Raw genomic sequence first — 113523 nt, forward strand, 5'->3', positions numbered from 1 at the left:
CCCGGGAGGGTGTGGGAGAGTAGGACACCGCCGGACAACCATTAGCCAAGAGCCCCAACCCCCCAAAAGGGTCGGGGCTCTTGCCATTTAACAAACCAACACCACTAACACCCAACCCAGAAGCCGGCCAACCTGGAAGCCAGGACCCGGCCCTGTTCAAAGCCGACCCGAGCGGCGGCCGGCCTTAGGGAAAAGTCCATCGCATTGACGCCGAACATATGCTCGGCTTCGCTGTCCGGGATGACTGTTTCCACCTGGCTGCCGCCGGCACGCAGGGCGTCCACTTGGCCGGCCAGGTGCATGCCCCACTCAGCAGGAGTCCGTGTCCGCCCACCGAAGGGTGACAACACCAGCACGCTTCCGTATCCGGCTGCCAGGTCCGCGTTCTCGGCGTTGGTGCGGTATCCGCCGTCGATGTATTGCTCGTCGCCGATGCTGTAGGCGAAACCGCTGGCGCAGCTGGCAGCCACTGCATCCACGAGATCCACGCCGCTGTCCCGGTCGAACACCACCGGTTCACCTGTCCGGGCATTGACGGCTGTCAGGAGAATCGCTCTTTCCGGCCACTGGGCCTGCGGCAAGCGGGTTGCCACTGTGGCCCGCCAGCGCGCGCTGGCACCTTCCATGGAAGCGGCGATCTCTACGGCAGCCGCTCCAAGCCGGCGGCGCATATCCGCCATGCTCGAGGAGGCCTTCATGATGTTGCCGGTTCGCTCCATGTGATCCACCACGGGTCTCGTGGCAGTGCGTCGCGTTTCGATAGTGCGTCCCGTTTCGGTATCGGGTCCAGTCGCGGAACGAACGGGCACGGCGGAAGCTTGGCGGGGCGCGGACTTATCGGTCCCTTTAGCGCCTGCGGGTTTCTGCGGAACAGAACTGAGGATGGCTTCAAAGAGCTCGATGGGGCTGGCTCCGGCCAGTTGGGCCGCCGCGGTCGACCCCGCTGATGTGCCAATGGTGAGCTCGGGGGTGGCGACATCCAGTCCGGCGTCAAAAAGGCCGGCTACGACGCCGATGAGCCATGCGTTGCCTGTGGAGCCGCCACCGCCAAGGACCAATGCCCGCTGCCTGGTGGACGGTTGCTGGACGGCGGAGCCGGTCTCCGCCTGGGACTGGACGGTGCCCGCGCGGCTGGATGCCGCCGTCGAATTGTTGTTAAAGGGTGAAGAAGAGGAAGTGTTCAAGGGAGCGCCTTTCGCGATGTGCGTGACGGGCGCTCCTGATAGCGACCAGCTTAGTCGCGGGATCGTGGACTGCAGGGAGCGCCCACTATGGATACTGCGTTCATGGGTCTCACCTCCTGCCGAATGTTCACGATCACCCGAAAGTTATCACTCTGCGGCCACCTGCGCAATTGGCCAAGGAAGCGGCGGTAGAGTCTGGGAATGAATCTCGTGCGGAGCGTGCCCATCGGCAGGGGCGGCAGTGGTGACCAGTTGCTTCTTCGTCCCCTTGAGCTCTCAGACGCCGCGGATTTGGCTGGTGCGTACCTGCGTAATCGCGGACATCTGGCGCCCTGGGAGCCCACCCGCGATGACGGATTCTTCACCGAGCATGGCCAGGAAGCCGTCATTCGCGCCAAGATCGACCAGGACCGTACAGGCGGGGGCGCCGCGTCAGCTGCGGTAGCCGCCGTCGTCGATATGGCCACACAGGAACTTGACCTCCACAGGATCCAGGCCGCAACCCTGCTCCACAACGCCCCGTCCCAGGCTGTCCTGGGGCGTTGCGGTTTTGACAGGATCGGCGTAGCGCCGTCCTACCTTCAGATCGCTGGCGAGTGGCAGGACCACGTTTTGTTCCAGCGCATCCTGTTCTGACTGGCACGGCGCAGGAGCAGCGGCAAGGACGCAGGGTACGCCAAGGGCTTAAACGGCTCCAAAAAACCCCGAAATTCCGGTGATTTTGGTCAAAAAGGCGCGGAAACACGCGGAATTTGCTGGCCAAGGCATCCCAAGCTGGTAAGTTTTCGAACAGTGGCTTGCTCGCATTCCGCTTGAAAGCTCAAAAACGTATGAGTCCAGGAGGACGTAAATGGCTAAGAACCGTAGTGAACTCGTTGCAGAGGTAGCAGGCAAGGCTGGCACCAGCCAGGCAGCAGTCAACTCCGTGCTCGATGCACTGTTCGAAGTTTTCGAGACTTCTGTCGCCGCCGGCGAGAAGATCACCATCCCGGGCTGGCTCGCCGTCGAGCGCACCGACCGTGCAGCCCGCACCGGCCGCAACCCGCAGACCGGCGAAACCATCCAGATCGCAGCCGGCCACAGCGTCAAGCTGACCGCTGGCTCCAAGCTGAAGGCAGCAGTCGCCAAGAAGAAGTAACTTCTTCGGCACAGGCCTTGAAGGGGCGGCAACCTGATGGTTGCCGTCCCTTCTTCTTTGGGTTAATCCACATAGCGCCCCTTCGATTCGCAGCCCGGCGACAGGTAGCGGACAATGGATAGGTGCCGTCAGCAAGAAGTTCCGCAACTGCCCCGTCGTCCCCTCCCAAGCCGGGAGCACGTGGAGGCTCTACAGTCGCGGGAATTTCCCTTCCTTGGCAGTTGGCGGGCCTGGCGGTCCTGTTCATCATTCTTGCCGGGGCGCTGATCTTCTCCGGGGCCTCGGCGGCCCGCCAGGTTTCAGATCCCGGCGCACTGGTCAGATGGGGTCTTCCGTTTGCCAAGGCCATCCACAACGTGTCGGTGGCGACCGTGGTCGGCGGCTTGATCTTCGCCGTGGGCATCCTGCCCAAGAATCTGGGCGGATCCCGTTCCCGGGAGAAAGACGCCGACGCTCCGGAGCATCCAGCGTTTTCAAGGGCCCTCGCGGTCGCTGCTGCCGCAGGCGCTGCATGGACCTTGTCCGCAGTGGCGGTCCTCGTCCTGACGTACGCGGATGTCGCCGGCCAGCCGCTCTCCGGGGATGCCGAGTTCACCCGTTCGCTGGTCTATTTCATGACGGACATCGAAACCGGCAAGGCCTGGTTGGCCGTCACCATTATTGCCGCCGTGGTCACCACAGCCCTGTTCGGGGTCCGGTCGTTGACGGGCTTGGCGTTTACGCTCGTGCTCGCGCTGATTGGCCTGATTCCCACAGCGCTGATCGGCCACTCTTCCAGCTCGAGCGACCACGAGGGCGCCATCAATTCCCTGGGCCTCCACCTGGTGGGCGTCTCCACTTGGGTGGGCGGCATCATCATGCTGGCGGTCCTATCGGGAATCCTCACCGGCTCACGGAAGACAGGAACTCCGGACATCACGGAGCAGACGCTCCGGCGCTTCTCGTCGCTGGCCGGCTTCGCCTTCGTTCTGGTGTTCGCTTCCGGTGTCATCAATGCGGCCATCCGGGTCACCAACCCCGCCGACCTCTTCGGTTCCTCTTACGGCCAGCTGATCGTGGCCAAGGCCCTCGCCACATTGGTACTGGGCGGTATCGGCTTCATGCACCGCCAGTGGGTCATCCCGCAACTCGGTAAGAACGGTTCCATGTCCGCGCGCCGGGTGCTGTGGCAACTGGTTCTGGTTGAGCTGCTGGTGATGGGTGCGACGTCGGGACTCGCCGTTGCGCTCGGACGCTCGGCTCCGCCGCAGCCCACCACCTACGCGCCGGATGCCTCGCCCTCCTTCATCCTCTCCGGATACGAGCTGCCACCGGAACTTACCCCTGAGCGCTGGCTCACAGAGTGGCGCTTCGATTGGCTGTGGGTAGGCGTGGCGTTGTTTGGTGCCGTCTCCTACATCATGGGCATCGTCAAGGTCCGTCGTCGTGGAGACCAGTGGTCCGTGTTCCGGACAGTGAACTGGGTGATCGGCCTGGTGGTCCTCACGTACATCACCTCCGGCCCACCGGCTGTTTATGGCCGTGTGCTGTTCTCTGCGCACATGGTGGACCACATGGCCCTCACCATGGTGGCGCCCATCTTCCTGGTGCTTGGGGCTCCCGTAACCCTGGCACTGCGCGCACTCCCGTCCCGGGGTGAAGGTACCCACGGCTCCCGGGGCTTGCGGGAATGGTTGCTTCTGTTCGTGCACTCCAGGTTCTCGCAGGTTGTCACCCACCCCCTGTTCGCGGCGGCAAACTTCGCTGGGTCCATCGTCTTGTTCTACTACTCGGACCTATTCGGTCTGGCCATGCGCGAGCACGTGGGTCACGAGCTCATGAACCTGCACTTCCTGCTGACCGGCTACATCTTTGTCCTGAGCATGATCGGCAGCGATCCCTTGCCGCGTCGTGCACCATATCCGATGCGGTTGCTGCTCCTGCTGGCAACCATGGGCTTCCACGCATTCTTCGGAGTGTCCATCATGGGCGGCACCGGCTTGCTCGCTGCCGACTACTTCGGAAACCTTGGCCGGGCCTGGGGCCCCTCGGCTCTGGGTGACCAGCAACTCGGTGGTGCCGTTGCTTGGGGCATCGGCGAAATTCCTACATTGCTGGTGGCTATCGGGGTGGCAGTCATGTGGTCCCGCTCCGACGAACGGGAGAAGCGCCGCGTGGACCGCGCGGCCGACAGGAATAACGACGCCGATCTCAGTGCTTACAACGATATGTTTGCCCGATTGGCTGAGCGCGATGCCAAGCTTGCAAGCCGCACTCCCCGGGCAACCACGACGGCCCAGGCGGAGCGCCCCACGAACGACAATGCCGGGCAGACTGACCCGAACACCAAGCTGGAAGGACGCTGATGAGCGAAACCGTACGTACCCAACACCGGGTCCGGGCCTCCGAACTCGAGGGCCGCGGCTGGCTCAACACCGGCGGTAAGTCCCTGGACCTCGAGTCCCTGCGCGGAAAGATCGTGCTTCTCGATTTCTGGACCTTCTGCTGCATCAACTGCCTCCACGTGCTGGACGAGTTGCGGCCGTTGGAAGAAAAGTACTCGGACGTGCTGGTAACCGTTGGCGTGCATTCGCCCAAGTTTGAACACGAGGCAGACCCGGTTGCTTTGGCATCCGCGGTTGAACGCTATGAGATCCACCACCCGGTCCTGGATGACCCGGAACTGGCCACGTGGAAGGCTTACACCGCCCGTGCCTGGCCCACGTTGGTGGTTGTGGACCCCGAGGGCTACATTGTGGCCCACCTTTCCGGCGAGGGCCACGCAGACGGCCTCTCAGTCCTGCTCGAAGAGCTCGTTGCTGAGCATGAAGCCAAGGGGACACTTCACCGCGGCGACGGCCCGTACGTTGCCCCGGTGCCAACGTCGGGCACGTTGCGCTTCCCCGGCAAAGCGACCCAGCTTCCCAACGGGAACTACCTGGTAGTGGACTCCGGCCATCACCGTTTGGTGGAGTTGCGCCCCGACCTGGAAACAGTGGAACGCATCATTGGTTCCGGCACCAAGGGTTACCTGGACGGGCAATCGGAAATTGCCCAATTCAACGAACCCCAGGGCGTTACCCTTCTTCCCTCGGAGCTGGCCTGGAAGCTCGGATACGACGCTGTGGTGGCGGACACTGTCAACCACCGCCTTCGCGGCGTGACCCTCAGCTCGGGATACGTCCAGACGATCGCAGGCAACGGCGTGCAGCGCCTCCTGGACACTGGCCCCGCCCGCGTCACCGATTCCGGCGCCGGTACATGGTCCGAACACCACGACGCCGGTCCGGCTGACTTCGCGGGAGACGCCCTGGATGTCGGAGCCCTCGGAAAGGGCACGGAGGTTTCCCTCTCCTCGCCGTGGGATGTGGTCTGGAGCGAGAAGCTGCAGAAGGTGGTCATCGCCATGGCCGGAACCCACCAGATCTTTGCTTTCGACCCCCTGGCCAACCAGGTCTCCATCCTGGCCGGTTCAGGTCTTGAAGGTTTGCTGGACGGCAAAGCCGAGGAAGCCTGGTTTGCCCAATCCTCCGGTCTGGCAATCGACGGCGAAGACAACATCTGGGTAGCTGACTCCGAAACGTCATCACTGCGCCGCCTGGTGGTCAGCGATTCCGGCGTGACCGTGGAAACAGCCGTGGGCAAGGGCCTGTTCGATTTCGGTTTCCGCGACGGCGAAGCATCGGAAGCCCGCTTGCAGCACCCCCTGGGTGTGACGGTGCTGCCGGACAACTCCGTGGCCATCGCCGACACCTACAACGGGGCCGTACGCCGCTATGACCCCGCCACCAAGTCCGTCTCCACCCTGGCCAGAGGTCTCGCTGAGCCGAGCGACGTCGTCGTGGTCCAAGTGGAAGGCAGCGATCCGCTGCTGGTAGTGGTGGAATCGAACAAGCACCAGTTGGTCCTGGTTCCGATCCCCAAGGAAGCCCAGCAAGTGGATGAGGGCGCGTCGCAGACGCACCGTCCCAAGAGCCCGGTGACCCCCGGGACCCTTGAGCTTGCGGTGCGCTTCAAGGCTCCCACCGGGCAAAAACTTGATGACCGGTGGGGCGACCCCACCCAGATGAAGATTTCCTCCACGCCGCCCGAACTCTTGGTTTCAGGCGGTGGGACCTCGGTGGGTCTGCTGCGTACCCTGGAACTGTCTGCGGATGTCCCCGAGGGAATCCTGCACATCACGGCCCGCGCGGCCGCTTGTGATGGGCCGGAGACCGAAGACGGCGAAATCCCGGACCACGCAGCATGCCACCTGTATCAGCAGGATTGGGGCATCCCGGTGGTCCTGCAGGCCGACGGGGAGTCGGAGCTGGTGCTGGACCTCCGCGGCATGGACTAAGCCGTACTGCTGGAATGGCCCGGGTTTGACTCCTCCGAGGGGTAGGCCCGGGCTTTTCTGTGCCCCCGGACAGTCAAAAGTGGGCTACTCCGGTCCCGAGTTGTCCACATAGACCACCCCGGCGCTGCCCACCTGTTGGCTGGAACAGCAGGCTGGAGGGATGAAACCAGAGGATGCCCTGCGACGATTGGGTGGCGTTGCCATGACGCGGCAGGTGCGGGCTCAGGGTGCCAGTGAAACGGCGATTCGATCCGCGTTGCGGGCGGGAAGTGTCCAACGCGTCGAACGTGGAGTGCTGCGCCTTCCGGCTGCCGACCCGGCGTTTGTCGCAGCAGTAAAAGCGAGATCGCTGCTCACCTGCGCATCAGCTGCAAGCCGTTACGACCTGTGGTTGCTGCACAAACCCGCTGAGCCCCACTACTGGCAAAGCAATGGCCGACGTACTGCAGGGTGCATCAGCCACAGGCTGTCCCTGTCCCAACCTCGACCGAACGAGCCGTACGTTGCCCTTCCGGATGTTCTTTTGCACGCGCTTCTCTGCCTGCCTCCATTGGAAGCACTGGTGATGGTGGAGAGCGCGTACATCCGCGGTGACATCGGGCTCGGGTATCTACGTCGTCATCTACTTGGCAACCGAAGTGGTCAGGCCCGTGATGTTCTGGCCAAAGTGGACCGGGGTGCAGGGTCCCTCTTGGAAACCCTGGCACGGGTCCTTTTCCGCGACGTAGGGATCCGCACCGAGACACAAGTCTGGATCGAGGGTATAGGCACCGTCGACTTTCTTCTTGAAGGATTCCTCATAGTTGAACTCGACGGCCTGGCGTTCCATCTGGAGCCGCGTCAGTTCAAGAAAGACCGCAGGCGGGACAACGAAGCAATCAGGCAAGGAATGCTGGTGCTGAGGTTCTTCTATGACGACGTCGTGCACGCGCCGGAGAAGATGCTCCAACATGTGCGTGAAGTTCTTCTTCATGGGCCAGCTCGTCTGTGGTCGAACTAGCCCACTTTTGGGCGGCTCTCCCACAACCACGGGCACTGATTGAGGGACTCGGGGGTGGAAACCGGGCCAGTCCGGCAGCAAGAACTAGAACGTCAGCAGGGGCGTGACCGTCACGGTATCGCCGCTGACATCCAACTGGGTGGTGAAGCTGAAGTCGTGCTCCACGTTGAGATCGTTTACGAGCCCCGTGAACAGGTTGACCTCCCTGGCGGTCAACGTTGCCTTGCCGTTCAAGGGAGCAACAACCCATTTGCCGCCGAACGGTTCAATGGTGATCTTGGGGTACTCCGTGATGGCCCATTTGATGGTCCCGTCCACAACCCGTGCATTGCTGACGTGGTAGAACGGGCAGTCGGGCTGCAGGCGCTGCTGCTCGGTGGCTTGGGCGGCGCAGGTGTCCAGGAACTCACGGACTTTGCCGGCAACGGCGTCGTTCATGGCCTTGGTTGATCGGGTCTGCAAGTTCAGGGGCGCCTGTCCGCCTTCGCGCGTCGTGACGAGCGCGGAGCTTGCGGGAGCTTCGAAGTAGGTGCCGTTCAGGCTGGCCTCGTACTTGCCCGGGAAGAACACGGCGAACGTGTTGCGGCCGTTGGGCATGTTGACGGGGACGCCGTTGAGGGTGGCTTCGCTGGAGTTAACCACGGTCACATCAATGGTGGGCAGGGTGGTGGGCACGAACGCCCACTTCCCGAAGAACAGCCACTGTGTCCCGGTACGTTCCATGAGGAATTCCGTGTGGAGCCGGCTGCCGTCCAAGGTGTAGTCCACAGGGACGGCCACCCGGTTTGCGCTGCGGGATTCCGGATTTCCCACGTGGACATCGGACAGTTTGGAGGCGGCAGTTTGAAGGGCCGTTCCATCGAGCATGGCCGCGTTGGCGCTGGGCACTTTGGCACGCAGGAGCCCCAAGGCTTCTTCGCCTTTGCCGTCCTGGAGCGCTTGCAGATACTCCTTGACAGGCTGCTGCGGACTGGCCACCGAAGAGCCCACCAGGTTGATGCAGACGATCGCGCCGACGACAGCAAGCATCAGACCGAGCAGCCATCCGGCTGCGGTCTTGACGAACGCTTGACTCAACTGCACGCCCTTTACGTTACCCGCCGCAACAGCCCCCGCCGTGCAGGAGGTACCCGTTATGACGTTTATCCGTCGTCTGGAGAAGCCCGACGGCGGGTGGCAGCAGGCCTTGCTGCCACCCGGCGTCGTGGTTCAGTCGGGCCGGGCGGAACTAGCGCCGGCGACGTGACGAGGTGCCAAAGACTCCGCGCATGAGGTCGCGGCCGAGCTGGGTTCCCATGGAACGGACCATGCTCTTGAGGCCGCCACCCAGCGCGCCGCCAAGGGCTCCGGCGATGTCGCCGAACACGCCGCTTTCCTGCGGTGGTGCTTGCTGCGGGACAGGAAGGGGAGCGGGCGGCGCCGGGAAGGAGTCGGTGGTTGAAGTGGACGGCCGTGAACTGGGCCGTCCCAGGATCTCTTCCTCGATACGGCGCGCTTCGGCGTCGATGTCCGCTTGGGATGTTCCAGCCGGCGCACCGGAAGAAGGCACGGGCGGCAGGCCGGGTGCGGCATCGCCTGTCGGTGCGGCTGCCTGGCCATTGAGTTTCTCGTACGCCGAGAGGTTGTCCACGGCTGTCCCGTACTTCGCCAGGAGCGGGGACGCGGCGATGGTGCTCTTGATGAGATCGTCGGCGCTGGGGCCCATGACGGACTCGGGGGCACGGAGGCGGGTCAACGCCACCGGCGTGGGAGCACCTTTCTCGTTCATGACGGTGATGACGGCCTCGCCAATGCCGGCCGAGGTCAAGGTTTTTTCGAGGTCGTAGTCACTCACAGGGAAGGTGGACACGGTGGCCTTCAAAGCCTTGGCGTCCTCGGGGGTGAACGCACGCAGGGCGTGCTGCACGCGGTTGGCCAACTGGCCCAGCACGTCTGCCGGAACATCCTTGGGCGTCTGGGTGACGAAGAAAATACCCACGCCCTTGGAACGGATGAGCCGGACGGTGGTGGTGATGGCTTCAAGGAAGGCCTTGGAGGCGTTGTTGAACAGCAGGTGTGCTTCGTCCAGGAAGAACACGAGCTTGGGTTTGTCGAGGTCACCGGCTTCGGGAAGGTCCTCGAAGAGATCTGCCAAGAGCCACATGAGGAACGTGGAGAACAGGAGGGGCTTGGTCTGGAGCGTGGGCAGTTCCAGGCAGCTGACCACCCCTCGGCCGTCGGGTGCCGTGCGGAGCAACTCGGCGGTGTCGAACTCGGGTTCGCCGAAGAACTTCTCCATGCCCTGCGCTTCCAAGCCGACCAGCTCCCGGAGGATCACGCCGGCGGTAGCCTTTGACAGCCCGCCCAGTTCGGCGAGTTCGGCCTTTCCTTCGTCCGAGGTCAGGAACTGGATTACGGCGCGGAGGTCCTTGAGGTCGATCAGTTCAAGGTTCTTCTGGTCCGCGAAATGGAAGATCAGCTGGAGGCTGGACTCCTGGGTGTCGTTGAGGTCCATGATCCGGGAGAGCAGGATGGGCCCGAACGAGGTAATGGTGGCACGGACCGGAATGCCGTTGCCGTCGCCGCCCAGCGAAAGGAACTCCACCGGAAAGTTCTTGGCCTGCCAGTCCTGGCCCAGCGCGGACGTCCGTGCCGTCAGCTTCTCACTGCCGGTGGCCGGCGTCGCCAATCCTGACAGATCACCCTTGATGTCCGCGAGGAAGACCGGGACGCCCGCCGTCGAGAGTTGTTCGGCGATCATGTGCAGCGTGACCGTCTTGCCGGTACCGGTGGCGCCAGCCACGAGGCCGTGGCGGTTCATCATGGCGAGGGGCAGGCGGACCTGGGCTTCCTTGTGGACTTCGCCGTCCACGATCGCGGCACCCAGCTCGATCGTGGCACCTTCCAGGGTGTACCCCTGCTGGATGGTGGCGAGTTTTTCGGCAGTCGTTTTGTTGGCCATGCGCATAGCTTAGCTGGGCAGTGCAAGATCCTTGCTGAAGGCCAAATGCTTGATGTCTTCGGGGTCTGCGGCGAGGTCGAACAGGGCTTTGTAGCCGGTGGCGAGGTACAGATTTTTGGCCTCCGGCTGTCGCGGCCCGGTGGTGAGGTACAGCTTCCGGTAGCCCCGGCGTCGAGCCTCGTTCTCCAGTTCGGTCAGTACCAGGCGCGCCAGCCCGCGGCGGCGATGGGCGGAGTGGGTCCAGATCCGCTTGAGCTCGGCCGTGTGCTCGTCGTAGCGCCTGAAGGCGCCTCCCGCCACGGATTCGCCGTTTTCCTGAATGATGATGAGTGCGCCGTGCGGCGGAGCGAATTCTTCGGCGGGGTAGCGGTTCAGCTCCTCGGCTGCCCCTTCGCTGCTGAACAAGTCACCGTAACGGGTGTTGTATTCGACGGCGAGCTCGTCCAGGAGCGGGCGGACGCGCGGATCGCGCATCGGCAGGCTGAGGACGGTAAGGCCCGACGTCGGCAGGGTTGGCGTTGTTGTCATGTCTGGGCCTTTCGTAGGTGGAACCCATGTAGGTAGCAGATGAGGTCGTTTTGAGGGTTCAAAACGACGTTAACTGCGACTCAGTTGGGTGGGTGGCAGCAACGGTGGTCAGGATCCTGCGCGCAAGGGCGTCGTTCTCCCGGAACGGGGCTGCGTTGGTGTTGGGGCGCGCGAAGGCTCCGGCGCCCCAGCCCGAGGTCCAGGGACCGATGGCAAACAAACCCTGCTGTGGTGTACCAACAGGAGACAGTACCTGGTAATTCCCGGAGATCAGGAGTTTGCCGGTGGAGTGTGTGCCCTCGGAGGTGAGCAGCCTCTGCTCGGTGCCCCATCCGGCGTCGTGCAGATCAGCCAGGGCCGGGTTTGCGGAACGTTCCACGGACGCGGAAGGCAGCCGCGCCTCAATGTAAGCGGACGCGTCCACCACCACCGGCGACTGGAAAGACCCCGCCACGAACCGGCCCAGGGACTCGTCGGCCCGGACCCACATGCCCGGGCCCAGGAACTTGAGGAAACCGGCCCTGTGCAGGGCGAGCATCTCCCGGAGGCGGTGCGACGGTGGCCCGGAGTCGACGAAGCTGAAGAATCCGTGCCACCAGCCGTGGATGGCCTGCTGGGACCGGGCGTTGAGCCGCTCTTGTGGGACCAGCCGGCCGAGGTCCATGTACACGAACAGCAACGCCGTGAACAGGGCCAGTGTCTCGGAGTGGTCCGGGCCGGTCCGCAGGTCCACGTCCCGCTGGATGTAGGCGGTGACCGACCGCTGCACGGTGTCGTGGTCCGCGAACGCGCAGCCACTCAGCGGGTGGTCAAGCTTCTCCAGGTCAAGGCGCAGTCCGGGGTCCGGAACGGAAACGGCCACCAGTTCCTCACGGAGAGGGCTGTACCAGTCAAGGGCATCGAACCGGGCTTCAAAGCTGGCCCACGAACCCAGGACCCGGTCGGGGTAGCCGGTGAACAGTTCACGGTAGTAGGCGTAGCCTGCGTCCTTGGCGATCAGCGGCCAGAGCTGCGTGCGGAAATCGAGTTCCTGGTGCTCGGCCAGCAGGGCGTCGATGGCCGATGCGGTGAAGTACCGTGGGCGCTCAACGGGAGTGCGCAGCGTGGAGGAAATCTTGGAGTGGTACGGCACGCCGCGTCGTGACCCTGCCCAGAGCCGTGGCTCGGCGCCGGATGGCACGTAGTCGAGTCCGCCGTCGGGCCTTTCCTCGAAGCGGCCCCCGCGGCCTTCGAACAGCAGCACCAGCAGGTCCACAAACGCCAGGCCCATGCCTGAGACGATCACGTCCTGGCCGGGTTCAATGCCGGAGTAGTCAACGTCCGTGGTGTACGACGGCGGCGCGTGGAACCCGCCGTGTCGGGCAGCGAACTCGCTGAGGCGGGCTGTCTCAACATCAGGAACGGAGTCCGTGTGGCCCAGCGCGTACACCACGACGTCGGCCGTCACCAAGGTTCCGGTGGCCAGCCTCACGCTGTGCGTATCGCCGGAAGAGCGCTCGACGCCGGTGGCTGTGTCGCGGTGCACCGTCACCGTTGTTTCGGGGCCAAGGGCGCTGACGGCCCGGCCGAAGAACCACTCAAGGTACTTGCTCTGGAGTTGGCGCGTGGGGAAGGACGACGGGGTCAGCGAACGGAGCTGGGCAAGCAGGTGCGGCTCCAACGCAGGCACGTCGCGGATGCTGCCGTCCAGAATGCCGGCGGCCCAGGCTGACAGCCCCGGGCCTTGAACGGAGGGTCCGTCGCATGTCACGGATTCATCGGTGAACATGGTGACATCCGCAGCTGTGGAGTTCAGCAGCATGCCCGGGCTCTGGTCATAGCGCCAGATCCTCCCGGAGCCCGGCTGGTAGGGCTCAATGACGTGGATATCCAGAGGGCCGTGGAACAGGCCGGGCTGATTGGCGGCAAGCCGTTCAAGGACACCGGCCGTGCGCGGACCGCCGCCAATGAAGGCGATGACGGGTACTCGTGGCGGCATGGGATCTCCTGGAATGCGGTGGTTGGTGCACCCCAATCTAGGGAGGAAGCGGGCCGCCGGTCGAGGAGCTGGTAACCGCCGTTCACCACGCGTCACGCACCGTCAACAGGCGCAAAGAAGCGACGCATATGGCCCCGCATGACGACGATTGTGACGCCGTGAGAACCCCGGCGAAGCTCCGCGAAGTCCAGTGAAGAAGTGCAAATTCCCGCCTTGCTGCGGGGTTTCGCACGCCCATAGATTGGCAGCCATCCGATAGACAACAACCGATCTGAAATGAGGTGGCGCATGAGTGCAATCGCACCGCCTGCCACGGCGGACACTGCACCGCCCACCCCGGATTACTCCGAGTACAAGCTGGTTCCTGCCCGTCATCCGTGGCGTTGGGTGGGCACGGTGGTGGTGGCCGCCGGCGTGGCCGCCATCGCATGGTCCCTTGTGACCAACCCCCGTTGGGAGTGGGGCGTGGTGGCTCAATGGTTCACCGCGCAGTCCGTGGTCAACGGGCTCATCGAGACGCTTAAGCTCACGGCCATCTCCGGAGTCCTGGGATTCGTCCTCGGGTTCATCCTGGCCCTGATGCGGTTGTCGGCGTCCCCGCTGCTGGTTTCTGTCTCGTGGACTTTTTCCTGGATCTTCCGGTCGACGCCGCTGCTGGTCCAACTCCTGCTTTGGTACAACCTTGGTTATCTTTACGAGAAGATCAGCCTGGGCATCCCCTTCACGGACGTCCGCTTCTTCGAAGCGCAGACCACCACGCTGATCAGCCAGTTCGCTGCAGCGGTCCTGGGGCTTACGTTGAACCAGGCGGCCTACTCAGCGGAAATCATCCGCGGCGGCATCCTTTCCGTGGACCAAGGCCAGCTTGAGGCAGCCTCCGCGCTGGGCATTCCCGCGTGGCAGCGGAGTACCAGGATCGTCCTGCCGCAGGCAATGCGCGCCATCCTGCCCAATGCCTTCAACGAGATCATTGGCCTGGTCAAGGGCACGTCGATCGTCTATGTCCTGGCCTACTCCGAGCTGTTCTACACGGTTCAGGTCATCTACAACCGGACGCAGCAGGTGCTGCCGCTGCTCCTCGTGGCAACGCTTTGGTACGTGGTGATCACCTCGGTGCTGAGCGTTTTCCAGTACTACATCGAACGCCACTTCTCCAAGGGTGCCGTGCGGAACCTGCCGCTGACGCCCTTGCAGAAAGCACGGAAATTCTTCGCCACCCACGTTGCTGCCTCTCCCACGAAGGACGCCCGATGAGCATCATCGCCGCACGCAAAGAATCCACGACGACGGCAACGCCCGCCGCCGGAACACCAGCCGAAGCAGCAGCGCACGTTTCGGCCGGTACCGCCCCGGCTGCTGCCACCCGCGGACAGGTGGACATCACCAATGTCCGCAAGTCCTTCGGCGCAACCGAAGTCCTCAAAGGCGTGACGTTGTCGGTTCCGCCGGGCGGCGTCGCGGTGATCGTGGGCCCCTCCGGCTCCGGCAAGTCCACCCTGCTCCGGACCATCAACCACCTGGAAAAGGTCGACGGCGGCTACATCACCATCGACGGCGAACTGGTTGGCTACGAGGTCCGCGGCAACAAGCTCCATGAACTGCGCGAGAAGGACATCCTCAAGCAGCGCACCAACATCGGCATGGTGTTCCAGAGTTTCAATCTGTTCCCGCACCTCACGGCACTGGAGAACGTGATTGAGGCGCCGATCGTGGCCCAGAAGCGGTCCAAGACCGAAGCCAGGAAGCGCGGTTTGGAACTCCTGGACCGGGTGGGTTTGAAGGACCGCGCCGATGCCTACCCCCGCCAGCTCTCCGGCGGCCAGCAGCAGAGAGTCGCGATCGCCCGGGCCCTGGCACTCGATCCCAAGATCCTGCTCTTCGACGAGCCCACGTCTGCGTTGGACCCCGAGTTGGTCAACGAGGTCCTCGACGTGATCCGGGAACTCGCGACGTCCGGAACCACGCTGATCGTGGTGACCCACGAGATGGGTTTTGCCCGGGACGTGGCAGACACGGTGGTGTTCATGGATGACGGACTGATCGTCGAGTCCGGCAAGCCCCAGGACATCTTTGCCAACCCCCGCGAGGAACGCACCCGGAGCTTCTTCTCCAAAGTCATCGAACCAGCTTTCAACATCTAGGACACCCCATGCTTCGCACTGCCCACGGCTTCGCCGCTAATGAATCAAAACTGCGCCCAATCAAAAGCAGGCTCCTGGCACTTGCTGTACTTCCCGCCGTCGTGCTCCCTGCGCTGGCGGGGTGCTCCGATCCCGGAGCGTCGGCAGCAAAGCCGGAATCCGAAGCCGCCAAGAACGGAATCGTCTACAACACCTCCGTGGACCAGAACCGGATCCGGGGCGAAAAGGACACGACGGCGGCCGCCGCGGTTCCGGCGGCCATCGCCAAGGACGGCAAACTGACCGTTGCCACCACTGCCGGTTCCATTCCGTTGTCCTTCCATGCCACCGATGACAAGACGCCGATTGGTGTGGAGGTGGACATTGCCCAGCTCGTCGCCGACAAGCTCGGCCTGGATCTGGACCTTCAGGTGACATCGTGGGAGAACTGGCCACTGAAGACCCAGTCCGGCGATTTCGAGGCCGTCTTCTCCAACGTGGGCATCAACGCAGCCCGCGTGAAGCTGTTCGACTTCTCCACGTACCGCGCCGCGTTCATGGGCTTCGAAGCGAAGAAGAGCTCCAGCTACGACATCAAGGGCTCGGACGACATCTCCGGCCTGAAGATCTCCGTGGGCTCGGGGACCAACCAGGAGAAGATCCTGCTGGCCTGGAACAAGGAACTCGAGGCCAAGGGCAAGGCCCCGGCCACGCTCCAGTACTACTCCTCAGACGCCGACACCATCCTGGCGCTCTCCTCCGGCCGCACCGACCTGAACCTCGCTCCGTACCCCTCGGTGACGTACCGCGAGAACACCCGCGATGACCTGAAGGTGGTTGGCAAGGTCAACGCCGGCTGGCCCTCCGAGACCTTGGTGGCCGCCACAACCCTCAAGGGCAACGGCCTGGCTCCGGCCATCACCGAAGCCCTGAACTCCACCATCAAGGACGGTTCCTACGGCAAGGTCCTGGAACGCTGGGGACTTTCCGAAGAAGCAGTGCCGGAATCCAAGACCGTCACGGAAGCTACTTTTGGGACGGGAAAGTGAAGTTCCAGGTCCTCGACATCATCCCGCACCTGAAAAATCCGGTGACGGGGGAGATCGTCTCCACCGCTGACCGGCTCAACCAGGTTGTGGAAACGGCCCGCCGCGCGGAGGATCTCGGCTTCGACAGCTTCTCCGTAGGGGAGCGCCACGCCGGCGAGTTCGTCTCGTCATCCCCGACGACAGTCCTCGCCGCGATTGCCGCAGTCACCACGCGAATCCGACTCCAGACCGGCGTCACCGTGCTCTCCGTACTGGATCCGGTGCGGGTGGCCGAGGACTATGCCACGATCGACCAGCTGAGCCGCGGCCGCCTGGAGCTGGTGATCGGCAAAGGCAACGAGGTCCTGCAGTACCCGCTGTTCGGCCTGTCCCTGGATGACCAGTGGGAGCTGCTCGCGGAAAAGTACTCTTTGCTGCGCACGCTGTGGCGTAAGGAAAGCGTCACATGGTCCGGCCGCTTCCGGCCCGCCCTGACCGAGCCGACCACGACGACGCCCCGCCCCTTTGCGGGGTCGCCCCGGATTTGGCACGGCTCGGCTACAACCCTGACGTCCGCTGCGCTCGCCGCCAAGTGGGGTGATCCGCTGTTTACGGCCAACGCCATCCAGCCGCGCGGGAACTACAAGGTGCTGATCGACCACTACCGCGAAGAGTACGAGCGCCACGGGCACGATCCGCGGCACCAGTACTTGGGCTCGGGCAGCGGCGCAGGGGGTGTGTTCATTGCGGACACCACGCAGGAAGCCATCCGGCAGTACGGGCCGGTGTATGAGGGTCTGACTGCCGGGCGCAATGTACCCGGCAACAACTCACCATTCAGGGACATCCAGCACGCGGTTGCTGAGGGGCCTGCGCTGGTGGGCAGCCCGGAGCAGGTTATCGACAAGATCCTCAGCTACCACTCGCTGTACAACCACGATCTCCAGTCGATCTCCCTGCCCACCACGCTGCCGTTCGAACAGCAGCTCGAGATCCTGGAACGCTTCGCCCTGGACGTCATTCCCGCAGTCCGGGCTTCTGCGCCCACCACTTTGTGGGAGGCCAGCGATCCCTTTGGTGGCCGTCCCCAATTCGCCGGCGCCACCGAACCCGACGCAGCAGCAACAGTCACAGCAGACCATGCCTTCAACAGGACGGACAACGCAAATGTCTTTGCACACTAAAAGCGCTGCGCACGCCGCAGCCGCACTCGAATCCTTCGACGAGGAATGGCAGGAGTGGCACGCCGCCCACGAACGCCACCGTGCCCACCCGCACGGCTTCCTCGCTGTAACCCACCTGCACTGGCTCAGCAACGAAGCCACCCGGCTGGAAGGTGTCCCGGGCACCTGGAGTGTGGACGCCGACGTCGTACGTGTTGTCCTGGAACCGGGCGAGAGCCTGCAACGGGACGGCGTGGAACTGACCACCCCAATCGAACTGGGACCCATTGAAGAGCGCGGCGGCATCAACCTGGTCTCAGGAGACACAGTGATTGAGGTGGCCAAGCGCGGTGGCGAGTACATTGTGCGTCCACGGAATCCGTCGAATGCCCTCTTGAAGGAGTACCAGGGCACCCCCGCCTACACGCCGAACGCGGCGTTTGCCGTTGCCGGCACGTTTGTTCCGTTCGAGGCTCCGCGACCCACAACGGTGGGTGCCGCCGTCGAGGGTATCCAGCACGTGTACGAAGCGCCCGGCGAGATCCGCTTTAAGCTTGCCGGCGAGGAACTGGCGTTGACCGCGTTCAACGGCCACGCGCCGGGTTCGCTGTCCGTGCTGTTCACCGACCAAACCTCGGGCAAGACCACCTACGCGGCCAACCGTTCGCTGTCCGTGGTCCCCGCAGCCGATGGCTCCGTGCAGCTCGACTTCAACCGGGCCGTGAACCTGCCGTGCGCCTATACAGACCTTGCGACCTGCCCGCTGCCGCCCGCCGAAAACCGGCTCCCAGTGGCCATTGAAGCCGGCGAGAAGATTCCCTACGAACGTCAGGACCAAAAGTGAGCATCTCCAACAAGAAAGCCAGCGGGTTCCTGGCCATTGAACTCGACGGTGCCGGGTACGTAAACCTGGCCCGCGCCGTCCTCGACGCCGAGTCCGCCGGCTTCCACGCGGCAACCTTCAAGGACGCCCCGGAAGCAGGCCGCGCCAACGCCCTGCAGCGTGCGGCCTTCGCCGGACCCATCACACGGACCATCGCCGTGGTCCCCGAAGTGGACACTGTATATACGGAGCCATTCCACATCTCCACGCAGCTCGCCAGCCTGGACTACGTATCCGGCGGCCGTGCCGGGTGGATCGTTACCGCGGACGAGTCGCCCGAAGCCGCTGCCGCCGTCGGACGTTCCTTCGTTGAAGGTGACGCGCTGGCACAGGAGGCCGCCGCGTCCATTGAGGTGGGCCGCCGGTTGTGGGATTCCTGGGAAGACGACGCCGTGATCCGCGACGTCGCCACGGGGCGCTACTTGGACGTGGACAAGCTTCACTATGTGGATTTCGAAACCCCGGCTGACTTCAGTGGCACGCCGTATTCCGTGAAGGGTCCGTCCATCATTCCCCGGCCCTTGCAAGGCCAGCTGCCCGTGCTGGCAGCCGCGAAGCTGGTGGGAGAAGGCCAGGTGCCGGTTGAGGTGGTCGACGCTGTCCTGGTATCGGCGCCCACACCCGAGCTGCTCACCGCCGAAATCCGGGACGTACGTGCACGGTTGGGCGGTTCGGTGGCGATCGTGGCGGAGCTCGACGTCGTGCTGGACGCGCGCGGGCAAAGCGCGGCCTCCCGCCCGGCGGCCCCGCCCGAAAGCGACCGGGCGCGCTACTCGGGCCCCGCCGGTGGACTCATTGACCTCCTGGAGGTGCTGCTGGCCGAGGCCGAAGGAGTCCGCCTCCACCCCGCGGCAGTTGAGGTGGAGCTGGAGGAACTGTCACGGCTGGTCCTCCCGGAACTGCGGCGCCTCGGTTCATTGCGGCCGCCCGTCCAGGACGGGACGTTCCGCGATGTACTCGGGCTGGAACGCCCCCAAAGCCGCTATTCGACATCTGCCGCGGCCATCGCCGCAGGAAAGCAGGGACCAGCATGACACGCGATATTTTCCAGCCCAGCGGCCGGATCCAGTTCGGCATCTTCTTCCAGGGCGTCAACTCGGGCACCATCTGGAAAGCAGCCGAATCCGGTTCGCAGACCGACTTCGAATCGTTCCGCCACATCGTGCAAACCGCCGAGCGCGGCAAGTTCGCCGCGTTCTTCCTGGGGGAAGGGCTGCGGCTGCGCGAACACCTCGGGCGTCCGCATGCCTTGGATGTCGCCGGGAGGCCCGACGCCCAGACCATGTTGGCTGCCCTGGCTTCGGTGACAAAGAACATCGGACTGGTTGCAACACAGAACACCACCTACAACGACCCCGCAGACCTGGCACACCGCTTGTCCTCGCTGGACCTCATCTCCGGCGGGAGGGCCGCCTGGAACGTGGTGACCACTGACAACGCCTGGACCGGGGCCAATTTCCGGCGTGGCGGCTACCTCGACCACGCGGACCGCTACAAGCACGCAGAGGCTTTCGTGGAAACAGCCAAGCGGATCTGGGACTCCTGGGAGACTCCTTCCGGTCCTGCACGCCGGGTGCTGCATGAAGGCCAGCACTACACAGTGGACGTCACCCCGCGTCTGCCGCGCAGTGCCCAGTACCGCCCCGTTCTCTTCCAGGCAGGCGATTCCCCGGACGGCCGCGACTTCGCCGCCCGCCAGGCAGACGTCATCTTCTCCGCACACCCCAAGTTCGATGACGCCGTGGAGTTCCGCCGCGACATCGTTTCACGTTCCGTAGCCGCCGGACGAGGTGCCAACGCGGTGCAGATCATGCCTGCCAGCGAATTCATCCTTGCTGCCACGGACCAGGAAGCGCAGGAAAAGAAAGCCTGGGTGCGGAGCCTGCAGATCGGGCCCCAACAGGCGATTGCCTACCTGGAACAGTTCTGGGGACGCGAGCTCTCGTCCTACGATCCCGACGGTCCCCTTCCGGAGATCGACCCTGTGGTCGAGGAGACCTCCGAGACGCGTGGCAGCGGTTTCCACGGTGCCAAGGCGCGCCAGCTTGCCGATCAGTGGAGGGCCGAGGCGAAGGACAAGGGCCTTTCCATCCGTCAGTTCGTCACCTCGAAGACCGCACGCATCGACGCCACGTTCACCGGCTCCTACACGGCCGTGGCCGACCACCTCGCCGAATACGCGAGGGTAGGTGCCGTGGATGGCTTCAACATCTCGCCGTGGCTCATCCCCACCGGCCTGGATGACATCGTGAACCACCTGGTGCCCGAGCTCCAGGAACGCGGGGTCTACCCCACGGAGTACCGCGGCACAACGCTCCGCGAAAACCTGGGCTTGGAAACGCCCGTCCGGTCCGAAGAGCCGGCCCGGGCCTGATGATGAAGCGTGCAAATTCTGCTGGATCATTCCGTTGGGAGTGGAGAAGAACCCCTGAAACGCGGGGGCCGCTCCGCCTGTTCCTGGCAATGATCCAGCAGAATTTCGCATCGGAGGGTTTGGATGATGCCCGTGCCACAGTCAAACTCCAGCTGACGGTGTGGGGGCAACCGCTCTAACCCGACGGCTAGAGAAGTTCCCGGAACACATCCCAGCCGTTGCCGACCGGCCCGTAGGGACCATAAAGCCCCGTGGTGGCGGCGCCGGTGGAGTACAGGACAAGATCGCCGGTTTCGTTAATGGCAACCAGGTTGTTGTACTTCTGATGAGCGAAGCTGCCCAGACCCGACACGTCCTGGAACGTGTTCCAGCCGCCGCCCATGAAGGCCGGGACTCCCCAACCACCCTGGCCGTCGGTGGGGTACAACTGGAGGCCGCCACTGTGGTCGCGGCCGAAGATCTCCACTGTGCCGTCGCCGTTCATGTCACCTGTGGTGATGATCTTGTTCATGACCTGCCAGCCCCAGCCCACCTTGCTGGGTGCGAGCCACCCGCCGTCGCCGTCTCCGGGATAGAGGAACAGGTCACCCGCGGGATTCCGGGCAAGGACATCGTTGGTGCCGTCACCGTTGAAGTCCCCGGGACCCACGATCGAGTCGAAGATGTTCCAGCCGGCGCCTACCTGGCGGGCGGGAAGCCACCCGCCGTCGCCGTCACCCGGGTAGAGGAACAACTGGCCCGCGGAGTTCCTGGCAAGGAGGTCATTGAACCCGTCGCCGTCGAAGTCGCCGGGCGAGAAGACAATGTTGAACATGTTCCAGCCCGCCCCTACCTGCCGGGGTTCGTCCCAGGTTCCCCAGTACGCCGGGCAGGGCCCTTCGCAGGCACCCTTGTAATACGTGTAGGTCCGCGGGTACAGGATCAGCCTGCCATCGGGAGTTCGTGCGAGGGGTTCGAAGTTGCCGCGGCCGGTCCAGCCCATTGCCCGGTTGGAGGCTTTGATCGGGGCAGTCTCCGCACTCAGCTGCGTGCCTGTGGGGCATCCCTGCGCACCGGGAGTCAGTGGGTGGACACGCATTGAAATCCTGGAGCCCTGGTCTTCGGGCAGGATTTTCAGGGTTTCACCCTGGCGCTCCTGCGGAAGGGGCTCGCCGTCGCGCAGCCACTCCAGGGTGATGGCATCGCCCGAGCCATCAGGATTCCTGCAACCCCAGTAGTCGTAGTTGTACTGCCGGCGCATCTCGGAGCCGACGTAAGGGACACCATCAATGTATGGAGTGGGCTGGTAGTCGGCGGTGGCTGGTCCGGCACCCACCAGCCCGGATGCCAAGAGGCCCGTTGCCATTGCGGTAGTGGTTGCACGTCTTAACAGGCGCCCTCTTAACAGGCGCGCTCCAAAGTTCCCCATTTTTCCCCCCGGAAAGTATCGCGTCGTAGCCGCGTGGTGTGTGCTGAGGTTACCGCATTCCGGGCAGGCGTGGTCAGCTGTTGCCCGGGGCCACCATGAAAACGTCCACCGGGTCCTCGGTTTCCAGGACGAAGCCGTGCCGTTCATAGAGACGGCGGGCCGGGCTACCTTGGAGCACGTCCAGGCGGAAGGGACGCTCGTCCACCGATGCCGCCATCACATGCTGGAGCACGGCGCCGCCCAGACCCTTGCCCTGGTGTGCCGGGGCGATGAAGAAATGTTCTATCCACCGGGCCTCCGCTTCGGGCCTGACCGCGATCACCCCGGCGTCGACGCCGTCGGAATGGATGATGAAGGTGTGCTCGGGCTGGAACGAATTCAGGAAGCGCTCGCGGACACGGACAGGATCGAAACGCTGCAACCGTTCGAGATCCGGCCGCATCACCACCGCGCGAAGCTCGGCGATCCAGGCGGCGTCGGTGGCTGCGGCGGGGCGGAGGACAAAGTCAGGCATGGATCAAGCCTATGCCGGACGGTCATATCGTTTAGCCAGGATGCCTTCGCCAAATATTCGGCTGGTGCATCACACCTATGGCCGATGGTTTTCTGTGTTCAGCTGCGGCGCGGGCCACCCGCTGGGCCTCCATTTTCTGTGGAAGCCGATTTCTCTGGAAGCCGACGGCTTTCCCTGCGCAAACCATAGGATGAAACCTGACGAAAGGTACACCCACATGGTCACACGCGAAGAAGTAGAAGCAGCATACGCCCGGACATCGGGCTGGGTGCGGCACACGCCCCTTGCTGAAAGCGGGAACCAGGAGCCTTATCACCTGTGGTTCAAGTGCGAATACATGCAGCACACCGGATCCTTCAAAGCCCGGGGTGCCTTCAACAGGTTGCTCACCGCGAAGGAGAACGGCCAGCTGGACCCCGAGGTGGGGATCGTGGTGGCGTCCGGTGGCAACGCGGGCCTGGCCAACGCGTATGCTGCAGCCAAGCTCGGAGTTCCGGCCACCGTGTTCGTTCCCGAGTCCGCTCCGGCAAACAAGGTTCACAAGCTTTACGCCATCGGGGCCACCGTAGTCCAAGGCGGCGCTGAGTACGCCGAGGCCTACGCCGCCGCCGTGAAGTTCGCGGAGGAGAAAGGCGCAGTCTATTGCCACGCCTACGACCAGCCTGAGATCGTGGCCGGCGCCGGTGGCGTGGGGCTTGAGCTGCTGGATGAACTGCCCGACGTCGACACCATCCTGGTTGCCGTAGGCGGCGGTGGGTTGATGGGCGGCATCGCCGCGGCCGCGGAGGGGCGGGCCCATGTGGTGGGCGTCGAACCTGAAACAGTTCCAACCCTGCACACCGCGTTGGCCCAGGGGGAACCGGTAGATGTGGCTGTCTCCGGCATTGCCGCAGATTCCCTGGGTGCGCGGCGGATCGGCGAGATCGGCTTCGGAGTGGCACGCCGCACGGGGGTCCAGAGCGTGCTGGTCACGGACGAGGACATCGTGGATGCCAGGCGGGCACTCTGGGAGAGGCACCGGATCGTGGTGGAGCATGGTGCTGCGGCAGCCTATGCGGCGCTGCTCTCGGGCGCGTACTCCCCGCGCGATGGTGAGACGGTCGCCGTCGTGCTTTGTGGCGCGAACACGGACCCCGCGCACTTCTAACCTGCGCGAAGGCCCTGGGAAACCTCGACCAGCTCAACGACCACCCCGGCATCCCGGAACTTCCGCACCTGCTGGGGGTCGGCGCCACCGTCCGTTACCAAGGTCCATGGGAGTGCGAGCCGGGCCCAGGCATGGAAGGGTCGGAGCCCTAGCTTGGAGGAGTCCGCGAGCACATAAACGCTGTTGCCGCGGCGGGCCATGAGCTCCTTAAGCCGGGTCTGGGCATGATCGGCTTCGCAAATGCCGTCCTCGGCGGTTACGGCGTCGGCGCCGAGGAATACGCGGTCGAAGCTCATCCGTTCCAGAGCCACCTCGGCGAGGGGCCCCACAAAGCTTTGGCTGACGTTGCGGAGGCGGCCACCCAGGCAGTCCACCTGTATGCCCTCGGAATCGCCCAGTTCCTGCATGGTGTTGATGCCCGGCGTGGTCACGGACAGCTTTTCGAACCCGCGTAACTCATGGGCCAGGGCTCCCACGGTGGATCCCGCGTCGAGCAGGATGTTCTCTCCAGGCATGATGATGGAGGCGGCCCAGCGGGCGATGGCGTGCTTCTGTTCGAAGGCTTCGCCGGTCCGCTGCCGCAGCGATGCTTCCGGATGGGCACCCAAAGCCATGGCCCCGCCGTAGGTGCGGGCCAGCCGGCCCTGCCCGTTCAGCAGCGCCAAGTCACGGCGGATAGTGGATGCTGTGACCTCGAAGCGTGCGGAGAGTTCCTCCACGGATGCCAGGCCGGTGGTCACGGCCAGGTGGTAGATCTCCTCGCGCCGCGCGTTTGCGCTCAACATTCCCGTCCCCTTCCGCTGGCAGTCCTAACCATGCTAGTGGCGGCTCCCGAATTAACGGCAACGGCCGACCAGCCAGGCTGACCGGCCGTGCAAAAGGATGACGTCAGTTACGCAAGTTACTCGCGGGACGGTGCAAGGTCCACTGCCTGCCGCAGTGCCTCCAGGAGTGACTCGTGATCGGCGATATTCTTGCCGGCGATGTCGAAGGCGGTGCCGTGGTCCACTGATGTGCGCACCACGGGGAGGCCCACGGTGATGTTGACGCCGTTCTCCAGGCCGAGGACCTTGACCGGGCCGTGGCCTTGGTCGTGGTACTGGGCAACCACAAGGTCGAAGTCGCCGCGGCCGGCGAGGAAGAACAGGGTGTCCGCAGGGAGGGGGCCGAAGGCATCGATACCGTCCGCTTGGGCCTTCTCGATGCCCGGCTGGATCTTCTCCGCCTCTTCGCCATAGCCGAAGAGTCCGTTTTCGCCGGCGTGGGGATTGATGGCGCAGACGGCGATCCTCGGGTTTTCGATCCCGGAGGCGCGCAGCAGTTCATAGCCGCGCTTGATGGTCCGGTAAACAAGGTCACCGTTGATCTTCGCAATCGCATCGATGAGGCCGATGTGCGTAGTGACGTGGATGACGCGCATTTTCGGGGCCGTCAGCATCATGGACACCTCCTCAGTGCCGGTCAGCTCGGCGAGGAGTTCGGTGTGGCCCGGGAATTTATGGCCAGCTGCGTGCAGAGCTGCCTTGTTGAGTGGCCCCGTGCAGATGGCGTCCACCTGGTGGTCCATGGCGAGGGCAACGGCCTTTTCGATGAAGAGGTATGAACCGTGCCCTGCCGCTGCCGAGAGTTCACCCCATGCGAGGTCTTCGGGGATGCAGTCGATATCGAGCACATCGATGGTGCCCTCCTCGAACAGGGCCTCCGAAGGGGCGGAGACCTTGCGGAGGGTCAGCGGGCTGGAAACGATGCCCGCCGCAAGCTGCAGCCGGCGAAGATCACCGACGACGAGCATTCGGGCCTTGGACCGCAACTCCCCGTCAGCGAGGGCCTTGACGATGATTTCCGGACCGATGCCGGCTGCATCGCCCATAGTGATTGCAACAATTGGGCGTCCCATTATTTGATACTCATTTCAGTAGTTGGTTCAGTGAGAGCTTGTGTGGTCCGGGCCAGCGTTCCAGCGTCCCCGAAGGCACCGGCCTTGGTGACCAGGAGCGGGAGAGGTTCGGGCAGGAGGCTCATCACGACGCCGGGCTCAATTTCGCCGAGGACGGTGAAGCTTCCCACGCCGAGGGCCTTCAGGACGGCAGCGGCCGTCTCGCCGCCGGTCAGGACGAGGGCATCGCACTGTCCGATGCCGGCAGCGGTGGCGCGGGCCAGGGCCTCGGCCACCAACAGCGCCTGCGACTTGTCCACGATACTCATCGGGTCTGGCGTCAGCACCACGTTTGCCCGGGCCATGGCCTGGGCAACCTTGCCCGGAACCGCAGCACCATCCAGAGTGGCGTGGTCCAGTTGGATGTGCTCAGCCCCGGCCGCAACGAGTTCCCCGGTTTGCTTCGTGGCGAGGCCGGAATAGCTGCCGATGACGGTCAGGGTCCGGCTGATGTGTCGTGTCTGAGTTTCGCGGGTCTTCAGGGTTTCCCTGTCGGCGATGTGCCCGGCCAGCCCGCCCGAACCGACGAGGAGCGTGCGGAAATCCAGCAGTTCCGCAGCGGCCGCGATGTCCTTCAAGTCCTGGTCGGAACCGGCGTCCAGTACGACGGCGTCAATCCCGCGTGCGTGGACATCCCGGAGGTGCCGCGCCAGTTCCTCGGGCTTGCGTCCGGACCGTAAGGGCACCACTTCTGCGGTGAGGTCCCCGGCGGCAAGTGCGCTGGCAACGTCGCCACCGAAGGCTCCTCCTGTGTTTTGTACGCCGTCGACGTGGACAATGCCGTCGCGTGTGCTCCGCCCTGTGCCCGGAAACGCCGGTGCCACAATGGCCAAGCTTTGGCCGTCGCTCTGCGCGAACTGCGCAAGTATTGCCGCGACTTCCACGCCCAGATTGCCGCGAAGCAGCGAATCGATCTTCTTGAACACCTTGCGGTGCTGGCCCAGGGCGTAGCCGGTGGCGGAGGAGACGGCGGAGGCGGCCTCTTCCCCTGCCAGGTACCGGCTCTCGGTATTGATCGAAAGAATCTCAGCCTCGGGCCAGGCGCACTTCAGGTCGAGGAGTACGCAGCTGCTGTGGGTGGCGCCGTAAGCGGCAGCGGCATCTGCCGCTCCTGTCAGGTCGTCGGCGATGATTGCCCAGCGCGTGGGTGCGTCGGTTTTCATACGGCGTGTGCAACCTCGGGCGATGCTGCGGCGTCCTTGGTCTTCAGGCGCTTGGCGTACCAGGCGACCATGAGGGGGCAGCCGATGGCGGTGACCACCACGGAAGCGGCAACCAGTACTGTGGCTGGTCCAGCTGCGGGAGCGTAGGCGGGGTTCGCAGCGGCTACCAGCATGGGAACGGTGGCAGCGTTGCCTGCCGTGGTCGCTGCTGCCAGCCCGGCGATGCCTGATCCTCCGGTCAGCTTGTCCGCGAAGAAGAGGACAGCTCCGCCGCCGATCAGCACGAACAGGCCAAGTGCGACGCCCAGAAGCCCGGCGTTGACTACTTGTCCAAGGTTGAGGCCGAAGCCCAGGGCGAGGGCGAAGAAGGGGATGAGGACAGGCGCGGCGGAAGAGAGGAACTTTCGCATTGCCGGGTCCAGGGCGCCCAGGATGGCTCCGAGGAGCAAAGGAATGATAGCGCCCACCAGTGCCTGCCATGGGAAGGCCGACAGGCCTGCGACACCCAGGGTGATCATGGTGAGGAAGGGCCCTGATTCGAGCGTCATGACCGAGTATGCGGCCACGTCCTTAGGCTTGCCGTACTGCCCCATGAGGGCCATGTACATGCCGCCGTTCGTGTCATTCAGGGCAGCGAGGATGGCCAGGACCGACAAGCCAGTGAGCAGTCCACCATTGATGGGGAGTTCACCCATGAACCTGCCGGCGACGACGCCAATGATGATCGCGAAAAGGATCTTGCTGCCGAAGAGGACGCCGCCCTTTTTCAGGATGTAGGGCGTGGCCTTGATATCGATGCTGGCTCCCATGCATACATAGAAAACCGCGAGGATGGTGGTGCCTCCGGTAAACAACGCACCGGTGAATGAACCGAAGAATTTGGCTGAGTCTGGCGCGAAGGTGCCCAGAAGGGCGCCGATCAGCAGAGGGATAAGCATCATGCCGCCAGGAATCTTTTCCATAGTGGCCTTGATTGGGACAGACATGCAGCAACCTCGTTGTTGTTGGGGGAGGGGGCCGGGCCGCTCGGCCCGGATCATGATTACGATCATAGGAAAGTTGCGCGTTTAGCGCAAGGGTTATTGCGCTAAACGCGCATATCGGGTTGCTTCATGCTTGGTCTGCTTCATGCAACGCCAAGAATCCCCGCCGGCTGGTGTCCGGCGGGGATTCGGTATTGGAAGCGTGAGTGGCTTTGGCGTTCTACTTCTTGGGCAAGCCCGCCGGGTTCAGTTCGGATGCAGGGATTGCCTCCGAGGACAGTCCCCAGCGATCCAGGATCTTGGCGTAGTTGCCATCCTTGATGAGGGTGTTAAGCGCAGCCTGGGCTGCCACAGCCAAGCCGTTTCCCTTCTGGGTGGTGAAGGCAATTTCGGCCTTCAGCGGCCACCCTCCGGCGAGGGTCCCCACTTCCTTGGTCTTGCCGTCCTTGGCGGCCTTGTAGGCGGCGGAGGCGTTGGGCCCGAACGTCAGGTCCGCACGGCCTGACTGGAGGGCAAGCTGGGAGGCGGAGTCGTCGTCGTAATACTGGAACTCGACCGGCTTCAGGCCGTTCTTCTTGTTCTCCTCGTCCCAGCGCACCAGGATGGCTTCCTGGTTGGTGCCCGAGCCGACGATGATGCGTTTGCCGGCAACGTCCTTGGGCTCCTTCACAGTTGAGATGTCGGAGTCGGCCTTGGCGTAGAAGCCCAGGAGATCGTTGCGGTAGGTGGCGAAGTCGAACTTTTCCTTGCGGGCCTCGGTGACCGTGACATTGGAGAGGACGGCCTCGTATTTTCCGGATTCGACGCCCAGCGGCCAGTCGGCCCACGCTACCGGCAGCACCTCGACCTGCAGGCCAAGGCTCTCGCCCACAGCATAGGCAATATCCACTTCGCTGCCGATCAGGGTCTTGTTGTCAGTGGCGAACGTGCTCAACGGGGGAGTGCCGCCGGTGGTCACCACGGTCAGTTTGCCGTCGGCTTTGATGGCGTCGGGGACCAGAGCTGCCGCAGCGGAATCCACGGATACCTTGATGCGGTCCTGCTGCGGGGTCAGGTTGAATTGTTTGGTTGCGCTGGATGAAGCGTTCGACGCCGGCGCTGACGCGGCTGCCGTGGCTCCTGGATCCGAGCATGCCGTCAACCCCAGCAGGGCGGTGGCGGCCAGCGCCGCGGTGATGCCGGATGCGGCGGTAAAACGTGCCATGGGTTCTCCTCGAGGGGCTCTGATGCGTAGTCGTGGCTGCAACTATCCGGCAGGCTCGCGAGGGCGGTCAAAGCGCTCCGAAACCCTGGGATACAGGGGTTCACGGCAGTTAATCGGGCGTCGAACTGGGTCATAAAAGCGGTACCCGAACAGCACGCGACGCAACTCACAGAAATAAGCCGGGTGCCGCCGTCGTTGTTGCTGGAGTGCCCGGAAAGCAGAAGCGGGCGCCGCGAAACGTACCGAAAGGCTTCACCGTGACTGTTCCTCTTTCCATCCTCGACCTGGCAACCATCGGGAAGGGCCAGACGGTGGCAGAGAGCCTCGCGGGCAGTGTCGCCATGGCGCAGAAAGCCGAAGAGCTGGGCTACCGCCGTGTTTGGTACGCCGAACACCACAACATGTCTGCCATCGCGTCCTCGGCCACGAGCGTGCTGATCGCCCACATTGCCGCGCACACCAACACCATCCGCCTGGGCGCCGGCGGTGTGATGCTGCCCAACCACTCGCCGCTGACCATTGCCGAACAGTTCGGCACGCTGGAGACGCTCCACCCGGGACGCATCGACCTCGGTTTGGGACGAGCCCCCGGCAGCGACCAGAACACCATGCGGGCGCTGCGCCGCGATCACACGTCCTCGGACAGGTTCCCGCAGGACGTCCTGGAGCTGCAGGGCTACCTCACGGGTCCCACCCGCATCCAGGGCGTCGAAGCCACGCCGGGCAAGGGCACCAACGTGCCGCTCTACATTCTGGGTTCCTCTCTGTTCGGCGCGCAGCTGGCCGCCCAGCTGGGCTTGCCGTATGCCTTTGCTTCACACTTTGCCCCAGCCGCGCTCCAGGATGCGGTTGCCATTTACCGCCGGGAGTTCAAGCCCTCGGAGCAGTTGTCCGAGCCGTACGTGATCGCGGGAGTGAACGTCACCGCGGCGGACAACAATGCCGAGGCGCAGGCCATCCACCTGGCAGTGAAGCGTGCTCGCGTTTCCCTGTTTTTCGGCGGCGGGCGCGAGTTCACGGACGACGAAGCGGACATGGTGCTTGATTCCCCGCAGGGCCAGCACATCGCCCAGATGATGAAGTTCTCGGCAGTCGGTACCAAGGACGTTGTCCGCGAGTACCTGGATGAGTTCACTGCCTTCGCCGGCGCCGACGAACTGATCGTGGCACACCAGAGCATCGGCACCGAAGAGCGGTTGCGGTCCGTGGAGCTGCTTGCCGAGGTGGCCGGACTGGTACCGGCCTAAGAACCCGCATAAATCCAAGGAAAAGCTTTACTCGTTTGCAATCTACTGCGTAGTCAAGCGAAACCATCCGGGCGGAGACTGTAGTTATCCGCTTCGGAAGGATCCGCCATGCCCACGCACTTGAATCAAGCAGTCGCCGATTCCGCGCTGCTGATGAAATCGCTCCCGCTGGGCCTTCTCCGGACCGCCCTGCAATCCGACGCGCACAACGGCATCACCCCGGAGTTGTTCGCGGAGCTGAAGGTCCTTGCCAGGGTCCCCGGCCTCCTGGTGGCCTGCAATTACGGCGGGACGCTCTGCTCCGCGGAAGGGGTATCAACCGAGACGCTTCCCCTGGACAGTGCGGCAGTGGCCCTTCGTGCGCTCGCGGCCCTGCCCAACACCCACGCCGCCATCATTTCCGGCAGGTCGCTGCGGGACCTGGCAGCAGTGTCCCGGCTTCCGGCCGAGGTTCATTTGGTGGGTTCCCACGGGGTGGAGTTCGACATGGGCTACGCCTACACGCTTTCCCTTGCCACGGAACAGTTGCTCCAGCAGGTAGCCACGGCGTTGACCGAGGCCGTGGGATTCGAAAAGGGCATCAGCGTTGTCCGAAAGCCCGTAGGCGTTGCTGTCCATACCCGGCCGGCCACACCCGAGGTTGTGGACAGGGCGGTCTATGCCTCGCAGAAGATCGCGATCGAATTCGGACTCTACTTCATCATCGATGGAACGGTGCTGGACCTCACGGTGGAGGAACCGGCGAAAGGCCAAGCCCTGGAGCAGCTCCGCGCCCGGCTGGGAGTCAGTGCAGCGCTGTACGCAGGCGATGCCGAGAGCGACGAAAAAGCGCTGGCCACCTTGAGGGGGCCGGACCTCGGCTTGCACGTGGGGCCAGGAAGTACGACGGCGGCACACACCCTTCCGGACCCCGAAGCCTTTGCGCACGTGCTGGCTCTGCTGTTCGAACTGCGGCGGGCATGGCTCTTTGGCGAAGACGCGGTTGGCCTGGAACGACACTCGATGATCGGCAATGGAAGCTCCACGGCGTTGCTCACACCGGATGCCAAGATCTGCTGGATGAGCCACCCCTTGCCGGACTCAGGTTCATTGTTCGCCCATATCCTCGGTGGAGACCCGGCCGGCCATTTCAGTGTTGAACCGGTGAAGCCGTCGCAAGTGCTGGCACAGCGCTATGTGGACAACACCATGATCGTGGAGACCCGCTGGGCCGATGTCACCGTAACCGACTACTTGGAGCCTGCGCCCGACGGGATCACCAGCCTGGTCCGTGTGTTGTCCGGGACAGGTTCGGCCCGAGTGGTTTTCGCTCCCCGGCCCGACTACGCCAACGCGCCGTTCAGCATGGAAATCCGCGGCGACGAGGTGCATATCCTCGGCACCTCGGACCCCATCATCCTGTCCGCCCCCGGCGTCGACTTCACCATCACCAGCGACGGCCGGTACGCCACTGCAACTGCGGAGGTCCGCCTGGGCGATGGCCCTGTGGTCCTGAACATGCGCTGTGGTGATACCGAGCCGCCGCCCGCCGACCCAGCTGGCGAACCCCACCGCCGTGCCGCCGTCGGGATGGTGATGCGCGAGTGGGTCAAGGCACTGCAGCTGCCCACCATGAAACCGTCGCTGGTACGCCGATCCGCGTTGGTGCTGAAATCGCTGGTTCACGAACCGACGGGCGCCGTCCTGGCCGCCCCCACGACTTCCTTGCCCGAAGGCATTGGCGGGACTCGAAATTGGGACTACAGGTACTGCTGGCTTCGTGATGGCTCCATGACCGTGAACTCGCTGGTGTCTTTGGGGTCCACAGCCGAAGCGGACGGGTTCCTGCGGTGGCTGGGACGCATCCTGGACAACGCCCCCGGTCCGGAATGGCTGCACCCGCTCTACTCGGTTACAGGCGCGCCGCTGTCCACGGAAGCCATTGTGGAGAGCTTGCCCGGTTATGCCGGCTCCCGCCCTGTCCGGATCGGGAACGCCGCGGACCACCAGGTCCAACTGGACGTGTTCGGGCCCATTGCCGAGCTGATCTGTGACCTTGCTGAACGTCGGAACTTCCTGCCGGATGAACACTGGTTCCTCATGGAGCAGATGGCGCACGCCGTCATGGCACGCTGGCACGAGCCCGATCACGGTATCTGGGAAGCCCGCCGCGCACCACGGCACCACGTCTACACCAAGGCCATGTGTTGGGTGACGCTGGACCGGGCCCTGCGGACCGCCTCCCTGCACGGACGGGTGCCCCACCCGGATTGGGCTCCGGAAGCGGCAACCATTCGAGACGAGGTCCTGCGCGAAGGATGGGATGAGTCGGCGCGCTCCTACACTGTGGCCTATGACAGCCCCGACCTTGACGCTGCCGTCCTGCACATCGGGCTCTCCGGGCTTTTGGATGTCCAGGATCAACGGTTCCTGGATACAGTCACCGCTGTGGAGCGGGAGCTGCGCGTGGGACCCACGGTTTTCCGGTACAGGTACGACGACGGCCTGCCGGGTTTGGAGGGCGGCTTCCACATCTGCACCACCTGGCTGATCGAAGCGTACCTGGCCGTGGGTCGCCTGGACGATGCGCTGGAGTTGTTCAACCAGTTGGTGGCGTTGTTCGGGCCGACGGGGTTGCTGCCCGAGGAATACGATCCCGGCACCGAAACGCATCTTGGCAACCACCCCCAGGCCTACTCGCACCTGGGCTTCATCCGCTGCGCGCAGCTCCTGGACCACTATCTGGCCAGCGCCGACGAGGAGTAACCCGACTGGGTCGCAGATCAGGTCGTTCCCAGCGCTGGGAACGACCTGATCTGCGACCCAGTTGGGTCAGGTGAGAAGCAGTGCCACGGCGATCATCGCCGGGACAGCCACGATGGTGGTGATGAGCACGGTGTCCTTGGCCACGGTGATACCTGCCTGGTAACGGTTGGCCGCCACGAACACGTTCTGCGCTGTGGGCAGCGCCGCCGTCACCACCACCGCGAATAGGGCATGGCCATCCATCCCGAGGGCAAAGCGGGCGAAAAGGTAGGCGACCAACGGGTGCACGATCAGTTTGAAGCCGCTGGCCAGCAGGGTGTCGAGCCGGCGGCCCGCGGACTTCTGCAGGGGCTTGGAACCGTTCAGGCTCATGCCAAAAGCCATGAGCATCGCCGGAATCGCGGCACCGCCGATCAGATGGATGGGCTCCAGGATCAGTGATGGCACCTCGAACCCGGTTCCCGCCACGAGCAGGCCCAACGCGGAGCCAACGATCATGGGGTTCTTGACGATCATCAGCACGAAACGCAGGGGAGTGGTCCGGTGTGAACTGGTGCTGGCATCCAGGGCCATCAGGTACATCGGTGTGAAGAATGCCAGTTGGAAGATCAGCAGTGGTGCCACGTAACTCGCATCGCCCAGGACGAACACTGCGATGGGGATGCCCAGGTTCGCGGAGTTGGCCAGCGATGCACTCATGGATGACATGAGTGCTTCAGGCATGGAACGCTTCAGCCAGAACTTCACGATCAGGAAGAACAGGAGCCCGGTCACAACGGCGCCTACGGCCGTGACCAGCAGGGGAGCGGCAAAGACGTCGTGCAGTTTGGCTTTGCTCAGGGTTTCGAACAGCAGTGCCGGACTTGCCACGAAGAATGTCAGCGAACTGAGGACAGATCGGGCATTCCCGCCCAGGATGTCGCGCCGCCCAACGAACATGCCCACCAGAATGATGGCCCAAACAACGAAGAACCCGGACAAAACGCCGATCATGGGGCTGTGCGGGCGGAGGTTCGTCGGGTCACGAACACCAGCCTAACGGCTGACTGGCCCGGAGTAAGCGTTTTCCCACCGCCGTTCCGCCATCCGGACCACAACGCGCCCGACGTCGGCACTCCGGTGAGTGCCGACGTCGGGCGTTGCTGTGAAAACCTAGCTGAGGTGCGCTGCGTTGCTGAGCGCGTGCGGCGGGCGCATGAGCCCAGGGGTGTGGCCCTCGGCGGGGTCGTTGCCGAGTTGCAGGATCTTGTTGTCCGTACCCACGTGGACCACTTTGGGTTCATACGCCCGGGCCTCTTCCGTGGTCATTTCTGCATAGGTGATGAGGATGACGGTGTCGCCCACGTGGACCATGTGCGCGGCAGCGCCGTTGATCCCGATCACTCCCGAACCGCGCTCGCCGGCAATGGTGTACGTCTCCAGCCGGGCGCCATTAGTGACGTCCACGATGGAGACGAGCTCGCCGGGGAGGATGTCAGCCGCGTCCAGGAGGTCCAGGTCTACGGTGACCGAACCGACGTAGTGAAGATCGGCATGGGTAACCGTTGCGCGGTGGATCTTGGACTTGAACATTGTGCGGATCATAATGCGATCAGTTTAGCGCGGTACCCTCACCCGGCGCTGTGACGTACCAGACGTTCCGCCGGGTTGGATGGGCTGGCAGCATCCCGGGCCGTTCCAGGAAATGGCCCGGGATGCAGACCTGAAGAACTAAACGAGGGTAGTGATGACCTGCACCGGGTTTGCGAGGGTATCGCGGATTGGCGAGGTGGTTTCCAAAGCCTTCGCGAGGTCCGCGAGGACTTCGCGGGGCGCGTCAGGGCTTTCGAGTTCGACATCGACCTGAATGCTCGTGGCCCCTTTGCGGACGGAGTCGTCGATGCCGAGGAATCCGCTCAGATTGATATCGAAGCTGAGGGTGAGCTGGATCTTTTCAAGCGTGATGTTCCGTGAGGCGGCAAGAGTAGAGAGTGTAACGATGTAGCAACCCGCCAGGGCTTTGAGAACGTACTCCGCGGGGCTCGGCGCAGTGTCGGTGCCCAGCAAAGGGACCGGCTCGTCGCTGTGCAGTGTGTACTTTCCGTGGCGCGTCTCATCAGGGACACCTGCCTGCAGCAAGGGACCCGTCTCCGTCCTTGAGGTCAGTCCGCCGGCTGATTCGCTGAAGGCGGTGAACGTGACCTGCCCGAGTTCCCTCCGGGCGCTGACGGCTTCGACGGTTGCTTTGAGGGCGGCGGGGTCAACAAACGGGCGTGCAATGGTGGTGCTCATTCTTGTCCTTCGTTCGGCTTATCTGGGGTGCTCTTCATGGCATGTCTGGTCTCGACTCATGTCGGCTCAGAGCCATGTCTCCAAGGAGAACGGATCATGGCTGGGATGCGACGAATAAATCCCATACCGTGCGCGGAAATAGAGGAGCGGATTTCCGTCTGTGGTGGACACGTTGTCGATGCGCCCAATGAAGATCGTGTGGTCGCCGGCGTCGATGATCTCGTGATGCCGGCACTCAAGCCGCACCAGACAATGGCGCAGGTGCGGCACGGGCCCTTCCGATACAGGGCGATGGGCAAACTTGTCCCGACCTGCACGGGCGAAGCTCGCAGAGGTTTGATCCTGGTTCTCGCCGAGGATGTGAACGGCGTACGTCTCGGCGGTCCGGAACGACTGCATGCTGTGCGATCTGTTGTCCAAGCACCACAGCATGAGCGGCGGGTCGATCGAAACTGCCGTGAAGCTGGTGGCGGTGACACCAATTGGTGAGCCATCGGGTGCTTGTGTTGTAACTACGCAGACACCGCTCGCCCAGCGTGAGAAAGCTTCCCGGACGTCTGCTGCCGTTGTTTCGGTAACCTCAGGCATATCTTGGCCGCCGTTTCACTCGGCGGCCATATTGGCCAGGCAGTAAGCGTTGAAGGCTGCGTTTTCTTCCCGCCATTGTGGCGACATGGCGAAGGGTGCGCGGGCCCCCGCGGCATACACTCGCTCATGACTTTCTTCGGCGCGGGAACGCAGGTCTTGCAGATCGACGCCCAGGAGCTCGCCGTGGTTCTTGACCAGCCGCCCGTCCACGGCGACTGCGTTCACGTTCCTGGAACTCGTATACAGCGGATACGACTCTATGGGCTCGGGCAGTGGCACGAGTGACATTCCTTCCGGCTTGAGCAAGACAACATCGCCCCGTTTGCCAGGTGTGAGGCTGCCTACTTGCGTGCCAAGGCCCAGGGCTTCGGCTCCTCGAACGGTTGCCATTTCCAGGAAATAGCGCATCGGCACTCCCACCGATCCGATGAGCTCACCGCGCGCGACGGTATCAGCATGCAGGGCTCCCCGTGTGACAGCGAGGGACAGCCGGATCATCCCGAAAAGGTCGCCGTTGATCAAGGGGGCAAAGTCAGCTCCGAAGCCTGTTTTCAGGCCTTTCTGAAACGCCCTGTGAAGTACAACGGGCCCTTCGCCCATGCCCAGTTCGGAATCATGCACCACCGCGATCGAGGCACCGGCGTCGCGGACCATGTCGAGTTGTTCATCGCTCAGCAGTACACCGTGGGAAAGGACGAAGTCCGGACCCAGCAGCCCTTGGTCCACCAGTTCGTTGAGTCCGGTAGACACAGCCAGCCCTGGCGCACACGCCATATGGAGTGTGATGAGACCGCCAAGCTCACGCCCGACGGCGATCTCCTTTTTGGTTTGTGACCAAGGCACCATCCCGGTCTCAGACAATGCAACGCCAAATCCCAGCAGCGGGTTGTCTTCAAGCGACTTGGCAATACGGCGGGCATCCCGGTAGCGGTCCTCCGGTGAGTCGAACCCTGAATGCTCCGCATGGCCGTCGTGAAAGCCATAACCGAAGACGGCACGGATCCCTGCTCTCCGCAGCCCTTCAACTGCGGCATCCGCGTACTCCGGTCCGATGATGTTGTGCGAGTGATCGAACACCGTTGTAATGCCGGCGTCCAGGGCCTCCAGTGCGCCCAGATGGTTGCCGAGGAAAATGTCCTCGACGCCGAACAGGTTGACGACGTTCTGCCGGACGAACTCGAGGTACTCCATCAGCGTGTGGTCCACGTTGAGGCCGCGCAAGCATGTCATCCAACAGTGCCGGTGGGTGTCCACGAAGCCTGGAGTAATGATGCCGCCCTTGGCATCGACCACCACGGTGTCTCCGCGAGGCGTCGGGGCTTCGGGCCCAACGTAGGTAATGACCCCGTCTTCGATCAGCACATCTCCGTGGTCGATGACGCCGAGTTGATCGTCCATTGTGACGATCCGCCCGCCTTTGAAAATGAGGTTTCCTTGTGACATGACTGGAATCGCTTTCTTTGAAGGGTGTTGGCGGTTTAGGCGCGGGGAAAATATGGGAGGCCCTGCGCGTGCAGTTGCTCGGCTTCCTTGATGCGGGACAGCGACCGCCCCAGGATTTCGTCCGCAGTCTCACCCGGGCACAACTGCTCTATCCAGGCGTGCACGGCAGCGATGTCTTTGAAGGGAAGTGCCGATTGGGGGCGGGAAAGCAATTGAAAGAACCCGTCCGCAACGCGCCGATCGCCGTTCGACGCCAGAAATATGGTTTCGTTTACTGAGCCACCGGCGTCTTGATCCAGCAGGATACTGGTGAGGGCAGTAGACGCCTGACCGGATTTATGGAAAAAGTCCTCGAAGGTGGAACGGATCCACTCCGCGTCGAAGGGGCCGTCGTGGGATTCGAGTGCGTCAAGGTAATGGCCAACCTGCTTCATTCCCGACTGTGCGCCTTGCGCGCCGATGGGGTCGAAGGTCATCGACGTGTCCCCAAGCGACATCACGGCGTGGCCGGATGCCGTAAACCCCACCGCATCCCGAACCGTGGGCTTCACCCGTCCCTTCAGCCAGGAAAAACGGTCATCAGGGATGACTTCAGCGTTCGCGATGAAGGCCGCGTCCCACGGGAGGAATTCCTTGTGGAGCCCCTTGACGGTCTCCAACATCTCTTGGGCGTTGCTGGGAGAGGAGAGGCGTTCCTCCCATTCCGTCCCGATCCTTCCAAAGCCGAGAAAGCTCCAGGACGGTCCTGCCGTCTTGTGCAGGTAGGGACACCAGATGGTCTCGCCCATGTCACCTACGATCGAGAATGCGTTGTAGGCGCCCCCGTGATCGGATCGGTGGGCGAACGCTGAGCTGTCAGTCGGCAAGCCAGTGACCGTGATCATTGCCAGCGCGCGCTGCGGCTCGGTGTACTTGCTCCGGGCTGCATTGCCGGCGAACAGGTCTGTTAGCCCGCGCTTGCCGGTGGCGACGAAAGTGAGGTCATGTGCCGCAGCGATCGTGTCCAGTGATTCGGGGGAGACATCCTCCACGATGAAGGTGCCGCCCAAGCGAATGAATTCATTGACGCGGTCGAACGAGCGAAGACGTGTGTCCACCCCCACCCCTGGCATGTCACCCAGGGACCCTGCCATAGCCATGACTTCCATTCCCGAGGAGGAAGACACCCAGCCGGTCAGGCCTTCAATCAGCGGAGCCTTATCCCGGTACGTGTGCAGGCCTAGTCGCTCCTCTACAGCCAAGGCCTCTCCGTACATGACCGCTGTACCTGTGGCTGGGACGTCCTCATACAAGCTTTGTGGAGACCTGTCGCTGTAGAGCGCGACTTCGTGGCCCTTGCTCAGCAAAGCCAGTGCGAACGTCGCACCGGTTTGGCCGGCACCGATGATGGCAAACCTGGACATATTCACTCCTTTGTTCTCGTGGTGGTAAGGGGTGCCGCCAAGGCTGCAAGCCAAGGTTGGGCATTCAGGGGTGAGTCCGCGAAGGGTGTCCTTCCGGACCTTGACGCTTGTGCGTGGGAGACGTTTGATGAGCTGTACATGGCTCGGAACGCGGGAGTGGGCCAGACTATCGCGGCACCCCCCAAGGATCTGCCGCGCGTCGTCGTTGGCTTTTTTCCTGCGCCACCGTTTTCCTGCACCACCGTCTTCCTGCGCCACCGTAAAGCCACGACGGTGGCTTCATTCCGGACTGGGGCGGAGCGCCCCGCTGTTCTTCGTTGAAGTCGTCAGTGGAGCGTCCGGGCTGTTGCCCGGTTTGGTGTTCGAGCAGCTACGGGGTCCTGCTCTTGATGTTCATCGCGGCTCCGTGGCGGCCTCGGCACTGTATCGCTGCCCCGAAAGTCCCGACGCTTGAATATCACCAGCTTCATCGCTGACTCTCCATTATTCACAATAAATTTGGGCGTGAGTCCATTAATACTCCTAGCCTTGGTTAGCAGTCAATAACCGGCTGGATATTCTTTTAAGATGAGCACAACCATGGAATATGTACATGGATCTAAACTAATTTTCCGATGGAATCGCCCTCGTGTGGAAGCCTCATCGATTCATGACCTCATCGAGTCACGGTTGACGGGTCGCCGGAAACGGACCCTCCTGTACTGTGTGCTGTGGAAAGTACCGGGTGCCCGTGAAAGTACCTGGTGCTGTGGAAGTAACCGTGTGGTTTTGAAAGGGACGGAGATCAGAGATGCGCACACCCCCTGACGAGACCTCCACAATGGAGCCTTCCGGCCGCCGGGAACGTAAGCGCATCCACACGAGCCGACGCCTCTACGAAGCTGCAATGCAGCTTTTTGAGGAGCAAGGGTACGACGAAACCACCATGGACGAGATCGCCGATCTCGCTGATACGGCCCGGCAGACCGTGTACAACTATTTCCCGCGCAAGAGCTCGTTTATCGATGAGTGGGCGGCGCGCAGGCGGAGCCTGGCCGTCGCCGGACTTGAGAAGCCGGAAACCAGCAACCGACCCATCGCCGAACAAATCTCGCTGTTCATTCGCAACCTGGTCCACATCAACTTGCAGACGAAACAGCTCACGCACGTCCTGATTCCCGCTTGGGTGCGTGCCGGCGGGCCGATAGACGATGCCCCGGCCCTGTCCGATCTCATAGTGGACTTCGTGAAATTAGGCCAGCAGAGAGGGGAGTTGGATCCGACGCGCGATCCAACCCGTGCGAGCAACCTGATCCGGGAAGCCTATCTCGGGGCGCTCTATCAATGGGTCAGCACTGGCTCCGGGGAGAATTTCGACCTCAGCGAGGCGGTGGACGATAGCCTGCAGATCATCTTCCACGGACTGACGAAACCGCATGCAGACTCAGACGGCGGAGTCACTGGGAAAGTGGCTCAAACCGGGTCACGAAGCAGCGCGGGCTCGTAGCGAACCAGTTCCGTCCCGGCGCCAGCCAATGCCCGCAGCTCAGCCAGCCCACCGGTCACCACACCCGCGGCCCTTGCCTGGACCAGCACGTTGCCCAGCGCCGTCGCCTCAACCGGTCCAGCCACTACGCGCTTACCGGCAGCCTCTGCGGTGAGTTGGCACAGGAGCCGGTTCTGCGAACCGCCGCCCACGATGTGCACCACGCCCGTACTGCGGCCGGTGAGCCGTTCGGCGTCGGCCAGCGTGCGGGCGTAACCGGCCGCGAGGCTGTCCATGATGCAACGCACGACGGCGGCTGGCCGGTCCGGGAGCACCGCACCGGTGCTGCGCACGGCTGTGCGGATCCGGTCCGGCATGTTGTCCGGCGCCGTGAAAGCAGGGTCATCGGCGTTGATCTGCGGACCGCCGGCAGGGAGGGCTGCGGCGGACTCAAGCAAGGCGGTGAGTGCTTGTGTGTAGCCCTCGGCGGCCCATGCCCTCTGGCATTCGCTGAGCAACCACAGCCCGCCGACGTTGCGGAGGTACCGGATGGTTCCGTCCACCCCGCGTTCGTTGGTGAAGTTGGCTATCCGGCTGGCCTCGGTGAGGACGGGGTGGGGGAGTTCCACGCCGACCAGCGACCAGGTGCCGGAGGAAATGTACGCGAAGTCTTCCTGCGACGCCGGCACCGCCGCCACGGCTGACGCGGTGTCGTGCGAGCCAACCGCAACCACTCTGGTGTCCGCGGGGAGGCCCGTTTGCTCGAGGATCGAGGGCAACAGCGTGCCCACGGTTTCACCGGGCTGGATGAGCGGCGGGAAGATATCCCGGGGCAGCCGGAGTGCATCCAGGAACCCTGCGGCCCACTCGCCCGCAACAGCGTCGAAGAGCCCCGTGGCGGAAGCATTCGTCGCCTCGGTCCGGCGTTCGCCCGTGAGTAGAAAGGCGATCAGGTCAGGGATGAGAAGTGCCTGCACCCCGTCCACGTTCGGTTCTGCTGCCAGCTGGTACAACGTGTTGAACTGCAAGTACTGCAAGCCTGTGACGGCGTACAGCTTCTCCGGGGAAATGACAGCATGGACCCGTTCCACCGCGGCCCGGCTGCGCTCGTCCCGGTAGCTGAAGGGAACGGAGGTGAGTTCGCCGGCATCGTTCACCAGGCCGTAGTCCACTGCCCAGGTGTCAATGCCGATGCTTACGATGCGCTCGCCGTTCCCACGCGCCACGGAAGCGGCAGCCGCCAAGCCCTTGAGTACCTCAGCGAACAGGGCGTCGAAGTCCCAGCGGAGGCCGCCGTCGAGCTCCACCACGCCGTTGGGGAAGCGGTGGATCGTCTCGAGGGATACCCCTGTGGAGGGGGAGACCCGGCCCAGCATGACGCGGCCGGAGGACGCCCCGATATCTATTGCTGCGAACACTGCTTTGGGGGCTGCGGGAGCGGACACCGCCCCGGCGTGTGCCGGGGCGGTGTTCACGGTGGTTCCGTTGGTCACTGTGGGTCCTAGCGGAGGAAGGCTGCTGCCACGCCGGCGTCCACGGGGATGTGGAGGCCGGTGGTGTGGGAGAGCTCGTTGCTGGTGAGCACGGACGCGGCGTTTGCCACGTGTTCGGGCAGGACTTCGCGCTTGAGGAGCGTGCGCTGGGCGTAGTACTTGCCCAGTTCCTGCTCGTCAACGCCGTACACCGCGGCACGCTTGGCGCCCCAGCCGCCGGCGAAGATGCCGGAGCCGCGGACCACGCCGTCGGGGTTGATGCCGTTGACGCGGACACCGTATTCGCCCAGTTCAGCGGCGAGCAAGCGGACCTGGTGGGCCTGGTCTGCTTTGGTGGCGGAGTAGGCGATGTTGTTGGGCCCGGCGAACACGGAGTTCTTGGAGGAGATGTAGATGATGTCTCCGCCCAGGCCCTGATCGATCATCACCTTGGCCGCGGCCTTGGACACCAGGAACGAGCCCTTGGCCATGACGTTGTGCTGGAGGTCCCAGTCCTTCTCGGTGGTTTCCAGCAGCGGCTTGGAGATGGACAGGCCGGCGTTGTTGACCACCAGGTCCAGGCCGCCGAAGGCGAGTACGGCTTCCTGGATGGCGGCTGCGATCTGGGCTTCGTCGGTCACGTCCGCCTGGACGCCGATGGCGACGTCGGAACCGCCCAGTTCTGCAGCGACGGCCTGCGCGCTCTCAAGGTTCAGGTCGGCAATCACTACGCACGCGCCGTCGGACGCCAACCGGGTGGCGATCGCCTTGCCGATGCCCGACGCCGCTCCGGTCACCAGTGCGATACGGGTGGCGTGCGACTTGGGCTTGGGCATCCGGGCGAGCTTGGCTTCTTCCAGCGCCCAGTACTCGATGCGGAACTTCTCGGATTCCTCGATGGGGGCGTAGGTGGAGATGGCCTCGGCGCCGCGCATCACGTTGATGGCGTTGAGGTAGAACTCGCCGGCCACGCGGGCGGTCTGCTTGTCCTTGCCGAAGGAGAACATGCCGACGCCGGGGATCAGTACGATGGCCGGGTCAGCGCCGCGCAAGGCGGGTGAGTCAGCGTCAGCGTGGCGGTCGTAGTACGCCTGGTAGTCCTCGCGGTAGGCGGCGTGCAGTTCGTTCAGGCGTTCCACTGCTTGTTCCAGAGGAGCATCGGCCGGGAGGTCCAGGACCAGCGGCTTGACCTTGGTGCGAAGGAAGTGGTCCGGGCAGGAGGTGCCCAGCGCGCCGAGGCGCGGGTGCTCTGCCGACTCAAGGAATTCAAGAACGACGGCGTCATCGCTGAAGTGCCCCAGCTGAGGTTTGTCCGTGGAGGCCAAGCCGCGGATTACCGGGGCGAGGGCAGCAGCCTTGGCCCTGCGTTCAGCTTCGGGGAGCGCGCCGTATCCGGGGAGCTTGGCACCGAAGGGCTCGGATTTGCCGTTTTCCTTGATGTAGTTTTCGGCCTGGTCTATGATCCAGAGCGAGTTGGCCTCGGCCTCTTCGCTGGTGGCACCCCACGCCGTGATGCCGTGGCCGCCCAGGATGGTGCCGATGGCCTGCGGGTTGGCTTCCTTGATCGCCGCGATGTCCAAGCCGAGCTGGAATCCGGGGCGACGCCAGGGAACCCACACAACCTTGCTGCCGAAGACCTTGGAAGTGAGGGCCTCGCCGTCCACCGCCGTCGCAATCGCGATGCCGGAGTCCGGGTGCAGGTGGTCAACGTGGGCTGCGTCCACCAGGCCGTGCATGGCGGTATCGATCGACGGCGCAGCGCCGCCCTTTCCGTGCAGGCAGTAATCGAAGGCGGCTACCATTTCGTCTTCACGCTCGACGCCGGGGTAAACGGACTTGAGTGCCTGCAGCCGGTCCAGCCGGAGTACAGCGAGGTTCTCAGCCTTCAGTGTGCCGAGGTCGCCGCCGGAGCCCTTCACCCAAAGAAGCTCAACGTCCTGGCCGGTGACCGGGTCCTTCTCAGTGCCCTTGGCGGAGGTGTTGCCGCCGGCGAAGTTGGTGTTCCGCTTGTCCGCGCCGAGGCGGTTGGAACGGGAGATCAGCTCTTCAACAGTTGTGTTGTTTTTATGCGTGGTCATGCTTACGCGCCCCATCCGGCTTGCTGGCCGCCTGCGCGGTCCTCGTTGATCTTCTTCTGGTACCCGCTGGCCTTGTAGGCAGCCATCGGGTCGGCGGGCAGGCCGCGGGATTCGCGCCACTCGGCCAGGACCGGGCGGACATCGGTGTAGAAGGCATCGTTGAAGATGCCGTTCGCGGCCAGGACATCCCCGGCGCGCTGGGCTTCGGACAGCGCCGCAGTGTCTACGAGCAGGGCGCGGGCGGTCATTTCCTGGACGTTCAGCACCGAGCGGATCTGGCCTGGGATCTTCTCTTCCAGGTTGTGGCACTGATCCAACATCAGCGCGACACCAGAGTCCTTGCCGAAACCGCCGCCACGGATGACCTCGTGCATGATGCGGAACAGCTGGAACGGATCAGCTGCGCCAACAATGAGGTCGTCATCGGCGTAGAAGCGGGAGTTGAAGTCGAACGATCCAAGCTTGCCCAGGCGCAGGAGCTGCATCACGATGAACTCGATGTTGGTGCCCGGGGCGTGGTGGCCGGTGTCCAGGCAAACGAACGCCTTCTCGCCCAGTGCCAGGGTCTGCGCGTAGGAAGTACCCCAGTCCGGAACGTCGGTGTGGTAGAAGGCCGGCTCGAAGAACTTGTACTCCAGGACCAGGCGCTGCTCTTCGCCCAGAGCTGCGTAAATTTCCTGCAGGCTTTCGGCCAAGCGGTCCTGGCGCCCACGGATATCGTCCTGGCCCGGGTAGTTGGTGCCGTCAGCAAGCCAGATCTTCAGATCACGCGAACCCGTGGCATGCATGATCCCGATGCACTCCAGGTGGTGATCAATCGCGCGGCGGCGGACCGACTCGTTGGACGAGGTGAGGGAGCCGAGCTTGTACTCGTCGTCCTGGAAGGTGTTGGAGTTGATGGTGCCCAGCCCAACCCCGAGCCCTTCGGCGTACTGGCGCAGGGCTGCGTAGTCATCCACCTTGTCCCACGGAATGTGCAGGGCCACAGTAGGTGCCAGCCCCGTGAGTTCGTGGACCTTGGCGGCGTCGGCGATCTTTTCCTGAACGGTGCGCGGGGTGCCGGGGGTGCCGAAGACCTTGAACCGGGTCCCGGAATTGCCGTAGGCCCAGGATGGCACTTCAATGGCCAGTTCTCCCAGGCGGCCCAGGGCCGATTCTGTGGTGTTCATGATTGTTCCTTCTGGTGTCCGATGGTGGTGTCTGTATGTACTGGCGCGGCGGCGTTTGTGACGTTGCCGGCGGCTGCCAGTTGGTCTTCAAGGTTGAAAACTTCCTCGACGAGTTCGAAACCCTGGTCCGGGGGCAGGTCGCTGTTCGCGAACAGGGTTGCCATGTCTGCTTGCCAGCGGGCGTTGACGTCCGTGAGCGCCATGCGGGCTTGCGCTGCCGCGTAGTCTTCGCATTCCAGATAGCCGATCAGTTGACCGTCGGGTGCCAGGAACAGCGAGTAGTTGTTCCATCCGGCGTCCTTCAACGCAGCCAACATTTCAGGCCACACGGCGGCGTGGCGGCGCTTGTACTCGTCCATTAATTCCGGCTGGACGGAAGAGCGGAAACATACCCTCATGCGGTTCTCCGGGTTACTCGTCTTTGAATCGTTTCATTTGTTACGATTCAAACTACCCTCGCCAAGCAGGGGGTGTCAAGGCGTTCCCACGTCCTTGATTTTCAGCCAGCGAGAACGGAAAGCATGTCCCAAACAGCGAGCATCAAGGACGTCGCCAACCACGCACAAGTTGCCGTGGGAACAGTCTCCAATGTGCTGAATTATCCGGACAGGGTTTCCCAAAAGACCAAAGACCGCGTCCTCAAATCAATCGCCGAACTCGGCTTCGTGCGCAATGACGCAGCCCGCCAGCTCCGCGCCGGACAAAGCCGGACCATTGGGCTCATCGTGCTTGACGTCGGGAACCCCTTCTTCTCCTCCGTGGCGCGGGCGGCCGAAGATGCTGCAACCGCCCTGGGCAGTGTGGTGCTGGTGGGCGACAGCGGCCAGGACGCCTCCCGCGAAGCGCATTACATGGACCTCTTCCAGGAACAGCGCGTCCAGGGCCTGCTCCTGTCACCCGTAGGAGATGTCGAGGAGCGGATCGATACCCTCAGGGAACGCGGAGTTCCCACAGTCCTGGTAGATCAACTCGCGGACACGGACCGCTGCAGCTCAGTGTCCGTGGATGACCAGGAGGGCGGGTACTTGGCCGCCAGGCACCTGCTGGACCTGGGCCGCCGTCGTCTGGCGTTCGTTGGAACCCCCTCCATCCGCCAGGTCTCCAGCAGGCTTGAGGGCGCGCAGCGTGCCGTGGCTGAAGTCCCGGAGTCGACCATGGAGGTGCTCGACTCCGCGGGGCAAACGGTCCTGGCCGGCCGGCAGGTGGGAAACGCGTTGGTGGAGCGCGACCCGGCTGAGCGGCCCGAGGCCGTCTTCTGCTCCAACGACCTCCTGGCCCTCGGTGTTATGCAGTCATTGACCATGCTCCGCACGGTCCGTATTCCAGAGGACATTGCCCTGATCGGCTACGACGACATCGACTTCGCCATCTCGGCCGTCGTTCCTTTGTCCTCCATCCGACAGCCCACCGAAGCCCTGGGCCGCACGGCAATCGAACTCCTCGCCGAAGAGCAGGAAAGCGGCGGAACCAAGCACCGCGCCGTCGTCTTCACCCCCGAACTCGTGGTGCGCCAAAGCACCGCCGGCTCACCCAACTGAGTAGCAGATGACGCCGTTTTGAGCGCTCAGAACGGCGTCATCTGCGACTTACTTGGGGGATTACGACGCGCGGAGCCCGGCAAGGTAGCCCATCGGCGCCAACGCGTCGGGCTGCTTCGTCTGACGGGCAATTCCGGGGTGGGATGCGGCCAGCTTGTCCGCTGCGCGGCCCAGGCATTGCAGGAAGCTGGTGATCGAGACGCCGGCCTGCGACTTCTGCCTGAGCGCAGAGATATGCCGGCGGGCTGTGCAGCCGGAGATGGTGGTTGCCACGATCTGCTCCGTGGGTACATGGTCCATGGCAGGGACCAGTGCAATGCCCAGCCCGGAACGGACCATGCCGCGGATGGCGTCGTAGTTGTTGCTGCGCACCGGGATGCGCGGTTTGAATCCGCCGCTGGCGCACAGGTGCCTGAGGCAGGCATCGCCGGACGTGTCCTCTTTCGACGAGACCCAGAGTTCCTGGACGAGGTCCTGCAGGGTGATGTTTTCCGCGCCGGCCAGGCGGTGGGATTCGGGGAGCAGAAGCAGCAGTTCCTCGGCAAGGAGGGGTGCTGCCACCACGTTTGACGGCCATTGTTGGGGTACGAGGTCGTAATGGAAAACCACGGCGACATCGAGGGTGGCGTCACGGACCATGCCCGCGAGCTCCGAGGGGCTCCCTTCTTCCAGCTCCAGGGTTGAGTTGGGATGCCGGCGCAGGTACGACGCCAAGCCCCCGGGCAGGAGCCGTTGACTTGCCGTGCTGAAGCTGCCCAGGCGCATGAGTCCGTAATCGCCCTTGCTGAAACCCTTCATGTCGTCTTCCAGGTTGCCAAGGGCATTGATGATGTCATGAGCGCGGGCTACCAGGAACTTTGCGGCCTCCGTGGGGCGGATGCTTTGGGCGTCGCGCTCCACCAGCGGTGCTTGCACTGCCCGCTCCAAGGCCGCCACTTGCTGGGAAACGGCCGAGCCGGTGTAGCCGATCTCGCGGGCAGCGTCAGCGAACGAACCTGTTCTGAGCACCACGGACAAGGTGCGCAAATGGACGGGATTCAGCATGGCGGTCTACTTTCCTGCGGGCGGGGTGAGCAGCTGCTCAACGTCAACGGCGCCCCCCGCAGCTTCGAAGTCCAGCCGGACCTGTTCCCGGAGCCGGTCGTCGGCCAGATAGTCGGCCATGGTCAGTGCCAGTCCTACTGCGCCGTCCACGACGGCCGCGTCACCGGCCGGGCTGATGGAATGCTGGCCGAACTCCACCGTGTGCATGACGGCTGTTTCGCGGGAGATGCTCACCGTGGGATGGATGGACGGGATCCGCAGGCTCAGGTTCCCCAAGTCCGTGGACCAGCCGCCACCCACCAGCTCGGTCTCCAGGGTGATGGTCCTGCCGCGAGAGGACATATGCCCGTGGTAGCGCGTGGCCAGGGCGTCATTGCTGCGCACGGGAAGGTAAGCGGGGAAGGGGTCCCAGTTTGTTTCCAGTCGGGTGCCGGTCAGAAGTGCCGCACCCTCCAGGATGTCCTGCACTTTCTGCGAAATATCCACCAGTCCGGCTGGGTCCAGGGAGCGGATTTCGACGACGGCGCCCGCCCGGTGGGGGACGACGTTCACCGCTGATCCGCCCTCCGTGATGATGCAGTGGAGGCGATCCGTTGCGGGAATGTGCTGCCTGAGCGCTGCAATGCCCTGGTACGCGGCCACGACGGCATCGAGTGCATTGCGTCCCATGTGCGGGGCCGAGGAGGCGTGGGCCGCAACGCCGTGGAAGGTGACCTCCACGTCGCGGACCGCCAATGAGGCAAAGGAAGCCACCTCGTACTCACCGGTGAAGGGATGCAGCATCACCACTGCGTCGATGTCGTCGAAAGCGCCGGCCCGGGCCAGGAGTTCCTTGCCGTTTCCGTTTTCTTCGGCGGGCGTACCCAGGAGCACCACTGATCCGCCGAGCTTGTCCACGTGGGCGGCAACCCCGAGGAACGCTCCCAGCGCTGCAGCGCAGATGACGTTGTGTCCGCAGCCATGGCCAACGCCGGGAAGGGCGTCGTATTCGGCCAGGACCGCCACTTTGGGTGAGCCGGAGCCCGCTTCAGCCCGGAGTGAGGTGCGGAGGCCGTAGCGGCCAACCTGGACCGGATAGCCCCTGTAGCGAAGGAACTCTGCTGCGAAGGCCACGGACAGCCGCTCTTCGAAGCCGACCTCTGCGATGCCGTGGATGCCGTGGCTGAGTTCCTGGAGGTCGGGGGCAAGGTCGTCAATGGTGTTGGTGATGCTTCGTGCAATGGACTCGGAGGCTCCGAGGATGCCGGTAAGAGTCAATTTGGACGGGTGTGATTCCACGGTCTTCACGTGGCGTCCTTTCGGAAGGGGTCTAAGGGGAGCCAGTCCAGGACTTCTTTGTCGACCGTATCTGGCTCGTTGTTTAACTTAAGATACATCCAGTTAAGCCTTAAGAACAGCTAATCGTGCAAGAATGATTCATGACTCAAAAGCCCCTCCCGGATGTCACCAGGCTGCGCCTCCTGAATGAGGTGGCGCGGCAGGGATCCCTGGCTGGTGCGGCCAGGGTCCTGGGCATTACGTCTTCGGCCGTTTCGCAGCAGATCAGCATTCTGGAACGGGAAACAGGAGTCCAGCTCCTCGACCGTTCCTCGCGGGGTGTCGGGCTCACCGGCGCCGGCGAAATCCTGGTCGAGCACGCCCGGGCCGTTGTCCGCCTTCTGGAAGCCACCCGCGCCGAAATGGACCAGCTCAGCGGCGACCTTTCCGGCAGGGTCCGCATCGGTTCCATTCCCTCCCTGGCCCGCAACGTACTGCTGCCTGTCGCCGAAAAGCTGGAAGTGAGGGCTCCCGACGTCGAGTTGACCGTCAACGTGGTTGAACCAGTGGACAGCATTGAGCAACTGCTGAACGGGGCCTTGGACATTGCCATCGTGGACCTCTACGACAATGTGCCCGTGGCCTTCCCCGACTATCTGGTAACGCAGGAAGTCATGAACGAACCCCTGGCCCTGATTACTCCGCCGGATTACGTGGTCCCTGCCCGGCTGAAGCTGGCGGACCTCAAGAACGAAGCCTGGGTACTCACTCCGGATGCCGGCGCCTGTGGCCAAGCAGTCCGCTATGCCTGCAGGAATGAGGGTTTCGAGCCCAACATCCGGTGGGTAGTTGATGATCTCCTGCTGCTGGTTGAGTCCATCTCCCGGGGGCGTGGCATTTCGTTGCTTCCGCCGTTCTCCGTGGACAGTGCAGTTGCGCCTGTCGGAATCCATGCCTTCGACAAGCCGCACATCCACAGGCGCGTGCTCACTGTGACGCGCAGCAGCGACGCCAGGCGACCGATCGTCAAGGCCGTCCTGGACGAAATCCACAGCCTCCTGGGTGCCGCTGCCGCCTAAGCGGTGCACCGCCGTCGTGCGTTGGAAGGCAGTCCAAGAATCTCTTGCGGCAGCGCCAGTAAACATCGCTCTGTTGGCCGGTTAAAGCCCTCATTTTCGTTCCATGCTTGAAGTGATCAGTGACGATCACCACAAAAGGAGAACGAAAAATGACCACCCTCGAACGACGCTTCGCAGAGGTTCCCGGACACTGGCAGGTGCCGGGCCGCTTCCAGATCAACCACAGCCACGGCATCCGCGTGGGGGACATGATCTACGTGGGTGGCCAGGAGGACCTCGACGCGGACGGCAACGTCAACAACCCCGGCGACATCGTGGCCCAATGCAAGAACGTCATGGAGTCCCTGAAGAACGTCATCGAAAACCTCGGCGGAACCATGGGCGATGTTGTCCAGTTCAACACGTTCTACGCCGGCGAACTCAGCTACGACGAATGGCAGCGCACCTACGACATCCGCTTCAGCTACTTCCCCGCCCCGGGCCCCACGGCCACCGGCATCCTCATCGGTGAGGAACTGAACCTGCCGGGCGTCCGCGTGGAGGTTAACGCCGTCGCCATCGTCGGCAGCGCCGCCACCCGCGTTGAAGCGTTCGACGGCGGCAGCCAGGCAACGCTCGACGTTCCCGCTTCGGGTGAGCCCGATGCCTGAAACCAAGCCCCAACTTGGCGTCATCCTCTGCGACCTCGACTCCTATCCCGTGGACTACATCGAGTGCCTCACCCCGGATGCGCCCGGCATCAGCGATAACCCCGTGGGCTTCTTCGAAAACCCGGCCAGCTGGCAGGGCCTTCCCGTGGCCTATGCGGTGGCCTGCGGAGCGCGTGTTGAGCCGCTGGTCAACGGTGAGCCTGAAGCCATCGAAGCGTTCTGGGCCGCGAGCGAAAAGCTGGCCCATTGCCCGCTGGTCATCACCGACTGCGGCTTCTTCTTTTACGCCCGCAAGGACATGCGCCAAACGGCCAATGTGATCACCAGCGGACTGGACCTCCTTCCCATCGCGTCAGTGCTCAGCAACAAAGACATCGGCGTGCTGACTGTTTCGGAAACACTTGCCGCCAAGCTGCTGGCCGACCACGCGTTGTCCTCCAGGATTGTCATCGCCGGGATGGAAGGCGAACCCGGGTGGGCCACCATGCTGACCAACGACCACGCCCTGGGCAACGGCTGGGACCAGGCGATGCTTAAGGACGGCGTCGCCTCTGTAGTCAAGCGCGAGTTCGGGCCCGGTGGCCGGTTCGAGAACATTGGCGTGCTGGTCCTCGAATGCACGCTGTTGCCTGAATTCCGCCAGGAAATCCGCAAGTACACCGACGTGCCCATTCTCGACGTCGCCTCCTTCGCGTTGAACGCCCTGGGCAAAGGGTTCGACGGCGGTGCGGCCCCGGCGCCTGTCGGCGCCGCTGTAAGCCAATGACACAAGTCAGGAACGAGTCAGTCATGCATGAAGACGCCGAACAGGACCGTACCGCGATCTCGCTGGAATCAGTGGTCAAGCGGTACGGGGATCACACCGTGATCAACGACGTGTCATTGTCCGTCCGGGAAGGCGAGGTCATCGCCATCATCGGGCCCAGTGGAGCCGGCAAGAGCACGTTGCTCCGGTGCATCAACCTCCTGGAAGTTCCGGACAGCGGCAGGGTCACCGTGGAAGGCAACCACGTGGACGCCGGAATCCAGATCAGCCACAAGGATTTGGTCCGCCTGCGCCGCAACGTCGGCATGGTGTTCCAGTCATTCAACCTCTTCCCGCACATGACCGTGCTGCGGAACATCTCCCTCCCGCAGGAACGCGTGCTGGGCCGGTCCAGGCAGGAAGCGGACGCCCGCTCCATGAAGCTCTTGGAGCGGGTAGGGCTGGCGGACAAAGCCCAGCAGTATCCAAGCCGTTGCTCCGGCGGCCAGCAGCAACGCATTGCCATTGCCCGCGCGCTGGCTTTGGACCCGCACGTGATGCTGTTCGATGAGCCGACGTCGGCCCTGGACCCTGAGGTGGGACTCGAAGTCCTGGCGGTCATGCGCGAGTTGGCCGCCGAAGGTATGACCATGGTGGTAGTCACCCATGAGATGCAGTTCGCCAAGGATGTTTCGGACCGTGTGGTGGTGATGGCGGAGGGAGCCATCCTCGAAGAGGGCGATCCCGCCGACGTCTTCACCGCCCCCACCATGGACCGGACGCGGCAGTTCCTTCGCGCAGTTCTGGAGCGCTGACATGGAACACCTCGCAGTGGTTGCGCAGGGCGTCTCCATGACGTTGCTGCTGACCCTCTCCTCGCTTCTGTTCGGCGCCATCGGCGGTGTTCCGTTGGCCCTTGGCCGCCGGTCACGGATTGCCTTGGTGCGGTTTATTGCTCGAGCCCTCATTGAACTGTTGCGCGGGATCCCGCCGCTGGCCTGGCTTTTCATCATCTACTTCGGTGTGGGCACGGGCGTCATTGAGCTCAGTTCATTCGCGGCTGCAGTCATCGGTTTTGGCTTGGTCTCTTCCGCTTACATGGCTGAGATCTACCGTGGCGGATTGACGGCGATCCATGAAGGCCAATGGGAAGCCAGCGATGCCCTGGGCTTGTCCCGCGCGGCCACTTTGATCACCGTAATTGGTCCCCAGGTACTCCGTGTCTCGATCCCGGCAGCGGCGACGTTTGCCATCGGATTGCTCAAGGATTCATCCGTGGCGTCCGTCATTGGCGTCCAGGACACCATCTACTGGGCCAGTCATGAATCCACAGTTTCAGGTGACGCGATCGTCCCCTTCCTGTGGGCTGCCGGACTGTACGTGGCCATGACCATTCCCTGTGCGTGGGCAACGCGGTTGCTTGATGCCAAGCTTCGAAAGAGGGTCGCGCGATGACGTTCTTCAACGACTGGGTGGAGTACTTCCCAGACCTGCTGGGTGGACTCGGCGTCAGCCTCCAACTCACGCTCGTCACGCTGCTGATGGGCCTGCCTGCCGGACTTGTACTGGCCCTTGGTGCTGGTTCGAAGAACCGAATCGTCCGCGTCGTTTCCATTGGCGTGATCGAGGTGGGCCGCGGTACCCCGGCACTCGTGGTCCTGCAGTTGTTCTACTTCGGGCTCCCCAGCGCGGGCATGACCCTGACGTCCTTCGTGGCCGCCTCGCTTGCGCTCGCCTTCACTACCGCTGCATACACGAGCGAGATCATCCGCGGAGGTCTGCAGGCAGTCCCGAACGGTGAAGTGGAAGCGGCCCACGCCTTGGGCATGGGCCGTGGAGACATCCTTCGATTTGTTGTGATTCCGCAAGGGGTCAGAATCGCCATCCCCCCGCTCATGGGGTTCGCGATCATGGTGTTCCAGGCAACCTCCCTGGCCTACACCATTGCCATGCCGGAACTGATGAGCCAGGCCTACTCCATCGGCTCCATCACGTTCCGCTACTTGAGCATCCTTACCCTCGCGGGCCTGATGTACGCACTGATCACCATTCCCGCGAGTTCCCTGAGCAACTTCGTTGAGCATCGTTTGGCACGTCACCGTTGACAGTCACGGCACCCCACACAGAGGAACCCATCATGAAATTACGAGTCATCGCATCGGCAGTGGCTGCCTTAACCCTGGCCACAGCCCTGAGCGGCTGCGGCGGCAGCACGGAAGCTGCCGGGTCCAAGGTTTCCGCCGATTGCAAGCCGGCTTCGGAGTTCGGCACCATTAAGGAAGGCAACCTGACCGTCGCCGTCTACGAGGCACCTCCCTATGTCACCTTCAAGGGAAACGAACTGGGCGGTGTTGATGGGGACATCCTCATGGGTTTCGCCGAGAAGCAATGTCTTTCCATCACCGCCGTGTCTGCCGCAGCCGCTGCAGTCATTCCAACGGTTCAAGGCGGCCGGGCAGACGTGGCAACCGGTGGTTGGTGGCGATCCAAGGCCCGGGCTGACATCCTGGACCTGACCGAACCGATCTACACCGACCAGATGGTGCTGATCTCCAAAGACGGCCTCAATAAAGTCACGGACCTTAAGGGTAAGAAGGTTGGGACCGTTAACGGCAACGTATGGGTTGACGACGCCAAGAACTACCTCGGGGGCGAACTCCAGCTATACAAGGCCCCCGTGGACCTGTTCCAGGACCTCAAATCCGGTCGCTTGGACGTAGGTATTGACGGTTTCGGTGAAGCGCATCAAAACAGCAACGGACTCAAGGTTGAAGTCTTGGAACCGGACAATGCCATTAAGGCCTCGCTCGAACCCCCGCAGACTTGCTTGCCCGTGACCAAGGGCAACACAGCGTTGGTCACAGCTCTGAACGAGTATGTGGATGGCCTGCGTAAGGACGGCAGCCTGGAGAAGATCGTGGTCAAGAACGGCTTTCCCGCATCCTCCATCAACACGGGGGACGCGCGCCTGATCGGCTGAACCACAGCTCGGGAGCTGTGCCGTAGGTTCACTGTTTCCGCGGCAGCGGTTGAAGGATCCGCACAGGATCCATCAACCACTGCCGCGGTTTTTGGGTTCACTAGCGCGGTGCCATCCGGATTGCGCCGTCGAGGCGGATGGTTTCCCCGTTCAGCATGGGATTGTTGATGATGTGAAGGGCGAGCGCGGCATACTCTGCGGGCTTGCCCATACGGTTGGGATGCGGGACCTGCGCACCCAGCGATGCCTGAAGCTCTGCGGACATCCCTGCCATCATCGGCGTCTCAAAGGTGCCGGGAGCAATGGACATCACCCGGATGCGGGACTCTGCCAGCTCCCGGGCAGCAGGGAGGGTAAGCCCGGCGATAGCCGCCTTCGACGCCGCATACGCCGTTTGGCCGATCTGTCCGTCAAACGCTGCAACGGACGCCGTGTTGATGATGACTCCGCGTTCTTCACCGTCCGCGCCGTTTTGCAGCATTGCCGCGGCAGCGAGGCGCATGACGTTGACTGTCCCCAGGAGGTTGATCCGGATGACCCGTTCGAAGTCCTGCAGAGGGATGGGGCCTTTGCGTCCCACAAGGCGTTTGCCCATGACCACCCCGGCACAATTGACCACCATGCTCAGGCCGCCCGCTGCGTCAGCAAGCTCCACAGCCCTCCGGACATCTTCTTCGCTGGTGACATCGCCAGGAGCAAAGACTGTTCCCCCACCCAGTGCCGTGGCCACGTCATGCCCGTTTGATGCTTCGAGATCGAGCATGATGACCTTGGCGCCGGCTTCAACGAGCCGGGTGCAGGTGGCAAGGCCGAGTCCCGATGCGCCGCCCGTGACCAGAGCGATTTTTCCCTGGGGTTCCATTCCTCAAATGCCTCTCGATACGTGCGTTGGCTGCGTGGAGCGGGCCGGGCTCACCGGGTGATCTGAACGTAGTCAGGGCGTCGGAGCAGGAAACGCTGGACCTTGCCGCTGGGGGTCTTCGGCAGTTCCCCCACGAAGTGGATGCGGCGCGGATATGCGTGGGCGCCGTATTGGTTTCTGACCATTTGCTGGAGTGATACCCGCAGCTCATCTGTTCCTGCGCTCCCATCCGTCAGGACAACAAACGCCTCCACCACTTCACCACGGAGTTCGTCGGGACGTCCCACTACGGCCACCTCTGCGACGTCGGCATGCTGGGCGATGATTGATTCGATGTCGAAGGGGCCGATCCTGTATCCGGCGGCAAGGATCACGTCATCGTCACGTGAAGCGAAGAAGAAATCGCCGTCGTTATGACGGCCTACATCGCCGGTGTCGTACCAGCTGCCGTCCGGTGTGAAGCGTTCGCGGGTCTTGTCGGGTGCATCCACATACCCCGTGAACCACATCAAGGGGCTCTCCTTGACCGAAAGGGTGATGTGCCTGCCGACTGTCCCGGCTACGTAGCCTGGCAGCGCCTGGCCCATGGCGCCCGGCTTGGGCTCCGACAGGAGCACAGGATGCCAGGCGTTCACAATGACCATTCCGTGCTCGGTCTGCCCGAACTGATCACGGACTGTGCATCCGAGCGCCTCCGGTGCCCACGAGGTGACATCGGGGGTGAGAGGTTCGCCGGCCGACGAAGCACGTCGAAGTGGAGATTTCAGGCTGGTGCCGTTGGCTTTGAGGCTCCGGTACACCGTGGGAGCGGCTGCGAAGTTGGTAACACCCAGCTGTTCGATGACCTTCTCCGTGAGCTCCGCAGAGAAACCGGCTTGCAGCAGGATATTGGCCCGCCCGATTGCCAGGGGTCCCACGATCCCGAAATAGAGGCCGTAAGCCCAGCCGGGGTCGGCCGCGTTCCAATGAACATCGCTCTCCAGCACGTCCAAGCCGTAATGCATGTAGGAGATGAAAGACGCGATGGCACGAGCGGGCACTCCCACGGCTTTGGGTGTCCCGGTGGTGCCGGAGGTGTAGATCTGGATGATGGGCGCTTCTCCACCAACAGCCACGTTCGGTTCGAACAGCGACTCACCCGAGGCCAGGGCGTCAAAATCCGCGCCGGTCTCCAGAACGTCAATCCCCAGCCCTTCAGCTTTGTGGCGTTGCCCCGGCTCGGTGATGATGAGCACTGCCTTGGCGTCCCGTGCGCGCATCTCAACAGCTGGGCCGGCAAACGCCGTGAACAGTGGCACATAGACAGCGCCGATACGCCAGATGGCCAGCAGGGAGATGGGCAGTTCCCTGCGCTTTCCCATAAGGACTGCCACCCTGTCTCCTGCCCGCACTCCCCGGGCGTGCAGGGAAGCGGCAAGGCGTTTGGATTCATCCTGGAGTTGCCCGTAGCTCAACCGGGTCACGTTGACGTCACTGTCCACCAGAACAAAAGCGGTGTTTTCGGCGGGGTAGCGATCGCAGAGGACGGAGGCGACGTCCAACAGCGGATCGCTGTAGATCCGCTTCAGTTCGTCAACATGGGCCACAACCTCCGGAATGCTGAGCCATGGCGCATCGGCTGCCAGGGCTATATCTTCCTCTGTACGTTCCGGCTGATGAGGTTCTCGTTTCATTGCTCGCTCTCCCTTGAGTGACAATCGCAGCTATCGGATTGATTGACGTCCGCCGGTGACTCGACGGTGGAATCCGGGGACGCCTCTGCAGTGAAGCTTGCCAACCACTTTCTTGCTGTAACACCCTCCAAAGAGGGGGCGGCCCGCGAATCCGGGACTCGTCACAGTTGACGCGAGGATTTTGCGGCTCCTACCATCAGACAAGCGCTGGCACATAGGCTTAATGCCTTCCGCGCTTCGCTCAAGGAGCCAAGACAATGGTGTCAACAGATACAAATAATTCCGACGGCGCGCCCCTGGACCTGAAGACTCCGATGACCCGCGCCTTGAAGCACCTGCTGGCCACTACCGGCGTGTCACTCGCCTTCGGGGGACCTGTGACTTCAGATGGTTCGGTCAAGCTCAATTGCTTTGCGGGCCAGACCGTCGGCGCGCTGCCCGGCGTGGAACTTATGCAGGGTGAAGGACTCGGGGGAAAAGCAGCTGCGGTCCAGAGCGGCATAACTGTCAACGACTATATTGACGCGAGAACAATCACCCACCGTTACGATCCCATCATTCGCGCCGAAGGGCTCAGATCTTTGGTGGCAGTCCCTGTGATTGTCAACAGGCAGGTTGTGGGGATGATGTACGGGGCTTTCAGAACCTTCGACATCATAGGGGGGCGCATTGAACGCTCGGTGGGGCACGAGGCCCGCGCCCTCGAGCAGTCCCTCGTGGCCCGGTACTTCGCTGCGCCGAGGACGGCCGGCCACGAACTCGAAGCGGCTCGTTTACGCGAACAGCTGCGCGAAACCCACCGCTCCATCCAGGTCCTGGCCGGTCGGGCGGAAGAGCCTGAAGTGCGGAAAGCCTTGGATGTCATGGCCGCACGCTTGATGTCAGCTACCTCTGAACCGGGGTCCCGGACCGCCGCTGCCATTGATGCCGGCGTCACCGCCAGGGAAAAGGAAGTGCTCCAGCTGGCAGGTGCCGGGCTGTCCAATCAGGTCATGGCTGATGTCCTGGGCCTGAGCCTGCACACGATCAAGAGCTACATGAAATCAGTGATGTCAAAGCTGAATGCCCGTACTCGGCTTGAGGCTGTTGTGGCGGCCAGAACCAACGGGCTGATCCCATAACCGCCACGTAAACCGGGCGCCGCCTGTGACAGGCTAACGTGATGTGCATGCATGTACAGGGTCCCCGAACTCCGGGGAATGATTCCGCCAATTCGCTGGTCAGCGGCGACGTTCGCAGGCACAACCTAAGCCTCGTGGCAAGGTATCTGGTGACGCAGCGGCAAGGCTCGCGGAGCCAAATCGCTGATGGCACGGGGCTGACGCGGGGAGCAGTAACGGCGTTGAGCAAAGTGTTGATGGACGCGGGGATCGTGCGCGAGGTTCAGCCGGTGGCCGGCGGCGGGATGGGCCGGCCCATCACACTTCTCGAATTGGCAGCGGACGACATGGCGCTCCTGGTGCTGCAACTCGATGCGGACCGGGCCATAGCTGTAGTTGCTTCATTGGCCGGCGATATTCTGTTCAGGTTTCAGGAACACCATGGCCGGCCGATGGGTGATCCGGAAGCTGTTCTGACCATCCTGGCTGGTGTACTGGATCAGGCTTTGACCGCGGCTGCCGGGGCGGGACGGAGGATCGCCGATGCCACAGTGGTGGTCTTCGCGCCGGTGGCCGGGAAGCCCGCGCAGGTTGTCGCGGACACCGATCTCGGCTGGGGCATGGTGGATGTGCTCGGTCAGCTGCGGAAGCGGGTACCTGCGCTGCCGGAGACTGCCCGGTTGTGCTCGGATGTGGACGTGGCAGCCGTGGCCGAATACAACCGGCTCCGCGAGGTACGGGACATGCTGTATTTGAAGAGCAACTCGGGGGTGGGCGGCTCCATTGTGGCGGATGGTCGGCTGCTGGAGGGAACCCATGGATTTGCCGGCGCGTTTGGACATATTCCTGTGGACCATGACGGCCCTGAATGTCCCTGCGGGCAGCGGGGCTGCCTGAATATGGTGGCGGGCCCGGATGTCATTCTGACGGCGGCCGGGTTGGGCAAGGAGCTCGATGAGGAGGGACTTAGCCGTGCCCTGGCGGAACTGGTGGCACGGATTGAGCGCGGTGAGGAGCATGCCACGGCCGCCTGGGGCTGGGCCGCGGTGTGGATTGCCAGGACGCTGCATATCCTCACAATGTCGCTCGACCCGGAGATCGTAATGCTGGGCGGGTATTGGGCTGCCTTGGTTGCTCCGGTGCGGGAGGCCTTCGAAGCGAATCGGCCCTATATTGCCCGGCAGCCAGGCTATGGTCCGGAAATTGTAGCGGGCCAGTTGGGCGACGACGCGGCGCTCCTGGGAGCCATCTGGGCCGCTCGGGACACGTTGTTGGGGGATCCCTTGGCGTTGAACATAGTTTAACCCTTGAATTAAGTGTGGAACCGGCGCATACTCGTTGAAGGCACTCGCCGTCGTTGACGAGCCCCTTCGCCCACGTCCTTGCTTTCTCAATGAGGAGAGTCGTGTCCACACCTGCATCCAAAACCGGTTCCCCGACGCCCTCCGTGGCCTCGGGAACGTCACCCACACCAGCGCGGCGCGGACTGCTGCCGTCCCTGGCTTTCACCTCCATGGTGCTGTTTGCCACGTATGCCGGGCTGACAGCGGTGTTGCTGCCCAACCAGGTGGCCGGCATTGACGAGGCAAACAAGATCGCCAACTTTGCCGCCGTCTCCACCGTCTCTTTCATCTTCACCTTGTTCGCCCAGCCGATAGTCGGCGCTTTCAGTGACCGCACGCGCAGCAGGCTCGGCCGACGCGCACCGTGGATGCTCATGGGCGCGGCAGGTGGTGCGATCTTCCTGATGGGCCTAGGCAGCCTGGACTCGATCCTCTGGATCACGGTCTTCTGGGTGATCATCCAGGTTTCCCTGAATGCTCTCCAAGGACCCCTCACAGCGATCGTTCCGGACCGCTTTCCCCGCGAACGCCGTGGCGTGGCTTCTGCCATGGTGGGGGTCGGGACCATGGCGGGGTCGACAGCAGGCGTCCTAGTGGCGGGCAACCTGGCCAAAGACGCGGGCACTGGCTATACCGTCTTCGGAACCGCCATCCTTGTGACCGCGCTGCTCTTCGTCCTTCTCAACCGCGATTTCCCGAGTACCGGCGCGCCGAGAACGCCGTTCAGCTGGAAACAGTTCTTTGCAGGATTCTGGATCAGCCCCCGCAAGCACCCGGACTTTGCCTGGGCGTTTGCCGCCCGGTTCTTCTTCATCCTCGGCTACTTCCTGGTCTTCACCTTCCAGCTCTACATTCTCACCGACTTCATCGGCCTGAGCCTGACGGACGCCAACGGAGCCATTGGCCTGCTCAGCCTCGCCGGACTGGGCTCCACCCTCCTTGCAGTGACGCTGGGCGGATGGTGGAGTGACAAAATCGGCAGGCGCAAGGTGTTCATCTATGTGGCAGCAGCCTTCATGGTGGTGGGACTCTCCTTCCCGATTCTCATGCCGAACATGACCGGCATGATCATCATGGGCATCATCAACGGGATCGGCTTTGGCCTCTATATGGCGTGCGACACGGCCCTCATGACCGAAGTTCTGCCTGGCGGCGGCAAGGCCGCCGGCAAGGACCTGGGCATCCTCAACATCGCAAACAACATCCCCCAGGCCCTGAGTCCCATAGTGGCCGGAGTGCTCATCACCTCAGTCGGCGGCTATCCCGCGCTCTTCATCTTTGCCATGGTCTCTGTGGCCATCGCCGGCCTTGTACTCATCCCCATCAGAACCGTTCGCTAGGAATCCGTTCAATGACCCACCCACCGATTTCCCCAGACTTTGTTGACGTTACGACGGCGGCAGGCACCGTCCGCGGCCGCCGTCGGGATGGCTCTGCAGCCTTCCTCGGCATACCTTTTGCCGAACCGCCCGTGGGCGAATTGCGTTTCGCCGCACCGGTGCCGCACCGGCCGTGGGACGGTGTGCGGGACGCCACGGAGTTCGGCGCCACGCCGCAGCGGATCGGCCTTGCCGAAGTCACCATCATTCCCGAACCGTCCATTGCCGGAGATTCCACTCTCAACCTGAACGTCTTCACACCTGGTCCTGCCCTGTCAGCGGACCGCGGCCTCCCCGTCCTGGTGTGGATCCACGGCGGGGGTTACCTGGCCGGCTCGCCCGCCAGCCCTTGGTACGACGGCGCCGCTTTCAACCGCGACGGCGTCGTGACCGTCAGCATCTCGTACCGCCTGGGCTTTGACGGATTCGGCTGGATCGCCGATGCACCCCATAACCGGGGCGTACTGGACTGGATCCTTGCTCTTGAATGGGTGCAGGAGAACATTGCCGCCTTCGGGGGAGATCCATCGCGCGTGACCGTTGCCGGCCAGTCCGCTGGAGGGGGAGCTGCACTGACCTTGCTCACAGTTCCCCGCGCTCAGGACTTGTTTGAACGGATCATCTCCCTCTCCGGCGTTCCCACCGAAATGACGTTGGAGCAGGCGGTGGAGGCTGGCCGCCGCCTGGCTTGGCTCGGCGGTGTCGAGTCCACCAGGAAGTCCCTCACCGCACTGTCCGAACAGCGGGTGCTGGAACTTCAGACGCAGCTCTCTCCGTTGGGAGGACCACCGGAAGAGGACCCCGTTCGGGGCATAGCAAGCTTGCTGAAGGAGGGCCTGGCATTCGGGCCCTATGTTGACGGGCGCCTGATCCCGCGGGCAACCGTGGACGCTATCCGCGCGGGCCAAGGTTCGGCCAAAGCGCTGATGCTCGGCGCCACTGACCACGAGTTCACCATGATGCTCGCTGGTTCCCGTCACCGCTTGCCGGACGTGCCGGATCCGGCCTTGCTGACCCGGGTAGGGGCTTCCATGGAAGCAGCCGGGAGGTACACCGCGGACCATCCTGGCCTGGACAGTGCGCAGTTGCTGGGCCAGTTCGTGACGGATTCCATGTTCAGGGCACCTGCGCTCCGTGTGGCCGAAGCAAGGGCCGGTTCCACCGCCCCCACCTGGCTCTACCGCTTCGCATGGCGGTCTCCCGTTACGGGGGAGGCGGGCCACTGCCTTGATGTGCCGTTCTTCTTTGACATGACCGACGCCGAACGGGTCACCGCTGTTGCGGGAGCGGAGCCTCCGGCAACTTTGGCCGGCGACGTGCACGGGGCCGCCGTTGCCTTCGTCAGGACCGGCCAGCCCGGCTGGACGCCCTGGGACGCCGGAGATCACCAGATCCGTGTGTTTGACCTGCCGAGCGTCGATATTCGGGACGGCTACGAAGACGTCCGGTCCCTTCAGACCGTCCCGGCAGCCCGGTAGACCGCCGTCGACCCTTTCCAGGCAGCCGGGTTCAACCCGCCGCCTGCTGCACGCATCACCCAAGGAGAGAAACCTCATGACCGATACCACCGATACCAAAGCATCGGCCGGGCCCGCCCGTTTTCAAGATTCTTCCCTGCCGCTTGACGAGCGTGTTGAGTTGCTCCTGGCACAGATGACGCTCGAAGAGAAAGCCGGACTCTTCTTCCAGACCATGGTCGTCATCGATGAGAACGGACACCTGACGGAGCCGAACTTCGGGGCGCCGTCAACGCAGGAGTTCATTGTGGGTAAGCACATGACCCACTTCAACGTTTTCGGAACTCCCGCTACAGCGCGGCACATGGCCGAATGGCACAACAAGCTTCAGAGCCTGGCGGCGTCAACGCGTCTGGGCATTCCTGTGACGCTCTCCACCGATCCCAGGCATTCCTTCACCGAAAACCCCGGAACAGCAATGATGGCCGGCGTCTTTTCGGAGTGGCCTGAACCTCTGGGGCTCGCTGCCATCGGTGATGAAAACCTCGTGGAGCAATTCGGTGACATCGCCCGCCAGGAGTACACCGCCGTCGGACTCCGCGTGGCACTGCACCCGCAGATCGACCTGACAACCGAACCGCGCTGGTCGCGCCAAATCGGCACCTTCGGTGAAGACGCCGAACTTACCGGCCGGCTCGCGGCTGCCTACATCCGCGGCTTCCAAGGGCCGCAACTGGGCCCGGGATCCGTGGCAACCATGACCAAGCACTTTCCCGGCGGCGGGCCGCAGCGGGACGGCGAAGACCCGCACTTCGCGTACGGCCGGGAGCAGGAATACCCGGGTGGCCGGTTCGACTATCACCTCAAGCCGTTCGAGGCAGCTTTCGACGCCGGGACCAGCCAAATCATGCCGTACTACGGCATGCCGGTGGGCACTGAATACGAAGAAGTGGGTTTCGGTTTCAACAAGAGCGTCATCACCGGACTGCTACGGGAGCGCTACGGTTTTGACGGCATCGTGTGCACTGACTGGGGCCTGTTGAGTGACTCGGACATCATGGGCGACCAGTTTCCCGCCAGGGCTTGGGGCGTGGAGCACCTTACCGTCCGTGAGCGCATGGTCAAGGTCCTTGAAGCCGGTGTGGATCAATTCGGCGGGGAGTACATCCCCGAACTCCTGGTGGATGTGGTCCGCAGCGGTGAAGTAACCGAAGAGCGGATCGATGAGTCCGCGTGGCGGCTGCTACGGGAAAAGTTTGTGCTGGGCCTCTTTGACGACCCCTGCGTTGACCCCGGCAAAGCCGAAGCTGTGGTGGGTAGCAGCGCCTTCCGGGCCGCCGGCCAGGCTGCCCAGCGCGCAGCCATCACGGTTCTGACGAACACCGGCAATGTTCCCACTCTCCCGCTGACCAAGGGGATCAAAGTCTACGTGGAGGGAATCGACAGGATTGAAGCGTCCAGGTACGGCAACGTTGTAGACACTCCGGAACACGCGGATGTAGCCATCCTCAGGCTGCAGGCGCCGTTCGAAAACCGCGGCACGGCCTTCGAAAATTACTTCCATGCGGGCTCTCTGGAGTTCCCCGCCGGGCAGGTACAGCGAGTGCTCGAGATTGCTGCCGTGGTGCCCACCGTTGTGGACGTCTTCCTCGAACGGCCTGCCATTCTGACGCCTTTCATCAACGAAGTAGCCGCCGCCGTCGTGAACTTCGGGGCCGGCGACGACGCGCTCCTGGACGTGCTGTTCGGCGAGGCCCAACCGCTCGGATCGCTCCCTATGGACTTGCCGTCCAGTACGGCGGCCGTCGAGGCGAGCCGCCCGGATGTCCCCTTTGACACCGTCGATCCGCTGTTCAGGTTTGGACACGGACTGCGCTACTCCTAGAAGAGCCTGCGTTACACCTGGAAGACGGGAGGGACGGAGCCGGGTAGTTCCGGCCACTCGCTCCAGTTTTGGCCCAGAGTGCTGAGGGGACAGTACAGCTATCCACGTCCCGGTACCCTCGTCGGAGGGTACCTGGGCGTTCGGATTATTGGCACACTTCAGGGGAACAAGTGGATGGACCCGCCACGGCCGACCGGAAGTGCCCCGGCACTGCAAACGGGCCCGACCCGTTCCTTCCAGCTGGCAGCGGTTCGCTGCCTTAGTTCAGCGGTGAGTTGCTGGATGGTCACCCGGATCATCGAATGACTCGCAACACTCACGCACCTCACCGCTGGTTCGCCCAGCATTCCGGAGTCATGCTCGGCCCAGTCCCGGATCACAGGAGTCTAGCGATGGATCTTCACCTCCAGCCCGACTGGCAGCGCGCCTTGGGGCAACGTGTAGAAATTTGGAAAGCCGGGAAACTTTGCCGAGCAGGAACGGTGGAGGCTGTTATGCCGGACAACTCCATCCTTTGGCTTTCGGCCGAGGGGAATGCCGCGAGAGAAATGATCCATGAGGTTGACGGCTACCAGGTCTTCGCCCACTTCAAAGCGGGGCCTGATTCGTCGTAACTACAGCGCGTAGATGCTCCACGAAGCCGTGTGCTGTGCTCCGGGTTCCAGCCGGATCAGGTCCGTCCCGCTGTTGAAGGCGTCCGGCGGGCACGTCATGGGCTCCACGGCGAGGCCCAGGCGATTGGGCAGGGGGGCCGGCTTGTCAGCCGTATGGATCTGCAGCCAGGGGCAGCTTTGGTCCCAGGACATACCAACACCGGACATCCCAACACCGGACATTCCGACGCCGGTGCCCGCCGGGTCCCGCAGCGACAGCCGCGCCAGCCCGCCGTCGAACGTGATGTCCGTGAAGGCATGGTCGATTTCGGTGCTGCCGATGGGCCGCGCCGAGCGGAAGTCGAACGCGTGGCCAGCCACGGGTTCCAGCGACACGGGCAGGAGCCTATCCGGCGTGACTTCCAGGAAGGAGTCAGCGGCGAACTCGAGAACCCACTCGTCCAGCGGGGAGGAACCCGCCACCAGGTACGGGTGCGGGCACACGCCGTACGGGGCCGCGACGTCGGCCGCGTTCCGGGCTGTGACGGACGTGTGGAGCCCGGCGTCGTTCAGCACGTACTGTGCCGAAAGCTCCACGACGAACGGATAACCCTCGCTTGGCCCCACCGTGCAGCTCAGGGTGAGTGAAGCGGCGTCGGACTCCTTCAGCGTCCAGTCGAGCGGGAAGGCCAGGCCATGCAGCGCTGTTTCCCGCTCGGTTTCGTTGATCGGCAGTTGGTACTCGACGTCGTCGAAGGTGTACTTGCCATCGGCCACCCTGTTCGGCCAGGGCGCGGCGATGATGCCGCGATAGTCCGGGATTGGACCGCCTTCGGGAAACGGGACCACGAGGTCCCGGCCTTCAAACTGAAGAACGCGCAACGCGGCGGCGCGGGCGGCCACAACAGCGGTGTAGCCGCCCGCGCGCAGCGTGAATTCTGTACTCACAGGCCGCCGGCCAGCTTGTAGTAGGCGGCGTTCCACGCGAGTTCCTTCTTGAACTGCTTGATGGTGGTGTCCTCATCGATGGTGAGAAGTTCGGTCTTGGCGATTTCGGCGAAGTCCTCGAACACGTCCAGGCCCACCTGCGTGGACAGTACCGTGTGGTGCGCGGCGCCGGCGGTCAGCCACGCGGCGGCCGAGGTGGCGAAGTTGGGCTTTGGTTCCCAGAGTGCGCGGGCCACCGGCAGGTTGGGGAGCGGCTGGTCAAGGTCGACGACGTCCACCACGTTTGCCACCAGGCGGAACCGATCGCGCATATCGGACAGCGCGACGACGACGCCGGGGCCAGCGTCGGTGTCGAAGACCATGCGGACGGGGTCTTCCTTGCCGCCGATGCCCAGCGGGTGGATCTCAACCCGCGGCTTCTTGGCGGTGAGCGACGGGCAGACCTCCAGCATGTGCGCACCCAGGATCTTCTCGGAGCCGGGCTCCAGGTGGTAGGTGTAGTCCTCCATGAGTGACGCGCCACCGGGCAGATCGCCACCCATCACTTTGGCGGCGCGGACCAGGATGGCGGTCTTCCAGTCGCCCTCAGCGCCGAAGCCGTATCCGTCGGCCATGAGGCGCTGGACTGCCATGCCGGGGAGCTGGCGCAGTTCGCCGAGATCCTCGAACGATGTGGTGAATGCCGCGGAACCGTTGGCTTCGAGGAAGCTGCGCAGGCCCAGTTCGATGCGGGCGCTATACCGCAGCGACTCGTGGCGGGCGCCGCCTGCCTTCAGCTCGTCAACCACCTCGTAAAGGCGCTCATACTCGGCAACCAGGGCATCGACGTCGGACTCTTCAGCGCCATGCACGGCGTCGGCGAGTTCGTTCACGGACCATGTGTTCACCGAGACGCCGAAGCGCAGCTCGGCTTCGGTCTTGTCGCCTTCGGTGACGGCGACATTGCGCATGTTGTCGCCAAAGCGGGTCAGCTTCAGCGAACGGACGGCGGCCCAGCCCGCCGAGGCACGCTGCCAGGTGCCCACCTGGCGGGCGACCTCCGGGTTGCTGACATGCCCGACGACGGTCTTCCGCGGCACGCCGAGGCGCGACTGGATGTACCCGAACTCGCGGTCACCGTGTGCTGCCTGGTTGAGGTTCATGAAGTCGAAATCGATGTCCGCCCAGGGGAGGTCCCTGTTGGCCTGGGTGTGCAGGTGCAGCAGGGGCTTGCGCAGGGCGTCCAGGCCCTGGATCCACATCTTGGCAGGGCTGAACGTGTGCATCCAGGCGGTCACACCGATTACGGCATCATCCGAGTTTGCTTCCAGCGCGGTGCGGCGGATGGCGTCGGAGTCGGTGAGCACCGGCTTCCAGACGAGCTTCACCGGGACGTCGCCGGCAGCGTTGAGGACGTTGGCGATTTCCTGCGACTGCGCGGCGACCTGCTTCAGGACGTCCTCACCGTAGAGGTGCTGGCTGCCGGTGAGGAACCAGACCTCGTACTGCCCCAGTGACGTGGAGTTGGCTGATGTGTTGTTGGGGTTGGTCATTTCGTGGCTCCTGGGCGTGGCTTTTGACGTGGGCGGTGGCTGGTGGACTGGTCCGCGTCAGCGGCCGTAAACGTTCTGGTATCGGTCATAGAGAGACTCGATCTTGGCCTGATCGATGGGCAGCGGCTCTCCAAGCTGGCGTGAAATGTGGACTGTCCTGGCCACTTCCTCGCACATCACGGCGGCTTTGACGGCGGCGCGGGCGGACTTGCCGATGGTGAAAGGGCCGTGGTTCTGCATCAGGACCGCCGGGGAGTTGGAGTTCCTGAGCGTCTCAACAATTCCTTGGCCGATGGAGTCGTCGCCGATCAGCGCGAACGGTCCAACAGGGATGGGCCCGCCGAATTCATCGCCCATCATGGTGAGCACGCAGGGGATCTCCTCGCCGCGGGCCGCCCACGCCGTGGCGTAGGTGGAGTGGGTGTGCACCACGCCGCCGACCTCGGGCATGTGGCGGTAGACGTAGGCGTGCGCTGCGGTGTCAGAGGACGGCGAGAGGTCCGGGTTGCCCCAGTCCACAGTGCCGGCGCTTCCGGTGTTGATGCCCCGCACAGGTGTGCCATAAAGGTCTGTGACCACCATGAGTTCGGGGGTGAGCTCGTCGTAGGAAACGCCGGATGGCTTAATGACCATGAGGTCATGGCCCGGGATGCGGCCTGAAACGTTGCCCGCGGTCCAAACAACCAGTTCGTAACGGGTCAGTTCGGAGTGGAGTTCGCAGACGTCCTTGCGGACTTTTGCGATGGTGTCCAGGAGGTTGCTCATGCGGACACCCGCTCAGCGTCGTCGGAGGATGAGTTCGACGCCGGTCCGGCCGTCTCACCTGTGCCCTGCGTCTGGCGCTGGATCGCCTTGAGGCGGTGCATAACGTTGTTGGTTCCCCGGCCGAAGTAGTCGTGCAGGGCCTTGTATTCCTGAAAAAGGACCTCGTAGGCGGCCACGTTTTCGGGGATGGGAGTGTAGACGGCGCCGGGAGCGGCCGCCATGGAGGCGGCGGCTTCGCGGATGTCCCTGTACTTTCCGGCAGCAACAGCGGCGTGGATTGCCGAGCCCAGCGCAGGACCTTGCTCAGATCCGATCGTGGAGAGCTGCAGGCCGGTGATGTCGGCGTAGACCTGCATCAGGAACTTGTTCTTCAGGAGCCCGCCGGCCACGATGAATTCCTTGACTGGAACGCCCGAATCGCGGAAAGCGTCCACAATGGTGCGGGTTCCGAAGGCCGTGGCTTCCAGCAGCGCCCGGTAGCTGTCCTCGGGCTTGGTGGCCAGGGTCTGGCCCACCACCACGCCGGAAAGCTCATGGTCCACCAGCACCGAGCGGTTGCCCGAGTGCCAGTCCAGGGCGATCAGGCCATGCTCACCGATGGCTTGTTTCTCCGCGAGTTGGGTGAGGTACTCGTGGATGCCCAGGCCCTTGTCACCTGCGGCCTTGTGGTACTCAGGCGGGACGCCGTTCTTGGTGAACCAGCCAAAGATGTCGCCGACTCCGGACTGGCCTGCTTCGTAACCCCACAGGCCGTCTACGATGCCGCCGTCCACCACTCCGCACATACCGGGGACCTCGCGCAGGACATCGCCGTTCATGACGTGGCAGGTGGAGGTGCCCATGATGGCCACCAATTGGCCGGGTTCCACGGCGTTGGCGGCCGGTGCGCTGACGTGCGCGTCCACGTTGCCCACTGCCACCGCGATTCCCGCCGGGAGTCCGGTCCAGCCCGCGGCTTCTTCAGTGAGGTAGCCCGCGGCATCCCCCAGGCGCCCGATGGTGTGTTCCAGCTTTTCCGAAACGAAGTCCTTGAAGCCGGGGTTCAGCGCTGCCAGGAAATCCTCCGACGGGTACTTTCCGTCCTGGTAGATGCCCTTGTACCCAGCGGTGCAGGCATTGCGGACGTAACTGCCGCAGAGTTGCCAGACGATCCAGTCGGCTGCCTCAACCCAGTGGTCCATGGCACCGTAAACTTCAGGGTCTTCCTCGAGAAGCTGCAGGCCCTTGGCGAACTCCCACTCGGAGGAAATCAGTCCACCGTAGCGCGGAAGCCAAGCCTCACCGCGCTCGTCGGCGAGTTTGTTGATCCGGTCCGCCTGCGGTTGCGCGGCGTGGTGACGCCAAAGTTTCACGAATGCATGGGGACGCTCCGCGAAGCGTTCCAGTTCGTTCAGGGGGGTGCCATCCGCCGTCGTCGGAACCATGGTGCAGGCGGTGAAGTCGGTGGCGATGCCCACCACGTGTTCGGGGTTGATGCCGGCATCGGCGACGGCGGCCGGTACAGCGTTGCGGAGGACGTCGCGGTAGTCGTTCGGGACCTGCAGCGCCCAGTCGGCGGGGAGGCGCCGGCCGCTGCCGGGAAGGTTTTCAGTCACGACGCCATGAGGATATTCGAACACGCCGTTTCCGAGCTCGGCGCCATCCGATACGCGCACCACAACGGCGCGGCCGGACAGGGTGCCGTAGTCCACGCCGATGACGAACTGCTCATCGAGCGGACGGTTTTCAGAGGTATTCATGGGTGTCTCCATCCGGCTGGCCAGGGCCTCATTGCCGGGGGTCGGGGTGGAAAGTGCAGAAGGTCTGATGCAATTGTTAGCGCTCACAACTTTGATGTCAAGAGCAGGCCACAGCGGGGGCGGATAAGTGCGCTTTGTGGCTTCAGGACCGGGGCGGTCGGATCCTGGTTTGGCTAGCTGCGGAGTGCTGTGGTGGTCGAGCGGACGACGAGGCGGGGAGCCACAGTAGCCGCCGTGCTGGTGGCTTCGCCCTCGATGCGATCCAGCAGCAAGTCGATGCAACGTTGGCCGAGCTCTTCGAAATCCTGGGCCACGGTGGTCAACGGAGGAATGAAATATGCGGACTCAGGCTGGTCATCAAAGCCCACGACGCTGATGTCGTCCGGGACTTTGACGCCGGCTTCGTTGAAGGCCCGGAGCACGCCGAGCGCCATTTGGTCATTGGCTACGAAGATGGCAGTCATGGAACGATCTGCGGCGAGTTTCAGGCCTTCCCTGTATCCGCATTCGGCGCTCCAATCGCCCTCGATCAGGGTGCCGGGCTCGAGGCCGGCCTGGGTCAGTGCGTCCTCCCAGCCCTCGATGCGCGCGGCAGCGTCAATCCAATCCACCGGACCGGACAAGTGGCCGATCTTTTTGTGCCCGAGATCCAGGAGGTGTTGAACTGCCAGCTGTGCCCCTTGGCGCTGGTCAACGGTGGCTCCACTGAGGTGCTCGTCCCCGATCGAACCCACGGCCACCAGCGGCACTTGCGCAGTGATGTCCCGGAGCACGTCGAAGGTGCCGGGGTGGGGGACCGTCACCACGATGCCGTCCACGCCTTGGTCCATGAAGTGAGCAACGGCGTCCTTGATGGTCTCCGGTGTGACTTCCCGCAGACCTGCCACGCTGACGAAATAGCCGGCGTCCCTTGCCGCCTGCTGCACTCCCAGGAGTGTGTGGGACGGCCCGTATTGCGCCAGCTCGCTGCCCAGGACACCGATGGTTTGGGATCGCCGGGTCACCAGGCTGCGGGCTGCCGTGTTGCGCCGGTAGCCCAGCTCGGTGATGGCTTGCTCCACCCGTTCGCGGGTCTTGGAACTCACGTTGGGGTGGTTGTTCAGGACGCGGGAGACAGTCTGGTGGGAAACCCCGGCCACGCGGGCGACGTCCTCCATGACAGGCGGGCGGGCTGATGCAGATTGTTCAGAGCTCACCCTGTCACGATAGAGCACCGGCAACCATGATCAGCCGATAGTGGCCTTGGCGGCGTAATGGCGGTACCGCTCCAGGAAGGGTGGCACCCCGTTGCGGTCCACGGTCAGGCCATCCAAAGGCCATTCGGGCAACTGGCCCGTGAGGACACCCGCGGCTTGCCGCGCGGCGCCGTCAGCCACGTATTCTCCGGGTTTGGGAACGAACACCGGCAAGCCGAAAGCCGAGGCCGCCACCTGTTGGACGGCTTCGGATTGGGCGCCGCCGCCCACAAGGATGATGCGCTGCGCCTCTACACCCTGTGCCTGGAGTGCGGACAAGCCGTCAGTCAACGAACCAACAACGCCCTCTATTGCAGCCCGTGCAAGGTTGGCGGGCTTGTAATTGGACAGGGTGAGGCCGTGGAGCGAACCGGTAGCGTCAGGGAGGTTGGGGGTCCGTTCGCCCTCGAAATAGGGGACGAGCGTCAAGCCGTCGGCGCCCTCCGGGGCGGAAAGCGCCAGCTCTCCCAGCTCTGCCAGGCTCACACCAAGCAGCGCCGCGGTGGCGTCGAAGATCCGCGTTGCATTCAGCGTGCAGGCCAGCGGAAGGAAGTTGCCCGTGGCGTCGGCGAAGCCGGCCACCAGCCCGCTGGCATCCTGGGACGGGACATCCGAAACCGCGAAGACGGTGCCGGACGTTCCGATCGAAATAACAACATCCCCGACGGCGGCGCTCACGCCAAGTCCGGCCGCAGCGTTATCGCCCGCTCCCGGGCCGATCAGGGCGCCGGCAGGGGTCTTGCCGACTGCCTCCAGCGGCCCGACCACCCCGGGCAGGATTGGCAGGTGCCCGAGCGTGCTCTCCAGAACGTGGGGAAGGTACTCGCCGGTGGTGGCCGAAAAATACCCGGTGCCGGAGGCATCGGAGCGATCAGTGCGCAGGAACTCCAATGATTCCGGTCCGGTTCCCGGGCCGTGACCAGCCAGACGCCAGGACAGCCAATCATGCGGGAGACACACTGCAACCGTCCGCTGCGCATTTTCGGGCTCGTTGCGTGCCAGCCAACGCAGCTTGGTGGCGGTCAGCGACGCCACCGGAACTGTCCCGGTGCTGCTCGCCCAATACGTGGACCCGGCAGCTGGATCACCCTGTCCGGCGTCGAGGATCAGCTCCTCGGCGTCGCGTGCGGAGCGGGTATCGTTCCACAAAAGTGCGGGACGGACTACCTCCCCGGTTTCGTCGAGGCACACCATGCCGTGCTGCTGTCCGCCGACGGAAACGGCCTCGACGTCGTCCAGGCCGCCTGCTGCTGCGATGGCCTCCTGTAGGGCTGTCCACCAATGATCCGGGTGGACCTCGGTGCCTTCAGGGTGGGAGGCCCGGCCCTGGCGGACCAGGGCGCCGGTGGCTGAGTCCCGGATGACCACTTTGCAGGACTGGGTGGAGCTGTCGATCCCGGCTACGAGAGGCATGCGTTGTTCCTTTGGCGAACCGCGCCGGGCCCGCCCAGGAAATCCTGGACAAGCCCGGCGGCGGGGTTGCAGTGGGTAGTGGGCTTTAGCGGGCGCCGAGGAGGTGCTCGATGGCCAGCTGGTTGAGGCGGACGAAGGCGAACGAGCGTTCGGCGGCCTTGTCGGCGTCGAACGTGTCGAATGCGCTGGCGTCTGCCAGCAGGTCCGCAGTGGTTTCGCCCGCGCCCAGCGTGCTTTCGCCAAGTTCGAACACGCCCGAGGTGGCCAGGGCTTCCTGGACTTCGGAATCTGCACGGAAGGCCAGGGCGCGTTCCTTCAGGAGCAGGTACATGGACATGTTGGACTTGGCTGATTCCCAGACGCCGTCGTAGCCGTCGGTGCGGGAAGGCTTGTAGTCGAAGTGGCGGGGGCCGGTGTACTTGGCTCCGCCGTTGGGGAAGCCGTTCTCCAGCAGATCGACCGTGAAGAACGCGCTGGTGAGATCGCCGTGGCCGAACACGAGGTCTTGGTCGTACTTGATGCCGCGCTGGCCGTTGAGGTCGATGTGGAAGAGCTTGCCGGCCCACAGTGCCTGGGCGATGCCGTGGGTGAAGTTCAACCCGGCCATCTGCTCGTGCCCTGTTTCCGGGTTGAGGCCCACAATGTCGCCGTGTTCGAGCTGGGCGATGAATGCCAGGCCGTGGCCGACGGTGGGGAGGAAGATGTCGCCGCGGGGTTCGTTCGGCTTGGGTTCCAGGGCGATCCGCAGCTCGTAGCCCTTCTCCTTGATGTACCCGGCGGCGGTGTCCACGCCTTCCTTCATGCGGTCCAGTGCTGCGGAGAGGTCCTTGGAGCCGTCGTATTCGCTGCCTTCGCGGCCGCCCCACATGACGAACGTCTCGGCGCCAAGTTCAGCTGCGAGGTCGATGTTCCGGAGGATCTTGCTCAGCGCGAAGCGGCGGATGGAGCGGTCGTTGGAGGTGAATCCGCCGTCCTTGAAGACCGGGTGGCTGAAGAGGTTGGTGGTGACCATGGGCGTCTTCAAGCCGGTCTCGGCCAGGGCTGCCTTGAAGTTCTTCAGGATGAGATCGCGCTCGGAGGCGCTCGCATCGAAAGGAATCAGGTCATTGTCGTGGAAAGTGATGCCGTAGGCGCCGAGTTCGCTGAGTTTGTGAACGGCTTCCACGGGATCCAGGGCCTGGCGGGTTGCTACGCCGAAGGGGTCGGCGCCGGTCCAGCCAACAGTCCAGAGACCGAAAGTGAACTTGTCTGCAGGGGTGGGCTGCGGGGTCATGATTGCTCCTTTGCAAGGCAACGGGAATGGGGGTGGAAAAGACATCCCAATTAGTTTTCAATCTGAACTATATGGGTGATGATGGATCATGGTCAATGGAAGTCCGCAAGAATTTTTGAATCCGTGAGGAGGTCCCTGCTGATGAATGAGCCAACCGCGCCCGGACGCGTGGGCGACGTTCGCCGTCGAAACCTCTCTTTGGTGCTGGATTCGATCGCCAAAACCGTGGATGCCAAGCCCAGCCGCGCCCAGCTCGCCGCCGGCACCGGACTCACCAAGGCCGCGGTTTCCAGCCTGGTGGCCGACCTCGTGGAGTCCGGCCTGGTATCCGAGGTTGGCCTGTATCGCGACGGGGAGCGGGGCCGGCCCGGCCAGGGCCTGGAGCTCAATTCCCGACGCGGGGTGGTGGGCATGGAGATCAACGTTGATTACCTGGCAGTGGGCTTGGTGGACCTTGCCGGAAACCTCCGCTTCCATTCGGCCGTCGAGTCCCGGAACCGCGGAGTACCGCCGGCGCGGGTCATGGAGCAGCTGGCAGGCCTGGCTGCCGAAGCGAAAGCTGCGGCGGCGGCAGAGGATATCGCCATCCTGGGTGGTGGCCTGGCCGTGCCTGGATTGGTGGACGAAAAGAGCAATCTGGTGCTGTCCGCCCCCAATCTTCATTGGGAGGATGAGCAGTTGCATCCGCAATCGCTCCTGGACGGCGCGCCGCTTGGCGTCAAGCTGTCCAACGAAGCCAACAGTGCAGCCCTCGGTGAGCTTTGGTACGGCGGAGGAGCGCCCGACTTCCTCTACGTTTCGGGTGAAGTGGGCGTCGGTGGCGGCATCATCATCGGTTCTGAGCTGTATACCGGTCCTGGCGGGTCCGCCGGCGAGCTGGGCCACATTGTGGTGCATCCGGAAGGTCCCCACTGCTCGTGCGGCGGGTGGGGGTGCTTGGAGACGTTCGCGGGTCAGGAAGCGATTTTCGAGGCCGCGGGCATCGCCGAAGGCACCCTGGGCGAACGGACCGGGCTGCTGCTGGCGGCTTTGGCGGCACGGGAAGCCAGGGCTGCGGAAGCGGTTCGCGACGCCGGTCGCTACCTGGGTGTGGCCCTCGCCTCGGCCTCGAGGTTGATGGACATCGAAGCGGTGGTCCTGGGAGGGCATTTCGCGGTCCTGGGGGAGTGGATCAGGCCGTCACTGCTGGACAGTTTGGAGCGCTACGCGCCGGGACTGTTGGCTCCGGAGAACCTGACGGTCTCCCGTTTGGAGCATTCCGGGACGCTCCTTGGCGCCGCCGGACAGGTCATCCGCTCTGTCATAGAGTCGCCCTTCGAGTTCCTGCTGGCGAGCAAACTGGCCTGAATCGTGGGCAAGTCCAGCCGGGTCCTTCCATAGCAATCATCAGCATGCTTACTATTGATGGGTCAGCTGTTCGCGCAAACTACCCACGGACGAGTGCCCCATGACCACACAAGACTCAGCCCACACCAGCACAAGCAAAGCGAGGACCGCGCCCTCCCCGGAAGACTCACGGAAGCCGGACAGTCCCAACGACCTCGCCAAGCCTACGTGGACATACATCGCCAAGCGCACGCTGCGCGAGTTCAGCAAGGACCAGTGCCCGGACGCGGCGGCGGGTCTGACCTACTACGCCGTGCTCTCGCTCTTCCCGGCGCTTCTGGCGCTGGTTTCCCTCCTGGGTCTCTTTGGCGACGCGGGCAAGACCACCTCGGCGATCCTTGATATTGTCCAGCAATTCGCACCGGGCCCGGGCGTCGACGCCATGCGGCAGCCCATTGAGGAGCTCACCCGCTCCAATGCGGCAGGATTCGCCTTGATCTTCGGCATCCTGGTGGCGCTCTGGTCCGCCTCCGGATACACCACGGCCTTCAGCCGCGCCATGAACCGCGTCTACGAAGTGGACGAAGGCCGCGGCTTCGTGAAGCTGCGCGGCACCATGCTTGCCGTCACCATCGTCGCCGTGCTCGGAGCCGCGCTGGTGGCAGCAATGCTGGTCCTCAGCGGACCCGTAGCTGAAGCCATCGGTGGGGCAATCGGACTTTCCGAGGCATTCCTGACCGTCTGGAATATTGCCAAGTGGCCCGTCCTCATTGTGATCGTGGTGGCCATCATTGCCGTTCTCTACTACTTCACCCCCAACGTCAAGCAACCCAAGTTCCGGTGGATGAGCATGGGTTCGCTCATTGCGCTGGTTATTTTCGCCCTGGCGTCGCTGGGCTTCGGTTTCTACGTGGCCAACTTCAGCAATTACAACAAGACCTACGGGACGTTGGCCGGCGTCATCATCATGCTGCTTTGGCTGTGGATCCTGAACATGTCCCTGCTGTTCGGAGCCGAGTTCGATGCTGAAATGGAACGCGGCCGCCAACTCCAGGGCGGCATTGAAGCGGAAGAAAGCCTCCAGCTTCCGCCGCGTGATACCAAGCGCAGCGACAAGCAACAGGAAAAGGAAGAGGAAGTGGTGCGCCGCGGCGAGGAGCTCCGCGAAACCCACGGCGACGACGCCAGGAAAGATCAGTAAATGGAAAAGATCCAGCCTGCGGGCAAGGACAAGAAGCTCAAGACCGTCAGGAGCGGCGACCACGTGCGGATCGGCGGTGAACTCTTCCAGGTCAGTTCAGTGGAACCGCAGACGGATTCGCCGAACATCAGGCTCGAACTGCAAGGGCACGACGGCGGCTCGGTCACCTTGATCGGCCTGCCCAAGACCCGCGTGGAACTGGCGTTGAAAGCCACGTGAAGTTTCGCCTTTGGTCCCTTCCCTTCACACCCGCCCACTGCGCGTGCCATGGTTTCCACTATGGAGACGGTGTATGACGCGGCCGGTGGTGAGGACTTCTTCCTGAAGCTTGCGCAGGCTTGGCACGTCAGGGTGGTCGAGGACGAGGTGGTGGGGCACGCCTTCCGACACGGCGTTCACCCCCAGCACATCCAGAGGCTGGCAGCTTATTGGAGCGAAGCGTTGGGCGGCCCTCCGCTGTACTCGGGCACTTACGGCGACGAAACGTCGGTGGTCCGGATGCACAGCGGGAACGGTCCCCACGACGAGATGAATCGGCGGGCGGTGGAGTGCTTCGACCGTGCGTTGACCGATGTGGGTGTTGTGGATGATCCGCTTCGTGGCATCCTGCATGACTACTTTGCCTGGACCACCACCAACACCATGGCCCGCTACGAACGCTCAGCCGAGGATGTTCCGGCCGGGCTGCAAATGCCGAAATGGTCATGGGAGGGGTTGGAAACAGCTGAGGCGTCCGGCTGAGGACGCGCAAATGGTGTGCTGCGGAACTAAAAAGCGGGCCCCTGCCGTGACCTTGGCAGGAGCCCGCCGGCTTTTGGAGTGGTCCTCCCGCGGAGCTTAGGGCATCCGCGGGAGGATCACGTGGTTACGCGAACGGGAGGACGAGCTCCGCGTAGCGCTGCTTCATGGTCTCCAGGACGCTGTCCCCATCGGCATCCCAGATTTCCTGGTTGAAGATCTCAACCTCGATGTCGCCCTTGTACCCGGCGTCCCTGACCCAGGTGCCGATGGTGGCGAAGTCAATGACGCCGTCGCCCATCATGCCGCGGGACAACAGCGCGTCCGCAGCGATCGGCAGGTTGAAGTCGCACACCTGATAGGAGGCAATGCGGTTCTCGCGCCCGGCGCGTTCGATCTGCGCCTTCAGTTCCGGGTCCCACCACACATGGAAAGTGTCGACTGCGACGCCCACGGCCTTCGCCTCGTACGGGGCAGCGAGATCCAGCGCCTGGCCAAGGGTCGAGATGAGTGCGCGGTCTGCGGCATACATCGGATGCAGGGGTTCCAGCACCAAACGGACACCGTTTTCGGAGGCGAAGGGCACCAGTTCTTCGAGCCGGTCGGCGACGCGCTGGCGGGCAGCCACTACGTCCTTCTCGCCGGGCGCGAGCCCGCCGACCACCAGGAACAGCTCCTGAGTGTCGAGGGCAACTGCTTCGCGGACGGCTTCGAAGTTGTCAGCCAGCGCCGCCGCCTGTCCCTCAGCATCGGCCGCAGTGAGGAATCCGCCGCGGCACAACGAGGATACGCGGAGTCCGGCGTCCTTGATGAGCTTGGCTGCCTTGTCCAGGCCGGCCTCGGCCACCCGGTCACGCCACGGGCCGATCGCGGGAATGCCGGCACGGGCGCAACCGTCCACAGCTTCGGCCAGGGTCCACTTCTTGGTGGTGGCGCTGTTCAGTGAGAGTCGTGAGAAGTCGCTCATGCGCCCACCCCGTTGATGCGCAGGAAGTCGGACATGCGGAAGGCGGCCAGCGACGGATCCTTCAGCAAACCGGCCTGATCTGCCAGTTCGAAGGTCTTGGCCAGGTGCAGGACCGAACGGCCCGAGTGGAGGCCACCCACCATCTGGAAACCAGGCTGCTTGCCGTTGAGCCAGGACATGAACGCGATGCCGGTCTTGTAATAGAACGTGGGTGCGCTGAAGATGTGCTTTCCGAGCTCACGGGTGGAGTCCAGGATGGCGCGCCCTTCAGCACCTTGGCCGGCGTCGTACTTCTGCAGGGCGACCGAAGCGGCAGGGTAGATGGCAGCGAAGATGCCCAACAGCGCGTCCGAGTGGTGTGTTTCGTCGCCGTCGATCAGCTCCGGGTAGTTGAAGTCGTCGCCGGTGTAGAGGCGGACACCTTCCGGGAGATTGGCGCGGAGGGCGACCTCGTGTGAGGCATCCAGCAGCGAGACCTTCACGCCGTCCACCTTGTCCGAGTGCTCGCGGATCAGGCTGAGGAACGTTTCGGTAGCAATGGAGACATCGTCGGAACCCCAATAGCCAGCCAGCGCGGGGTCGAACATGGTGCCGAGCCAGTGCAGGATGACGGGCTGGTCCACTTCCTGAAGCAGCGTCGAGTAGACGTGCAGGTAGTCGTCCGCGCCGTTGGCCACCTTGGCCAGCGCGCGGGAGGCCATGAGGATCACCTTGGGGCCGGCTTCGCTGACGACGGCGATCTGCTCACGGTAGGCGTCGATGACGGCCTGGATGCCAGCTGCGCCCTCGGGCAGTGCCGTGATATCCAGCTGATCGGTGCCGGCGCCGCAGGAGACGAGGTCGCGAACGGATTTGCCGGTGATGGCGGCGTTGCCCGCTGCCACCACGGAAGCAGCCTCTGCGCCAGTGCGCTTGATGAGCTGCTGGGTCGCTGCCCAGTCCAAGCCCATGCCGCGCTGTGCGGTGTCCATGGCATCGGCGACGCCCAGGCCGTAGGACCACAGTTCGTGCCGGTACGCCAGTGTGGCGTCCCAGTCGAGCTGCGCCGGGGCGCCGGGGGTGTTGTCCGCGGCGACCTCGGGAATGACGTGCGCTGCGGCGTATGCGCGGCGGGCAGTCAAAGGAGCGTTCGGTTTGGCCCAGGTGGTGGCGGACTGCAGCCGGTACTCGCGGGTGCCGCCGTCGTCGGTAGGAAGAATCAGTGACGTCATTAGAGGGTGATCTCCGGGATGTCGATGGTGCGGCGCTCAGCGGAGGACTGCAGGCCAAGCTCGGCCAACTGCACGCCGCGGGCTGCGGAGAGCAGGCCGAAGCGGTGCTCGCGGCCGGCCACGACGTCGCGCAGGAATTCTTCCCACTGCAGTTTGAAGCCGTTGTCCAGTTCAGCATTGGCGGGGACTTCCTGCCACTGGCTGCGGAAAGATTCGGTGACGGGCAGGTCCGGGTTCCAGACGGGCTTGGGGGTGTGGGCGCGCTGCTGCGCAACGCACTTGTTCAAACCGGCGACGGCGGAACCGTGCGTGCCGTCGATCTGGAACTCAACCAATTCGTCGCGGTAGACGCGGACGGCCCAGGAGGAGTTGATTTGGCCGATGACGTCGTCGCCGCCCGGGGTTTCGAGCTCGAAAATGCCGTAGGAAGCGTCGTCTGCGGTGGCCTTGTATTCCTTGCCGGCCTCGTCCCAGCGAGCGGGGATGTGCGTGGCGGTCTTGGCGTTGACGCTCTTGACCTTGCCGATGATGCCTTCAAGGACGTAGTTCCAGTGGCAGAACATGTCCGTGGTCATTCCGCCGCCGTCTTCCTTGCGGTAGTTCCAGGACGGGCGCTGTGCAGCCTGGACGTCGCCTTCGAAGACCCAGTAGCCGAATTCGCCGCGGATGGAAAGGATGCGGCCGAAGAAGCCTTCGTCCACCAGGCGGCGGAGCTTTACCAGGCCCGGGAGGTACAGCTTGTCGTGGACTACGCCTGCGGTGACTCCGGCTTCCTTGCCGATCTGCGCCAGCTCGATGGCTTCCTCGAGGGTCTCAGCCGTGGGCTTTTCGGTGAAGATGTGCTTGCCGGCGCGCATGGCCTTCTTCAACGTGGCTGCGCGGAGGCTGGTCATGGAAGCGTCGAAGATGATGTCCACGGTGGGGTCGGCGATCACGGCGTCCAGGTCTGTGGTCCATTCGGAAACCTTGTGAAGCTCCGCGAGCTCGCGGATCTTGGCTTCGTTGCGGCCTACCAGAATCGGCTCGACCTGGACCTTGGTGCCGTCTTCAAGGGTGAAGCCGCCGGCATCGCGGATGGGGAGGATGGACCGCAGCAAGTGCTGGCGGTAGCCCATGCGTCCAGTGATGCCGTTCATGGCGATACGGATCGTCTTTGTTTCGAAGCCCATGTTTTCTCCAGTGCCTTGTGTGCCGGTCGCTCTGCGGTTGCCGGTGCTTTCTTGGTCATGTGGGAAAGCGCATTCCCATTGCCATAGATCATGCACCATGGCGCGCCGGGTTGGCAAGCGCTTTCCCGGAATCTGTGAAGAACTGCCATAATTTCCTTAGCGCCATCCCGACGCTTGAAGAAGAGGAGTCCCCCGTGGCCGCCAGCACACTGAGTGAAGTTGCCCGTCTTGCCGGGGTCTCCCTGGCCACGGCATCCCGGGTCCTCAACGGTTCCTCGCGCAAACCTGCCGAGGACATTGCCGAGCGCGTGCGGGAGGCTGCTGACAAGCTCGGCTATGTTCCCAATGCGCAGGCCCAGGCGCTTGCCAAGTCCAGTTCAGGGTTGATCGGGCTGGTAGTGCACGACATCGCCGACCCCTACTTCTCGGCCATCGCGCGCGGAGTTCAGGAAGCGGCACGGCAGCAGAACCGTATGGTGTTGCTGGCCAGCACCACCGGCACTCCGGCGGATGAAAAGGAGGCCGTGGGCGCTTTTGCCGCCCGGCGTGCCGACTCGATCGTGATCGCGGGCTCACGTTCGGTGCGTGAAGAAGACAAGCAAGGCAACGCCGAGCTCGCCGCGGAACTGGACCGCTACTGCCGCAACGGTGGACACGTTGGGGTGGTGGGCCACCCCGTGGTGGGCGCGACGGCGGCCGAGGGGTACCACGTGGTGGAGGTTCCCAATGAGGAACTCGCCTCCGGATTGGCGGAGGAACTGGCCGCTACGCACCACGGCGGGTTCCTGATCATTGCCGGTCCCGAAGGGCTTTACACCTCCGATGACCGGGTGCGCGGTTTCCAGCGCGGACTCGCCGACGCCGGTCGGCCGGCTGCGGAAGTCGTCCGCACCGGCTTCAACCGTGCCGGCGGGTTCGAGGCCGGCAAAGCGCTCGCGGAACGAATCAAAGGATCCTCGGACAGGCTCTGCATCTTCGCCGTAAATGACGTCATGGCCATCGGGGTTACCGCGGCCCTGCGCCCTGAAGGGGTATGGATTCCCCGCGATGCCACGGTTGCCGGTTTCGATGACATTGAAACTCTGCGCGACTTCCGGCCCGCCTTGTCTACGGTCCACTTGCCGCTTGAGGACATTGGCCGGCTCGCAGCCGGTGATCCTGATACGGCTCCCATCTCCGGCACGGTAAAGCTGCGCCGCAGCACGGAAACCCCGGTGGAATCGCAGCTGTGACGATTCCACCGCGACGGATGCCGGCCGCGCTCACGGTGATTCCCGCCGTCGAGGGTTCCGGTGTGGCTGCGAGGTCCGGTGCGCCTGCGCCTGCCGTTCTTGTGCTGCCGGGAGGCGGCTACGCGAGGCAAGCCGACCATGAAGCCGAACCCGTGGCCGAATGGCTGGCCTCATTGGGGATACACGCGTTCGTGCTGCGGTATCCCGTGGCGCCGCATCGGCATCCGGCACCGCTGGCCGCCGCCAAGCGGGCCATGATGTGGATCCGGGGTGGGGCGCATGGGCTGGATGTTGATCCTGGCCGGGTGGGCGTGCTTGGTTTCTCGGCCGGAGGTCACCTTGCTGCCACCCTGTCGGTTCAGGCAGCTACGGGCGATCCTGCGGCGGACGTTCCCGGGGCTGTGCCCGATCTCAGCATTCTTTGCTATCCCGTGATTTCCTTTGTGGACTCGGCGCACCAGGGGTCTGTAGACAACCTCGCCGGAGTGGGCGTGGACGTCGAAGCCCTGCGTGGGTTGTCAGCGGAACTGCACGTCGACGCCGCCACGCCGCCTGCTTTCCTTTGGCACACTGCCGACGACGACGTCGTACCCGTCACCCACAGCCTGGCCTACGCGGCTGCGCTTGGAAGGGCCGGCGTTCCCGCGGAACTTCATGTGTTCCCGGAAGGCGTTCATGGCCTCGGCCTGGCGGCGGCAACGCCCGGCGCCAGGCAGTGGACCGGGCTTTGTGCCGAGTGGCTCAGGCGCATGTGGGCTTAGTCTTCGCCCAGGGTGATGGTGTGCAGGAAGGCAGCGTCGCTGAGCACATTGCCGGGTAGATCGTCTTCGACGAACTCGAGCATGATGTCCAGCGCTTTTTCATTTCCCCGCAGGACATCGGCCACGGATTGCCAGAGCAGCGAGCGATTCCGCAACGGGAAGCGTTCGGCCGCCGGTCCCCAGGAGAAGCAGTGAACGCCCACGACGTGGGGGAGGACTTCGTGGAGGGACGCCAGGGCTTGCTCATCGGAAAGCCCGACGGCGGGCTGCCAGTAAGTGCCGACGTTGGGGTGGTTCACCCGGTCCAGCAATTCGAGGGTGGTGGCCGGCGAATCGGTGAGTGTGTTGCCGTGATACTCGAAAGCGATGGCGACGCCCTGTTCTGCCGCGAGGTCCGCGATCCGCCGGGTGTCCTTCACCACCGAGTCCCAGTGTTCCTGGCTTGCGCCGGCTGAACCGAGTTCCCCGGCCCAGACCCGTACCCGCGGAGCACCTGCGGCATTGGCGAGGTCAAGAATGGGCTCAAAATCCCCAAACGCGCCGCAGCGGTAGTAAGAGCCAAGCGACAGGACCGTCATTCCGGCTGCTTCCGTTGCGTCCTTTGCGTGCGCGGCTGAGTCCACGTCATTGGCGTGGACGTCGGTGCCCCATTCGATGCCCGCCAGTCCCGCCTCGGAGGAAATCCGAACTACCTCGTCAATGCCGAGGGAACGCAGGGTGACGGAGCAGATGCCAGGCGTGAGGTCAGCCGGAGTGGGGTGGTTGGTCATGGCACCACGATACCGGGAATGCGCTTACCCAGAAAGTGGGGCCGCCTGTTGAACACTTCCGCGGCCGTTCCCGCGCCCGTTCCCGCCACGCGCACCCTTTCAGAGTCATCGTCGCACCCGTTCTCGCCTGGCGCACCCGTGGTTACGTGGGCGGACGGCGGAAAGGGGTGCGGCAGACGTGCCGTGTCAGGACATGCCCCCGCGCAGGCGTTTCTACAGGGTGATCCAATAACGGCGGATCGGTTCGGTGACTCCCAAATCCAGGGCGAAACTTTCGGGAGGTCGGACACTCTCCAGAACTCCACCGCATGCCTCGATGGTGCGCGCCGAGGCCACGTTGGGTTGCTTGCAGGTCACCAGCACCCGCTCAAGTCCGAGGGTGCGCGCCTCGTCCATCGCTCCGGCAAGGGCAATCCTGGCCAAGCCACGCCCCCTTGCGCTTGGCCTGATGCCATACCCGATGTGCCCGCCGACTTCTGTCAGGTATTCGCTGGCCAGGGAATGCCTCAGGCTGGCAGCGCCCAAATAGGCCGCGCCGTCGGTGACCCAAATGGTGGTCTGGTTTACCAGGCCTGCGGGCGGCGAAAATTCCGCCTTGGGCATTTGATGGAGCAGGTCCACCCACTGCGAGAAATGGTCCTCTTCGCGGAGGTCGAGGTCGCAACGCACGGCCAGGAATGCTGCAGAACCGTCCTGGTCGAGGGTTCCCCACTCGTCGTAACTTTCCAGCCAGGAGGCGTGGAAGCTTGATGACGGCTGAGCGAGCCTGGCTTGGGTCATGGGGTGAGCGTACTACGGCCGGGGTTCAGGCCTCGGAGGTTGTGGCCTCTTTCGGCGCCTTGGCCGAGCGGCGGGCTGGAGTGCGCTTCCGGACCTCCCGAAGCACAATCTGCTCCGGGCAAACCGTGGAAAGGAAGTCTCCGACCGACAGGGCAAGCCGCTCACCTGCGAGCGAGTAGAGAATCCGGTTTGCGTCGCGGCGCTCGGTGACGAGGCCGGCCTGGCGAAGCACGCTCAAGTGCCGGGAAATGGTTGGCGCCGTGGCTTTGAACCGCGCGGCGATCTCACCGGCCGCCAACTCGCCGTCCTTGAGGTCCTGAAGAATCTGCCGCCTGGTGGGGTGTGCCAAGGCTGCGAAGATATCCGATGCTGCATCTGCCATATTTGCAATATAGCACAATAGCTATATACAGTTTAGCTTCATTGCTAATAAGCGAAGGAGCAAGACAATGCGTGTAGCCATTACCGGCGGTACAGGATTTGTAGGCCGCCACCTTGCGGAGCGGCTGGACAACCCGGACACAGTCGTCATTTCGCGGCGGACGGGTGCGGCGATAGACGACGTCGATGCCCTCACGGCCGCCTTCAGCGGCTGCGACGTCGTTGCCCATTGCGCAGGCATCAACCGTGAAATCGGTGACCAGACCTTCCAGCGGGTCCACGTTGAAGGCACCCGCGCTGTCATTGAAGCTGCCCGGAGGGCAGGCGTTCAAAGAATCGTCATGCTGAGCTTCCTCCGCGCCCGTCCGGATAGTGGTTCCGCCTATCACCGGACCAAATGGGCTGCCGAGGAACTCCTGCGGCAGTCGGGCATCGAGCACACGATCATCAAGGCCGGCATGATCTACGGCAAGGGCGACCATATGGTGGACCACGTGACGCGTGCGGTACGCAGCTTTCCTGTCTTCGCAACGGTCGGGTTCCGGGAGCGGACCGTCCGGCCGCTCCCGGTGGAAGAGGCTGTCACCACCCTGATCGCGGCCCTTGAGGGTCGCGTGCCCACCCCGACAGTCGCCGTCGTCGGAGCCGAAGAGCTCGAGCTTGGAGCGGCTGTCCGCAGGATTGCCCGGATGGCCGGTGGCTACCCCGTTTACGTCCGCGCCCCTATCTGGTCGATCCGCGTTCTGGCGCAGCTCACGGAGTGGATCATGGTGGTGCCCCTCGTCGCAAAAGCCCAGGCGCAGATGCTTGCCGAGGGGGTCAGTGAGCCTTCACCGTACGCGCCGTGGCTTCCCCTGGAGCTGCGTCCCACGCTTCTTTTCGACGACGAACGTATCCGTGCCGCCGTGCCGGAAGGGCGCTTCGGCCTGGAGGATCTTCGGGTAGTGAAGTGGTGGAAAGGCCGCCTGGACCGCGGCCGGCCAAGCCGTCGGGGCCGCTAGTTCGACTTGCTCAGCGTCCGCCCCATGATCGCCTGGGTGAGGGCATCGATAACCTCGGCGTTGGCCAGCGGGTTGCGGATCAGCGTGAAATCGACGTCCCCAACCGGTGGGAGGCCGAAGCGCTGAGTGATGACTTTCAGGTCCTCGGGAACCAGCGACGCGGGCATTACCGCCACGCCAATGCCCGCCCGCACTGCCGCCAGAACGCCACTGATCTGCTTGGTGCTGCAGGTGATCCGCCAGGTGCGGCCTTCTGCCTCCAGTGCGTCGATGGCGAGTTTCCGGCTGAGGCTCGGAGCCGGGTAGGCAATAAGCGGAACCGGGGCGCCAGGTTCAAGGACAGTCTGCTCCACGCCCACCCAGGCGAAGTTGTCGTGCCTTACCACGGTGCCTTCCTTCGCCCCGGCCACCCATTTGACGAACACCAGGTCCAGTTGCCCGGCGTTGAGCCGCTTGTAGAGCTGGTCGCTTTGACTGACAGTGAGCTCCAGGTTGATCTGCGGGTACAGCTGGCGGAATTCGCGAAGGATCCTGGGAAGGCCGGTAATGGCGAGGTCGTCGGCAGTGCCGAAACGGAGACGCCCACGCATGGCTGAACCGGAAAAGTAGCGGGCAGCGGAATCGTGGGCGGCAAGGATGCTGCGGGCAAAGCCGGCCATTGCATCGCCGTTATCGGTGAGTCTGACCTCGCGTGTGTCCCGCGCAACCAGCACACGCTTGGCGGCGGCTTCCAGCTTGCGGACGTGCTGGCTGACCGTGGGTTGGGCAAGGCCCAGACGTTCGGCGGCTTTGGTGAAACTGAGTGTTTCCGCGACGGCAAGAAAGGAGCGGAGCTGGACAGGTTCGAACACGGAACTCCTCTAAGCGCAGGTCAGCGCCGGGCCGGAGTACTGCGCCAGTGCAAGCAGCTCATTGCATTCCGCAATGCTAGTTATAGGCGCAATACGCTTCCATAATTGCTGCTGGCAACCATAGCGTTAAATGCATCCCACCGAAACTCTCCATCCGAGGACTACCTTTGGCACCCCCACCGCCTTCAGCGGCACATGTCAGCCAGCCCGTCATCGATTCCCTGTCCGCCGGTCCCACACAAATAAGCCAGCCGGACACCGTCACCCAGCCACTCGCCGTCGTGAGTGAAAAGCTGCCCTGGCGGCATACCTTCATCTCCTTGAAGGTCCCCAACTTCAGGATCTTCGCGATCGGCCACTTCATTGCCGTGATCGCCATTTGGATGCAGCGCATCGCCCAGGACTGGATGGTGCTCCAGCTTTCCGGGTCCGTCACAGCCGTCGGCATTACGGTGGCGCTGCAGTTCATGCCATCGCTCTTCCTTGGCCCGTGGGGCGGCATGATTGCCGACCGCTTCGCCAAGCGCAAGATCCTCATCATCTGCCAGTCGGCGGCCGCGGTACTCGCAGCCCTGCTCGCGGTACTCTCGCTGAGCCAGCGCGTCGAGGTCTGGCACGTGTACGTCATTGCACTGGCGCTCGGCTTCGTGACAGTCCTGGACCAACCGGCCCGGCAGGTGTTCGTCAACGAACTCGTTGGCCCCAAGTATCTGCGCAACGCCATCAGTGTGAATTCCACGACCTTCCAGCTCGGCGGCCTGATCGGCCCTGCGCTGGCCGGTGTCCTGCTGACCGCTGTGGGCGCCGGTTGGGCCTTCGCCGCCAACGCCGTTGCCTGCTGCTCCACCGTGACCATGTTGCTGCTCCTGCGCAAGGACCAGCTGCACCTCAGCAAACCAACGCCGCGCAAAAAGGGCATGCTGCGAGAAGGCCTGAACTACGCGCTCAGCAAGCCCACCATCTACTGGCCATGGTTGATGGCCGGTTTCGTGGCAGTTTTCGCCATGAGCCTGCCCGTGCTGCTGGCCGCCTTCGCGGACCACGTGTACGACGCCGGTGCCGGAGGCTACGGCCTGCTGAACGCGATGGTTGCGCTCGGTGCACTGACTGGCGCGGTGGCGTCCACCCGACGTCGCCAGCTGCGGTTGCGTTCGGTGGTGATGTCCGCCGGGTTGTACGGGCTGATGCTCTGCGTCTCTTCGCTCATGCCAACCATGGTGTGGTTCAGCGTCACCATGGTCCTGGCCGGATTCTGGTGCCTCATGTTCCTCACCGCGGCCAACCAAATGGTGCAGACCAGCTCCAACATGAGCATCCGGGGCCGCGTCATGAGCCTCTACCTTGTGGTGCTCATCGGTGGACAGGCCATCGGCGGGCCCATGATGGGATGGCTCGCCGAGCACCTCGGCCCGCACCTCGCGATCCTCGTGGCAGGTGGGGTTCCGACCATCGCGGCTGCGGTAGTCGCCGTCGTACTCGCCCGGAAGTCTTCGCTCCACCTGAAGGTGGACCTGCGCGGCCGTCGTCGGGTGCTGCGGATTGTGCAGGAACCGCAGACGGCTTAAGGCAATGAAGCGCCCCCGGTAGCCCGGGGGCGCTTCATTCTGCTTGGGGCTATTTTGGCTGAAGCTGGGCAGCGCCCAGGTGCGGGTACTCCGCCGAACGGCCCTGGAACTCAAGGATGTCCGGATTGCGGATGACGCCGTCGCGGATTTCGATGGCACGCGAGATGGTCTCGTTGGCGTCCCACCCGTCCGGTCCTGCCACTACAGTGTCGAGGAATGGAAGGAGGGCCTCGCTGATTTCCCAGCTGGCCGAATTCCAAAGATACGACGGGCTGTGGTCCACCGCGTAGTAGTTGACGTGACCGCCGACGCGGAACATCGGCTCGTCGAACGTGGTGGTGCGAGCCCAGCTGAATCCCATGCCTTCGTCGCAGGAAACGTCAACAATCAGGCTGTCCGGCTGGAACTCCGTCAGGTCTTCGGTCCGCAAGTACGTCAGCGGAGAGTTCGGATCCTGCAGGGTGCAATTGACCACGATGTCCGCGGCCGCAAGGAACGGAGCCAAGGGCTTGCGCCCGTTGTTCGTGATGACCTCGCTGAGGAACGGGGCCTTGCTGTCGTGGTCGAACTGCACAATGCGCACCGAATGGATCGGGGACCCGACGGCGGCCACGCCCCGGTTGGTCAGCACCTGGACATCATGGACGCCGTGGGCATTCAGGGCCGTGACAGCACCGCGTGCTGTGGCACCGAAACCGATGACCACAGCACTCAGCCGCCGGCCATAGTCACCGGTTGAACCAGTGAGCGCCAACGCATGCAGCACCGAACAGTACCCGGCGAGCTCGTTGTTCTTATGGAAAACGTGCAGGCCAAAACCGCCGTCGCCGGCCCAATGGTTCATGGCCTCAAAGGCGATGAGCGTGAGCTTCTTATCGATGGCCAGCTGGGTGATGGCACGGTCCTGCACACAGTGGGGCCAGCCCCAGAGCGTCTGGCCATCGCGGAGTTCGGCAAGATCCTGGGCCTGCGGCTTGGGCAGAAGGATGACGTCACTGTTGGCGATCAGTTCCTGACGAGTGCCGAGTCCGCCAACCAACGATTCAAGCTTGCTGTCCGGGACGCCGAAACGCTCGCCGTAGCCATGCTCGAAGCGGAGTTGTTGCCGGACGTCAGGCGCAATGCGCTCCAAATGCTGCGGATGGATGGGGAGGCGCCGCTCGTTCGGCTTCAGTGAGGTAGCAAGGACGCCTATGCTCAGCTGGCCGTTGGCTGCGGTCACTTCTTGTTGCCGGTAGAGGGCTTTGCGGCCTCGGTGGCGGAGGACTCGGAAGCCCGCTTGTCCGCACGTTTTTCCTTGATGGATTTACTGGATTTCTTTGATGCGGTTTGGCGCGGTGACTTGTCGCCCATGATGGCTCCCTTAGAGCGGAGTCGAAATGACTCCTGACTCCTGACGATACACCTACCCAAGGTGCCCCCGCCCCGGCACTCCCCGCGCGGGCGCGCTTTGGTTCGGGCCGCGCTTTGGCGGGGGCCGCGCTTTGGCGGGGGCCGCCGTCGGGCATCAACGCCCGGCAGACAAAAGAACCCCGGCAAACAAATGAACCCCTGCGAACAAAAGAACCCCGGATCCAAAAAGGATCCGGGGTTTCGCTGAGCGGGCGACGGGAATCGAACCCGCGTATCGAGCTTGGGAAGCTAGCGCTCTACCATTGAGCTACGCCCGCGCTGCCCGACGAAAATCAATCGGGCGAGTCCTAGCTTAGCGCAGTTGCGGCGCTCCCCAGGACAGGCACTCCGTCCGGCCGAACGTGCCCGTTCGGGTCCTTATTTGAACAGCGTCATTGAGCCCCAGCCGTTGCCCACCTGGCGTTGGGAGCCCCACACTCCGGTCCCCAAACCGTAGTCCACCAAGAAGCCATCCACGGTCTGGGCAGTGATGCTGCGTGTTCCCGGACCCGACAAGCCGAAGCTGGGCACCAGTGCTTTCATGGTTCCCCACCCCGAACCGATGCTGCCAGGCAGCCCCTTGAAGCCTCCCACGCCGTTCCCGGGGTAGTTCAGCAGAAGGCCGGACGCAGTGGTGGCAAGGATGTCGTTGGCGCCGTCTGCGTCCCAATCCGCCATGGTCAGCCCCAGTCCGGCCCAGCCCGTTCCAATATCAACCCGGTAGGTCAACGCACGGCCGGAGGTGTTGGGGTAGTAGCGCAGGCCGCCATCCGGGAAATACCCCACAACGCCCGGGTAACCCTGGTTGCTGGACCACTTGCCCACGGTGATGGTCATGGCGTCCCAGTCCCCCGTGCCCACCACGATCTGGGTGGAAAAAGCACCGCCCGGCCAACCCTTGAACAGGCCCAGGGTGCCGTTGTTCCATTGCGCCAGCAGGTCGTAGACGCCGTCAGAATCCCAATCCACCACGAACGCCTGCTTCAGTCCCGTCCAGTTGGAACCAATCTGCACGGGAACGCCGTAGCCACCACTCGGAAGCGCGGGGTAGCGAAGGAGCCGTCCCGAAGGGTCCGCCGCCACCAGGTCCGCCCCGGAGGTGATGCTCGCATACACACTGGGGTTGCCGGAGAAATATTGCTCCAAAGTGGCGAACCCGCGGCGCTTCATATCCGTTGCCAGATCCAATCCGACGTAGCGCAGGTGCCACGGTTCATAGCTGTACCCGGTGATGTTGGTGTAACCATTGGGGTACCGGACGATGAAACCGTATTTGTGCGCGTTCGCAGCCACCCAGATGCCGGCTGCAGTGTCCCCGAAACAGGTGCTGAGTCCACAGGAACCATTGGCGTTTCCGACATCCACGGCAAGCCCCGTTTGATGCTCACTGTAACCGGGCCTTGCGGAGATCAGATCCGCCTGCGCCTGGCCATAAAGGTTCACATAGGACGAGTACACCTGTTGCTGCTGGGCGTAGGAACGGTAGCCGCTCACGGCAGCCAGCCCGCCGGTTCCGGCATCTGCCGCACCCTGGAAAAGGCCATTGAGCCACGCTGCGGCCTCGGCCCGGAGATACTGGCCCGAACCACGGGCATTCACCAGATCTGCCGGGGCGTAGGTGGCCGGGTTCAGCGGGCGGGACTTGTTCACGAGGACGGACAAGTTGGCAGGATCACCCGCGGGATCGAGCCCGGGCAGCGGATTGGCGGCCGACGGCACCATCGCGTTCACGACGGCGGGTACAGCGCCGGCCGCGGGAGCGAGGGCAGACGCCAGCGCCAGAGCGAGGAAGGCAGCGCAAGCAGCCATCCGGCGTCGGGCGTTTCTTCTTGTTCCCGGTCGGTCGTGAACCTGCATGACGCCCCCCATTGGTTTTATCCAGCGGCTGGCACTCTACCCCCGGCTGGAACGCGTGTCAGCAGTGCGCGCAAAAAAATCCGCAGGTAACCATTCGGTCAAGGCTCGGAAGTCGTGTGTCGTCACCGTGCCGGGCTGACTATTCTGAACTTGTTAGCTGCTGCGTATGGGGAACCCGGCTACGACATTTGAACCGTAGGCCGAAAGAGGTTTTCCGTGGCATTCGCAGCCAATGAAGTGGTGATCAGTCGGGACGCCATGACCGTCTACGGATTCCTCATGGACGGGATGAACAACTCACTCTGGCGTTCAGACGTGCGGAGCATCGCGCTCCGATCAGGCGTTCGCGGCCAAAAGGGCGCGTTGTACCAGCAGACCGTCGCTGGACCGGGCGGCCGGCCCATCGCGGCTGATTTCACCATCACCGAGGCACGCCCCGGCGCGGAAGTCCGGTACGCCGTCGTGGCCGGTCCTGCGCGGCCCACCGGCGGCTACTACCTCAGCACCGAAGGTGACACCACCCGGCTACGCTTCGCACTGGAGTACCACCCCAAGGGCCTGCGCAAGCTCATGAACGGGATGATCCAAAAAGCCCTGGAAGTTGAAGTCGGGCAGCTGGAACGGCTGAAGACCGCGATCGAATCCAGCTCCTAGCTGGCGAACCTCAGCCCGCCCCAACCATTGCCGATCGTCACAGGGGTGGTGAGCCGTCCCGAGGTCAGGTCCCAGTACTCCACCATGCCATTGCGGTCCAGGCCTGCCACGCCCACAGAATCCGGTCCCGTGAGCCCGCTCAAAGCCCTCAACCCTGTGTAGTCCGTCCACGCGCTGCCCACAACGGGGCGTGATTCCTGTTTCGGTGTGCCCAGTCCGCTGCCGCGGTACAGGCGCAAGGTGCCGTTCGGCTCAGTACTGAGCAGGTCCTCAAAGCCATCGGCGTTGTAATCCACCATGGTTACCCGGACGGACGGGTTGCCGGTGCCAATCGCAGCCTGGCTGCGGATATAGGCCAAGCCCGTGTTCTTGTACAAGTACAGGTTGCCGCCCTGGTCCATCGCTACGATCTGGGGAAGCCTGTTGTTGGCGCACCACGTTCCCACGGAAATGTTCAGCGTGCCCCAGCCCTGGCCCAAAACCACCGGATCCTTGAAGCCGCCGGTTTGCAGTCCCGGATACACCAGGAGTGCGCCGTCCAGCCGTTGATAGAGCAGGTCAAAGACGCCGTCGCGGTCCCAATCCACCACAAAAAGCTCTTTGAGGCCCACAAATCCGGCGCCGATCCGCTTCCCCAGCCCGAACCGGCCGTTACCCCAGGACGGGTACGCCGTCACTGAACCGTCGCCGGCGATCGACACCAGATCAGCAGCACTGCTGATTGCTGCGGCACTCAAGTCGACAGTTGGTGGTTGGTGCTTGGACCCTGGTTCGCACACGGCCACAGGGTCAGTGGGCGGTGTAACCGTTCCACCCGGGCTGGTGGTGGTTCCTGCCGGCAACGTTGTGTAGCCGAAGAAATTGACCACGCCCCACAGCGTGTAGCGGTTGGGCGTCGTCTGCCAGTTGCCGTCCGTGTAGGTGATGCCGATACCCATCACATTGAACCGGGGATCCCGCAGCAAAGCATCGTGGCCCGGCGAGCCCTTCCACCACTCCACCAGTTGAGCCGCGTCGCGGTCCCAGCGGACAGCAATGACCTCACCCGCCCCGTTGTTCGGATTCATCGCCCGCGGGTCCGTCCAGAAGTTGGGCCGGTGCTGGATCACTTCACGGGTAGCGATGCTGTTTGACCACTCCTGCGCCAGGTTGGCCACTGTGGCGTGGTACTTCACCGGTGCCAGGCCCAACGACGCCCGGTAGCTGTTGATCTCGTTGAACACCGTGAGGATCGCCGCGCTGTTGTTGTCGGGAAGCAGCGCCAAAGCGCCGTCCTCGAGATTGGGGTCGTGGCCCGGAGCCTTGCCGGGGAAGGGGGTGGGGGATTCGGTGGGGGTTTGCGTGGGTGTCGGTGTCGGTGTTGGTGTCGCAGTCGGCGTTGGTGTGGCTGGTTGCGTCGGAGCGGCTGTTGGCGAGGGGGAGGGGGAGGGGCCCGCGGCCTCGGCCGTCGGCGTCGTTACTGGAGCGCCGCTGTCGGCGGTCTCTTCCGAGGCCGGCTGCGTTTCGACTGGCGGGGCCGTGGTGGCGANGTTTCGACTGGCGGGGCCGTGGTGGCGATAGAGGCGCTTGGACTCGGATCCGATGGATTGTCCGGCCCCCAGGACGGTCCGATGTTCGGCACGGGAGGGGGTGTTTCAAACACGGGATCGACGGCGGTGGGCCCGCCGTCCGTCACCGGATCCCGTGGGGGAGGAGGCGCCTGCGGTGCAGGTGCCGCAGGACTGGAGGACCCGTCGACGGCGGGGGTCGCCACCGCAGGTGCGGGAGCCGCCGTCGGGCTTTCCTCAGGTGCCGACAAACCGGAAGGGACGCTGGACGATGCCGTGGTGCTTGCCCCAGGAACGGCCTCCGTTGCCGGCAGGAGTTGGCTGGAGGCCGCCATGCAGAGGGCCAGCGCGCCGGCCAGCACAACGGCGGCAGGCGCTGCCAGTTTGTTCACAATTACCCCGCGGATGCTCGTTGCCCCCAAGTACGGGCGCGGCTTTACCTGTCCGGGAACTATAGTCCCATGAAGCTGCCCGGACAATGCGTTCAGTATTTGGGGTATTTTTGATGACGTGCTGATCTCTGACCGCGACATACGTGCCGAAATAGACTCCCAACGGATTGTTCTTGAGCCGTACGATCCCGCGATGGTGCAGCCGTCTTCCGTGGACGTGCGTATCGACCGGTTCTTCCGGCTCTTCGACAACCACAAATACGCCCACATCGACCCCGCCGAGGAGCAGCCTGAGCTGACCCGGCTGGTGGAGGTGGAAGGCGACGAGCCCTTCATCCTGCACCCCGGGGAATTCGTCCTGGGTTCCACCTACGAAACCGTCAGCCTGGCCGATGACATTGCCGCACGCCTGGAAGGCAAGTCCTCCCTGGGACGCCTCGGCTTGCTCACGCACTCGACGGCAGGTTTCATTGATCCCGGCTTCTCCGGACACGTGACCCTGGAGCTCTCGAATGTGGCCACGCTCCCCATCAAGCTCTGGCCGGGGATGAAGATCGGCCAGTTGTGCTTCTTCCGGCTCACCTCCTCGGCTGAGCACCCGTACGGTTCCGGCGAATACGGTAACCGCTACCAGGGACAGCGCGGCCCGACCGCCAGCCGCAGCCACCAAAACTTCCACCGGACGTCCATCTAGCCCTTCCTGCGCTGAGGGGTGAGCTTTCGGCTCTTTGGGGGTGCCCTTTGTGTTGAGGGGTGAGCTTTCGACTCTTTGGGGGTGGCGCTTTGTGTTGAGGGGTGAGGTTTCGGCTCTTTGGGGTGGGCGCTTTCGGTTGAGATATCGCTCCTCGGCGGGCGCACTGTGGGGCACTATTCCTCCACACTGTGGGTAACCACGCATCGGACGCCCAGGGGATCCCGAGGCGTGCAAACAATGGCTGATGAGGTTGTCTCCGCCGCTCCCGGCCCATCTCCAAGGTCGCTCGTTCACCCTCGCCGAGCAACGTGCGGCCGGTCTTCCTGATCATCGTGCATGGAACAACGATCTCCAGGTTGCCAGCAGGGGCATACGTGTTCCCTGGGGCGAGGAGCAAGACCCCGCACACACGGCGCGGCTCCTGACAGCGGTGAGCGATGGCTCGATTTGCTGCCGCGAAACGGCCGCGACGCTCTGGGGATGTCCGCTGCCGTGGGATCGGGAGCAGGATTTCCTGGTTCATTTGACCCGGACCGACGGGGCTTTCAGGCCGCAGCGAAAGGGTGTTCGTGGCCACCGGATGGTGCTGGGCGAATTCGACGTCGCATTCAGGGACGGCATTCCGCTGACGAGTCCTTCCCGGACATGGCTGGATCTCGCCGCTGTGCTGCCGTTCGAGGACTTGGTGGCAGCAGCCGACCACTTCATCTGCAGCCAGACCAGAAGCTTCGGACACAATCGGATTCCGCTCTGCTCATTGCAGGATTTGAGGAATCAGGTAGACAGACATGCGGGCGCGCGCGGCATCCGAAAGGCCCGGGTTGCGCTGGATCTGGCCCGGGTCGGGGCGGACTCGGTACCGGAGACGCGGCTCCGCCTGGCCATAGGCCGCGACTTCCTGCCAGAACCGACCCTGAGTTATGTGGTGCGCAACGCGTGGGGTCGCGAGGTGGCGTGGCCGGATCTCGCCTATCCGGATTACAAGGTTGCGGTGAATTACGACGGCGGCCATCACCTCAGCCCCGCCCAGCAGGAATCCGACATACGGCGGGAGGCGGCACTCGCCGCAAACGGCTGGATCTCCGTCGTCATCACTGCCAGCCATGTCCAGGAGCATGGCTATGACGGAGTTGTCCGACGCATCCGCGCGGCCCTCGTAAAAGGTGGGTGGGTATCGAGGAGCTAGATGTCGGGGCTTTCTATGGCCTTTTGGGGTGGGATGTCGCCCCTCGATGGGGGTGGGATGTCGCCCCTCGATGGGGGTGGGGGTGACGAATCTAGGCCGGTGCGCGGTCCGTGGTGCGGGGTGGAGCTTTGGGGGCCCTGCGGATCGCCTTGACCACGGGCTCCACAAAGCGGGCGGCCAGCGGACCAAGGATGGCCATGATGAGGACGTAGGCCGTGGCCAGTGCAGCGAGCTCGGCGGGGACGGCTCCGGAGGCGACGGCCAAGCCCGCGATGACGATGGAGAACTCACCGCGGGCAATCAGGGCAGCACCTGCACGGAACCGGCCGGGCATGGCGATGCCGGCTCTCTTGGCAGCCCAGATCCCTGTGAGCATCTTGGTGGCAGCAGTGAGGACGGCCAGCAGGAGCGCCCAGCCCAGCACAGGGGGAATCGAGGTGGGATCGGTGTTGAGTCCGAACGCCACAAAGAAGATTGCGGCGAACAGATCCCGCAGGGGCTCGAGGATGCGCGTGGCGTTGTGGGCCGTAGCACCAGAAATGGCGATGCCCAACATGAACGCACCTACTGCGGCTGAGACCTGCAGGGCCGACGCGATTCCGGCCACCAGCAAGGCGAGTCCCAGGACATTGAGCAGGAAGACCTCGGAATTCTCACTGTGGATTGCCTGCGATACGCGATGGCCGTGCTTCAGGGCGATCACCAGCACTACCGTGACCACCGCCAGGGCAATGCCCACCGTCTGCAGCCCACCCAGGAAACCGACGCCCGCAAGGATGGCTGTGAGGATGGGCAGGTAGATGGCCATGGCAAGGTCTTCAAACACCAGGATGGAGAGCACCACCGGCGTTTCACGGTTACCGATGCGGCCCAGATCGGTAATGACCTTGGCGGCTATGCCCGAGGACGAAATGTAGGTAACACCGCCCATGACGATTGCGCCCACCAGTCCCCAGCCCAGCAACACAGCCAAGCCCGCGCCCGGCAGGAAGTTGAGGACGAAGTCCATGACGCCTGCCTGCCAGGATCGGCGAAGTCCCGTGACCAGCTCCGAGGCCGTATATTCCAGGCCGAGCATAAGCAGCAGCAGGATAACGCCCATTTCGCCGGAGAGGTGCGCGAATTCGTGCATGCCGTCCAGCTTCACGAATCCGCCGGCGCCGAACGCCAAGCCACCCACCAGATAGAGGGGGATGGGGGACATGCCGATTCTGCCCGCTAACCGAGCCAGGAGGCCGAGGCAGAACACAACGGCCCCCAGTTCAACGAGGGCTAATGCGAGCGGATCCATGCCGGTCAGCCGTTGCGGAGGATGTCGGCTGCCGAGTCAAGTCCTTCCTGGGTGCCGACCGCTACCAGCAGGTCACCGGTGTGAAGTACGACGTCGGGTGCCGGCGATGGGACCACCTCGCCTTCGCGCATGATCGCCACGATGGAGACGCCACTGCGTGTGCGGATTTGGGCCTTGCCCATGGCCTGGTTCACGAAGGGAGAGTCAGCCGTGATGGAAAACTGTCGCGTGACGATGCCGGGGACCTCGCGGTGCGCCTCTGCCAGGCGCATGGCAATGTGCTGTCCGCCCAGGAGATTACCCAGTGTCGAAGCTTCGTCGGCCGTCAACGGGATGGAGGCCTGGCACGTATCGGGGTCATCCCACGTCGAGACGAAAAGCTCGGTTTCGCCCTCGCGCAGTTCCACCACGCCAATACGGCGGCCCGAGGCCGTCACGAAGTCCTTCCGGATGCCAAGGCCCGGAAGTTCGGTCTCATCCACGTTCATAGCTCCACCCTAAACTCTGTTGAACCGGTCCGGTACGTTGTTGACGCCGAACCGGTCCTATGTAGTTAACGCTCTGGTACTACGGCTATTTCCACTTTGGCCGGTGGCTTCACGGGCAGGATCACCAAGAGGCCTGCCAGGAGCACAACCATGATCCCCAGGATGCCCCAGCGTTGGGCCTCCCCGGCGGCAACGAGCGGCGAGGCGATGGTGATGCAGAGCGTGAACAGCGTGGGGGCAAGGAAGCTGACGGCCCTTCCCGTGGTGGCGTACAGCCCGAACAATTCACCTGACTCTCCCGCCGGGGCAAGCCTGGCAAGGTAGGCCCGGGAGGAGGACTGGGCGGGACCTACGAACAGGCAAAGGAGAAGCCCGAAGACCCAGAACGTGGTGGAACCGGGCCAGGCATTGCCGAAGAAGACATAGTCGCCGTTGCCGAGGACCAGGATGAAGGTTCCCGCGGTCAGCAGCCCGATCAGGGACAGGATGATGACAGCCTTGGGGCCGATCCTGTCGTCCAGGAAGCCGCCGATTACTGCGCCGACAGCGGCCACCACGTTGCCAAAGATGGCGAAGAAGATGACCTCCTTCAGTTCGAAGCCAAAGGTTCCCGCAGCGATTACGCCGCCGAAGGTGAACACGGCAGCCAGGCCATCGCGGAAGATGGCGCTGGACAGGAGGAAGTAGATGGTGTGGGGACTGGTCTTGTAGATGGCTCCGATACGTCGGATCAGCAATTTGTACGACGCGAAAAAGCCCAAGGACGACGTGTCCTTCTTCCCGGATACCTCAGGGACGGCAAACATCACGGGCAAGGCAAAGATGAAGAACCACAAGGCCGAGAACACGGCGACCAGCCGGATGTTGAGTGAGTCCTGTGTGGAGGCCCCGAACCAGTCGAAGGAAGGCTGGACGAAAAGCTGCAGCACCAGCAGAAGCGCGACGATCCCGCCCAGGTAGCCCATGCCCCAGCCGAAACCGCTGACTTTGCCGATGTTCCGGGGTGTGGAGATCTGGGCAAGCATGGCGTTGTAGTTGACGCCCGCAAACTCAAAGAACACGTTGCCGAGGGCGATCAGGCAAACCCCGAGCAGCAGGAATTCCGGGCGTGGAAAGACGAAGAAGCACAGACCGGTAAGCAGTGCCGTTGCGGCTGTGTTGACCCCAAGCCAAAGCTTCCGCCGCCCTCCGGCGTCGGAACGCTGGCCAGTCACGGGCGCCAGCAAAGCGATGGCCAGGCCCGCAATGGCCAGGGCAGCTCCCAGCGCCGCCGATGCCGCGTCTTCTCCGCCGAATGCATTGGAGGTGAGGTAAACGGTGAACACGAAGGTTGTCATCACTGCGTTGAAGGCGGCCGAACCCCAGTCCCAGGATGCCCACGCCAGGATTTGCCCCTTCTTTGAGGCGACGGGACCTGTGGCGAGCTCGGAGGTCGGGTGGGAGGCATCGGGAACTACGGCCGCGTTCATAGTGTGAATGCTATAGGTGCGGGGAACTCTGCGTGCGGACGACAGACCGCGATGTGAACAACCCTGGGCGAACAGCGGGCGGAGCGGGAAAGTGGCCAAAAACTGTCCGGGCCCCTTGATAAACTGGGTAAACCGAACCCAACGTATGACCGCCTGCTCCAACTTTTGACAATTCGTTCCTGACTTTGCGGAGATAACAGTGATCACAGTTCTCGCCATCACCTTTGCAGCGGCAACTGTGGCGCCCTTGATCTTTCGCTCACTGGGACGGAATGCGTTCTACGTTCTGGCCGCCGTCCCCGCTGCGGCTTTCATTTGGCTGGTCTTCCAGTACGGCCCCGTATATTCCTATGGCGGCATAGAAGAAATCCTGCCGTGGATTCCCAGCCTGCACCTTGAACTGGCCTTCCGCATGGATCCCTTGGCCTGGGTCATGTCCCTGTTGATTCTGGGTGTCGGCTCACTGGTATTGGTCTATTGCGCCCGCTACTTCAAGAACAAGGACCCCGGGCTCGGTGGTTTCGGCGCCCAGCTGCTGGCCTTTGCCGGCGCCATGTTTGGCCTGGTCACATCCGATGACCTGATGATGCTGTTCATCTTCTGGGAACTCACCACCATCCTGTCCTACCTGCTCATCGGTTACGCCCGCACCCGTTTGGCGGCCCGCCGATCGGCACTGCAAGCGCTGATGGTCACCACCGCCGGTGGCCTGGCGATGCTCGTGGGCTTGATCATCGTGGGCCAGGCAGCAGGGACCTACCGCATTTCCGCCATTTTGGACCAAGCCGGGACGCTCATCAGCGGCCCCATGCAAGGGGCGGTGACCACCGCCGTCGTACTGATCCTGGTGGGTGCCATCACCAAATCCGCTCTCGTCCCGTTCCACTTCTGGCTCCCTGGCGCCATGGCGGCTCCGACGCCGGTCAGTGCCTACCTGCACGCGGCGGCCATGGTAAAGGCGGGCATCTACATCGTTGCGAGGCTTGCTCCGGGCTTTGCTGCTTCGGAATTCTGGCTCCCGATGGTGCTGGGGCTCGGTTTGGCCACCATGCTTGTTGGTGGCTACCGGGCGCTGCGGCAAACCGACATCAAACTCATCCTTGCCTACGGCACCGTCAGCCAGCTCGGCTTCCTCACGATGGTGGTGGGGCTGGGCCGGCCCGACGCCGCCCTGGCCGGTTTGGGGCTGCTGCTGGCCCACGGCCTGTTCAAGGCAGCGCTGTTCCTGGTGGTGGGCATCATCGACCACCAATCCGGAACGCGCGATATCCGCAAGCTCTCCGGCGTTTTCCGCTCATCCCGTGCCCTGGGTGTGGTCGCGGCGATTGCGGCCGCCTCTATGGCCGGTGTTCCGCCGCTGGCAGGATTCGTCGCGAAAGAGTCGGTCTTCGAAGCATTCGTTCACTACGGAACCGGCCACGACGCCCCTGCCTGGGGGATCTGGATCCTGGTGGGCCTTGTCATCGGTTCCGTCCTTACCTTCGCCTACAGTGCCCGGTTCATGTGGGGAGCGTTCGCGGTGAAGCCCGGTGTTGAACCGACCCCGTTCAAACCGATCAAGCCCGCCTTCCTGGCCGCACCTGCCATCCTGAGCCTGCTCACCATCGTGTATGGGCTGTGGCCTGCGCCGGTGGACACATGGATCCAGCCTTACGCTGCCTTGTTCGCTGGCGGCCCGGACGCAGTCGACGCCGGACACCTGGCTTTGTGGCATGGATTGACGCCTGCCCTGGGCCTGACGGCGCTGACATTCGCGCTGGGCGCGGCAATGTTCTACGGACGAAACCTCGTTGCCCGCGCCCAGGCCCTGGTGCCCGACTGGGTTGATGGCGATCGCGCGTACCAAAACACCATTGGTGCCTTGGACGATGTAGCCGTCTGGGTCACCGGCCGCACACAACGTGGTTCGCTGTACTTCTACCTGGCAGTGATCCTGACCGTCGCCTTCGCGGTTCCGTTGACTGCCATGATCATGGCCAACAAGCCGCTGCCTGACGGCATCTATTTCATCGACCCCAACTCGCCCCTGCAGCTGGTGGCCGGAGCCGGAATCGTGGTGGGGGCACTGGCCGCGGTTCGGGCCAACAAGCGATTCCTCGCTGTTCTCATGGTGTCCGTCACCGGTTACGGCATTGCCCTGATGTTCGCGCTTCAGGGTGCCCCGGACCTGGCGTTGACGCAGATGCTGGTGGAGACCATTGTGCTGGTGGCCTTCGTGCTCGCGATGCGCAGTCTTCCCGCGGAGTTGAGGGACAGGACAGGTGGCCGGCTCAGGGTGATCCGCGTGATTATCGGTGCGGCCTTTGGCGTCACCATGATTTTCGTGGCGATCTACGCAATGGGCGCCCGTGTTGCCACCCCGGTTTCCCTTGACTTCCCGCGCCTCGCCTACGAAGGCGGCGGTGGATTGAACGTGGTCAACGTGACCCTCGTGGACATCCGTGCGTGGGACACATTCGGCGAGATCTCAGTGCTGGCGATCGCGGCGACGGGTGTGGCCAGCTTGATCTTTGTCCGGAGCCGCGGTGACCGCATCAAGACCTCCGAGGCCGTGCCTGAAGGCAGCGTGGGGCGCCGAACCGGCGTCGAACGTGATTCCCGGGCAGGCGCCACGCTCGCCGTAGCCAAGAAGTTCACGGACGTTACCCGCGACGCCTGGCTCGTGGCAGGCCGGACCTTGGCACCTGAGCGGCGTTCGATCATTTTCGAAGTCGTCACCAGGCTCATCTTCCACTCGATGATTGTGTTCTCCATCTATCTCCTCCTGGCCGGGCACAACCTGCCGGGCGGCGGGTTCGCGGGCGGCCTGACCGCCGGGCTCGCCCTGACCATCCGCTATCTGGCCGGTGGCCGGTTTGAGTTGAGCGAGGCCGCGACAGTCAGCGCCGGAACACTTTTGGGAACGGGACTTGCGACGGCGGCAGCGTCCGGTTTTGTCCCGTTGTTCCTGGGTGGGCAGGTCTTCCAGAGCGCGATTATCGAGTTCTGGCTGCCCGTCTTCGGAGACGTCAAATTCGTCACGTCCACCATTTTCGACATCGGCGTCTACATCGTGGTGGTGGGCTTGGCCCTGGACGTCCTCCGCAGCCTTGGCGCGGAAATCGACGAACACTTTGAAGGCAAGGGAGCGCCCCTCACCGAGGAAGAGGCAGCTGAACAAGCCGGGATGGCGCAAGAAGCCGGACTGGCCCGGGAAGCTGCCCAATCCGTCGCCTCCGGGAAAGGTACGGCATGAGCATCAACCTGACCCTGCTGATTATCATGGGCGTCCTGTACGCCTGCGGAATCTACCTGATCCTGGAACGCAGCCTCACCCGTGTGCTGCTCGGGTTGATGCTGCTGGCCAATGCCACCAACATCCTGATCCTGAGCACCGGAGGATATGCCGGGCTGGCACCCTTCTTCACCAAGGAAACCAACCCGGACTCCTACAGTGACCCGCTTCCACAGGCACTGATCCTGACCTCCATTGTCATATCCTTCGCGGTCACGGCGTTCATGCTCGGCATTATTTACCGCACCTGGGTTCTTGCCCGCCAGGACGAAATCCAGGACGACCTCGAAGACGTCCGCGTGGCAAAGACCCCGAGTTTCGACGCCGAGGACGACGCGATCGTGCCCTTGGAAACCTCGGAATTCGCGGTCACCCCGTCCAGTACCGCGGACCGGAGCCACCCCGAAGCCACGGAAACCCCCAACACGTCATCGACGCAGGAAGGAGGCAGCGCGTGAATCTCGCAAACCTGTCGCCGCTGGCTGTCCTTCTCCCGATCCTGGGCGCCGCGCTGGCGTTCCTCCTGATCCGGCACCAAAGCGCCCAGCGGGTAGTCAGCATCGGCATCCTCAGCACCACTTTGCTGTTGGAATGCCTCCTGCTCTTCTCCGTCTGGTCCGGCGGCACGACCTCCGTCACCCTGGGCGGCTGGTTGCCTCCGTGGGGCGTGGTCCTGGTGGTGGACCAATTCTCCTCGCTCATGCTGGTGGTCTCCACGGTGGTGAGCCTCGCCGTCCTGATCTACGCCACCGGCCAGGGCATGGCTGACGGCGACCATGAAGCTCCCGTCTCGATCTTCCACCCCACCTACCTCATCCTGGTGGCGGGAGTGTCCAACGCCTTCCTCACCGGGGACCTTTTCAACCTCTACGTCGGCTTCGAGATCCTGTTGACGGCAAGCTACGTGCTCATGACGCTGGGCGGGACAGGCCCGCGCATCCGTGCCGGCGTTACGTACGTGGTGGTCTCCGTAGTGTCGTCTGTCCTGTTCCTCATCGCCATTGCCATGATTTACGGGGCTACGGGCACCATCACCATGGCGGACCTTGCCATCAAGCTGGCGGAGTTGGACCAAGGCACGCAGAACCTGTTGCACGTGATGCTCCTGGTCGCTTTCGGCATCAAGGCGGCCGTCTTCCCCCTGTCCTTCTGGCTCCCTGACTCCTATCCCACGGCGCCGGCTCCCGTTACTGCGGTGTTCGCCGGCTTGCTGACCAAGGTCGGTGTCTACGCCATGGTGCGGACAGAGACCTTGTTGTTCCCTGGGGACACCCTCAACGTTCCACTGATGGTGGTGGCGCTGCTCACCATGGTTGTCGGTATTCTGGGCGCCCTGGCCCAGAGCGACATCAAACGTCTCCTGTCCTTCACACTGGTCAGCCACATCGGTTACATGGTGTTCGGACTCGCCATGAGTTCGGTAGCGGGCCTGGGCGCGGCAGTGTTCTACGTTGCCCACCACATCACCGTGCAGACCAGCTTGTTCCTCGTCACGGGTCTCATAGAGCGACGTGGCGGCAGCTCCTCCATTGACCGTTTGGGTGGCCTGGCCAAGCTTTCCCCGCTGCTGGCGCTGCTGTTCTTCGTACCGGCCATGAACCTGGCGGGCATCCCCCCGTTCTCAGGCTTCCTGGGAAAGCTGGGTCTCCTGCAGGCCGGCGTGGAACTCGGCACTCCATTGGCGATCGTGTTGGTGGTGGGCGGCGTGGTCACCAGCCTGCTGACACTGCTGGCAATCGCCCGGGTATGGAACAGGGCGTTCTGGCGCAAGCCCGAAGACGCCGAATATCCGGACCCCGTGCTGATGACCCCCGGCAACGTCGGTGTGCTGCCGCGGACCATGGTGGGTTCCACTGCGGCGCTGGTGGTGTTCGGGGTGGCGCTGACCGTGTTCGCCGGACCGCTCTTCCAAGTCGCGGACGGTTCCGCGGAGATCATGCTGGACCGCTCGGCCTACATCCACTCGGTACTGGGTGATTCGGTCGAGGTGCCCCCGCTGGCGCAGAATGGCGGTGCAAAATGAGCCGGAAGCCAATCTCGTTCCGCACGGAACTGCCGCTGCTCATCTGGCTGGTCATCGTATGGGGTGCGCTGTGGCGGGACTTCAGCCTCGGCAACCTGCTTTTCGGCGCCTTGATCGCCGTGCTGGTGGCCAAGTTCTTCTACCTCCCGCCGGTGGAGCTCAGCGGCAGGTTCAACATTCTGCGCGCTGTTCCCTTCGCACTGATGTTCGTCGCGAAAGTGGTGGCAGCGAGCTTCCTGGTGCTGTACCTGGCGGTGGTCAAGGGGCCGAAGGTGCGCAGCGCCGTCGTCGCTGTTCCGTTGCGAAGCCACTCCGACCTCATGGTGACGGCTACTGGTCACGTCATATCGCTGATTCCCGGCTCGCTGGTAGTTGAGGTGGACCGCTCCACTTCCACCCTCTACCTCCACGGGCTGAACATCTATGAAGAAGCCGACATCGACAAGATCCGCCGGGAAACGCAGAACATCGAGGCAGGGCTGATCCGCATTATGGGAACGCGGGAAGAAGTCGAGGCCCTGAAGTCAGAAATACGGCCCGGAATGGAAGGGGCAACGCTGTGAAGGAATTTGTTCTGGTGGCCACGGCAGTGATCCTCAGCCTCGCAGCAGCAGGTGCGATTGTGCGCATCGCGATTGGCCCATCGTTGCTGGACCGCGTCCTGGCTTCCGACGTCCTGCTGGCCATTCTGGGTGCGGCTCTCGCCATCGACATGGCAGTGAACCAACACCTCAACAACCTGATGTTGCTGGTGGCCCTCGCGGTGATCGGCTTCATCGGCTCAGTGACCGTTGCCCGGTTCGTGGCCGAACGGAGGGAACAGAACAATGAGTCCTGACGCCACCGGAGTGGACCTGGTCATTGACTCCGTTACAGCAGTGTTCCTGATTGTGGGTGCCCTGATGTCCTTGGGCGCCGCGATCGGCCTGCTGCGGTTCCCGGACCTCATGAGCCGCATGCACGCAGCTACCAAGCCGCAAGTGTTGGGCCTGTTCCTGATGCTCGCAGCAATCGGCCTGCAGATGCGCACCTGGTGGGTGTGGCCCGTCCTGCTGGTGGCGTGGATTTTCCAGCTCCTCACCGCACCGGTATCCGCCCATATGGTGGGGCGCTCCGCGTACCGGACCAAACACGGGCACCGCGAGAAGCTCACCAAGGATGAACTTGAAGCCGTGGTCCAAAGGGCCGCGGCAGGCCAGGAGCCCTCCGAACCTTAAAGCAACGCGGGGTCACTTATGGCCCATTACCCCCTTGGGGATGGGCCATAAGTGACCCCGCGTTGCTTGTCCGGGAGATGCTTAGGCTATGTCCTGGGACTTGGCGAAGCGGGCGATTGCCCGTTGGGTGCCGCGGCTGGCAAGGACCTGGATCAGCGTGCTCACAAACGCGGAGATCAGCGCGAAGGTCAGAGCCGAGCGGAGGCTCGCCTCCATGTCATCGTTGCCTGTGGGCGGCTTGTTGCCCGTGGCCTTTTCCCAGCCTTTGTTGACGAGTTTTGTACCGACAAAGCCTGCACCGAGGCTTACCCCGGCACCCAGCAGCTTGAAAAAGAGGTTCATGGCACCAGCCTAGCTGCACGGCCCGGCTACCCGCGGTTTTCCCGCTCCTTGAGAAACGCCGCCAAGGACCCAACCGGGGCCAACACCGGGGCAACCGGGTGCTCCGCGGACCACACGGCCTCCACGGAAGCGAAGGCAGCGATTTCCTTCAGCAGAAAATACGTTGGGGGCATCAGCTTCAACTGCCCTGCGGCTTCTGCTTCCAGGATTCCGGCCACCGGCATCCACAGCGACTGCCAAGCCTCCGTGGTTTGGTGGCGGGGCCGGGCTTCCGGCCCGGGCTTGGCCACGTAGAAGTAGGTATCGAAGCGTTTGGGCATGTCTATGGGAGTGATCCAATTGGCCCAAGGCCGCAGGTCTCCGGCCTCGATGTTAAGCCCGGCTTCTTCCTCGACTTCGCGGATTGCTGCCGTGAGAACCATCCCGGCGTTCTGCTCAGCCAAGGCCGCGTCCGCCGAAATCGAACTGTGTGCCCAGGACTCCGCATGGCTGCGCAGCAGTTCCCGGGGGTACTCCCAACCGGATTGATCCGCGGTATCTACCCGGCCGCCCGGGAAGACCACCATGCCCGCAGCAAAGTCCATGGTGCTGACCCGGTGCTGGACAAACGCCTCAAGCCCGGAGGGGGCGTCGCGGAGCAGAATCACGCTGGCAGCAAGGCGTGGCTCGGCCACTGGAGCGTGGGAGCCTGGGAGATCGGTCATCACGCCATTCTCGCAGGTGCGTTGTGGGGCCTGGTGTGCGTGCTGCGGCGTGGGGATGGGGCGCAGAGTGGGCCTCGCATCGTATTCCCATTTGTTGCGGGGCCTGGTGTGCGTGCTTAAGCGTGGGGATGGGGCGCAGAGTGGGCCTCGCAACGTATTCCCATTTGTTGCGGGGCCTGGTGTGCGTGCTGTGGCGTGGGGTTGGGGCGCAGAGTGGGCCTTACAACGGGATTGTGACCGAGGCCCGGAGCCGGCGCACGCGGAGGTGTAAACTGAACCAGCCCATCAGGGCAGATTTGATAACGACAGGGGAGCGCCGCCGTCGGACCCTGCAGCAATGCAGGAGACGCGAGGGCGCTGAGAGTGCGGACAGCCGCAGACCCTCGAACCTGATCCGGTTAGTACCGGCGCAAGGGAGTCGAGCTTCTCAGAGTGTCCGGAGGCGGACGGCGCAAGCCGAGCAGACTCCGGGGAGCACTTTCCCCTCCTGTAACCTCAGGAGGCAGAAAATGACCACGGTAAACGTGAAGAAGACCAGTTACAGCTGGCGTGTTGTTGACATCGTGGTGGCGGCCCTCATCGCCATCGCCGGCGGCGTGATCTTCTGGGCCTGGTCCCAGGGCGCGGCACTGGTATCCATCCCCATGAACGCGGCGTACCCGCCCCTGACCGGCCTGATCGCCGGTGGCTGGATGATCCCCGCAGTCCTGGGAATGCTCATTATCCGCAAGCCAGGCGCAGCACTGTTCTGCGAAGCCGTCGCTGCCACGGGCGAACTCATCATGGGTTCGCAGTACGGCACCACGGTGCTTATCTCCGGCATCCTGCAGGGCCTGGGCGCCGAGCTCATCTTCGCCGCGTTCCGCTATAAGAAGTTCAACCTGCCCACGTCCCTCCTGGCGGGCGCGGGCGCGGGTCTCTTCTGCGGACTGAACGACTCCTTCCTGCCATGGGGCTGGAACATCGCCTACGAGGCCATCGACAAGCTGACGTACATCACCTTCACCACCATCTCCGGTGCAGTGATCGCCGGCGGCCTGTCCTGGATCGCTACCCGCGGCCTGGCCACGACGGGTGTCCTGGGTTCATTCGCGTCGCGGAAGGCCGCTTCGGAGCCAGTCTTCAACTGATGCCTGCCACACACAGCGGCACTGTTCGGCCTGCCGCCATCACCGCCGAGGGGTGGGGATGGCGGCATGCCGGCCGGGCCCAGCCTGCCATTCAGGGCCTGGACCTCCGCATTGAACCGGGGGAGCGCGTCCTGCTGCTGGGACCTTCGGGGGCCGGCAAGTCCACGCTGCTTCATGCCCTCGCGGGGGTGCTGGGAGACGAGGAAGACGACTCGGACGAGACCGGCTCGCTGCTGGTCGACGGCGTCTCTCCCCGCGGGCAGCGTGGCCGCGCCGGACTGATGCAGCAGGATCCCGAAACGCAGGTGGTCCTCTCGCGCGTGGGTGACGACGTCGCCTTTGGCGCCGAGAACCTGGCCGTGCCACGGGACGAGATCTGGTCCCGTGTGCATGAAGCGCTCGACGACGTCGGGTTGCGTACCGCAGCAGGTGGCGGTTTGGCATTGGAGCACCCGACGGCGGCACTCTCCGGGGGACAGAAGCAGCGCCTTGCGCTGGCCGGCATTTTGGCGATGCGGCCTGGACTGATCCTGCTGGACGAACCCACAGCCAACCTCGATCCCGCAGGGGTCCTTGAGGTCCGTGACGCCGTGGGCCGCTGCCTGGACAAGACCGGCGCCACGTTGGTTGTGGTGGAGCACCGGGTGTCCGTCTGGAAGGATCTGGTGGACCGGATTGTGGTCCTGCAGCCGGGTTCGATCGCCACCGGACCCGGCGCGGGCACCCCGGGAGTCCTCCTGGATGGACCGCCGGACCAGGTGCTCACAGAAGCACGCGACATGCTGGTGGCTGCGGGCGTGTGGGTTCCCGGCTACGTTCCCGCCACACGGGAGCGCGTCCGGGAGGCCGGAACAAACGAGCTGCTTCTCGCGGCTCAGGACCTGGCCGTGTCCCGTGAAAAGCCAAGGCGGAAAGGCTTCCGGACCATCCCGCCGGTTCCGGCGCAGAAAGACATCACGGCCCAGGTCCGGGCCGGTATGGCTTTGACCGTTACCGGGCCGAACGGTGCCGGGAAGTCCACTTTCGCGCTTACGTTGGCCGGGCTTCTGGCGCCGGTGGACGGCGCGGTGAGTGCCGGCGTCGGGCTTTCCGAGGGCGCCGGCATCGACCCGTACAAGTGGAAGGCTGATCAGCTCATCTCGCGGATCGGCACGGTGTTCCAGGAGCCGGAGCACCAGTTCGTCACGGGCAAGGTCCTGGATGAGCTCATGTTCGGTCCGAAACACCTTGGCCACGGCGAGGAACGCGTGGATGAATTGGTGGAGCGGCTGAGGCTCTCCCATCTGGTGGATGCGAACCCGTACACACTCTCCGGCGGTGAGAAACGCAGGCTTTCGGTGGCTACGGTGCTGGCGGCACACCCGAAAGTACTTGTCCTTGATGAGCCCACATTCGGCCAGGACGCCAACACCTGGGCTGAGCTGGCGTCGTTCTTGTCCGAGTTGCTGGACGCCGGGACGGCCGTGGTTTCCGTCACCCATGACCAGGAGTTCAGCGCCGTCCTGGGCGGGACGGAACTACGGCTGGGGCCGGTGTCACAGGGCGAAACCACTCATCAGGAAGCGGGTGCGGCATGAGGGACGCCATGAATCTGCGCGGCAACCATGCACTCCTGACCCGGGCAAACCCTTTGGCGAAGTTTGTGGCTGTCTTCCTCATTTCCCTGGTGTTGGCCCTCTCCATCGACTGGGTTTCCGCGTCCACGGCACTCGTCGCGGAACTGGTGCTCTTCCCCTTGGCCGGCCTCACCATCCGCTTGCTCTGGCAGCGCGCCTGGCCGCTGATCATTGCCGCGGCGATCGGCGGCTGGAGCACCGCCATCGTGGCCGCTGACAGCGGCGCGGTACTGCTCGACGTCGGACTCTGGTCCATCAGCGAAGGTTCCCTTCAGCTGGGGCTCGGTTTCATGCTGCGCGGCTTGGCGATCGCCCTCCCTGCGATCCTGTTGATGTCCTGCACCGACCCGACAGACCTGGCCGACGCCTTGGCGCAGAAGGCAAAGCTGCCGCACCGCTTTGTCCTCGGCTCACTTGCTGCCATGCGGTTGGTGGGCCTGATGGCGGAGGAGTGGCAGACCATCGGAATGGCGCGTCGTGCCCGCGGTGTCGGCTCGCAGGGGAGCCCGATCCAGCGACTCAAGGCCACGCTCGGCCAGAGTTTCGGACTGCTGGTGCAGGCTGTCCGGCGGGCTTCGCGGTTGGCCGTGACCATGGAGGCCCGCGGTTTTGGCGGGGGACAACGAACGTGGGCGCGGGAGTCCACGTACTCGCTGCTGGACGTGTGGGTGGTTGTTGGTGGCGTGGCCATAGCGGGCGGCGCCGTCCTCACGGCATTGGGCGCCGGAACGTGGAGCTTTGTCTGGCGTTAGCGGGCCGGTAGTTCCTGGATCTCGTCGAAATCCGATCGGGTGAGGAAGCCGAGCTGGGCCTCCTTCTCCTCGAGCTGAATGATGGGGCCCAGCTCAAAGCAGGTTGCTTCCAGCCGGCGCAGGGCTTTCGCGTTGCGTGAGTCCGGCTCCACGATGATCCGGTCCTTGCCCGGTAGCGAGAACATGTACCGGATCAGGGAGGTGCCGAGTCTGGGCGTGAAGTGCGGGATGGGGCGAGTTGCCGGTGCCAGCAACAAATGCATCCCAATGTCGGCCTCGCGGGCGGGGTAGGCCTCGCCCACGGGATCGTGAAGTGGTTCGTACGTCTGGAACAGGGCCATGGGCTCGCCGTCGAGGAGGGCCAGGAAGGCGTGGTGCGTTTCCAGGGAGTCAAGGAAGCCGTAGATTTCCAACACTTCCTCCTGGGACTTCTCCGTCATGCCCCAGAACTTGGCGCGGGGTTGCTTGACCCATTCGAAGATGAGCCCGATGTCCTCGCTGGGGATCAACGGAACGATGCGCAAGTCACCCCAGTTCCCGAGGTTCTCGGAGTAGACGGTGGTGCGGAGGGAGAAGTCATGGGTGGCGGTGGTCATGTGTTCCTTCGGTAGGCGCGGGGTACGGGTGGGGTGTCAGAGCGGGTCTTTGGCCAGGGAGGCCCAGTCGGTGACGACGGGGACCATGCGGCCGTCGCTCCAGAGCGAAAGCTGGTCCGCAAAGTGGTTGTGGCCGGGCGATCCGGTGGCACCGAAAGGCACAATCCACCGGCTGTTCTCCCGGCGGCCCAGATCCCAGACGTAGCGGGCCACGGGGCCGCGGAAGCTTCGGTCCTCCACTCCCGGGAGGCTTTCGGTGCTCAGTACACAGCCGGTGTCTCCGCTCAGGGCAGCCGTTGGTACTGCGTCGGCAAGGGATTCGGGGAGCAGCTGGACTGCCAGCAGAGTGTGCCGGTCACCCCAGGATGCGCCGTCCAGCAAGGCCTCTTCCAATGCCGTGTCTTCCAACGCCGCTACTGCCTCCACTGAAACGGCGATGCCAAGTTCGGAACCGCGGGCCAGCAGCGTCTCCAGCGCGAAACCGATGCGCGAGACCACGGACAACCACGGGCCAAACAAAGGGGAGTAGCCGCTCGGCGCATTCAGCGGAGCAAGGGCGGCATGCCGTCCGAGGCGCTGGACCAGGGCCCCACGCCAGGCAGCAAAAAGGGCCGCCGGATGGCTGGCTGCATCCATCCGGCCATCCCACGCCATCAGCTGCGTCCTCAGTTGCTTCGCTTCGTGGGACAAGTCGGAAGGATCCACGGTGCCCAGGACCTTCCGGAAGGAGGGCCACGGACCCAGCAACGTATCAGTGTGGATGGCTTGCATGTCATCCCCGGACAGCGCCCCGGGGGGCGTGGATTCCAGCAATTGACGGATACGGATAGCCCGGTAAGGAGGTGCGAACTCCATGGCTACGGCGTCTCCGCCACCTGCCGCACGGTCGTTCGCGCTCACCGCGAACCGCTCAATCTCTGTGCGGGGCAACACGGCGTAGTCTCCCTCCCACGCGTGGCGGGGAGAAAAGGCCGGCGCCGGCAGCCGCCGGTTTGCCGGGTTGCGTTGCGGAACCAGTCCGGCAACGAAATGCCTCACCGCTCCCGATGAATCCGCGGCCACCACGCTGTTGACGGGCTCCACCCAGGCATCGAAAGCAGCTTCGACGTCAGCGACGCTCCGGCTCCGCAGCAGCGGCAGGAGGGCCTCAAAACCCAGTCGCCCCTCAACCCGCGACGGGAAACGCAGGCTCAGCGCACCGCCGTCGGGCGTGTCAGAGATGACCGGACCGCGGGCGGTCTCAACGATCTCAACGGTCTCCGCTTCACCGCCCCGGACGCTGATGGTCTCGGTACTGACGACGACGGGTTCCCATCCTTGCGCTCCGTGCGCCTCGATGCGTTCGCCGTTGCTGTCGGTGATCCGGCGGAGTTCCTCCACAAAGAGGTCCTGGTAGTCGGCCATCGCGTTCGTGACGGCCCAGGCGGCGTGGCCCGCATGCGCGAAGTGCGGCAGGCCGGGAACTCCTGGGAACGCGAAGCCCACGACGTCGAATTCCGGGCAGGCCAGCCGCAGCTGCTGGTACACGCCAGGCAGTTCCATGAGCCGGTGGGGGTCCCCGGCGATCAATGGCAGGCCGCTCGCGGTCGTTGAGCCGTGGGCGGCCCAGGCGTTGCTGCCGGACCAGACGGGAGCCTCGATGCTGAACAGGTCCACAGCTTCTTCCCCGAGTGTCCGCGCGACGTGGGCCCGGAACATCTTGTTGGGGAAGGTGGAGAAGAGGATGTGGTGCACCAGGAAGACCCCCAGCGGCGTCCAGGGGAGCCAGGGTTCGGGGGCGCAGCCGGTTTCAGCGAACTCCGGGCCGCCGCGCAGGCCGTCGGTGAGTGCCTGGTTGATGCCGGCCACGTACTGGCCGCACCAGCGCTGGGTGTGGCGGGGGAGTTTGTCGAAGCAGCGGCGCGCGGTGTCGTTGAGCCGGGCCTGCCGGGCAAAACGGTCCCAGGCAACGGCATCGGGCCCCAGCATTTCGGCCACCCGACCTTCTGAACGCCAGCGCTCCAGTTCGATCTGCCAGGAACGGTCCATTGCGGCGTTCCGGCCTTGAAGGAATGCGAGTTCGTCCGCCGACTCCGCCCAGAGGTGCGGGATTCCCCAGTTGTCGCGGTAGGTTCCGGTGCCGCCTGCCGGGGCGGGGTGGTGCGTCGGGGCAGGCGTCATGATGTCTGGCCGCTTTCGAGCTTAGGTTAGGCTTACTTAAGTTCAAGATAAATGGCTTTGGCCCCGGGCACAAATCGTGGCCGTTCGTGAAGGAGTGTTGCTTGAAGCGCAATTGGGAAGGTGTGGTCCTCAAGGTCATGGGCGCCAAGGACTTCACCCTGGAAGTCACCGCCCGCGAAGAAATCACCCCGGACTTCCTCCGCATCCACGTGCGCGACGGCGGACTCCTCAAGGTCTGTGACCTGCACCCGACCATGTGGATCCGGCTCTGGTTCAACGATTCCGGCAAGGCCCACCAGCGCGCCTACACCCTGGTCAACCCGGACCCGGAGGCCGGCACCTTCAGCATGGACTTCGCCATGCACAGCGGGGTGGCGGCTGATTGGGCCCGCACAGTCGAAGCCGGCGACACCATCGACGCCACGGTCCAAGGCAGCTCCTTCGCGTTCCCGCAGCCCACTCCGCGCCGCATCTGGGTGGTGGGGGACCCGGCCTCCCTTCCAGCCATCAACTCGCTGCTGGATGCACGCGGACCGGGCGGCGCGCCCGTCACCGCTTGGCTCGAATACCAGCACGACGCCGACCCCTCACTTGAAATCCGGACGTCCAGTGACGACGTCGTCACCTGGATTCCGCGCAAACGCGACGGCGCCGCGCTGGTTGAGGAAGTCTGCGGCGCGTTGACTGCGCACACCGTCTCGGTGGCGGACGACTTCTTCTGGGTCGCCTGCGAGGCGTCCAGCACCCGGGCCATCGTGAAGCACCTTAAGAAGGAACTCGGGGTGGACAAGCATCGGATTGACGCTTTGGGGTATTGGCGAGCCTAGGGAACCGGGCCCGCCGCGGCTGTGAGCAGGCGCCGATGAGGCGAGTGCCGCCGTCGGGCTTTATATCGCACAGCGGGTAGGGTGTGACGTTTGCCGCGCAATCGGTGTTTAGCTGGCCACTTCTAACTCATTTGTGATATTTCTTGGTTATGACTCAAGCTACGCCAGAACACGTAGGCCTCCTGCTCCGCAACGCCCGCGGCGAAAAGGGCTGGACGCAGGGGCAATTGGCTTCTGAGCTGGGAACCAGCCAGAGCGCTATCGCCCGGATGGAACAGGGTAAGCAGAACCTGAGCCTCCGAATGATCGAACGCCTCGAAGCGATCTTCGGCCGTTCGATCGTCAAGGTCGGCAAACCCCAGATGACCCACCTGCGGGTGGAAGGCGGCCGGACGCTGTCCGGTGAGGTTGATGTCAACAGCAGCAAGAACGCCGGCGTGGCCTTGCTGTGCGCAAGCCTGATCAACCGGGGCACCACCACGCTGCGCCGCCTGGCACGCATTGAGGAAGTGAACCGGATTGTTGAAGTCCTGACATCCATCGGTGTGGAATGCACCTGGCTCAACGGAAGCGATCTG

Annotated in this window: 103 protein-coding genes, 1 tRNA gene and 1 riboswitch (1 of these 105 only partly in view); of the genes, 52 read left to right on the forward strand and 52 right to left on the reverse strand. The window is 63.8% G+C overall.

Annotation, left to right across the window (positions count from 1 at the left end; translation table 11 throughout):
• Positions 1-104: 104 nt before the first annotated feature.
• Entirely contained in the window at positions 105-1184 is a 1080-nt protein-coding gene (locus tag IEY62_RS16825) for a patatin-like phospholipase family protein (RefSeq protein WP_189019948.1), read from the reverse strand.
• Between the two features lie 201 nt (positions 1185-1385).
• Between IEY62_RS16825 and IEY62_RS16830 the strand changes: the two genes are divergently transcribed.
• The 5 genes from IEY62_RS16830 to IEY62_RS16850 all read left to right on the forward strand — a co-directional run bounded on the left by IEY62_RS16830 (position 1386) and on the right by IEY62_RS16850 (position 7640).
• On the forward strand, positions 1386-1820 hold the full coding sequence (locus IEY62_RS16830) for a GNAT family N-acetyltransferase (protein ID WP_189019950.1): 435 nt from the start codon (positions 1386-1388) through the stop codon (positions 1818-1820).
• A gap of 214 nt (positions 1821-2034) precedes the next feature.
• Entirely contained in the window at positions 2035-2322 is a 288-nt protein-coding gene (locus IEY62_RS16835; protein WP_011776355.1) for an HU family DNA-binding protein, read from the forward strand.
• 122 nt (positions 2323-2444) lie between these two features.
• Positions 2445-4667, forward strand: a complete 2223-nt coding sequence (locus tag IEY62_RS16840; protein ID WP_189019952.1) for a cytochrome c oxidase assembly protein — start codon at positions 2445-2447, stop codon at positions 4665-4667.
• On the forward strand, positions 4667-6640 hold the full coding sequence (locus IEY62_RS16845; RefSeq protein ID WP_189019954.1) for an NHL domain-containing thioredoxin family protein: 1974 nt from the start codon (positions 4667-4669) through the stop codon (positions 6638-6640). The genes IEY62_RS16840 and IEY62_RS16845 overlap by 1 nt, the downstream gene beginning before the upstream one ends.
• 160 nt (positions 6641-6800) lie before the next feature.
• On the forward strand, positions 6801-7640 hold the full coding sequence (locus IEY62_RS16850; protein ID WP_189019956.1) for a type IV toxin-antitoxin system AbiEi family antitoxin domain-containing protein: 840 nt from the start codon (positions 6801-6803) through the stop codon (positions 7638-7640).
• 84 nt (positions 7641-7724) lie between these two features.
• Here the strand turns inward: IEY62_RS16850 and IEY62_RS16855 are convergent, their stop codons facing one another.
• From IEY62_RS16855 to IEY62_RS16870, 4 genes are all read right to left on the reverse strand, one after another.
• Positions 7725-8717 (reverse strand): hypothetical protein, encoded by a 993-nt coding sequence (locus tag IEY62_RS16855; protein ID WP_189020331.1) that lies wholly within the window; start codon positions 8715-8717, stop codon positions 7725-7727.
• Between the two features lie 151 nt (positions 8718-8868).
• A complete protein-coding gene (locus IEY62_RS16860) occupies positions 8869-10581 on the reverse strand; it encodes a helicase HerA-like domain-containing protein (protein ID WP_189019958.1) in 1713 nt (570 codons plus the stop codon).
• Positions 10582-10590: 9 nt separating this feature from the next.
• Entirely contained in the window at positions 10591-11109 is a 519-nt protein-coding gene (locus tag IEY62_RS16865) for a GNAT family N-acetyltransferase (protein WP_189019960.1), read from the reverse strand.
• A 58-nt stretch (positions 11110-11167) separates the two neighbouring features.
• Positions 11168-13087 (reverse strand): FAD/NAD(P)-binding protein, encoded by a 1920-nt coding sequence (locus IEY62_RS16870; RefSeq protein ID WP_189019962.1) that lies wholly within the window; start codon positions 13085-13087, stop codon positions 11168-11170.
• Positions 13088-13375: 288 nt separating this feature from the next.
• Between IEY62_RS16870 and IEY62_RS16875 the strand changes: the two genes are divergently transcribed.
• The 7 genes from IEY62_RS16875 to IEY62_RS16905 are packed head-to-tail and all read left to right on the forward strand — an operon-like array spanning position 13376 to position 20655.
• Positions 13376-14341: an amino acid ABC transporter permease gene (locus tag IEY62_RS16875; protein WP_189019964.1), complete on the forward strand. Its 966-nt coding sequence runs from the start codon at positions 13376-13378 to the stop codon at positions 14339-14341.
• The gene (locus IEY62_RS16880) at positions 14338-15228 is read left to right on the forward strand and encodes an amino acid ABC transporter ATP-binding protein (RefSeq protein ID WP_229785407.1); all 891 of its coding nucleotides are present in this window, start codon (positions 14338-14340) and stop codon (positions 15226-15228) included. The genes IEY62_RS16875 and IEY62_RS16880 overlap by 4 nt, the downstream gene beginning before the upstream one ends.
• A gap of 8 nt (positions 15229-15236) precedes the next feature.
• Entirely contained in the window at positions 15237-16256 is a 1020-nt protein-coding gene (locus IEY62_RS16885) for an ABC transporter substrate-binding protein (protein WP_189019965.1), read from the forward strand.
• The gene (locus tag IEY62_RS16890; protein WP_189019967.1) at positions 16253-17419 is read left to right on the forward strand and encodes an LLM class flavin-dependent oxidoreductase; all 1167 of its coding nucleotides are present in this window, start codon (positions 16253-16255) and stop codon (positions 17417-17419) included. Before IEY62_RS16885 ends, IEY62_RS16890 begins: the two co-directional genes overlap by 4 nt.
• Positions 17403-18242 carry a DUF1684 domain-containing protein gene (locus tag IEY62_RS16895; RefSeq protein ID WP_189019970.1) on the forward strand — a complete coding sequence of 280 codons (840 nt, stop codon included), beginning with the start codon at positions 17403-17405 and terminating at the stop codon, positions 18240-18242. The genes IEY62_RS16890 and IEY62_RS16895 overlap by 17 nt, the downstream gene beginning before the upstream one ends.
• Positions 18239-19315, forward strand: a complete 1077-nt coding sequence (locus tag IEY62_RS16900; RefSeq protein WP_189019972.1) for an LLM class flavin-dependent oxidoreductase — start codon at positions 18239-18241, stop codon at positions 19313-19315. The genes IEY62_RS16895 and IEY62_RS16900 overlap by 4 nt, the downstream gene beginning before the upstream one ends.
• On the forward strand, positions 19312-20655 hold the full coding sequence (locus IEY62_RS16905; protein WP_189019974.1) for an NtaA/DmoA family FMN-dependent monooxygenase: 1344 nt from the start codon (positions 19312-19314) through the stop codon (positions 20653-20655). The genes IEY62_RS16900 and IEY62_RS16905 overlap by 4 nt, the downstream gene beginning before the upstream one ends.
• A 187-nt stretch (positions 20656-20842) precedes the next feature.
• Here the strand turns inward: IEY62_RS16905 and IEY62_RS16910 are convergent, their stop codons facing one another.
• Both IEY62_RS16910 and IEY62_RS16915 read right to left on the reverse strand, forming a co-directional pair.
• Complete coding sequence (locus IEY62_RS16910; protein ID WP_189019976.1) at positions 20843-22000, reverse strand: FG-GAP repeat domain-containing protein; 1158 nt, start codon at positions 21998-22000, stop codon at positions 20843-20845.
• A 136-nt stretch (positions 22001-22136) separates the two neighbouring features.
• The gene (locus IEY62_RS16915; RefSeq protein ID WP_189019978.1) at positions 22137-22577 is read right to left on the reverse strand and encodes a GNAT family N-acetyltransferase; all 441 of its coding nucleotides are present in this window, start codon (positions 22575-22577) and stop codon (positions 22137-22139) included.
• A gap of 217 nt (positions 22578-22794) precedes the next feature.
• On the opposite strand from IEY62_RS16915, the gene IEY62_RS16920 reads away from it, so the two are divergent.
• Entirely contained in the window at positions 22795-23724 is a 930-nt protein-coding gene (locus IEY62_RS16920; RefSeq protein ID WP_189019980.1) for a threonine/serine dehydratase, read from the forward strand.
• Here IEY62_RS16920 and IEY62_RS16925 read toward each other — a convergent pair.
• From IEY62_RS16925 to IEY62_RS16945, 5 genes are all read right to left on the reverse strand, one after another.
• Positions 23721-24509, reverse strand: coding sequence for a DeoR/GlpR family DNA-binding transcription regulator (locus IEY62_RS16925; RefSeq protein WP_189019982.1), 789 nt, complete (start codon positions 24507-24509; stop codon positions 23721-23723). The two genes, IEY62_RS16920 and IEY62_RS16925, sit on opposite strands and share 4 nt — an antisense overlap.
• A gap of 116 nt (positions 24510-24625) precedes the next feature.
• A complete protein-coding gene (pdxA, locus tag IEY62_RS16930) occupies positions 24626-25621 on the reverse strand; it encodes a 4-hydroxythreonine-4-phosphate dehydrogenase PdxA (protein WP_189019984.1) in 996 nt (331 codons plus the stop codon).
• On the reverse strand, positions 25621-26823 hold the full coding sequence (locus IEY62_RS16935; protein ID WP_189019986.1) for a four-carbon acid sugar kinase family protein: 1203 nt from the start codon (positions 26821-26823) through the stop codon (positions 25621-25623). Before IEY62_RS16935 ends, pdxA begins: the two co-directional genes overlap by 1 nt.
• Positions 26820-27809, reverse strand: coding sequence for a 2-keto-3-deoxygluconate permease (locus IEY62_RS16940; RefSeq protein WP_189019988.1), 990 nt, complete (start codon positions 27807-27809; stop codon positions 26820-26822). The genes IEY62_RS16935 and IEY62_RS16940 overlap by 4 nt, the downstream gene beginning before the upstream one ends.
• A 217-nt stretch (positions 27810-28026) precedes the next feature.
• Positions 28027-29010 (reverse strand): ABC transporter substrate-binding protein, encoded by a 984-nt coding sequence (locus tag IEY62_RS16945; protein WP_189019990.1) that lies wholly within the window; start codon positions 29008-29010, stop codon positions 28027-28029.
• A gap of 257 nt (positions 29011-29267) precedes the next feature.
• On the opposite strand from IEY62_RS16945, the gene IEY62_RS16950 reads away from it, so the two are divergent.
• Entirely contained in the window at positions 29268-30257 is a 990-nt protein-coding gene (locus tag IEY62_RS16950; RefSeq protein ID WP_189019992.1) for an LLM class flavin-dependent oxidoreductase, read from the forward strand.
• Positions 30258-30365: 108 nt separating this feature from the next.
• Positions 30366-33002 carry a trehalase-like domain-containing protein gene (locus IEY62_RS16955; RefSeq protein ID WP_189019995.1) on the forward strand — a complete coding sequence of 879 codons (2637 nt, stop codon included), beginning with the start codon at positions 30366-30368 and terminating at the stop codon, positions 33000-33002.
• A 66-nt stretch (positions 33003-33068) separates the two neighbouring features.
• Here the strand turns inward: IEY62_RS16955 and IEY62_RS16960 are convergent, their stop codons facing one another.
• The 6 genes from IEY62_RS16960 to IEY62_RS16985 all read right to left on the reverse strand — a co-directional run bounded on the left by IEY62_RS16960 (position 33069) and on the right by IEY62_RS16985 (position 38707).
• Positions 33069-33995 (reverse strand): AEC family transporter, encoded by a 927-nt coding sequence (locus tag IEY62_RS16960; protein WP_189019997.1) that lies wholly within the window; start codon positions 33993-33995, stop codon positions 33069-33071.
• Between the two features lie 159 nt (positions 33996-34154).
• The gene (panD, locus tag IEY62_RS16965) at positions 34155-34586 is read right to left on the reverse strand and encodes an aspartate 1-decarboxylase (protein ID WP_189019999.1); all 432 of its coding nucleotides are present in this window, start codon (positions 34584-34586) and stop codon (positions 34155-34157) included.
• A 126-nt stretch (positions 34587-34712) separates the two neighbouring features.
• Positions 34713-35273 carry an OsmC family protein gene (locus IEY62_RS16970; protein ID WP_189020001.1) on the reverse strand — a complete coding sequence of 187 codons (561 nt, stop codon included), beginning with the start codon at positions 35271-35273 and terminating at the stop codon, positions 34713-34715.
• A gap of 66 nt (positions 35274-35339) precedes the next feature.
• Positions 35340-35861, reverse strand: coding sequence for a flavin reductase family protein (locus IEY62_RS16975; RefSeq protein WP_189020004.1), 522 nt, complete (start codon positions 35859-35861; stop codon positions 35340-35342).
• Positions 35862-35876: 15 nt separating this feature from the next.
• Positions 35877-37304: an amidohydrolase family protein gene (locus IEY62_RS16980; protein WP_189020006.1), complete on the reverse strand. Its 1428-nt coding sequence runs from the start codon at positions 37302-37304 to the stop codon at positions 35877-35879.
• Positions 37305-37339: 35 nt separating this feature from the next.
• Complete coding sequence (locus IEY62_RS16985; protein ID WP_189020008.1) at positions 37340-38707, reverse strand: styrene monooxygenase/indole monooxygenase family protein; 1368 nt, start codon at positions 38705-38707, stop codon at positions 37340-37342.
• An 886-nt stretch (positions 38708-39593) separates the two neighbouring features.
• Between IEY62_RS16985 and IEY62_RS16990 the strand changes: the two genes are divergently transcribed.
• Entirely contained in the window at positions 39594-40193 is a 600-nt protein-coding gene (locus IEY62_RS16990) for a TetR/AcrR family transcriptional regulator (RefSeq protein ID WP_189020010.1), read from the forward strand.
• Here the strand turns inward: IEY62_RS16990 and IEY62_RS16995 are convergent.
• From IEY62_RS16995 to IEY62_RS17010, 4 genes are read right to left on the reverse strand one after another with little or no spacing between them, the layout of a single operon-like run.
• The gene (locus IEY62_RS16995; protein ID WP_189020012.1) at positions 40160-41665 is read right to left on the reverse strand and encodes a rhamnulokinase; all 1506 of its coding nucleotides are present in this window, start codon (positions 41663-41665) and stop codon (positions 40160-40162) included. The genes IEY62_RS16990 and IEY62_RS16995 overlap by 34 nt on opposite strands.
• Positions 41666-41673: 8 nt before the next feature.
• Positions 41674-43722 (reverse strand): bifunctional aldolase/short-chain dehydrogenase, encoded by a 2049-nt coding sequence (locus IEY62_RS17000; protein WP_189020014.1) that lies wholly within the window; start codon positions 43720-43722, stop codon positions 41674-41676.
• A 2-nt stretch (positions 43723-43724) separates the two neighbouring features.
• Positions 43725-44891 carry an L-rhamnose isomerase gene (gene rhaI / locus IEY62_RS17005; protein WP_189020016.1) on the reverse strand — a complete coding sequence of 389 codons (1167 nt, stop codon included), beginning with the start codon at positions 44889-44891 and terminating at the stop codon, positions 43725-43727.
• Positions 44888-45289: an L-rhamnose mutarotase gene (locus IEY62_RS17010; RefSeq protein WP_189020019.1), complete on the reverse strand. Its 402-nt coding sequence runs from the start codon at positions 45287-45289 to the stop codon at positions 44888-44890. The genes rhaI and IEY62_RS17010 overlap by 4 nt, the downstream gene beginning before the upstream one ends.
• Before the next feature lie 123 nt (positions 45290-45412).
• Between IEY62_RS17010 and IEY62_RS17015 the strand changes: the two genes are divergently transcribed.
• Entirely contained in the window at positions 45413-46429 is a 1017-nt protein-coding gene (locus IEY62_RS17015) for a LacI family DNA-binding transcriptional regulator (protein WP_189020021.1), read from the forward strand.
• 60 nt (positions 46430-46489) lie between these two features.
• On the opposite strand, the gene IEY62_RS17020 is transcribed toward IEY62_RS17015, so the two are convergent.
• Together IEY62_RS17020 and IEY62_RS17025 are read right to left on the reverse strand one after the other, a co-directional pair.
• Positions 46490-47473 (reverse strand): LysR family transcriptional regulator, encoded by a 984-nt coding sequence (locus IEY62_RS17020; protein WP_189020023.1) that lies wholly within the window; start codon positions 47471-47473, stop codon positions 46490-46492.
• Between the two features lie 6 nt (positions 47474-47479).
• On the reverse strand, positions 47480-48760 hold the full coding sequence (locus IEY62_RS17025) for an amidohydrolase (protein ID WP_189020025.1): 1281 nt from the start codon (positions 48758-48760) through the stop codon (positions 47480-47482).
• Positions 48761-48891: 131 nt separating this feature from the next.
• Between IEY62_RS17025 and IEY62_RS17030 the strand changes: the two genes are divergently transcribed.
• From IEY62_RS17030 to IEY62_RS17060, 7 genes are all read left to right on the forward strand, one after another.
• On the forward strand, positions 48892-49809 hold the full coding sequence (locus tag IEY62_RS17030; RefSeq protein WP_189020027.1) for a LysR family transcriptional regulator: 918 nt from the start codon (positions 48892-48894) through the stop codon (positions 49807-49809).
• A 149-nt stretch (positions 49810-49958) separates the two neighbouring features.
• Entirely contained in the window at positions 49959-50459 is a 501-nt protein-coding gene (locus IEY62_RS17035; RefSeq protein ID WP_189020029.1) for a RidA family protein, read from the forward strand.
• The gene (locus IEY62_RS17040; protein WP_189020031.1) at positions 50452-51225 is read left to right on the forward strand and encodes an aspartate/glutamate racemase family protein; all 774 of its coding nucleotides are present in this window, start codon (positions 50452-50454) and stop codon (positions 51223-51225) included. The genes IEY62_RS17035 and IEY62_RS17040 overlap by 8 nt, the downstream gene beginning before the upstream one ends.
• A gap of 23 nt (positions 51226-51248) precedes the next feature.
• Complete coding sequence (locus IEY62_RS17045; RefSeq protein WP_189020033.1) at positions 51249-52019, forward strand: amino acid ABC transporter ATP-binding protein; 771 nt, start codon at positions 51249-51251, stop codon at positions 52017-52019.
• Between the two features lies 1 nt (position 52020).
• Complete coding sequence (locus IEY62_RS17050; RefSeq protein ID WP_189020035.1) at positions 52021-52659, forward strand: amino acid ABC transporter permease; 639 nt, start codon at positions 52021-52023, stop codon at positions 52657-52659.
• Positions 52656-53309 (forward strand): amino acid ABC transporter permease, encoded by a 654-nt coding sequence (locus IEY62_RS17055; protein ID WP_189020037.1) that lies wholly within the window; start codon positions 52656-52658, stop codon positions 53307-53309. Before IEY62_RS17050 ends, IEY62_RS17055 begins: the two co-directional genes overlap by 4 nt.
• A 32-nt stretch (positions 53310-53341) precedes the next feature.
• The gene (locus IEY62_RS17060) at positions 53342-54184 is read left to right on the forward strand and encodes a substrate-binding periplasmic protein (RefSeq protein ID WP_189020039.1); all 843 of its coding nucleotides are present in this window, start codon (positions 53342-53344) and stop codon (positions 54182-54184) included.
• A 100-nt stretch (positions 54185-54284) separates the two neighbouring features.
• Here IEY62_RS17060 and IEY62_RS17065 read toward each other — a convergent pair whose 3' ends face one another.
• On the reverse strand, positions 54285-55046 hold the full coding sequence (locus tag IEY62_RS17065; RefSeq protein ID WP_189020041.1) for an SDR family NAD(P)-dependent oxidoreductase: 762 nt from the start codon (positions 55044-55046) through the stop codon (positions 54285-54287).
• 50 nt (positions 55047-55096) lie between these two features.
• On the reverse strand, positions 55097-56719 hold the full coding sequence (locus IEY62_RS17070; RefSeq protein WP_189020043.1) for an AMP-binding protein: 1623 nt from the start codon (positions 56717-56719) through the stop codon (positions 55097-55099).
• A 257-nt stretch (positions 56720-56976) separates the two neighbouring features.
• Between IEY62_RS17070 and IEY62_RS17075 the strand changes: the two genes are divergently transcribed.
• From IEY62_RS17075 to IEY62_RS17095, 5 genes are all read left to right on the forward strand, one after another.
• Positions 56977-57840, forward strand: a complete 864-nt coding sequence (locus IEY62_RS17075; RefSeq protein WP_189020045.1) for a helix-turn-helix transcriptional regulator — start codon at positions 56977-56979, stop codon at positions 57838-57840.
• Between the two features lie 149 nt (positions 57841-57989).
• Positions 57990-59123, forward strand: coding sequence for an ROK family protein (locus IEY62_RS17080; RefSeq protein WP_189020047.1), 1134 nt, complete (start codon positions 57990-57992; stop codon positions 59121-59123).
• Positions 59124-59224: 101 nt separating this feature from the next.
• Positions 59225-60502: an MFS transporter gene (locus tag IEY62_RS17085; RefSeq protein ID WP_229785408.1), complete on the forward strand. Its 1278-nt coding sequence runs from the start codon at positions 59225-59227 to the stop codon at positions 60500-60502.
• Positions 60503-60513: 11 nt separating this feature from the next.
• Positions 60514-62019 (forward strand): carboxylesterase/lipase family protein, encoded by a 1506-nt coding sequence (locus tag IEY62_RS17090; RefSeq protein ID WP_189020051.1) that lies wholly within the window; start codon positions 60514-60516, stop codon positions 62017-62019.
• 76 nt (positions 62020-62095) lie between these two features.
• The gene (locus IEY62_RS17095) at positions 62096-63883 is read left to right on the forward strand and encodes a glycoside hydrolase family 3 protein (protein WP_189020053.1); all 1788 of its coding nucleotides are present in this window, start codon (positions 62096-62098) and stop codon (positions 63881-63883) included.
• 614 nt (positions 63884-64497) lie between these two features.
• Here the strand turns inward: IEY62_RS17095 and IEY62_RS17100 are convergent.
• The 7 genes from IEY62_RS17100 to xylA form a co-directional block, all read right to left on the reverse strand.
• A complete protein-coding gene (locus IEY62_RS17100) occupies positions 64498-65424 on the reverse strand; it encodes an aldose 1-epimerase family protein (protein ID WP_189020055.1) in 927 nt (308 codons plus the stop codon).
• Positions 65421-66956 carry an L-arabinose isomerase gene (araA, locus tag IEY62_RS17105; protein WP_189020058.1) on the reverse strand — a complete coding sequence of 512 codons (1536 nt, stop codon included), beginning with the start codon at positions 66954-66956 and terminating at the stop codon, positions 65421-65423. Before araA ends, IEY62_RS17100 begins: the two co-directional genes overlap by 4 nt.
• 57 nt (positions 66957-67013) lie before the next feature.
• A complete protein-coding gene (locus tag IEY62_RS17110) occupies positions 67014-67721 on the reverse strand; it encodes an L-ribulose-5-phosphate 4-epimerase (RefSeq protein WP_189020060.1) in 708 nt (235 codons plus the stop codon).
• The gene (gene araB / locus IEY62_RS17115) at positions 67718-69460 is read right to left on the reverse strand and encodes a ribulokinase (RefSeq protein WP_189020062.1); all 1743 of its coding nucleotides are present in this window, start codon (positions 69458-69460) and stop codon (positions 67718-67720) included. Before araB ends, IEY62_RS17110 begins: the two co-directional genes overlap by 4 nt.
• A gap of 173 nt (positions 69461-69633) precedes the next feature.
• Positions 69634-70617: a LacI family DNA-binding transcriptional regulator gene (locus tag IEY62_RS17120; RefSeq protein WP_189020335.1), complete on the reverse strand. Its 984-nt coding sequence runs from the start codon at positions 70615-70617 to the stop codon at positions 69634-69636.
• 69 nt (positions 70618-70686) lie between these two features.
• On the reverse strand, positions 70687-72108 hold the full coding sequence (locus tag IEY62_RS17125; RefSeq protein ID WP_189020064.1) for a xylulokinase: 1422 nt from the start codon (positions 72106-72108) through the stop codon (positions 70687-70689).
• Between the two features lie 85 nt (positions 72109-72193).
• A complete protein-coding gene (gene xylA, locus IEY62_RS17130; protein ID WP_189020066.1) occupies positions 72194-73381 on the reverse strand; it encodes a xylose isomerase in 1188 nt (395 codons plus the stop codon).
• Between the two features lie 141 nt (positions 73382-73522).
• On the opposite strand from xylA, the gene IEY62_RS17135 reads away from it, so the two are divergent.
• The 4 genes from IEY62_RS17135 to IEY62_RS17150 all read left to right on the forward strand — a co-directional run bounded on the left by IEY62_RS17135 (position 73523) and on the right by IEY62_RS17150 (position 76649).
• Positions 73523-74728, forward strand: a complete 1206-nt coding sequence (locus IEY62_RS17135) for an ROK family transcriptional regulator (RefSeq protein ID WP_189020068.1) — start codon at positions 73523-73525, stop codon at positions 74726-74728.
• 100 nt (positions 74729-74828) lie between these two features.
• Positions 74829-75908, forward strand: coding sequence for a YihY/virulence factor BrkB family protein (locus tag IEY62_RS17140; protein WP_189020070.1), 1080 nt, complete (start codon positions 74829-74831; stop codon positions 75906-75908).
• Positions 75909-76127, forward strand: coding sequence for a hypothetical protein (locus IEY62_RS17145; protein WP_189020072.1), 219 nt, complete (start codon positions 75909-75911; stop codon positions 76125-76127).
• Between the two features lie 60 nt (positions 76128-76187).
• Complete coding sequence (locus IEY62_RS17150) at positions 76188-76649, forward strand: group II truncated hemoglobin (protein ID WP_189020074.1); 462 nt, start codon at positions 76188-76190, stop codon at positions 76647-76649.
• Between the two features lie 124 nt (positions 76650-76773).
• Here IEY62_RS17150 and IEY62_RS17155 read toward each other — a convergent pair whose 3' ends face one another.
• From IEY62_RS17155 to IEY62_RS17165, 3 genes are read right to left on the reverse strand one after another with little or no spacing between them, the layout of a single operon-like run.
• Positions 76774-77613 carry a sugar phosphate isomerase/epimerase family protein gene (locus IEY62_RS17155; RefSeq protein ID WP_189020076.1) on the reverse strand — a complete coding sequence of 280 codons (840 nt, stop codon included), beginning with the start codon at positions 77611-77613 and terminating at the stop codon, positions 76774-76776.
• A complete protein-coding gene (locus tag IEY62_RS17160; RefSeq protein WP_189020078.1) occupies positions 77610-78824 on the reverse strand; it encodes a dihydrodipicolinate synthase family protein in 1215 nt (404 codons plus the stop codon). Before IEY62_RS17160 ends, IEY62_RS17155 begins: the two co-directional genes overlap by 4 nt.
• The gene (locus IEY62_RS17165; RefSeq protein ID WP_166842176.1) at positions 78824-79993 is read right to left on the reverse strand and encodes a Gfo/Idh/MocA family protein; all 1170 of its coding nucleotides are present in this window, start codon (positions 79991-79993) and stop codon (positions 78824-78826) included. The genes IEY62_RS17160 and IEY62_RS17165 overlap by 1 nt, the downstream gene beginning before the upstream one ends.
• Positions 79994-80187: 194 nt before the next feature.
• On the opposite strand from IEY62_RS17165, the gene IEY62_RS17170 reads away from it, so the two are divergent.
• Both IEY62_RS17170 and IEY62_RS17175 read left to right on the forward strand, forming a co-directional pair.
• A complete protein-coding gene (locus tag IEY62_RS17170; protein ID WP_189020080.1) occupies positions 80188-81225 on the forward strand; it encodes a LacI family DNA-binding transcriptional regulator in 1038 nt (345 codons plus the stop codon).
• Between the two features lie 17 nt (positions 81226-81242).
• A complete protein-coding gene (locus IEY62_RS17175) occupies positions 81243-81986 on the forward strand; it encodes an alpha/beta hydrolase (RefSeq protein WP_189020337.1) in 744 nt (247 codons plus the stop codon).
• Here the strand turns inward: IEY62_RS17175 and IEY62_RS17180 are convergent.
• The 3 genes from IEY62_RS17180 to IEY62_RS17190 form a co-directional block, all read right to left on the reverse strand.
• The gene (locus IEY62_RS17180) at positions 81983-82756 is read right to left on the reverse strand and encodes a sugar phosphate isomerase/epimerase family protein (RefSeq protein WP_189020082.1); all 774 of its coding nucleotides are present in this window, start codon (positions 82754-82756) and stop codon (positions 81983-81985) included. The genes IEY62_RS17175 and IEY62_RS17180 overlap by 4 nt on opposite strands.
• Before the next feature lie 213 nt (positions 82757-82969).
• Positions 82970-83536, reverse strand: coding sequence for a GNAT family N-acetyltransferase (locus IEY62_RS17185; protein ID WP_189020084.1), 567 nt, complete (start codon positions 83534-83536; stop codon positions 82970-82972).
• 25 nt (positions 83537-83561) lie between these two features.
• On the reverse strand, positions 83562-83918 hold the full coding sequence (locus tag IEY62_RS17190) for a metalloregulator ArsR/SmtB family transcription factor (protein WP_189020086.1): 357 nt from the start codon (positions 83916-83918) through the stop codon (positions 83562-83564).
• A 67-nt stretch (positions 83919-83985) separates the two neighbouring features.
• On the opposite strand from IEY62_RS17190, the gene IEY62_RS17195 reads away from it, so the two are divergent.
• On the forward strand, positions 83986-84918 hold the full coding sequence (locus IEY62_RS17195; protein ID WP_189020088.1) for an NAD(P)H-binding protein: 933 nt from the start codon (positions 83986-83988) through the stop codon (positions 84916-84918).
• Here the strand turns inward: IEY62_RS17195 and IEY62_RS17200 are convergent.
• Positions 84915-85769, reverse strand: a complete 855-nt coding sequence (locus tag IEY62_RS17200) for a LysR substrate-binding domain-containing protein (protein ID WP_024818365.1) — start codon at positions 85767-85769, stop codon at positions 84915-84917. The genes IEY62_RS17195 and IEY62_RS17200 overlap by 4 nt on opposite strands.
• A 167-nt stretch (positions 85770-85936) precedes the next feature.
• Between IEY62_RS17200 and IEY62_RS17205 the strand changes: the two genes are divergently transcribed.
• Entirely contained in the window at positions 85937-87334 is a 1398-nt protein-coding gene (locus IEY62_RS17205) for an MFS transporter (protein ID WP_189020090.1), read from the forward strand.
• A gap of 49 nt (positions 87335-87383) precedes the next feature.
• Here the strand turns inward: IEY62_RS17205 and IEY62_RS17210 are convergent, their stop codons facing one another.
• The 4 genes from IEY62_RS17210 to IEY62_RS17220 all read right to left on the reverse strand — a co-directional run bounded on the left by IEY62_RS17210 (position 87384) and on the right by IEY62_RS17220 (position 90535).
• Entirely contained in the window at positions 87384-88556 is a 1173-nt protein-coding gene (locus IEY62_RS17210; RefSeq protein WP_189020092.1) for a N(5)-(carboxyethyl)ornithine synthase, read from the reverse strand.
• Positions 88553-88687 carry a hypothetical protein gene (locus IEY62_RS21825; RefSeq protein WP_011776304.1) on the reverse strand — a complete coding sequence of 45 codons (135 nt, stop codon included), beginning with the start codon at positions 88685-88687 and terminating at the stop codon, positions 88553-88555. The genes IEY62_RS17210 and IEY62_RS21825 overlap by 4 nt, the downstream gene beginning before the upstream one ends.
• A gap of 246 nt (positions 88688-88933) precedes the next feature.
• A tRNA-Gly gene (locus IEY62_RS17215) sits at positions 88934-89004 on the reverse strand.
• A gap of 100 nt (positions 89005-89104) precedes the next feature.
• On the reverse strand, positions 89105-90535 hold the full coding sequence (locus tag IEY62_RS17220) for a M15 family metallopeptidase (RefSeq protein ID WP_229785410.1): 1431 nt from the start codon (positions 90533-90535) through the stop codon (positions 89105-89107).
• A gap of 264 nt (positions 90536-90799) precedes the next feature.
• On the opposite strand from IEY62_RS17220, the gene IEY62_RS17225 reads away from it, so the two are divergent.
• Positions 90800-91237, forward strand: coding sequence for an SRPBCC family protein (locus tag IEY62_RS17225; protein ID WP_189020096.1), 438 nt, complete (start codon positions 90800-90802; stop codon positions 91235-91237).
• On the opposite strand, the gene IEY62_RS17230 is transcribed toward IEY62_RS17225, so the two are convergent.
• On the reverse strand, positions 91234-92502 hold the full coding sequence (locus IEY62_RS17230) for a CAP domain-containing protein (protein WP_229785412.1): 1269 nt from the start codon (positions 92500-92502) through the stop codon (positions 91234-91236). The genes IEY62_RS17225 and IEY62_RS17230 overlap by 4 nt on opposite strands.
• Before the next feature lie 282 nt (positions 92503-92784).
• Between IEY62_RS17230 and IEY62_RS17235 the strand changes: the two genes are divergently transcribed.
• From IEY62_RS17235 to IEY62_RS17245, 3 genes are all read left to right on the forward strand, one after another.
• Positions 92785-93249 carry a hypothetical protein gene (locus tag IEY62_RS17235; RefSeq protein WP_189020099.1) on the forward strand — a complete coding sequence of 155 codons (465 nt, stop codon included), beginning with the start codon at positions 92785-92787 and terminating at the stop codon, positions 93247-93249.
• A 45-nt stretch (positions 93250-93294) separates the two neighbouring features.
• Entirely contained in the window at positions 93295-93870 is a 576-nt protein-coding gene (dcd, locus tag IEY62_RS17240; protein WP_011776299.1) for a dCTP deaminase, read from the forward strand.
• A 244-nt stretch (positions 93871-94114) separates the two neighbouring features.
• On the forward strand, positions 94115-95056 hold the full coding sequence (locus IEY62_RS17245; protein WP_189020101.1) for an endonuclease domain-containing protein: 942 nt from the start codon (positions 94115-94117) through the stop codon (positions 95054-95056).
• 91 nt (positions 95057-95147) lie between these two features.
• On the opposite strand, the gene IEY62_RS17250 is transcribed toward IEY62_RS17245, so the two are convergent.
• The 3 genes from IEY62_RS17250 to IEY62_RS17260 all read right to left on the reverse strand — a co-directional run bounded on the left by IEY62_RS17250 (position 95148) and on the right by IEY62_RS17260 (position 98304).
• The gene (locus IEY62_RS17250) at positions 95148-96347 is read right to left on the reverse strand and encodes a cation:proton antiporter (protein ID WP_189020103.1); all 1200 of its coding nucleotides are present in this window, start codon (positions 96345-96347) and stop codon (positions 95148-95150) included.
• A gap of 5 nt (positions 96348-96352) precedes the next feature.
• Positions 96353-96835, reverse strand: coding sequence for a cation:proton antiporter regulatory subunit (locus IEY62_RS17255; protein WP_018778177.1), 483 nt, complete (start codon positions 96833-96835; stop codon positions 96353-96355).
• Between the two features lie 65 nt (positions 96836-96900).
• A complete protein-coding gene (locus tag IEY62_RS17260) occupies positions 96901-98304 on the reverse strand; it encodes an MFS transporter (protein WP_189020105.1) in 1404 nt (467 codons plus the stop codon).
• 199 nt (positions 98305-98503) lie between these two features.
• On the opposite strand from IEY62_RS17260, the gene IEY62_RS17265 reads away from it, so the two are divergent.
• From IEY62_RS17265 to mnhG, 6 genes are read left to right on the forward strand one after another with little or no spacing between them, the layout of a single operon-like run.
• Complete coding sequence (locus IEY62_RS17265) at positions 98504-101539, forward strand: Na+/H+ antiporter subunit A (RefSeq protein WP_189020107.1); 3036 nt, start codon at positions 98504-98506, stop codon at positions 101537-101539.
• A complete protein-coding gene (locus IEY62_RS17270) occupies positions 101536-102036 on the forward strand; it encodes a Na(+)/H(+) antiporter subunit C (protein WP_189020110.1) in 501 nt (166 codons plus the stop codon). Before IEY62_RS17265 ends, IEY62_RS17270 begins: the two co-directional genes overlap by 4 nt.
• A complete protein-coding gene (locus tag IEY62_RS17275; RefSeq protein WP_189020112.1) occupies positions 102033-103601 on the forward strand; it encodes a Na+/H+ antiporter subunit D in 1569 nt (522 codons plus the stop codon). The genes IEY62_RS17270 and IEY62_RS17275 overlap by 4 nt, the downstream gene beginning before the upstream one ends.
• Positions 103598-104164 carry a Na+/H+ antiporter subunit E gene (locus tag IEY62_RS17280; protein WP_189020114.1) on the forward strand — a complete coding sequence of 189 codons (567 nt, stop codon included), beginning with the start codon at positions 103598-103600 and terminating at the stop codon, positions 104162-104164. The genes IEY62_RS17275 and IEY62_RS17280 overlap by 4 nt, the downstream gene beginning before the upstream one ends.
• Complete coding sequence (locus IEY62_RS17285; RefSeq protein WP_189020116.1) at positions 104161-104439, forward strand: monovalent cation/H+ antiporter complex subunit F; 279 nt, start codon at positions 104161-104163, stop codon at positions 104437-104439. Before IEY62_RS17280 ends, IEY62_RS17285 begins: the two co-directional genes overlap by 4 nt.
• Positions 104429-104818, forward strand: a complete 390-nt coding sequence (mnhG, locus tag IEY62_RS17290) for a monovalent cation/H(+) antiporter subunit G (protein ID WP_189020118.1) — start codon at positions 104429-104431, stop codon at positions 104816-104818. Before IEY62_RS17285 ends, mnhG begins: the two co-directional genes overlap by 11 nt.
• Before the next feature lie 81 nt (positions 104819-104899).
• Here the strand turns inward: mnhG and IEY62_RS17295 are convergent, their stop codons facing one another.
• Positions 104900-105160: a DUF4235 domain-containing protein gene (locus IEY62_RS17295; protein WP_189020120.1), complete on the reverse strand. Its 261-nt coding sequence runs from the start codon at positions 105158-105160 to the stop codon at positions 104900-104902.
• A 26-nt stretch (positions 105161-105186) separates the two neighbouring features.
• A complete protein-coding gene (locus tag IEY62_RS17300; protein ID WP_189020122.1) occupies positions 105187-105864 on the reverse strand; it encodes an NUDIX hydrolase in 678 nt (225 codons plus the stop codon).
• Positions 105865-106161: 297 nt separating this feature from the next.
• Positions 106162-106298, forward strand: a riboswitch (TPP riboswitch).
• A 75-nt stretch (positions 106299-106373) separates the two neighbouring features.
• On the opposite strand from IEY62_RS17300, the gene IEY62_RS17305 reads away from it, so the two are divergent.
• The 3 genes from IEY62_RS17305 to IEY62_RS17315 are packed head-to-tail and all read left to right on the forward strand — an operon-like array spanning position 106374 to position 109362.
• Positions 106374-106994 carry an ECF transporter S component gene (locus tag IEY62_RS17305; protein ID WP_189020124.1) on the forward strand — a complete coding sequence of 207 codons (621 nt, stop codon included), beginning with the start codon at positions 106374-106376 and terminating at the stop codon, positions 106992-106994.
• Positions 106994-108571, forward strand: a complete 1578-nt coding sequence (locus tag IEY62_RS17310) for an ABC transporter ATP-binding protein (protein WP_189020126.1) — start codon at positions 106994-106996, stop codon at positions 108569-108571. The genes IEY62_RS17305 and IEY62_RS17310 overlap by 1 nt, the downstream gene beginning before the upstream one ends.
• Entirely contained in the window at positions 108568-109362 is a 795-nt protein-coding gene (locus IEY62_RS17315; RefSeq protein ID WP_189020128.1) for an energy-coupling factor transporter transmembrane component T family protein, read from the forward strand. Before IEY62_RS17310 ends, IEY62_RS17315 begins: the two co-directional genes overlap by 4 nt.
• Here the strand turns inward: IEY62_RS17315 and IEY62_RS17320 are convergent.
• Together IEY62_RS17320 and IEY62_RS17325 are read right to left on the reverse strand one after the other, a co-directional pair.
• Positions 109359-109958, reverse strand: coding sequence for a GNAT family N-acetyltransferase (locus IEY62_RS17320; RefSeq protein WP_189020130.1), 600 nt, complete (start codon positions 109956-109958; stop codon positions 109359-109361). The genes IEY62_RS17315 and IEY62_RS17320 overlap by 4 nt on opposite strands.
• A 36-nt stretch (positions 109959-109994) precedes the next feature.
• Positions 109995-112118: a penicillin acylase family protein gene (locus tag IEY62_RS17325; protein ID WP_189020132.1), complete on the reverse strand. Its 2124-nt coding sequence runs from the start codon at positions 112116-112118 to the stop codon at positions 109995-109997.
• A 101-nt stretch (positions 112119-112219) separates the two neighbouring features.
• On the opposite strand from IEY62_RS17325, the gene IEY62_RS17330 reads away from it, so the two are divergent.
• Together IEY62_RS17330 and IEY62_RS17335 are read left to right on the forward strand one after the other, a co-directional pair.
• Positions 112220-112945, forward strand: a complete 726-nt coding sequence (locus IEY62_RS17330; RefSeq protein ID WP_189020134.1) for a siderophore-interacting protein — start codon at positions 112220-112222, stop codon at positions 112943-112945.
• 149 nt (positions 112946-113094) lie between these two features.
• Positions 113095-113523, forward strand: partial view of a UDP-N-acetylglucosamine 1-carboxyvinyltransferase gene (locus IEY62_RS17335; RefSeq protein WP_189020136.1) — the start only. The gene runs 1095 nt beyond the window's last position; only the first 429 of its 1524 coding nucleotides appear in the window; its start codon is at positions 113095-113097; the stop codon falls past the right edge of the window.

The sequence above is a fragment of the Paenarthrobacter histidinolovorans genome, from assembly GCF_014647595.1.
Taxonomy (GTDB): Bacteria; Actinomycetota; Actinomycetes; order Actinomycetales; family Micrococcaceae; genus Arthrobacter; species Arthrobacter histidinolovorans.

Coding starts and splice junctions, on each gene's coding strand:
- IEY62_RS16830 (WP_189019950.1), top strand. CDS start 1,386: ATGAATCTCGTGCGGAGCGTGCCCATCGGCAGGGGCGGCAGTGGTGAC.
- IEY62_RS16835 (WP_011776355.1), top strand. CDS start 2,035: ATGGCTAAGAACCGTAGTGAACTCGTTGCAGAGGTAGCAGGCAAGGCT.
- IEY62_RS16845 (WP_189019954.1), top strand. CDS start 4,667: ATGAGCGAAACCGTACGTACCCAACACCGGGTCCGGGCCTCCGAACTC.
- IEY62_RS16850 (WP_189019956.1), top strand. CDS start 6,801: ATGAAACCAGAGGATGCCCTGCGACGATTGGGTGGCGTTGCCATGACG.
- IEY62_RS16860 (WP_189019958.1), bottom strand. CDS start 10,581: ATGGCCAACAAAACGACTGCCGAAAAACTCGCCACCATCCAGCAGGGG.
- IEY62_RS16865 (WP_189019960.1), bottom strand. CDS start 11,109: ATGACAACAACGCCAACCCTGCCGACGTCGGGCCTTACCGTCCTCAGC.
- IEY62_RS16870 (WP_189019962.1), bottom strand. CDS start 13,087: ATGCCGCCACGAGTACCCGTCATCGCCTTCATTGGCGGCGGTCCGCGC.
- IEY62_RS16875 (WP_189019964.1), top strand. CDS start 13,376: ATGAGTGCAATCGCACCGCCTGCCACGGCGGACACTGCACCGCCCACC.
- IEY62_RS16880 (WP_229785407.1), top strand. CDS start 14,338: ATGAGCATCATCGCCGCACGCAAAGAATCCACGACGACGGCAACGCCC.
- IEY62_RS16885 (WP_189019965.1), top strand. CDS start 15,237: ATGCTTCGCACTGCCCACGGCTTCGCCGCTAATGAATCAAAACTGCGC.
- IEY62_RS16895 (WP_189019970.1), top strand. CDS start 17,403: ATGTCTTTGCACACTAAAAGCGCTGCGCACGCCGCAGCCGCACTCGAA.
- IEY62_RS16905 (WP_189019974.1), top strand. CDS start 19,312: ATGACACGCGATATTTTCCAGCCCAGCGGCCGGATCCAGTTCGGCATC.
- IEY62_RS16910 (WP_189019976.1), bottom strand. CDS start 22,000: ATGGCAACGGGCCTCTTGGCATCCGGGCTGGTGGGTGCCGGACCAGCC.
- IEY62_RS16915 (WP_189019978.1), bottom strand. CDS start 22,577: ATGCCTGACTTTGTCCTCCGCCCCGCCGCAGCCACCGACGCCGCCTGG.
- IEY62_RS16920 (WP_189019980.1), top strand. CDS start 22,795: ATGGTCACACGCGAAGAAGTAGAAGCAGCATACGCCCGGACATCGGGC.
- IEY62_RS16925 (WP_189019982.1), bottom strand. CDS start 24,509: ATGTTGAGCGCAAACGCGCGGCGCGAGGAGATCTACCACCTGGCCGTG.
- pdxA (WP_189019984.1), bottom strand. CDS start 25,621: ATGGGACGCCCAATTGTTGCAATCACTATGGGCGATGCAGCCGGCATC.
- IEY62_RS16935 (WP_189019986.1), bottom strand. CDS start 26,823: ATGAAAACCGACGCACCCACGCGCTGGGCAATCATCGCCGACGACCTG.
- IEY62_RS16940 (WP_189019988.1), bottom strand. CDS start 27,809: ATGTCTGTCCCAATCAAGGCCACTATGGAAAAGATTCCTGGCGGCATG.
- IEY62_RS16945 (WP_189019990.1), bottom strand. CDS start 29,010: ATGGCACGTTTTACCGCCGCATCCGGCATCACCGCGGCGCTGGCCGCC.
- IEY62_RS16955 (WP_189019995.1), top strand. CDS start 30,366: ATGCCCACGCACTTGAATCAAGCAGTCGCCGATTCCGCGCTGCTGATG.
- IEY62_RS16960 (WP_189019997.1), bottom strand. CDS start 33,995: ATGATCGGCGTTTTGTCCGGGTTCTTCGTTGTTTGGGCCATCATTCTG.
- panD (WP_189019999.1), bottom strand. CDS start 34,586: ATGATCCGCACAATGTTCAAGTCCAAGATCCACCGCGCAACGGTTACC.
- IEY62_RS16970 (WP_189020001.1), bottom strand. CDS start 35,273: ATGAGCACCACCATTGCACGCCCGTTTGTTGACCCCGCCGCCCTCAAA.
- IEY62_RS16975 (WP_189020004.1), bottom strand. CDS start 35,861: ATGCCTGAGGTTACCGAAACAACGGCAGCAGACGTCCGGGAAGCTTTC.
- IEY62_RS16980 (WP_189020006.1), bottom strand. CDS start 37,304: ATGTCACAAGGAAACCTCATTTTCAAAGGCGGGCGGATCGTCACAATG.
- IEY62_RS16985 (WP_189020008.1), bottom strand. CDS start 38,707: ATGTCCAGGTTTGCCATCATCGGTGCCGGCCAAACCGGTGCGACGTTC.
- IEY62_RS16990 (WP_189020010.1), top strand. CDS start 39,594: ATGCAGCTTTTTGAGGAGCAAGGGTACGACGAAACCACCATGGACGAG.
- IEY62_RS17000 (WP_189020014.1), bottom strand. CDS start 43,722: ATGACCACGCATAAAAACAACACAACTGTTGAAGAGCTGATCTCCCGT.
- rhaI (WP_189020016.1), bottom strand. CDS start 44,891: ATGAACACCACAGAATCGGCCCTGGGCCGCCTGGGAGAACTGGCCATT.
- IEY62_RS17010 (WP_189020019.1), bottom strand. CDS start 45,289: ATGAGGGTATGTTTCCGCTCTTCCGTCCAGCCGGAATTAATGGACGAG.
- IEY62_RS17015 (WP_189020021.1), top strand. CDS start 45,413: ATGTCCCAAACAGCGAGCATCAAGGACGTCGCCAACCACGCACAAGTT.
- IEY62_RS17020 (WP_189020023.1), bottom strand. CDS start 47,473: ATGCTGAATCCCGTCCATTTGCGCACCTTGTCCGTGGTGCTCAGAACA.
- IEY62_RS17030 (WP_189020027.1), top strand. CDS start 48,892: ATGACTCAAAAGCCCCTCCCGGATGTCACCAGGCTGCGCCTCCTGAAT.
- IEY62_RS17035 (WP_189020029.1), top strand. CDS start 49,959: ATGACCACCCTCGAACGACGCTTCGCAGAGGTTCCCGGACACTGGCAG.
- IEY62_RS17040 (WP_189020031.1), top strand. CDS start 50,452: ATGCCTGAAACCAAGCCCCAACTTGGCGTCATCCTCTGCGACCTCGAC.
- IEY62_RS17045 (WP_189020033.1), top strand. CDS start 51,249: ATGCATGAAGACGCCGAACAGGACCGTACCGCGATCTCGCTGGAATCA.
- IEY62_RS17050 (WP_189020035.1), top strand. CDS start 52,021: ATGGAACACCTCGCAGTGGTTGCGCAGGGCGTCTCCATGACGTTGCTG.
- IEY62_RS17055 (WP_189020037.1), top strand. CDS start 52,656: ATGACGTTCTTCAACGACTGGGTGGAGTACTTCCCAGACCTGCTGGGT.
- IEY62_RS17060 (WP_189020039.1), top strand. CDS start 53,342: ATGAAATTACGAGTCATCGCATCGGCAGTGGCTGCCTTAACCCTGGCC.
- IEY62_RS17065 (WP_189020041.1), bottom strand. CDS start 55,046: ATGGAACCCCAGGGAAAAATCGCTCTGGTCACGGGCGGCGCATCGGGA.
- IEY62_RS17070 (WP_189020043.1), bottom strand. CDS start 56,719: ATGAAACGAGAACCTCATCAGCCGGAACGTACAGAGGAAGATATAGCC.
- IEY62_RS17075 (WP_189020045.1), top strand. CDS start 56,977: ATGGTGTCAACAGATACAAATAATTCCGACGGCGCGCCCCTGGACCTG.
- IEY62_RS17090 (WP_189020051.1), top strand. CDS start 60,514: ATGACCCACCCACCGATTTCCCCAGACTTTGTTGACGTTACGACGGCG.
- IEY62_RS17095 (WP_189020053.1), top strand. CDS start 62,096: ATGACCGATACCACCGATACCAAAGCATCGGCCGGGCCCGCCCGTTTT.
- araA (WP_189020058.1), bottom strand. CDS start 66,956: ATGACCAACCCCAACAACACATCAGCCAACTCCACGTCACTGGGGCAG.
- IEY62_RS17110 (WP_189020060.1), bottom strand. CDS start 67,721: ATGAGCAACCTCCTGGACACCATCGCAAAAGTCCGCAAGGACGTCTGC.
- araB (WP_189020062.1), bottom strand. CDS start 69,460: ATGAATACCTCTGAAAACCGTCCGCTCGATGAGCAGTTCGTCATCGGC.
- IEY62_RS17120 (WP_189020335.1), bottom strand. CDS start 70,617: ATGGAGGACGTCGCCCGCGTGGCCGGGGTTTCCCACCAGACTGTCTCC.
- IEY62_RS17125 (WP_189020064.1), bottom strand. CDS start 72,108: ATGCCTCTCGTAGCCGGGATCGACAGCTCCACCCAGTCCTGCAAAGTG.
- xylA (WP_189020066.1), bottom strand. CDS start 73,381: ATGACCCCGCAGCCCACCCCTGCAGACAAGTTCACTTTCGGTCTCTGG.
- IEY62_RS17135 (WP_189020068.1), top strand. CDS start 73,523: ATGAATGAGCCAACCGCGCCCGGACGCGTGGGCGACGTTCGCCGTCGA.
- IEY62_RS17140 (WP_189020070.1), top strand. CDS start 74,829: ATGACCACACAAGACTCAGCCCACACCAGCACAAGCAAAGCGAGGACC.
- IEY62_RS17145 (WP_189020072.1), top strand. CDS start 75,909: ATGGAAAAGATCCAGCCTGCGGGCAAGGACAAGAAGCTCAAGACCGTC.
- IEY62_RS17150 (WP_189020074.1), top strand. CDS start 76,188: ATGGAGACGGTGTATGACGCGGCCGGTGGTGAGGACTTCTTCCTGAAG.
- IEY62_RS17155 (WP_189020076.1), bottom strand. CDS start 77,613: ATGAGCGACTTCTCACGACTCTCACTGAACAGCGCCACCACCAAGAAG.
- IEY62_RS17160 (WP_189020078.1), bottom strand. CDS start 78,824: ATGACGTCACTGATTCTTCCTACCGACGACGGCGGCACCCGCGAGTAC.
- IEY62_RS17165 (WP_166842176.1), bottom strand. CDS start 79,993: ATGGGCTTCGAAACAAAGACGATCCGTATCGCCATGAACGGCATCACT.
- IEY62_RS17175 (WP_189020337.1), top strand. CDS start 81,243: ATGCCGGCCGCGCTCACGGTGATTCCCGCCGTCGAGGGTTCCGGTGTG.
- IEY62_RS17180 (WP_189020082.1), bottom strand. CDS start 82,756: ATGACCAACCACCCCACTCCGGCTGACCTCACGCCTGGCATCTGCTCC.
- IEY62_RS17185 (WP_189020084.1), bottom strand. CDS start 83,536: ATGACCCAAGCCAGGCTCGCTCAGCCGTCATCAAGCTTCCACGCCTCC.
- IEY62_RS17190 (WP_189020086.1), bottom strand. CDS start 83,918: ATGGCAGATGCAGCATCGGATATCTTCGCAGCCTTGGCACACCCCACC.
- IEY62_RS17195 (WP_189020088.1), top strand. CDS start 83,986: ATGCGTGTAGCCATTACCGGCGGTACAGGATTTGTAGGCCGCCACCTT.
- IEY62_RS21825 (WP_011776304.1), bottom strand. CDS start 88,687: ATGGGCGACAAGTCACCGCGCCAAACCGCATCAAAGAAATCCAGTAAA.
- IEY62_RS17220 (WP_229785410.1), bottom strand. CDS start 90,535: ATGGCTGCTTGCGCTGCCTTCCTCGCTCTGGCGCTGGCGTCTGCCCTC.
- IEY62_RS17245 (WP_189020101.1), top strand. CDS start 94,115: ATGAGGTTGTCTCCGCCGCTCCCGGCCCATCTCCAAGGTCGCTCGTTC.
- IEY62_RS17250 (WP_189020103.1), bottom strand. CDS start 96,347: ATGGATCCGCTCGCATTAGCCCTCGTTGAACTGGGGGCCGTTGTGTTC.
- IEY62_RS17255 (WP_018778177.1), bottom strand. CDS start 96,835: ATGAACGTGGATGAGACCGAACTTCCGGGCCTTGGCATCCGGAAGGAC.
- IEY62_RS17260 (WP_189020105.1), bottom strand. CDS start 98,304: ATGAACGCGGCCGTAGTTCCCGATGCCTCCCACCCGACCTCCGAGCTC.
- IEY62_RS17270 (WP_189020110.1), top strand. CDS start 101,536: ATGAGCATCAACCTGACCCTGCTGATTATCATGGGCGTCCTGTACGCC.
- IEY62_RS17280 (WP_189020114.1), top strand. CDS start 103,598: ATGAGCCGGAAGCCAATCTCGTTCCGCACGGAACTGCCGCTGCTCATC.
- mnhG (WP_189020118.1), top strand. CDS start 104,429: ATGAGTCCTGACGCCACCGGAGTGGACCTGGTCATTGACTCCGTTACA.
- IEY62_RS17295 (WP_189020120.1), bottom strand. CDS start 105,160: ATGAACCTCTTTTTCAAGCTGCTGGGTGCCGGGGTAAGCCTCGGTGCA.
- IEY62_RS17300 (WP_189020122.1), bottom strand. CDS start 105,864: ATGACCGATCTCCCAGGCTCCCACGCTCCAGTGGCCGAGCCACGCCTT.
- IEY62_RS17305 (WP_189020124.1), top strand. CDS start 106,374: ATGACCACGGTAAACGTGAAGAAGACCAGTTACAGCTGGCGTGTTGTT.
- IEY62_RS17310 (WP_189020126.1), top strand. CDS start 106,994: ATGCCTGCCACACACAGCGGCACTGTTCGGCCTGCCGCCATCACCGCC.
- IEY62_RS17315 (WP_189020128.1), top strand. CDS start 108,568: ATGAGGGACGCCATGAATCTGCGCGGCAACCATGCACTCCTGACCCGG.
- IEY62_RS17320 (WP_189020130.1), bottom strand. CDS start 109,958: ATGACCACCGCCACCCATGACTTCTCCCTCCGCACCACCGTCTACTCC.
- IEY62_RS17325 (WP_189020132.1), bottom strand. CDS start 112,118: ATGACGCCTGCCCCGACGCACCACCCCGCCCCGGCAGGCGGCACCGGA.